Origin of the sequence: Streptomyces sp. NPDC058697 (genome assembly GCF_042715345.1) — a bacterium.
GTDB lineage: Bacteria > Actinomycetota > Actinomycetes > Streptomycetales > Streptomycetaceae > Streptomyces > Streptomyces liliifuscus.
In genome coordinates, this window is record NZ_JBHXSU010000004.1 from 167,700 (window position 1) to 279,124 (window position 111,425).

Sequence of the window (111,425 nt, forward strand, 5' to 3'; positions counted from 1 at the left end):
CTCACCGAATACGGTGACCTGGCCGGGGTCGCCGCCGAAGGCGGTGATGTTGTCGCGCACCCATTCCAGAGCGGCGACCTGGTCGAGCAGGCCTCGGTTGGCGGGCGCACCCTCGATCTGGAGGAACCCCTCGATTCCGACGCGGTAGTTGAGGGTGACCACGACCAGTCCGCCGTCGCGGGCCAGGCGGTTGCCGTCGTAGGCGGGGTCGTCGGCGGAGCCGAGCTTGTAGGCGCCGCCGTAGATCCACACCATCACCGGGCGGCGGGCCACCGGATCGGTGTCCGGCGTCCAGACGTTGACGGTCAGCCAGTCGTCACCGGGTCGAGGGCCGTCGGCCGGGGCGGGCTCGGGACCGAACGGCTCCTGCGGGGGCGGCGGGCCGAACGCGAACGCGTCCCGGACCCCGTCCCGGCGGTCCACCGGCCGCGGCGCCGCGAAGCGCGCCCCGCCCACCGGGGGTTGGGCGTACGGGATGCCACGGAAGACCGCCAAGCCGTCCTCGCGCCGGCCGCGGACCGTGCCAACCGCGGTCGTGGCTTCGGGAAACTCGTCAACGCTCATGATCACTCCTCAACCGGGCCACCGCTCGACGGCCACCCCGCACACGGGAACACCTCACGCCGCACCATTGACACTCATCCCGCCCCGACCCGAGACCCACACCCGAGCAAAAGTGAATCACATTTCACCTGACGAACATACCGCTCCCCACACACCTTCCGTACGCAGACCGCCGGCGCTCCGCGCCCCAACAGCGACCTCGCCCCCCTCACGAAAGGGCTCCCTGGCCGTGCCGCCGCACGGCCAGGGAGTGGATCAGCCGTTCAGCACTAGCCGATGTTGAAATCGAGATTGGTCACGTACCAGGCGTCGTCGATCTTGGTGGACTCCATGCTGACGTCCAACTGCCCGGCCTCCACCCCGGTGGAGTGGGACAGGATGATCTTGTCGAGGGTCTTCCCTTCGACCGTGACCTTCTCGGCGGGGACCACCGCCTTGCCACCCGTGACCGGGACCTTGGCGACTTCCACCTTCGGGTCGTCCGTGGGCGGCTCGGGCATGAACGACGTACGGATCTCTCCGAGGTTGTCCTGCATCTGCCGCACCTCGGGATCGTCGCTGTCGCACCTCGCAGCGGTGCCCGCCCGGGCGGGCGACGAATCCGTGGCAGGCTCCCCCATCAGCAGGCACGCCTGCTTCGGCTGGCCCTTGATGACCGCGGTGACCCACGCGGCGACCGCCTCTTCGGCTGTGGACTGACTGCCGGCCGAGGGCTGCGCCGACGAACCGTCCTCCTGCTTCCCCTTGTCCGCGTTCTCCGCGTCGGCCGCGGACGAGCTGCTCGCGGTCGGCTCCTTGTCGGCGGCGGGGTCCGAATCGCTGGAGCACCCCGTGACACCCGCGGCCATCGCCGCAAGCGCGCCTCCGGCGATCCAGCCGACGGTCCTTTTCCTGTGGCTCACTAACACCGTTCCGGCAGTCCTTTCCCTGGACATCCATGCGCCTCGACGGCACCCCGAGGCATCTCACGTCGAGGCGCCATATCGAACATGTAGACGAGATGGACACCGGAACGGTTCGCCGTCGGAGCCTCGGGATGCGCGGCGGCCGGTCACCGCACCCGCTTCGCCCCGCTCGACCGGGCCGGCGCGCCCGCAACACCGTGCGCCACCGCCTCGCACGGGTCGGCGAACTCCTCGTCGTCGACCTGCAGGACCCCGGCGTACGTATGGAACTCTGGTTCACCCTGCAGTGGTTGCCCGACGAGGCGGTCGAGGCCGAGGAGTGAGTGGCCCCGGGCCGCCGACTCCGGAAGCCCCCCCGGGGCCATCCCTTGCGGCGAGAGCAGACGTCGATGAGGCTGCTCCTGCTGTTCCCGCTGCTCAACGCCGCAGAACAGCAACGCACTTGCCGTACTTCGCCTAGGGTGCGGCCATGCTTGATGACGCAGCCCTTCGTCAGGTCACGGCCGCCCTGCTCGGCACGCCGCGAGCTCTTGACGCCGCGACCACCGCGCTCCCCAGGACCGCGGGGCTGTACGCCTGGTGGGCGCCTCCGAGCGTGCTTGCCGCGTTCGCGGGACCGGCCAACTCGGGTGACGCCGGGCGGCGGTTGCTGTATCTCGGCAAAGCCACCCGGCTTCGCACGCGGATCACCGGGAACCATCTGAGGCACTCCGGCGGATCCACCCTGCGCCGCACCCTGGCCGGGCTGCTCATGCCGACCGAGGGCTACCGGACGACCTGGACCGACCGCGTCATCCTGATCCCCGACGACGAGCAGCGCCTCACCGAGTGGATGCATCGCCATCTCACTCTCACGTGGGCCGAGCATCCCGATCCCGTCCCGTTGGAGACCGCACTCATCTCCAGCCTGTGTCCGCCCCTCAATGTCGATGGCGCGGAGCACGGCCCCGCACGGGACCGGGTCCAGGAGGCACGGAACACCTACTACGCGAGTGCCCGCCCACGCCCGGCCAAGGCGTAGGCCCCGGGACACCGGCGCCCGGTCTCCCCGGCGACACCATCCGGAGGAACTAGGCTGGGAGACGGCGTCTACACAGTGGGAGATGTCGTGGATGTCGATCTGCGCAAGCTGCGCTACTTCGTGGTCGTGGCCGAGGAGCTGCACTTCGGCCGGGCCGCCGAGCGGCTGCACATCACTCAGCCGGTGCTGTCCCGGCAGATCCGCGCGCTGGAGCAGGAGCTGCGTGCCCAGCTGTTCGCCAGGAACAAGCAGACCACCGAGTTGACGGCCGCCGGCCGTCAGCTGCTGGAGGACGCGCGCCCCCTGCTGGCCGCCGCGCAGGCTCTGAACCGCCGGGTCCAGCAGGCCGCGCATGGATCTTCGGCGTTCACGGTCGGCTTCATGCCCGGAATCACCGTGACCGGCGCGGTGCGTGCCTTCTCCGCCAGGCACCCCGAGCTGAGTGTGCAGGTGGTGCGCACTTCCTGGGCCGACCAGGTCCAAGGGGTGCACGAGGGCCTGCTCGACGTGAGCTTCGTACGGCTGCCCGTCGACCATCGCGGCCTGAAACTGCGGCCGCTCTTCCGGGAGCCCCGCGTCGCCGTACTGCCGGCGGGCCATCGGCTGGCGGGCAAGGAGTCCATCGTCATCGCGGATCTGGCGTCCGAGCGGCTGCTGCAGGACCCCGACGCCGTGCCCGAGTGGCGTGACCTCCCCGAGCGGACGGGCGGCGAGGAGGCAGGGCCCCGGCCCTCCTTCGCCACCGTCGAGGAGAAGCTGGAACACGTCGCGACCTCCGGGGGCGTCCTCGTCCTTCCGCTGTCCACCGCGGCCTACTACACCCATACCGATGTCGCGCATGTGCCCATCGACGACATCGGACCCAACGAGGTCTGCCTTGCCTGGGGCGCCGACCGCCGCTCCCCGCTGCTCCCGGAGTTCGCCGACATCGCGGCTGCCCAGCACTGATGTCCTGAGGGCATCACCGCTGACAGAAGAGGTCTTGGACGTCGGCCGCGGCACGCGGCGAGGGTGGAGGAGCGGCGGAATCCCCCGCCACTCCTCCACCCACAGGGACCGTGAGAGCGATGCAGATCTTCATCACAGGCGGCTCCGGCTACATCGGCCGCTCCACCATCCAGGCACTGACCAGGCACGGCATCGGCGTGACGGCACTGGCGCGCAGCGAGCACGCGGCGCGCACCCTGTCGGACCTCGGTGCCACCCCGGTCGCGGGCGCGCTCACCGACACCGACGTCCTCCGCGAGGCCGCCCGCCGGGCCGACGGAGTCATCCACCTCGGGGTGGACTACGCCGAGGGCACCGCGGACGTCGACCGCGCGGCGGCCGAGGCCCTGCAGGACGGCGCGGGCAGCCGCCCGTACGTGCACACCGGCGGGGTGTGGGTGTACGGCGACACCGACGGGGTCGTCGACGAGGACGCCCCGCTGAGCCCGCCGCGCATCACCGCATGGCGGCTGGAGAACGAGAAGCGGGTCCTCGCCCGGGCCACCACCGGAGAGCGCCCGGTGGTGGTGATGCCAGGGCTGGTCTACGGCCGCTCCGGCGGACTGGCGCAGTCGTTCTTCGTCGAGCCGGGGCGCACCGCGGGTGCCGTGCCCCGCATCGGGGACGGCTCCAACCACTGGGCGCTGGTCCACGTCGACGACATCGCCGAACTGTACGTCCTGGCCCTGAACGCCCCGGCCGGTTCCGTCTACGCCGGGGTCGGCGGCCAGAACCTTCCGCTGGCGGACATCACCCGGGCCCTCAGCCACGCCGCCGGCTGCCCGGACCGGATCGAGTCGCTGACCATCGAGGAGGCTGTACGGCGGATGGGCCCGATCGCCGAGGCGTTCGCCCTCGACCAGCAGTTCAGCGGCGCCAGGGCACGCCGCGAGCTCGGCTGGACGCCCACCCGTCTCGACGCCCTGGCCGAACTCGCCCAGGGCTGAACCACCGTCTGCCCACAGGTTGCGGTGCGGGCGGCCGGTGGCCCGTCGCCCGGTGAGACCTGACGGTCAGGCGATTCCGGTGCCGCGCAGCAGCAGTAGCGCCACGTCCACCACCGCCACGGCGACCGCTGCCGCGAAGGCCGCCCGTTCCCAGCGGCGTCCCAGCACCGTCCCCGCCACCGCGACCACGACAGCCACCGCGAGCGCCGTCACTCCCCACCGGCCGGGTGGTCCGGCGGGCCCCAGCGCCAGCACGGCGGACGCGGCCACCAGCGGCACCGGCAGCAGCAGCCGCGTGCCGTCCGGGCCCAGCCGATGGGGCCATCCCCGTACGCCCGTCGCCAGATCCCCGCGGATGTCCGGCAGTACGTCTCCCAGGTGTGCGCCGACTCCCAGCAGGGCCCCCGCGGTGACGACCCACCAGGCCGGCCACGGCTGTCCCGGCAGGCCCAGTGCCACGAACGCCGGAAGCGCGGCGAAACCCACCGCGTACGGCGCCCAGGACCACGCTGTCGCCTTGAGCCGCAGGTCGTACGCCCACGCCGCCGCCACCCCGGTCAGGTGAACGGCGCCCGCCCACGGGCCGCAGGCGAGCGAGAGCGGCACGCACAGCGCCAGCGCGGTACAGGCGGCCACCCACACCTCCGTCACACCGACCGTGCCGTCGACGACGGGTTTGCCGCGACGGCCGGCGGCGATGTCCCGGCGCGCGTCGAACGCGTCATTGCACCAGCCGACGGACAGCTGTCCCGTCAGCACGGCGGCGGCGGTCAGGACGCAACGCGCGGCGCTCTGACCGGCGGTGACTGCCAGAGCGGCCATCAACGCGGTGACCGCCACGACGGGCCCGGGGTGACAGGATCCGGCCAGGCCACTCATCCGGCCGGCCCAACTCGCGGCCGGGCCTGTCGTTGCCTGCTCGGGAGTGCCCATCCCGCAGATCGTAGGCGCCCGAGCACCATCCGGCTGGAGCACACGCTCCCGAGGAGGAACGGCCGGACGGGCGATTCATGGTGTCGACGTCCCGGGCCGGGGAACACGTGGGAAGCAACTCACCGGAGCAGCTGGCAACACACCAGAGTCGGGAACCGGACGGGAACCATATGACGCGGATCGCCGCCGTTCACGGTGCCCTCGCACCGCACCGCCGCACCCAGTCCGAGATCACCGACATGGTGGCCCGCACCTGCCTGCCCGAGGGCACCGGCCGCGCGGTCCTGGACCGGCTGCACCGCAGCGCGAAGGTCCGCTCGCGCCACATGACGCTGCCGCTCGAACGGTACGGGGAGTTGGACGGGTTCGGCGCCGCCAACGACGTCTTCATCGCCGCCGCCACCGACCTGGGCGCCAAGGCCGTCCGGGACGCACTGGACCTGGCCGGTCTGTCCGCGGCCGACGTGGACCTGCTGGTCTTCACTTCCGTCACCGGCATCGCGACCCCCTCGATCGACGCACGGCTGGCCGGCCGCCTCGGACTTCGGCCGGACGTCAGACGGCTGCCCCTCTTCGGCCTGGGCTGTGCCGGCGGCGCCGCCGGACTGGCCCGTATGCACGACTACCTGCTGGGCCGGCCGGGCCACGTCGCGGTGCTGCTGTCCGTCGAACTGTGCTCGCTCACCTTCCAGCGCAACGACGCCTCCATGGCCAACCTCGTCGCCACCGGGCTGTTCGGCGACGGGGCCGCCGCGGTCGTCGCCTGCGGCGCGAACCGCCGGGGCAACCCGGGCCGCCGGGACGAGGGCACCGGCCCGACGATCGTGGACACCCGCAGCCACCTGTATCCGGACACCGGACGCGTCATGGGCTGGGACATCAAGGACTCCGGCTTCCGGGTCGTCCTCGACCCACAGGTCCCCGATGTGGTGCGCCGGTACCTCGCCGCTGACGTCGACGGGTTCCTCGGCGACCACGGGATCAAGCGGAAGGACGTGACCGCCTGGGTGTGCCACCCGGGAGGCCCCAAGGTCCTTGAGGCCGTCACCGAGGCCCTCGACCTGCCCGAGGGGGCGCTCGATGTGACCTGGCGTCACCTGGCCGACGTGGGCAACCTGTCCTCGTCGTCGGTGCTCCACGTACTGCGCGACACCCTGGCCGAACGCCGCCCGCAGCCGGGCACGCCGGGTGTACTGCTGGCGATGGGGCCCGGCTTCGCCTGCGAACTCGTCCTGCTGCGCTGGTAGTTCGCCCAGTCGAAGGACACGAAGGACACGAAGGACACGAAGTACGCGGACGACACGGAGGGCAGTGGACACATGATCTGGTACGGACTGCTGGTGGCGGCCGTCGCCGGTGAACGCGTCGCCGAACTCGTCGTCGCCCGCCGCAACGAGCGGTGGAGCACCGCCCGAGGCGCGACCGTGACCGGGCAGGGCCACTACCCGGCGATGGTCGCGCTCCACACCGGCCTGCTGATCGCCTGCCCGGCCGAGGTATGGCTGGCCGACCGCCCCTTCGTACCCGCCCTGGCCTGGCCGATGCTGGCCGTGCTGGCGGCCTCCCAGGCGCTGCGGTGGTGGTGCATCCACACCCTGGGACCCCGCTGGAACACCCGCGTGATCGTCGTACCCGGCCTGCCACTGGTGACCGGCGGCCCCTACCGCTGGCGGTGGCTGCGGCACCCGAACTACGTGGCCGTCGTCGCCGAGGGGGTGGCCCTGCCCCTGGTCCACACCGCGTGGGTCACCGCAGCCGCGTTCACGGTGCTCAACGCCGCCCTGCTCACCGTACGCATCCGCTGCGAGAACCGGGCGCTGACCGCCGCGGCTTCCTCGACCACGCCCGCTCCGGCGTGATCGACGTACTCGTGGCCGGCGGTGGGCCGGCCGGTCTGGCCGCCGCCATCCACGCGGCGCTCGCCGGCCTGGAAGCCGTCGTCGTCGAACCCCGGACCTCGCCCGTGGACAAGGCCTGCGGAGAAGGTGTCATGCCCGGCGGAGTCGCCGCGCTGCGAGCACTGGGCGTCGAAGCCGGCGGTCGCGAACTGCGCGGCATCCGCTACGTGGACGGCACCGCCTTCGCCGAAGCGTCCTTCCGCGGCCGCGGGGGGCTGGGGATCCGTCGTACGACGCTGCACTCCGCACTGCATCAGCGCGCGCTCGACCTCGGCGTGCGCATGGTGCCGGGCAAGGTCGGCGCGGTGCACCAGAGCGCGGACACGGTCACCGCGGCCGGGATCACGGCCCGTTGGCTGATCGCCGCCGACGGCCTACACTCCCCGGTGCGCCGAGCCCTGGGGCTGGAACTGCCGAACCGCCCCCACGGCCGCTACGGACTGCGCCGGCACTACCGCGTCGAGCCGTGGACGGACTTCGTGGAGGTCCACTGGTCCCGGCACGGTGAGGCCTATGTGACGCCGGTGGGCGACGACCTGGTGGGCGTCGCGATCCTCAGCTGCAGCCGTCGCGGGTACGACGAGCATCTGGCCGCCTTCCCCGCTCTCACCGCGTCGCTGCGGGGAACGGCCGCGACGGAGGTACGCGGCGCCGGACCACTGCGGCAGCGGGTCCGGCGCCGAACCGCCGGCCGGGTCCTGCTCGTCGGCGACGCCGCGGGCTATCTGGACGCCCTCACCGGCGAAGGCATCGCCCTCGCGCTGGCCACGGCCGGGGCCGCCGTCCGCTGCCTGACCGCCGGGCGACCGGACGCGTACGACCGCGCCTGGACCCGGCTGACCCGGCGCCACCGACTGCTCACCGGGGCCCTGCTGGCCGCCGGCCGCCGCCCCGGCACCGCCCGCCTCATCGTCCCCGCGGCGTCCCGGATGCCTCCGGTGTTCTCAGCCGCGGTGCATGCACTGCAGTAACGGGACTGCATCGACCTGAATCGGAGCAGGGCAGCATGATCCACCGCCGCATCATCCGGCGGACCAAGCACGCCGCCGATATTCGCTTGCGCACCATCGTCGCGCGGGTCAACGTCGCCTGACACCTGACGAAGGCAGAGAAGATGACCGCGCAGACCCACGACGTCGACCCCATCGACCACGAACTCATCCAGACCGCGGCCCACGTCGCTCGCACTCGCTGCCGGGGCGACAACCACACCATGGCAGCCGCAGCCCGTGCCCAGGACGGCCGGATCGTCACCGCGGTGAACGCCTACCACTTCACGGGCGGCCCCTGCGCCGAGCTGGTCCTCCTCGGCGCGGCAGCCGCCCAGGGCATCTACGAGCTGGACACGATCGTCGCCGTGGGCGACCGCGACCGCGGGGTCGTTCCTCCATGTGGACGGTGTCGCCAGGTCCTTGTCGACTACTTCCCGGCCCTGCAGGTCATCGTCGGGGCAGGCGACCGCCTCCGGACCGTCACCATCACCGACCTGCTTCCCGAAAGCTACATCTGGGCCGACCACCAACTCGACACTGAGCAAACCGAACCACTCAGCACGAGCTGACAGGCGGCACAGTCCCGTCGAGGCCGACGTGATGCGGCATCAAGCCAAAGTGACCCCGGCTTCGTCGGTCGCCTTCCGGGATCGGTGCGGCGCTCGTATCCTCGTGCGCCAGTGGTTACCGACGGTACGGGGGAGCTATGGGCGGCACCACTCGCAGAGGGTTCCTGGGAACAGCCGCGGCCGCCGGCGGCGGGGTCGCTCTGGCGACTCCCCAGCGGGCCGCGGCCCGGAGCAGCGCCGCCCCACAGAGCGTGGCCGTACTCGGCGGGGGCGTCGCGGGTCTCACGGCCGCGCACGAACTCGCCGAACGCGGCTTCCAGGTGACGGTCTACGAGCGCAAGGCGCTGGGCGGCAAGGCCCGCAGCATGGACGTACCGGACAGCGCCACGGGAGGTCGCGGGCCCCTGCCCGGGGAGCACGGCTTCCGCTTCATCCCCGGCATCTACCACAACCTGCCCGACACCATGCGGCGCATCCCCTTCCCGGGCAACCCCAACGGCGTCCACGACAACCTCGTCGCCCCCAAGGAGATGCTGTTCGCCCGGTCGGGCGGCCGCGAGGACATCCGGATCCCGCTCCCCTGGCCCGGCAACACCCCGGCAGAACTCACCCCCGACGAGATCCGCCGCGCCCTCACCTCGGTCCTGGACACCGCCTTCAACCTCCCCCTCCACGAGGCCCTCTACTTCGCCAACCGCTTCCTCGTCTTCCTCACCAGCTGCGACGAACGCCGCGACGAGGTCTGGGAGCAGATGCCGTGGTGGGAGTTCGTACGGGCCGGCCGGATGTCGTACGACTACCAGCGGATCCTCGCCATCGGCATCACCCGCAACATCGTGGCCACCAAGGCGGAGGAGGCCAGTACCCGTACGGTCGCCACGCTGCTGGAGGCCTTCGCCTTCAACATCCTCGGGCGGGGCGCGGACGGACCGCTGGACCGGATCCTCAACGCGCCGACCAACGAGGCCTGGATCGACCCCTGGGTGACGTATCTGAAGTCGCTCGGGGTCGAGTTCCACGTCGGCTGGACCGTACGGGACCTGACCCTGGACGCGGGCCGGATCGCCGGGGCCGTCATGGAGGACCCGGGCGGTGCCCGCCGGACCGTCACCGCCGACCACTACATCTCGGCCATGCCGGTCGAGCACGCCCGGCGCACCTGGAACTCCGCCGTACGTGCCGCGGACCCCCAACTCGCAGAGTGCGACCGGCTGGAGACGGACTGGATGACCGGCATCCAGTTCTATCTGACCGAACGCACGCCGATCCTGCACGGCCACCTCGACCTCATCGACTCCCCCTGGTCGCTGACCGCGATCGCCCAGGCCCAGCACTGGCCGGGCCACGACTTTCCCAAGGACTTCGGCGACGGCACGGTCGCGGACTGTCTGTCCGTGGACGTCTCCGAGTGGGACCGGCCGGGCATCCTGTACGGCAAGACCGCCAAGCAGTGCACCCGCACCGAAGTCGCCCGCGAGGTGTGGGCGCAGTTGAAGGCGTCGCTCAACGACACCGGCCGTACGGTCCTCAAGGACTCCGTGCTGCACTCCTGGTTCCTCGACCCGGCCGTGGACGGACTCGGCACCCCGAACCCGGTCAACGAGGAGCAGCTGCTCATCCATCCGACAGGGACCTTCCACCACCGCCCGCAGTCGGCCACGAAGATCCCCAACCTCTTCCTGTCCGGCGACTACGTGGCCGTACCGATCGATCTGGCCACCATGGAAGGCGCCAACACCTCGGCCCGGCAAGCCGTCAACGCCCTGCTGGACAGGGTCGGTTCGGCCGCAGAACGATGCACCGTCACCCCGCTGTACCGGGCCCCGGAACTCGACGCGCTCAAACGCCACGACCGCTTCCGGTACCTGCTGCGACTGCCGAATCTCTTCGACGTCGGCTGACAGCACGTGCCGTGCCTGGCCGTCCGGCGACCGACCGGCCTCAGGGAGCTCCGCCTCGGCGCGTACTCACGTCACCCCTCCGGTGGCGGCCCGCCGGTCGTCGCCCGCTCCGGCGGAGGTCCGCTGGTCCCCCGGACCACGAGCTTCGGGTCCAACACCGCTTCCCGCGGATCCAGTTCCGGGTCCTCCAGCCGTTCCACGGCGAACCGCACCGCGTGTTCCGCCATGAGCAGCGCGTCCTGACGCACGGTGGTGAGACCGATCGGCATCAGATGGGAGAGGTGGCTGTCGTCGTATCCGACGACGGACAGATCGCGGGGAACATCGACGCCGGCCCGCGTCAGGGACATCAACAGGCCCATCGCACTACGGTCGTTGCCCGCGAGAACGGCCGTCGGCAGGGGCAGTCCCCGGTCGCGCTCCGCCAGGAGCAGACGGCCGGTGTCGATGCCCGACTCCTCCGTGTGGTCACCCGGGATCACCCGCACTTCGGCCTCCAGCCCATGGCGGCGCATCGCGGCCCGGTAGGCGCGTCGGCGTTCGACCGAACCGGGTCCGCGGCCGCCGTCGATGTGCACGATCCGGCGATGGCCCAGTTCGAGGAGGTGGTCCATGGCCTGTCGGACACCCTTGGCCTCGGCCGATTGCACGCAGTCCACGCGGGCGCGGAGGACGCGCCGGCCGACCGAGACGGTCACCGCGCGCTGTCCGAGTGCGTCGAGGTGGGCGGCCTCCGCGTCGGAGCCCAGCAGGATCAGCGCCTCGCAGCGGTGGCTGAGCAGTGCCTCGACCGCCTTCGCCTCGCTTCGGCCCTGCGCGGCCGCGGAGAGCAGGACGTCGTAGCCGAGGCGTTCGGCCTCGGGGTAGATCCCCTCGATGAGGTCCGTGTGGAAGGCCTGGTGCACGGTGAACATCACGCCGAGCGTGCGGCTGCGGCCGCGGGCCAGCAGCCGGGCCGCGCTGTCGGGGCGGTAGCCGATCTCGTCGGCGACGCGCAGGACCCGTTCGCGCGTCTCCTGGCTCGCGCCCGGACGGTCGCGGAAGACGATCGAGACGAGCGCCCTGGACACGCCCGCCTTCGCGGCGACGTCCGCCATCGTGGGCCGCTGTCTGCCCGCCGCATCCACCTGTGAACCACCCTCCGGCCCCGCCCGCCTCGGCGGCGCTCTCGAAAATCTCCCGGCGACAAGCCATTGACATGACATTTGGACACGAGTCATCGTACTCGGACTAGAGCGCGCTAGTAGAGCGCGACAGAATGCCTTCCCACGAGACATCGCACCACCCTCGAAGGCCCCGACGCCCCCCCGACGCCCCCTCGAAGGAAACGACCATGACCGTACGCGTAGGTGTCATCGGCGCCGGAATGATCGGCCAGGACCACATACGACGACTCACCGAGGTCGTCACCGGGGCCACCGTCACCGCCGTGACCGACATCGACGCGGCGCGCGCCGCCGAGGTGGCCGCCCGCGCCGGCGCCACCGCGCTCCCCACGGGTACCGACCTGATCGACTCGCCCGAGGTGGACGCCGTCCTCGTCACCTCCTGGGGCCCCACCCACGCGGAGCACGTCCTCAATGCCCTCGCGGCCGGCAAGCCCGTCTTCTGCGAGAAGCCCCTGGCCACCAGCGCCGAGGACTGCCTGCGCGTAGTCGAGGCCGAGCGTGCCCACGGCCGGCGCCTGGTCCAGGTCGGCTTCATGCGCCGCTTCGACGCGGGCTACCGCCAGATGAAGGAGGTGATCGCCGCCGGTGACATCGGGACCCCGCTGATCGTGCACTGCGCCCACCGCAACCCGACCGTCCCGGAGGCATACACCTCCCGCATGGCCGCGCAGGACACCGCCGTGCACGAGATCGACGTACTGCGCTGGCTCCTCGACGACGAGATCGTTTCTGCCCAGGTGGTAACTCCGCGCGCCACGGGCAAGCGGTTCGCGCATCTCAAGGACCCGCAGATCATGTACTTCGAGACGGCCGCCGGCGTCCGCGTCGACCTGGAGGTCTTCGTCAACTGCCAGTACGGCTACGACATCCAGTGCGAGACCGTCGGCGAGGAGGGACTCGTCAGGCTGCCCGATCCGGCCGCCGTCGGGGTCCGTGCCGCCGGGCGCCACGGCACCGCCGTCCCGCAGGACTGGAAGGACCGCTTCGCGGACGCCTTCGACACCGAGTTCCGCGAGTGGATCGCCTCCGTCGAGGCGGCCGTCGAGCCCACTGGTCCGTCCGCCTGGGACGGCTATGCCGCCACCGTCATCACCGACGCCGCCGTGCGATCCCTGGACTCCGGCGGCGCGGTCGTCACCGTCGACATGAAGCCCCGCCCGGCCCTTTACGGAGGCACCGCATGAAGATCGCCCTCGACCCGTACATGCTGCGCGGCCTGCCGATGGACGACATGGTGCGTACGGTCGCCGAACTCGGCTACGAGCACATCGAGTTGTCACCCCGCGACGACTTCATGCCCTTCTTCCTGCACCCGCGGGCGGACGACGAACGCGTCGCCGCGCTGAAGAACTCCCTGCGCACACACGGCGTTCAGTTGTCCTCCGTGCTCCCGCTGTACAAGTGGTCCTCGCCGGACGAGACCGAGCGACAGGCCGCCGTCCGCTACTGGAAGCGGATGATCGAGATCACCGCCGATCTCGGATGCTCCCTGATGAACTCGGAGTTCAACGGCCGCCCCGAGCAGGCCGCCGCGAGCGAGGCCGCCTTCTGGCGCTCGATGGACGAGCTGCTGCCGGTCTTCGAGCGCGAGGGCATCGCCCTCAACCTGGAGGCCCACCCAGACGACTTCTGCGAGGAGAACACCCCCGCCGTCGACCTCGTACGGGCGATCAACAAGCCCTGGGTGAACTACCTCTACTGCGCCCCGCACTCCTTCCACCTCTCCGGGGCATCCGAAGTCGGGGCGGACATCGCGAAGATGATGCGCTACGCCGGGGACAAGCTCCAGCACGTGCACATCGCCGACTCCTTCAACCACAAGGGCTCCTCCGGCCTGCGCTACATCCTCAACCCGCCCGGGACGACCGCCCGTATCCACCAGCACCTCGACATCGGCCAGGGCGAGGTCGACTGGGACGCCTTCTTCGGCACCCTGCGCGAGCTGGACTTCGACGGGGTGGCCACCGCCTGCGTCTTCGCCTGGGAGGAACGGGCCCACGAGTCCTCGGCGTTCATGCTCGACCGCATCACCAAGGAACTCGCGGCCTAGCCGCAGTCGGCAGCGGCGGCCGAACGAACCTCCATGGGGGGGGAAGGGAGGTTCGTCCGGCCGCCGGGGCTTCGGTTCACACGTCACGGCTCATACGTCACGGCTCACCTGTAGGTGATGTCCGAAGCGGCGTACAGGCAGTTGGTGCTGTCGGGGCCCGTGCCGACCGCGGTGTTGTTGTTGTACTTCTGGCAGGGGATGACCTTTCGGCTGGAGTCGTTCAGGATCGTGATGCCCCGCAGTGTCGCCACGTCGTTGCGGTTGACGTTGATGCCGACGAGCCGCGCGGTGGATCCCGTGCCGGTCACCTCGATGTTGCTGAGGTTCACCTTGCGCGTGTACTGCGTGGAGCAGTCGCCGCACGACCTGTACAGCGTCTTGAACTCGCTGACGGCGAAGTTGGAGATGTTCAGGGTGCCGGGCCCGTTGTGCTGGAAGACCTTGTCGGCCGCCTTCTTGGCGCCGCCGCCGGTCACGGTGTAGGTCGAGCCGCCGCGGAAGGTGGCGGCGTCCTCGCCGACGTCCTCCCACCACACGTTCTGCAGGGTGCAGTTGCCCTCGCAGTGGATGCCGTCGGCACCGGGCGCGCCGATGATGACGTTCCTGAGGGTCGCGCCGGCCGCGAGCTTGAAGATCGGGTCCTGGCCCTCCTCCTGGCCGTCACCGGCCAGAGCACCGCTGCCGTAGTACCGCACCATGCCGCCGTCCCTGACACCCGAGACGGAGATGGTCGAACTCACGGGCTGGCTGCTGGCCGGCGTCGGCCAGGTGGCGGCACTCGCGGGCGGTGCACCCACTGTCGTGATCATGACAGACGATAGGCCGAGTGCGGTCAGGGTGCCGGTCAGCGCGCGCCGACGGGCGCGCGGGGTCGCTGGAGAAGTCATGTCCCTGTGCCTTCTTCCGGTTGTGGGGGTCGGTTTGCGGGGGTCGGTTTGGGGGGGGCGGATTGTGGAGGTCGGCTTCTGGGGTCGGTCAGAGCTTTCCGGCGCCCGCGCCGCTCGTCACCGAGGCGACGACGGAGGAGGCGGGCTCGGCGGAGTAGCTGTACGGCGGACTGGTGAAGGTGCCTGTGCGGGAGATCTCGGTGGCGGCTCCCCCGAGGTCGTTGCCGCGCAGGTTGGCGTAGCCGTCCACGTCGCTGCTGCGGTTCGTCGTGACCGCGATCTTCGTCGTACGGAAGACGTTGTTCTCGACGAGCATCTGGGCGCCCATGCGCGAGTGCACGGCGGTGTCGGCACCCTCGACGTAGTTGTCGTAGAAGTGACCCGTGCCGAAGCGCAGGCTGGGGATGCGCGAGTAGACGTTGCTGAAGTGGTTGTGGTGGTACGTGATCTTCAGGTGGCCGGTGTCCTCGCTCGCGTTGTTGTCACTGTGGCCGGCGAGCGAGCCCTTGAAGTGGTCCTTGAAGGTGTTCCAGGACACGGTGACGTTGTCGGAGCCGTGATTGATGTCGAGCAGACCGTCGTAGTAGTCCTTGTCGTGGTCGCGGTCCGCCGAGAAGGAGTTGTGGTCGATCCAGACCTTCGTGGACTTCTGCACGGTGACGCCGTCGGAGGGCGCGACCGGCTTGCTGATGTTGAGGTTGCGGATGACGACGTTCGTGACTTCCTTCAGCCGCAGCCCGCCGCCGGTGAAGCCGGACGCCGAACCGACGCCAAGAACCGTGGTGTTGGAGCCGATATCGACCTGACCGGTGAGCTGGATCAGCCCGCTGACCCGGACGACCTTGGCGGTGTTGCCGGTGACGGCCGTCCTGAACGCGGCGAGCGTGGAGACGGTGACGGCACTCGCACCGCCGCCGCCCGTGGTGCCGGCGCCGAAGCCGATGGGGGAGGTTTCGGCGGCACCCGCGGACTGCGGCAGAGCGACGGCGGCGGTGACGGCGAGAGCGGCTGCCGCGACCGCGGAGACGACGAGTCTCCTCGGACGGGAGCGTGGGGGGAGAGTACGCATGCGGGTGCGTCCCTTCGAGAGCGTCCATTTTTCAGATACGTGAACGATGTTCACCATGTGGATCGCCTTGCGAACGCAGCGCCTCCACACGAGGCTCTCGGCGACATCCTGGAGAGTGCACGTCCCCAGGCCATGACGCCTCCGGCATCTGGCATCTCATATACGAGATGCCAGCGGCGGGTCACGCTGCTGAACGGGAAACGTAAGGGGCAAGCGCTTTCTAGTCAACGCTTCGCGCAGAACGCATCCGGCCAACTCCCGTATCGGGCAGGCCTGAGCGCCGCTGCGTGCCTCAACCGGTGCCGGGCTGGACGAGTTTGAAGAGGAGGCGGGCGACGGCACGCTGGGCCGACTGCCTCAAGCGCGTCGGCGTCGGACGGGCCGCGATCGGCACGCCGGCTGCACCGGCCAGGCGCGGGAAGAGGGCTTCCGCGTTGGTGCGGTTGACGGCCCGGAGCACACCGGGGTCCACACCGCTGTCGAGGCCGTTGGCGAAGTACTGGCCCGCGATGGCGGGGGCGAACGGCCAGTCGCTGCCGAACAGGACATGCCCTGGACGGGCGAAGGCGAGCAGCGTGGGCAGGGCGGCGGGACTGGAGGACAGCGCGGTGTCGTAGTAGAAGCCGCGGAAGTCGTCCAGCACGTCCAGGGGGCTGCGTCCGGTGTCGGCCGCGATGGCGGTGGCCATGCGATGGGAGGCATAGGGCACGAACCCGCCCGCGTGGCTGAGCACGAACCGGATGCGCGGGTGGCGTCGGACCACTCCGTTGCGTACGAGGAGGTAGGCGGCCCGGGTCGTGTCCAGCAGGAAGTCGGCGGCGAACGGGGGGATGTTCTCGACGGCGGGGGCCGGAAGGTCGGCCGGGTGGACGAAGACGACGGCACCCCGGTCGTTCAGGGCCTGCCACAGTGCGTCCTGACCGTCCGCGCCGAGGTAGACGCCCTGATTGTTTGCCAGGAGGGTGACCCCGTCGGCGCCCAGCTCGTCCAGAGCCCGGCGGGCCTCAGCCGCGGAGGCGGTGGTGTCGGGCATGGGCAGAGTGGCGAAGTAGCCGAAACGGCCGGGGTGTTCCGCGACCAGGGACGCGGAGAAGTCGTTGAGCTGTCGTGCCAGGTCGGCGGCTTCCTCCGGATCGGTGAGGAAGGCGGTTCCCGGAGTGGAGACGGACACGATCGCCGTGTCCGTGCCCAGCAGATCCATCAGCTCCAGGGCCGCTTCAGGACTCCAGTCGGGCAGGGCGCGGCCGCCGGCCTCGGCGATGCCGGAACCGATGAGACGGTCTCGGTAGAAGGAGGGGGCGATGTGCTGGTGGACGTCGAGGCGGCCCGGGGAGGCGGTCATGAGGCAACTTCCTGAGGCTTTCGGGCCACCTGAGCCTCTCGGGCCGCCTGGGGCTCCTGGCCCTCTGCGGCCTCCTGGGCCACCTGGGCCTCCTGGGCCACCTCGATCTTCTCGGCCTTCCCGGCCTTCCCCGCCTCCCGTGCGGTGAGCAGGTCGAGCGCCACGTCCGTGATCATGTCTTCCTGGCCGCCGACCATGCCCCGCCGTCCGACCTCGACGAGCAGGCTTCGGGCGTCGATGCCATAGCGCGCCGAGGCCGCTTCGGCGTGGCGCAGGAAGCTGGAGTACACACCGGCGTACCCGAGCGTGAGCGTTTCCCGGTCGACCTGGACGGGGCGGTCCTGCAGCGGTCGTACGAGATCGTCGGCGGCGTCCTGCAGAGCGAACAGGTCGCAGCCATGCTCGAATCCGAGTCTGTCGGCGGCGGCGACGAACACCTCCAGCGGTGCGTTGCCTGCGCCCGCGCCCATCCCGGCGAGGGAGGCGTCCACTCGGTGGGCCCCGTGCTCCACGGCGGCGATCGAGTTGGCCACCCCGAGGGAGAGGTTGTGGTGGGCGTGGATGCCGATCTCGGTGGCCGGGTCGAGGACTTGCCGCAGGGCGTCTACGCGATCGGCGACGTCCCTCATGACCATGGCGCCGCCCGAGTCGACAACGTACACGCACGTGGCGCCGTAGCCCTCCATCAACTTGGCCTGCACTGCCAGCTTCTGAGGTTCCGTCAGGTGACTCATCATCAGAAATCCGACCGTGTCCATGTCCAACTCCCGTGCGGCCGCGATGTGCTGGGCGGAGATGTCGGCCTCGGTGCAGTGCGTGGCCACGCGGACGACGGACGCCCCCGCGCTGTGGGCGTCGCGCAGATCGTGCACGGAACCGATGCCAGGCAGGAGCAGGGTGGCGACCCGCGCGCGGGTGACGGAGGAGGCGACGGCCTCGATCCACTCCAGGTCGGTGTGGGCACCGAAGCCGTACACGCAGGACGAGCCGGCCAGTCCGTCGCCGTGGGCGACCTCGATGGAGTCCACGCCTGCCTCGTCCAGCGCGGTGGCGATGGCGACGGCCTGATCGACCGAGTACTGGTGGCGGACGGCGTGCATGCCGTCCCGCAAGGTGACGTCGCTGATGTAGAGGCGGCTCATCGGAGGGCTCCCGCGGCGGTCCCTGCGTGCTCGGCGTGCTCGCCGTATTCAGCGGGCTGAGCATGCTCGGCCTGCTGGCCGTGCTGCGCCTGCTGGGCGTGCTGGGCGATCCGCTCGGCGGCGGCGACGGCCGCGGAGGTCATGATGTCGAGGTTTCCGGCGTAGGCGGGCAAGTAGTCGGCGGCGCCGGTGACTTCGAGCATCACGGTCACCTTGGTACCGGTGAATCCGCCCGTCTGCGGAATGTACAGGGGGTTGTCCGGACCGTACGTGTCGAACTGGACCCGCTGCTTGAGCCGGTAGCCGGGGACGTACGACCGCACCCTGTCCGCCGTCTCCAGGACGCTGTTCTCGATGGCGGTGTGGTCGCAGTCGCCCTCGACAAGGCAGTAGACGGTGTTGCGCATGAGCAGCGGCGGCTCGGCCGGATTGAGGACGATCACCGCCTTGCTTCGCCTGGCCCCGGCCACTTCACGCAGTGCTCGTGACGTGGTCTCGGTGAACTCGTCGATGTTGGCGCGGGTACCGGGCCCCGCCGACCTCGCGGCGATGGAGGAGACGATCTCCGCGTACGCGACGGGGGCGACCTGCGCGACGGCGGCGGCGATCGGGACGGTGGCCTGTCCGCCACAGGTGACCATGTTCAGGTTCGGGGCGTCGAGGTGGGCGTCGAGGTTCACCACGGGCACGCAGTACGGGCCCACGGCGGCCGGCGTCAGATCGAGGACCCGTACGCCGGTGGGCTCCAGTCTGGCCCAGTTCGCCCGGTGGGCGGTGGCGGAGGTGGCGTCGAAGACGAGCCTGATGTCCGCGAACTCGGGGAGGGCGAGGAGTCCGTCGACGCCGTCCGCGGTGGTGGCGATGCCCAGACGGCCTGCGCGGGCCAGGCCGTCGGAGGTGGGGTCGATGCCGACCATCACTCCCATCGTGAGGGCGCCGGAACCCCGCAGGATCTTGATCATCAGGTCGGTTCCGATGTTGCCGGAGCCGATGACGGCGACCGGCCAGGGTGCGGGGGCAGGTGCGGTTGCAGGGGGCATGAAGGGGGTGCTCCTTGGCGCGGAGGCCCTCTGGTCGAGGTCCTTGGATGTACGGGGCCGGTCGAGGTGCTCGGATGTAAGAGGTCGCCAGATCTGCGAAGCCCGCAGGCCGACGAAAGGCCTCAGGCGAAGGTCACCGACACCGGGCCGAGGACGCTGAAACGGGCCTCGATCCGCTGGCCGGCGCCGACGAAGGGTGCCGTGGTCATGGCACCGGGCAGGACCACATGTCCTGGCTCCAGCGCGGTGCCCAAGGCGGCGAGGGTGTTGGCCAGCCAGGCGACCGCGGCGGCCGGATGCCCCAGGACCTCCTTGCCGCTGCCCGTGGCGACGGGCTCGCCGTCGACGAACAGGTCGACGGTGACGGTGGCGAGGTCGGGTGCGTCGGACAGGGGTGTCCAGGGGCCGCAGACCAGACCGGCCGCGCTGGCATTGTCGGCGACCGTGTCGGCGAGGGTGATCTTCCAGTCGCGGATCCGGCTGTCGACGATCTCCAGGGCCGGGGCGACCGCTTCGGTGGCCTCCAGGACGTCCTCGACGGTGACGTCGGGGCCGCGCAGGGGCCGGGCGAGGCGGAAGCAAATCTCCGGTTCGATGCGCGGCCGGCAGTAGCGGGCCGCGGGCACCGTGCCGCCGTCGCGGTGGACCATGTCGTCCAGGAGGTGGCCGAAGTCGGGCTCGTCCACGCCGAGGAGTTGCTGCATCGCGGCCGCGGTGAGGCCGATCTTGTGGCCGACGACGGTGGCTCCGGCGGACAGGCGCCGGGCGATGTTGCCCTGCTGGACGGCGTAGGCGTCGGCCAGTTCCAGTCCTGGCAGCAGGTCCGACAGCGGGTCGATCGGCGCCACGCGCCGCTCTGCCTCGCGCAGGAGCCGACGGGCTTCCTCGCGCTGTGGTGCGGTCAGGGTCATCCCTGGCTCCTCGATGCCAGGCGGCTCGCCGCGTCGTGGATCAGCTCTGCGTGCAGTTCGAACAGCGCCACCAGGTCGACGGCGTCGCCGTTGAGCTCCCGGTGCACGAACAGTCCGTCGGCCCCGGCGACGGCGTAGGTGGTGAGGGTGCGTACGGACTCGTCGTCCAGGTCCGGGAACAGGGTCCCAACCACCTCGGCGATCTTCTGGGCGGCGACTTCGCGGACCTGGAGGAAAACCGTCCGGCCCCGGGGCTCCACGGGCCGTCGCTCAAGGGCGAGCATCAGGCCCAGACGCAGGAAGTCCGGCGCGTCGACCAGCGATCTCGCCACGTTCGCCGCCATGACCCTGACCCGCTCCAGCGGAGTCCCGATCTCTTCCCTCGGTAGTTCGACGGCCGCCAGCCAGGTCTCGAAGCTGCGCTCGATGACCGCGGCGATCAGGTCGTCCTTGTCCTTGAAATGCCAGTAGATCGAGCTGGCGGGCAGGCCGCACTTGGCGCTGACCGCCGCGATGGACGTGCCTTCGTATCCGCGCTCGCCCGCGATCTCCACCGTGGCGTCGAGGATGCGCTGCCTCGACTCCACCCCGTTCGCACGCTTCCTGCGCGCTGTCTGCGGCTTGGTCATCGGGTGTGCCCTTCCTGGTCGTACCGGCACTTGACCGTCTTCTGCAGTCACCTTACCGTAGCGGTCATTCCAATTGGAGTAAACGCTACAGCAATGAGTTCGCAACACATCGCGAACAGGGACGACAGCGAGGTGGGCCTGGTGAGCGGAGTCAGTGGCGAGGGCGGCGACTACGACGTGGCGGTGATCGGCTACGGGCCGACGGGCGTGACCGCGGCGAACCTGCTGGGCGCGACGGGCCTGCGGGTCGTCGTGCTGGAACGCGACGCGGAGATCTACACCCGGGCCCGGGCCATCTCCACCGACGAGGAGGTCATGCGGATCTGGCAGCGCATCGGTCTGGCCGAACGGCTGGGGCAGGACATGCTGACCGAGCGGCCCCTCGACTTCGTCGACGCCCGCGGCCGCCCCTTCCTCTCCGCGCACCCGACCCCGCGCGGCCACGGGCATCCACCGCAACTGTTCATCTACCAGCCCGCGTTGGAGCAGGTCCTGCGCGACGGGGTGGCCCGCCATCCGAACGTCGAGGTGCTGCTGCGACACGAGTGCGTGCGGCTGCGCCAGGACGCGGACGGGGCAGGCGTCGAACTGACGGTGGTCGGCACGGCCGACGACTCGGTGACCCGGCTGCGTGCCTCGTACGTGATCGCGGCGGACGGCGGCTCCAGCCTGATCCGTGCGCAGCTGAACGTCGGCTACGAGGGGCGTACGTACGAGGACCGCTGGGTGGTGATCGACACGGAGATGATCAAGCCCTGGCCTGACCACGACCGGCTGCGCTTCCACTGCGATCCGGCGCGGCCAGCCGTGGACTGTCCCACCCCGCTCGGCCACCACCGATGGGAGTTCCCGATCCTGCCGGGCGACGACGAGACGTACCTGACCACCGACGAGGCGGTGTACGCCCTCGTGGCCCGGTACGGAATCAGCCGGGACAGCATCAGGATCCTGCGGGCCACCGTCTACAGCCACCATGTGCGCTTCGCCTCGCGCTTCCGGGTGGGCCGGGTCTTCCTGGCCGGTGACGCCGCGCACGCCATGCCGCCATGGATCGGCCAGGGCATGGCAGCCGGGGTGCGCGACGCGGCCAACCTGTGCTGGAAGCTCGACGCCGTCCTGCGCGGCGAACTCCCCGAGACCGTGCTCGACACCTACGAGGCCGAGCGGAAACCGCATGTCAGGGAAGTCACCAGACGTGCTGTGTTCGTCGGGCGGATCATCACCGAGCGGCGCAGATCCGTGGCCGCGGTGCGCGACTCCGGACTGCGGCTCCTCAACCGTGTGCCGGGCTTCGGCAACTGGTTGCAGGACTCGAGCTGGATACCCGTCGCCCGTTACGCCACCGGTCTGCAGGCGCTCCCCCGCACCAAGGCTTCCGGACTCCAGATCCCCCAGCCCTGGGTGACCGGGCCCGACGGGGTCCGCGTACGGCTGGACGACGTGCTCGGCAACCGCTGGCTGCTCCTGCACAGCGAATCGGCCACGCCCCAGCCCACTTGGGACCGGCCGGGTGTCCCCTCACTCGCCGTCACGCCCGCCGGGTCGCGGCCGGCCGAGGGCACCCTCGTCGACAGCGACGGTGTCCTGTTGCCCTGGCTGGCCCGGCACCGTGCGGCCACCCTCGCCCTGCGCCCGGACGCCTACGTCTACGCCGCCGCTCCCGCGGGTGCCCAACTCCCGCCGCCCCCGGCCGGATTCGCTCCGGCGACGCGTCCGACGACCGCGACCACCAACCAGTGATCCCCTCCCCCGCGATCAACCCAACGATCCAGTCCCAGTAATCCAGTCAGCGAGGACACCATGACCACACAGACCGAGCTGCCTTCGATGCGTGAGTCCATGCTCGACATCGCGGGTAAGAAGATCTTCGTCGCCGAGACCGGTGACGGCCCGCCCCTGCTGCTCCTGCACGGCGGTGGCCCCGGCGCCTCCGGGGTCTCCAACTACGGGCGCAACATCGCGGCCCTGGCCGAGGAGTACCGGGTCGTGGTCCCTGACCTGCCCGGTTACGGACGCAGCGGCAAGGGCATGGACGGTACCGATCCGTTCGGCCATCTCGCGGACCACATCCGCGGGGTCATGGACGAACTCGGCCTGGAGCGAGCCCACTTGGTCGGAAACTCCTACGGCGGTGCCTGTGCGCTGCGGCTCGCACTGGACACACCCGACCGGGTCGACCGCATGGTGCTCATGGGGCCCGGCGGTATCGGCACCACCCGCTCGCTCCCGACACCGGGCCTGAACAGTCTGCTCAACTACTACGGCGGTGACGGGCCTTCGCGGCTGAAGCTGGAGACGTTCATCCGCCAGTACCTGGTGTTCAACGCCGCCGACGTCCCGGACTCCGTGATCGACGAGCGCTACCGGGCCAGCATCGACCCCGAGGTCGTCGCCGCCCCGCCATTGCGTCGCCCGTCCGGACCGAACGCGCTGCGCACGCTGTGGAAGATGGACTTCACCCGTGACCGGCGCCTGGACCGTCTCCCCGTACCCACCCTCGTGCTGTGGGGTGCCGAGGACCGGGTCAACCGGCCCGGCGGCGGGCGCATGCTGGCCGACCGCATGCCCAACTGCGACCTGTATCTGGTCGCCAACACCGGCCATTGGGTGCAGTTCGAGCGGGCCGAGCTCTTCAACCGGCTGTGCGCCGACTTCCTGGCGGGCCGACGATGAACGCACCTGGGAACGCATCGGTGTTCGGTGCCGTCCATCTCGGCTACATCGTCATCGAGACCAACCGCTTCACCGACTGGCGCCGCTTCGGCGCCGAAGCCATCGGCATGCACCACGACGCCCTCGACGCGGACTTGATGCGCTTCCGACTCGACGACCAGGAGTGCCGCTTCCTGCTCCGGCGCGGCCCGGCCGAGGACGTCGTCGCCACCGGCTGGCACGTCGACGACCACGCCGCCTTCGAACGGATCGAAGCCCGCATACACGCCCACGGTGTTTCCATGGCCCACGGCACCCCCGACGAAGCCGCCCTGCGCGGCGTTGAACGCCTGCTGCGGTTTCCCGGCCCCAAGGGCATCACCCAGGAGATCTACACCACCCCGCTGAAGTCGGCGGAGCCACTGCGCATGCGGGCCTCCGGATTCGTCACCGGTGACTCGGGGATGGGGCATGTCGCGATCACGACCGCCCAACCGGCCCAGCTCCGGGGCTACTTCAACACCGTCTTCGACGCCCGCCTGACCGACTGCATCGACGAGACCATCAACGGCGTCAAGCTCAAGATCCGCTTCCTGCGCGTCAACGAGCGCCACCACTCCATCGCCGTCGCCGCCGTCCGAGGCCTGCCCGTCGACCCGGTACGCACCCGCGTCCAGCACCTCAACATCCAGGCGGCCACCCTCGACGACGTCACCCAGAGCTATCAGCGCGTGTGCGAACTCGGCTTCGACATGGCCCTGTCCATCGGACAGCACACCAACGACAAGGAGCTGTCCTACTACGCCCGTACGCCCTCGGGCTTCGAGTGGGAGGTCGGCTGGAACCCCGTCGTCGTCGACGAGACCACCTGGGAGCCCAGCACCCACCAGGGCATCAGCATCTGGGGCCACACGCCCGTCGGCCGGACCATCGTCGACACACTCGACCAGTTTCGGCTCGCCGCCTGCTCCCTGGCCCGCCGGGAGGACACCGTCCCCGCCCTCAGCGGCACCGGCATCCCCGACAGTTGATCAGGCCGTCACCCTTCGAGAGCTCTCGACTGTCCACGGCATGGGCACTGCCCGAACGTTCCCGGGCCGACCGGCGTCATAGCGATAGCCGTCCCCGAGGGAGCCACCATGACCGCCGTTCGCATGACCGCCGTTCACCCCAGTCGTCGTTCTGTGTCCGTCGCCGGACTGGTCGGAGGGTTGCTGTGGGCGACCGTCGCCTGTGGGACCGAGTCGTCCTCGGGATCCGCCCAGGTGGCCGAGCCGGAGCCCGCCACGTCCCCGAGCGGTACCACCTGGCGGGAGCCCGACTCGTACGTCTACACGCTCAAGTCGAGTGAGGGGGAACGGAGTCTGATCGGCACCTTCCGGGTGACCGTCCGCGACGGCAAGGTCGCGGAGGCGGTCGGTCTCGACGCGGACAGCCGGCGGGTGGTGAAGCAGTTGCCCGGTGAAGTACCCACCATCGGCGAGCTGTTGGACGAGCTGGAGCAGGCTCGGCGCGACGACGCCGACACGGCGGAGGCGGAGTACGCGCCCGACGGCCACCCGGAGCGGATCTCACTGGACTGGGACAGGAACACGATCGACGACGAGGCCCTGTACGTCATCAGCGCCTACGCGCCGGCCGCCGGTTGACGCACCGATCCCTTCGCGGGTGACTCCGCGTCGGTGGGTGTCTCCGCGTCGGCGTCACCGGCGTCAACGTGACCGGCGTCGATCGCGTGCGGCGGAGCCTCGTCGGACGGCTCGGATGACACTGCCGGCTCGGAGGGCTCGGAGGGCTCGGACCTCACCGAGCATGAGCCCAGGTCAACGCGATACGTCCCCTCACGGCCTCGGCCGTGAGGGTGCGTTCGGTGACTGGAGCGGGTGCGGGGCCGCCCCTAGGACGAGCTCGGTTCGGGCCCGTACTTCGACGAACTCTTCGACGAACTCGGGGAGGGCTGCGCGTGCATGGCCTCCAGGTCCTGGACGGTGCCGCCAACCTTCTTGCGCAGCGGGCCGAGCATGTTCGGCTTGGCGCTGATGGCCCAGCGCGGGCCGACGAGGTACTTGCCCCCGTAGATGGCGGCGCTGTCCAGCCAGGTCAGCTTGTACTTCTCCTCGGGAAAGGTCGTGATGAGGTAGTCGCCCTCGGGCGTGTGGCAGACACCCTCGCGGAGTTCGTCCGCGTCCGTTCGGATCTTGACCTTGCAGCCGGTGAGGTTGGCGATCACCTCGACCTTCGCCGGCGCCACGACCGCGGCCATGGCGGCGGTCGACGGCTTGCTGTCGCCCTCGGCCTTGTCGTCGCTCCCGCCGCTGCAGGCCGTGACCAGGGGAAGAAGGGCGAGGCTGCCGATCAGGGCGGCGCGGCGCACCCCGCGGGCGGTGAAAGTGCGGCCGGTCCGTCCTCGCTGTGGCTGCTGTGACACGTACCTCTCCGAATCCGGGCTGTTCCCGGCCGCGCGAGCGGCCAGACGTACGACAAGGGGTACGGGTGAACGTACGTGGCCGTTCACCCGTACACGACCGAAGGTTGCGTTCCGAACGCCGAGATCACCAACGGACCGGGCGCGGTGCGGGAAAGCCTGCCGCCCGGGTGGGCCGACGAGACTCTCACCCCGTCGGCCCACCATGTTTTGACGAGGCGTCAGCCCTTGGCGAGCATCTTGTTCATCTGCTTGATCTCGGCCGTCTGGGCTGTCACGACGTCGTCCGCGAGCTTCGTGGCAGGACCGTACTCGCCGTCGGCCTTCTCGGTCTCGGCCATCTCGACGGCGCCCTCGTGATGTTCGACCATCATCGTGAGGAACATGGTGTCGAACTCGGCGCCGGATGCCTTCTCCAGCTTGTCCATGTCCGTGCCGCTCATCATGCCGGGCATGGCGGACGCCATGTCGTGGTCCATGGCGCCGGACATCTCCTCGGGCACGTCCTCGCCCCACGAGGTGAGCCAGCCCGACATGGTCTTGATCTCCGGGTCCTGTGCCCCCTTGACCTTCGCGGCCAGGTCCTTGACCTCCTGCGAGGAGGCTCGGTCGGCGGCCAGTTCGGCCATGTCGACGGCCTGGCGGTGGTGCTGGATCATCTCCTTGGAGAAGTCGACGTCCGCGTCGTTGTGGTCGCCGGCCTTGACCGGGGCGGTCGCGGTGGGGCCGGAGTCGGACTCCATGGACCCCATGTCGTGTCCTCCGCTGCCGCTGTCACTGCTGCTGTCACTGCCGCAGGCGGCGAGGACGAGTGCGGCGGCTCCCGCGGTGACGGACAGGGCGGTACGGCGTACGAGTGCGCGGTGCGCTGTCATGCTGGAACTCCTGGGACGGTGGGAATGAAGGGCATGCCTGAGCGCGGCGCCGCGCCAAGTGGCGTGCGACGCCTCGCGGGCCGCTCTAGATCCGCAGGAGTTGGAGTTCGGAGAGTGAGGGCGGCGCCCGGCCGCCGTCGGGTCCGCTGCCGGTCGAGGAAGCACCGACGGCCTTTGGTACTCCGGCGCAGGCCGCCACGTCGGGCAGCAGCACCGGCACCATCGCTGGCGAACCGGCGACCGACGCGGACGCGCATGTCGGATCCGCGTGCTGGGCGTGGCCCGTGCAGCCGCCGCCTTCGCCGTGATCGCAGGCGTCCGGCATCGACGCCACCACGCCCATGGGCGCGGCCACCGGCATCGGATCGTGAGCGGCGGCGCCCGCAGGAACCGGTCCGAGGCCGTGCATGCCGACCAGGCCGAGGAGCAGCGTGCACACGAGCAGCCCGACGAACCGCGACGTCGATCGCGGTCGAACGAGCTGTCCGAGGCGGTTCACCGCCTCGTCGCGGGCACTGGCCATGGGTCCCTTGCGTCTCGGGTGCCACCGGAGTGGATACGAGGGATGATACCTACCCGGGGTATCCAGCTGTGCCGAGGGGTCCGATGTCCGGCCAATCCACCGGGCAAGCGCCCTCCTCCGCCCCGCAGGGCTGCCTGAGCACCCGTGCCCGTGCCGCCCGGTCGGGCCGGGCGGCACGGGGGGCACTGGGGGGGCACTCATTCGCTCTGATCCGGACGTCACTTGATGTGGCGAGTGACCCGTGTGGTGGCGTGGAGCAGGTACTCCAGAGGGCCGCGGCGGAATCGTCGTGTCCAGGCGGTCGCCAGCAGCATGGCGGTCGCGATGAAGGCGAGCAGTGCGACCAGGGCCGGGACGGTCTCCTCCTCCATGCCGACCACGTAAATGGCGAGGATGTGCAGGACGTAGGCGGTCAGGGAGATCATGCCGACCGCGGCGACGGGCCTGGCGAGCCGCGTGACGCGGGGCATCCGGGCCGCGACGGTGACGCAGGCGGCCACCACGAGGAGCGCCGCGCCCGTGTTGCCGAGGATGGAGAAGGTCGTCTGGCTGTGCGGCGCAGCCACCAGCAGCCAGGCGGCCGGGGTGCCGTCCGTGAGGTAGCCGACGGTGTCGGACCACCAGGCCGAGGCCGCCGAGTCTCCGTCCGTGGCCGCGGCGACGGTGGCGTGCGCGTTCGGGACCAGGTGCAGGGCGAGCCACGAGCCGCCGTAGCCGAGGACGGCCAACCCGCCGCCGGTCAGGGCGAGTCGGGCACGGACCTTGGCCCGGCCGAGGTCGAGCCGTGCCACCACCATGCCGACGATCATGAACGGCATCCACGTGAGCACCGGGTACTCGCCGGTGAACAGCAGTTCGACGAGACCGTCCGTGTCACTGATCCGCGCCAGCGGGTCCCAGCGGATGAAGGTGTCGGCCCAGTCCCCGTTGTCGATCGACTGGCGGATCACGTACAGGAGTTGGGGCATGACCAACGCGCACGCGGCGCCGATGACCGCGAGCGTCCGGACCCGCAGCCGGTACAGCGGGAGCACGGCGAGGAACGTCAGTCCGTAGAACGCGAGGATCACGTCGACGTCGGTGTCCAGTGCGGTCAGGGCGAAGCCCAGCATGACCAGGACCATCGAGCGGATGAGGATCCTGCCCACGGCCTGCCGTCCGGCCCGGCCGGTACGGGGGTGCGGGCGGCCGGTGATGAGGACGAGCGAGAAACCGGCGAGCAGGGCGAAGAGCGCGGAGGAACGCCCGCGCGCCAGCTCCAGCACGAAGCCCAGCGGCCCGCCCACCGACGGGTCCGGGCCGACATGGGCCGCGTACATGCCGAAGACCGCGAGTCCGCGGGCCAGGTCGATGCCTATGAGCCGTCCCGTCGACGGAGAGGGAGCTGTGGTGGGAGTGCTGCCTTGTTCCGAGGCAGGCGCCGGGGACAAAGCCGTTGAGACCGATGACGCGTCATGTGTCATGCGCTTCAGGATCGCGCGTGTGCGGACTCCAACACATCCGGCAGGTGGCCGGAGTTGCCCCGCCGACCGGCCGGAGCCGCCCCCGTCGCCCGGCGAGCGCCGACACGAAGGAACCGGAAGGGGCTCCTGGGCGTCGTAGGAGTCCAGCGGCGGCCCCGGGGCGAGGGAGCGCAGGTTTGATCCGGGTACTGGTGGTCGACGACGAGGCTCTGATCCGTACAGGCTTCAGGCACATCCTCGACTCCGCGGACGGGATCGAGGTCGTGGCGGCGGTGCCCGGCGGCCAGGCGGTCCAAGCGGCAAGGGAGTTGAGTCCCGACGTCGTGCTGCTCGACATCCGGATGCCGGACGTGGACGGGCTCACGGTCCTGGCCGACCTGCGCCGGTTGCCGCAGCCGCCCACGGTGGCCATGCTCACGACGTTCGACATGGACGAGTACGTGGCGACGGCACTGCGTTCGGGGGCGGCCGGGTTCCTGCTCAAGGACACCGATCCCGTGCAACTGCCGTTGCTGGTACGCAGTTTGGCCGACGGCGGTGTCGTACTGTCGTCCCGGGTGACCCGGACCGTGGTCGACGGGTATCTGGACAACGGCCCCCACGAGGCGGCCGCCCGTTGTGTGGCCCAGCTGACCGAACGCGAGCGGGCCGTTCTCGTACTCATCGCCGAGGGACTGTCCAACACCGGTATCGGGGCGCGGATGCATCTGAGCATCGGCACGGTCAAGGACCATGTGAGCGCCGTCCTCGCCAAGTTGGAGGTGGGCAGCCGCGTCCAGGCGGCGCTGCTCGCCGAGCGCGCCGGTCTGCTCAGGCCGCCTCGTGACCCGGAGGACGGGTGAAGCCCCGCGCGGGACTCACGGGACTCACGGGACCAAGAGCAGGACCGGAAGCGGGACCGGAAACACGGATGAGGAACCGCCGCCTGCCCGCCCCACTCATGGACGCCATGCTCGTCGCGGTCTCCCTGGTGGATGTCTGGATCCACTTCGACAGCGAAGAGCGGCTCCGCATGGCCTGCGCCCTGCTCGCCGCATTCTCTCTCGTACTGCGTCGCCGTCTGCCGCTGGCGACGTTCCTGCTCGCCCTGCCCGCGGCCCTGGTCGGCGACGCGGTACTCGCCACCCTGATCGCGCTGTACACCCTCGCCTCCCTCAGCCGTCGTCGCGTGCTCCTGGCCCTGTGCGCGCTGGCGTTCGCGGCGTGCGACATCACCTGGTGGTCGTGGCCGTCACCGGAGTTCGCGGATCTGTCGGACTCCTCCGACCTGCTCACGGTCACCTACAGCCTGGCCACGGCGGTCGCGCCCGTCTTCCTCGGCCAGCTCGTCCAGACCGGACGCGAACTGTCCCTGCGCCTGTCCGAGATATCCGAGGCGCGGGAGCACGAACGCAGGCTGCTGGCCCAGAGCGTGCTGGCGAAGGAACGCGCGCAGCTCGCCCGGGAGATGCACGACGTGGTCTCCCACCAGGTCAGCCTGATCGCCGTACGGGCCGGAGTGCTGCAGGTGGGCACGCGGGACCCGGAGGCGAGGGAGGCGGCGGCCACGATCCGGCGGCTCAGCGTGCAGACGCTGGACGAACTGCGGCACATGGTCGGCGTGCTGCGCGCCTCCGGAAGCCGTCCCACGGAACTGACTCCGCAGCCGTCCCTGGCGGACCTCCAGCGGCTGGTCGACACCAGCGGCATCGAGGCCGCGCTGCGCACGGACCTGCCCGACGACCTGCCGGCGACCGTCCAGCGCGCCGTCTACCGAACCGTCCAGGAAGCGCTGACCAACGTACGCAAACACGCCCCCGGGGCCACCGCCACCATCCACGTCCATCACGCGGACGACACCGTCCACGCCACCGTCACCAACGCCTCCCCCACCCGTCCCGCGCTCCCCCTGCCCGGCGCGCACCACGGCCTCGTCGGCCTGCGCCAGCGGGCCGAACTCCTGGGCGGCACCGTCACGTTCGGCCCGACGGCGGACGGCGGATACGAACTCCGGTTGCGCCTCCCGGTCCAGGACCAGGACACGGCATGACGTCAGAGCCGTCGGCCCGCAGACGGCCGTCGTCAAGCAGCCGTCCGTCGTGAAGCAGCCGTCTTCACGCTGCTGTCTTCACGCTGCCATCATCAGAAGCATCGTCGCCATCGAGCCGCCCATTCCGACGTGACCGGCCAGGCGCGCGTTCGGCACGGTGAGCAGCGAGGGATGCCGTCGGGCGTGACGGTGGCGGGTCCGCGTGCCGTCGGCCACGGCGGGCAGCGACCCGTCCCTGCCGCGCAGGCGGGCGCGTACGGCCAGAGCCATGAAGATCACGAAGTACGCGGCCAGCGCCCAGAAGGCCACCCGCCAGGCGAGCGCGCCTCCGGCGGAACCGGCCGCCTCGGCCACACCCCCGTGACCATGGGCGCCCGCGCTCTCCATACCGGCCATGCCCGCCATCCCTCCGTGCCCGGCGGAACCGGCCAGCGCGAGAGCAGGTGAGGTGGTCGTTCCCGACATGGCCAGCGTCATGAGCACCATGGCGGCGCTGCCGATCACGACGTGGCCGCCGTGACGCAGGTACCGCAGACCGCCCCGGGCCGCATGCCGTACGGACAGTGCCACGCCGCCGAGACAGAAGGCGCCGAACACCGCGGCCCACCAGGTGCTGTGCGTGCCGTAGTGGCCCGCTGTCGGCGGAGCGGCCATCACGGCCATGCCCGCGCCCATCACGGCCTCGGCCGCCGCCTCGAACCGGGCCCAGCCTCTGACGAGAGCCATCCGAAGCAGGTTGCCACCGGCCACGCCGACGCCCAGCACCACCAACGTCCAGCCCAGAAGCGGTCCCGACATGACGCCACCCTTCGGGGGAGCCGGGCCCGTTCTCCGGCTCACCGATCGCCGACCCCTACTTGCCCCCTTGGTACGTGGCGTTCGGCGATCCGACTCAGAACGGAGGGCCCCCTTCAGTGCCCGTGACCGTCCGAAGTCTCTTCGGCAGTCCCTTCAGCGGTCTCGCTGTTGTCGCCGTTGCCTCCCGGCGTCTCACCCGCATGAACGGTGAACTCGGCGGTCCTGACCACGCCTTGGTGCTTGAAGTCGAGGAAGAGTCGGTACGCGCCCGGGCTCGGCGCGGTGGCCGTGAACGAGATGCCGGGGCCCGGCTCGGTCTTTCCGTCCCCGGGTTCGCCGTTGGGGTGGACGTGGAGGTACGCGAGGTCGCCGGAGCGCAGGGCGACCAGGTGGCCGTATGCGCCGAGATAGGGCTGGAGGTCGGTGACGGGCTTGCCGTTGCGGGAGACGTTCAGCTCCAGCTCACCGGCCGCGCCCGGTCGCAGCCCGCCCGCCAGCTTGACCTCGTACCCGTCGACCTTGGCCGTCGTGCTCGCCGCCGGCAGCCCCTTCGGCTCGTACGGGCCCGAGGCCGCGAGGTCGGCGCCGAGGGTCAGGTTCTCGGCGCCCTTCTTGGCCGGGGTGAAGTCGGCGAAGACCCGGTAGCCGCCCGCCCGGGGCAGTTCGACTGGGATGCTCCAGGTGCCGTCGGCGGCACGGGTGGGGTGCAGGTGGCGATAGGTGACCAGGTCGCGCGAGGCCACGATCAGGTGGAGTTCCTTCTCGTGTTCGCGCTTGTACGAGGTCACCGCGCGGCCCTTCTCGTCCTGGATGGTGAAGCGCAGGTCGGCGCGCTGCCGGGCTTCGATCCGGGTGGTCTTGAGGGCGAGGGTGTAGCCGTTCTCGGAGATCTGCAGTCCGCCGGCCGGGAGCGACTGGCCCTCCTGCGCGGACTCCTGCTCCGCGTGGCCCCCTCCTCCCTCCGGCTCCGGTGACGATTCGGCGTGGGTCTCGTGGGTCTCGTGGCTCGCGGGCTCGCGGTCCGCGACGACGGGATCGATGCCCTGGCCCACGCCGTAGGCGGTGCCGAAGGTCGCGGCGAGTGCGGCGGCGAACGCGGTGATCTTCACTCCGGTATGCATGGCCATCTCCTGAGGGACGGGGGCCGAAGGCTGAGAGCGAGGCCCCTCCATGCACTTCAACATACCCCTAGGGGGTATAAAGTCAAGGCGACGGGACGGCTTGCGCCAGATACCCTACAGGGGTATACAGGTTCTCGACAGGCATACCCCCACCCCGTACCTGTGGACCGACCGACTGCATTCACCTGGAGGAACCTATGTCCTCGTCCTGCTGCTCCACCGACGGCTCCTGCTCGACCGCCACCACCGACCGCGCGACAGCCACCGAGGGCGTCACCGTCACCACGACCTACGCCGTGTCCGGCATGACGTGCGGCCACTGCAAGGCCACGCTCACCAAGGTCATCGGCGAGCTGGACGGGGTGACCCGTGTCGACGTCGACCTCGACACCGGGCGGGTCACGGTCGTCGGGACCGCCGAGCCGGACGACGCGCTGATCGCCGAGGTCGTCGACGACGCCGGCTACGAGCTGACCGGCCGGGCCTGACCCCGGGTACTCCCCCGCTCCGGCCGGGGCCACCCATCACCAGGGCCCGGCCATCCACCCCGTACGAGGAGCAGACATGACCACCACGACGACCGGCGCCGAGGTAGAGCTCGCCATCGGCGGCATGACCTGCGCCTCGTGCGCGGCGCGTATCGAGAAGAAGCTCAATCGCATGGACGGGGTCACCGCCACCGTCAACTACGCCACCGAGAAGGCCAAGGTCGCCTACGACGGTGACGTCTCCGTCCAGGACCTGATAGCCACCGTCGAGAAGACCGGGTACACCGCGCACGAGCCGGCGCCGGTGCGCAGCGAGTCCGAGGGTGACGACGAAACGGCGGGCGCGGACGACGAACTGCGGCCGCTGCGCGAGCGGTTGGTCACCGCGGTGGTGCTGGCCGTTCCCGTCGTCGCGATGGCCATGGTCCCGGCCCTGCAGTTCGAGTACTGGCAGTGGCTGTCCCTCACGCTGGCCGCGCCGGTCGTGACGTACGCCGCCTGGCCGTTCCACAGGGCCGCGTTCACCAACGCGCGGCACGGCGCGGCCACCATGGACACGCTGATCTCGGTGGGCACTTCCGCCGCGTTCCTGTGGTCGCTGTGGGCCCTGTTCTTCGGCACCGCGGGCACGCCCGGCATGACGCACCCCTTCGAGCTGACGATCGCCCGGGGCGACGGTGCCGGGAACATCTATCTGGAGGCCGCCGCGGGCGTCACCGCCTTCATCCTGGCGGGCCGGTACTTCGAGGCCCGCTCGAAGCGGAAGGCGGGCGCGGCGCTCAAGGCCCTGCTGGAGCTGGGCGCGAAGGACGTCACGCTTCTGCGCCCCGACGGACGTGAACAGACGGTCCCGACCGCCCAGTTGAAGGTCGGCGACCGCTTCCTCGTACGCCCGGGCGAGAAGATCGCCACGGACGGGACGGTCGTCGAGGGCTCCTCGGCGGTGGACGCCTCGATGCTCACCGGTGAATCGGTGCCGGTGGAGGTGTCCACGGGCGACCCGGTCACCGGCGCCACGATCAACGCGGGGGGCCGGCTGGTCGTCGAGGCCACCCGGGTCGGCGCCGACACCCAACTCGCCCGGATGGCCCGGCTGGTGGAGGACGCGCAGAACGGCAAGGCTTCGGCCCAGCGCCTCGCGGACCGCATCTCCGCCGTGTTCGTGCCCGTCGTGATCGCGCTCGCGCTGGGCACCCTCGGCTTCTGGCTGGGCAACGGGTCCGGGCTGACGGCCGCCTTCACCGCCGCGGTCGCCGTACTGATCATTGCCTGCCCGTGCGCCCTGGGCCTGGCCACCCCGACCGCGCTCATGGTCGGCACCGGGCGCGGCGCCCAGCTCGGCATCCTGATCAAGGGCCCGGAGGTCCTGGAGTCCACCCGCAAGGTCGACACCATCGTCCTCGACAAGACCGGCACCGTCACCACCGGCCGTATGACCCTGCTGGCCGTGCACACCACCGACACGACCGACGAGGCCGAAGTCCTGCGCCTGGCAGGCGCGTTGGAGCACTCGTCCGAGCACCCGATCGCCCGCGCCGTCGCCGACGGGGCACTGGAGAAGCTGGGCTCCCTGCCCACGCCCGAGGACTTCGCGAACGTACCCGGTCTCGGGGTGCAGGGCATCGTCGACGGTCACGCGGTTCTCGTGGGCCGTGAGCGGCTGCTCGCCGAGTGGGCCATGGAACTGCCCGAGGAACTGACCCGGGCGAAGGCAGAGGCCGAGGCCGCCGGACGCACCGCCATCGCGGTCGCCTGGGACGGCGAGGCACAGGCGGTCCTCGAAGTCGCCGACGCGGTGAAGGAGACCAGCGCGGAGGCGATCACGCGGCTGCGCGCCCTCGGCCTGACACCGATCCTGCTGACCGGCGACAACAGGGCCGTGGCCGAGTCGGTCGCCCGTGAGGTCGGCATCTCACTCGAGGACGTCATCGCCGAGGTGCTGCCGCAGGACAAGGTCGACGTCGTCAAGCGGCTCCAGGCCGAGGGCCGTTCGGTCGCGATGGTCGGCGACGGTGTCAACGACGCGGCCGCCCTCGCCCAGGCCGACCTGGGCCTGGCCATGGGCACCGGCACGGACGCCGCGATCGAGGCCGGCGACCTCACGCTCGTACGGGGCGATCTGCGCGCCGCGGCCGACGCCATCCGGCTCGCCCGTCGCACCCTCGGCACCATCCGGTCGAACCTCTTCTGGGCCTTCGCGTACAACGTGGCAGCCCTGCCACTCGCCGCGGCCGGACTGCTCAATCCGATGATCGCCGGAGCGGCCATGGCCTTCTCCTCGGTGTTCGTCGTCGGCAACTCCCTGCGGCTGCGCTCGTTCCGCGCGGCGAACTGACCGGAGGCAGGTGTCGTGCGTTCCTTGCGCCCCAGGCTGCTGACATGCTGCCTGCCGTGGTGACCGTCCGGAGAGCGATCGTCGGGAAGGGGCCCTTGTGGCGACATCGGACTGGCAACCGGTACTCGTACTCCTCGTACTGATCGTCGCGGCCGTCGTACTCCTCCATGCCCTGTCCGTCGCACTGCGGGCGGTCCGCGAGCCCGTGCACACCGGCCCGTTCAGCGGGGGCCTCGAACCTCAGGAGCACCCGCTCTCCCGGTTCCACGTGCGCTGGTACCCCGTCACGATGGTCTTCCTCGCCTTCGACATGGAGATGCTCTTCATGTACCCGTGGACGAAGGTCGTCTCCGCCGTCGGCACCAGCGCGGTCGTCGAGATGTTCCTCTTCCTGGGAATCCTGCTCGCGGGGGTCGTGTACGCCTGGCGCGAGGGGGCGTTCCGATGGAGCTGAGGCGCACACTCGTGCGGGCGGCCGTGTCCCGGCCGGGCGTCCTCCTCGCGGTGTCCCCCGGTGCCACGCGGCAACGGCTCGCCGTGGAAGCGGAGTTGGCGCGTCGCGGCTGGCCGTGTGTGAGCGGACCGGCGGAGACCGATCTGCTGGTCGTTGTCGGCGGCCTCGGGAGCGAGGGCGAGGAGAGCGACGGGGTCGTCGCAGGTCTGTGGCGTGGCATTCCGGCGCCCAAGGCCCGGGTGTGGATCACGGATCCCGAGCGGGTCACCGACGCTCTGGACCGCGGGCTCGCGGACCTCCAGCGCGGAGAGCACGAAGGCCACCACGAGCACCAGCAGCAGGAGCAGGAGCAGCACGGTGCCCCCACTCCGCACTCGGACCACAGCGGTCACGACATGCACAGCGGCCATCACGGTCACGCAGGGCACGACATGGACGGCCTCATCGAGGGACTTCCCATGGCGGACCGGGCCGACGACCGGGACGGTCTGCGGCTCGACGTGCTGCACGTGCCGCTCGGGCCCGTACTCGCCGACTGGCCAGCGGGGCTGATCCTGCGCCTGGCTCTCCAGGGTGACGTCGTTCAGACGGTCGCCGTCGAACCGATGTCCACTCCCCCGTCCCCCCGCCCGCCCTTCTGGAACGAACCCTGGCTGCACGCCACCGCCGGGGGGCACGTCTCGCAGGGCGACGCGGCGCGACGACTGTGCGCGGCCCACCTGGACAGCCTGGGCAGGTTCTTCGCCGTGACGGGTTGGGACGACATGGCCGCACGGACGCGGTACGTACGGGATCGTGCCCTAGCCGGAGCCGCTGCCGCCGAACTCACCTCCCTCGTAAGCCCGTTGATCCGTCGGGCCCAGCGCTCGCGGACGCTGCGGTGGCTGACGACGGGGCTCGGAACGCTGCCCGCCGAGCAGGCACGTCACCACGGGTTGACCGGACCGGCTCTGGTCGCGGACGGGGACGCGTACAACCGCGTGCTCGTGTGGCTCGACGCGCTGGGTCGGAGTGCAGCGGCCTGCGACAGCACCGAAGCGCTGGACGCCGCCGAGGTCGTAGGGCCTCGCGGGAGACTCGACACGCCGGCGCCTCCGTCGAGGGCGCTGCTGGACAGCCTGCCCCGGCTGCTCGAAGGAACGGAGTTCGCCTGCGCGCGGATCATCGTCGCGAGCCTGGATCCGGACCTCGACGAGCTGACTCACGTACCGGCGCCCGGGACGGTCCACAGCCATGGGTGAGCGCGCTCCGCTGTGGGCGGTCCTCGCGCTGCCCGCTCTGCTGGTCGGAGCGGCCCTGGTGACGGCCGGGTTCGACGCCGTGCTCGCGGCCGGAGCTCGGCGCGGGCGGCCCGGATCGCTGCGGGAGACGGCGATCCGCGCGGCGGAACCCGGTCGCCAGGTCCTCCGGCATCTTGTCCAGCAGCCTCGTCGTACCCGGGCGTCGGACCTGCCCCTTGCCCGGATCGGAGCCGGTCTCCTTCCCGTCGCCGCCGTCCTGGCCGCGGTCGTACTGCCGCTCGGCTTCCGGTCGGTGAGCGATCTGCCGGAAGGGATCGTCTGGTTCAACGCGATGGAGGCGTTGGCGTGGGCGGCGGTCTGGCTGGCGGGCTGGGGGCCGAACTCGACGCTCTCGCTCATCGGCGGCTACCGCTTCCTCGCGCAGGGGCTGGCGTACGAGCTGCCGCACATGCTGGCCATCACCACGGCCGCGCTGGGCGCCGAGTCGCTCCGCGTCGGTGAAGTCGTGGACGCCCAGGCCGGGTTGTGGTTCGTGGTGTGGATGCCGGTGGCCTTCGGGATCTATCTGCTGAGTGCCATGGCGATGGCGTTCTGGGGGCCGTTCGACCAGCCCGCCGGACGGGATGTGGCGGGCGGCGCGGGCGGCGAGCTGTCGGGCGCGGACCGGGTGCTGTTCCTGGGTGGGCGTTGGCTGCTGCTGGTCGTGGCGGCGGCGTTCAGCGTGCCGCTCTTCCTGGGCGGCGGGCACGGGCCGCTGCTGCCGGGCTGGGCCTGGACCGTACTCAAGACGGCCGCTGTCCTGGCCTTCCTGGTGGGGGTCCGGCGCGCGATTCCGACCGTACGCATGGATCGCTATCTGGAGCTGGCCTGGGTCGTGCTGACCCCGCTGGCGATCGTGCAGGCGCTGGTCGTGGCCGTGGTGGTGCTGAACCGGTGAGTTCCCTGACGGAAGCGAGGTGACGTACGGCGATGGATGTCGCGGTCTTCTGGGTACTGGCCGTCCTGGCGGTGGTCGGCGGTGTGATGGTGTTCCGCTTCGACTCGATGGCGCGGGCGACGTTCTCCCTGCTGGCCTCGCTGCTGTGCGTGGGCGGCCTGGTCGTCCTGCTGGGACTGGACTACCTGGGCATCGTCATCGTGCTGATGATGACGATCGAGATGGCCATCATGGCGGTCTTCATGGTGATGTACATGATGAACCCGGCCGGGCTCATGCCGATGACGATGATCCACAACAAGAAGGGCGCGGCCGTCGTCTGCGGCCTGGTGTTCGCGCTGCTGGCCGCCGGGATCCTGCTCGCGCCCTGGCCCGCCCGCCGGGGGAAGGCACCCACCGATCCGACCATGGACCTCGGCATGTCGCTCATGGGCCCGCAGATGCTCACCATGATGACCCTGGGCATGGCCCTGTTCGCGACGATCGTCGCCACCGTGGTGCTGGCCACCCGCCGGGGACGGTACGACCGGTTCGGAGACGATCTGCGGGCCCGGCACGCGGACGATCCCGTACGGGGTGGAGTCGGCCGATGAGTCTGGAACTGTTTCTGCTGGCGGCCGCCGCGCTGTTCAGCGTCGGTCTGTTCGGTGCCCTCACCCAGCAGTCCGTCGTGATGCTGATGATGGGCCTTGAGCTGATGCTCGGCGGGGTCATCCTGGCCGCCGCGGCCTCGTGGCACTACATCGCTCCGGCGGCGGCCGAGGGGCAGGTCCTGATCGTGGTGGCGGTCACGGCGATGGCCCTGGAGATGGCGATCGGGTTCGCCGTCGTCACCGCCCTGTTCCGGTCGCGGGAGATCGACATGACCGACATGGCGGCGGAGTTGAAGGAGTGAGCGCTCTGCTGTGGGCGCTGGTCGCCCTGCCCCTCGGCGCCGGTGTACTGCTCCTGGTGGCGGGGCGGCGGGCCGATCGTGCGGCGCCGGGTGTGGCGCTGGCGGTCGCGGCCGTCGCGCTGGGGCTCGCTGTCGCTGCGGCGTTCCGGCATCCGAGCGCGCGGGCACCGTTCCTCGACGGTCTGCCGATGCGACTCGCGGTGGACGGTCTGTCGGGGCTGCTGGCGGTCACGGTCACCGCGGTCACCCTTGCCGTACTCGTCTTCAGCGCGGCGGAGGTCGGCGCGGGCGAGGTCGGCGTGGGCGAGGCGCGGGCGCGGTTCTTCGGGCTGATGCTGCTGTTCGCCGGGAGCATGCTCGTCACGGTCACCGCCGCCACTCTCCCGGTCCTGCTGATGGGCTGGGAGGTCATGGGCGCCACCTCGTGGGCGCTGATCGGCTACTGGTGGCGGGATCCGGAGCGTACGAGTGCGGCCGACACCGCGTTCCTCACGACCCGCGCCGCAGACCTCGGCCTCTATCTGGCGGCGGGTGCGGCACTCGCGAGCAGCAGCAGCAGCGGTCGGAACTCGTCGCTCTCGCTCGACGGGCTCGCGCGGGCCGAAGAGCCATGGCTGTCCTTCATCACCGCGGGCGTGGTCGTCGCCGCCCTCGGCAAGTCGGCCCAACTGCCCTTCAGCTTCTGGCTGTCGAAGGCGATGCGGGGCCCAAGTCCAGTCTCGGCCCTGCTGCACTCAGCAACGATGGTCGTCGCGGGCGCGTACCTGCTCCTGCGGACCGGACCGCTACTGGACGCCTCCGGCTGGGGCGACGACGTGGTCGCCTGGACGGGGGCGGCAACGGCAATCCTCCTCGGATTCGTCGCGATCGCGCAGACCGACCTCAAACAGCTGCTGGCCGCGTCGAGTTGTGCGCAGATCGGCTTCATGGTCCTGGCGGCCGGGGCGGGCGCCACGACCGGCGGCACGCTTCAACTCGTCGCTCATGCGGCGGCGAAGAGTCTGCTGTTTCTCGCGGCGGGCGCCTGGCTGACCGCGCTTGGCACGCAGCAACTGCCCGCGCTGCTCGGCGCGGCGCGCCATCACCGTACGGTCGGCGTCGCCTTCACCGTGGCCGCGCTCTCCTTGGCCGGCCTTCCGCCGCTCTCCCTCTGGGCAGCCAAGGACGTACTGCTGGCCGGTGCCTTGGAGCGCAGTCCGTGGCTGTACGCGGCCGGGCTCGCCGGGGCCCTCCTGTCCGCGGTCTACAGCGCCAAGGCGTTGTGGTTCGTGTGGCGTCCGGCGGTGGCCCGCCCCGATGCCCGGCGCATCCCTGTCGGTGCCGTGTGGCCTCTCGTTCTGTTGGCCGTCGCGTGCATCGCATTGGTGGCGACCGCCTTTCCCCCTGTACGCAACAGCGTGAGCCGTGTCGTCAGCGCCTCCGGTCAACCAGCCCCACACGCCTGGGAGTTCGTGCTCTCCGCCGGTCTGGCTCTTCTCGCCGCCGCGGCCGCCTGGGGCTGGGGTGCGCGCCCGCTGCCCCTGGCCGCGCGGGCGAAGTCGGGGTTCGCCGACTGGCTGGGTCTCGAACGCGCGGCCCATGTCCTGCTGGTCGCGCCCACGATGCGGCTGGCGCGCGCCGCCGCGGCGTTCGACGACCGCGTGCTGGACCGGGCCGTCGACGGTTCCGCCTCCGCCACTGTCCGGCTTGCCCGCTGGACGAACGACGTCGTGGAACATGCCGTCGACGGGACGGTCGGCGCGGTCGCCGCCGGAACCCGTGCCCTCGGCCGCTGGGCCCGCCGCCCGCAGACGGGACAGCTGCACCAGTATCTCGCCCAGGCGGTCGCCGCCTTCACCGTCCTCGCCGTCGTCCTCGTCCTCGTGAGGTGACCCGCTTGCTGACCACCCTCGTCTTCGCGCCCACGGCCGTCGCGCTGTTGTTGTTCGCGCTGCCCCGCCGTACCGCACCTGCCGTTTTCCGCGCGGTCTGGGTGACGGCATCGGCCGTCGAACTGGCCCTGGTCATCGCGGTGTGGGTGGGCTACGAGCCGGGCGGGGGTATGCAGTTCGAGGAGCGCGCCCGCTGGATTCCGGGCGCGGGAGTCAGCTACCACGTCGGCGTCGACGGCCTGTCGCTTCCGCTGCTCGCCCTGACCTGTCTGCTGTTCCTCGCCTGCGCGGTCTACTCGCTGCGCGAGAACCGCCGGATCCGTGAGTTCGCGGCGCTGTTCCTCTTCCTCCAGACCACCTGCTTCGGGCTCTTCGTCGCCCTCGACCTGATCCTGTTCTTCGTCTTCTTCGACCTGTCCATCGTGGCGATGTACTTCGTCATCGCCGGATGGGGCCATCGGCAGGCCGCCCGTGCCGCGTTGAAGTTCTTCCTCTACACGTTCATCGGGTCGCTCGCCCTGCTGCTCGGCTTCATCGGCCTGTACCTCGCCGCGTCGCCGCACACCTTCGACATGGTCGAGCTGGCCGAGCAGAACCCGCTCGCCGGGCGGTCCGTGTACGGGGCCCTGGTGCTGCTGGCCGTCGTGGTCGGTCTCGCGGTGAAGACCCCGACCGTCCCCTTCCACACATGGCTGCCGCTCGCCCATGTCGAGGCGCCCGCCGCCGGTTCGGCGATCCTGGCCGGGGTGCTGCTGAAGATGGGCACGTACGGATTCGTACGCATCGCCATGCCGATCCTCCCCGAGGCCTGGCGCGAGTACGCCCTCGTGCTGGTCGTCATCGGCGTGGTCTCGGTCCTTCACGGGGCACTGGTCGCGCTCGCGCAGACCGACTTCAAGCGGATGGTCGCGTACACCTCCGTGAACCACATGGGATACATCGTGCTGGCGCTCGGCGCGGCCGCCGCGACGGCGGACAGCTCCGAGCAGGCACGTTCCCTCGCCGTCACCGGAGCTGTTACCCAGATGGTGAGTCACGGGCTGCTGACCGGCGCGCTGTTCCTCCTCGCGGGGGTACTCCACGAACGCGGACGCACCTACGACATGGGCGCCTACTCCGGACTCGCCGCCGTGGCACCCGTGTTCGCCGCGATGACGGGCGTCGCGGCCTTCGCCTCGCTCGGGCTTCCCGGCTTCTCCGGATTCATCGCCGAGTTCCAGATCTTCACAGGCAGTCTCGGGCCCCAGCCGCTGGCCACGGCACTCTCGGTGCTCGGCATCGTCCTCACGGCCGGGCTGTTCCTGCGGGCGTTGCGTCAGGTGTTCACGGGGCCGTTGCGGCTGCCCGACGCGCCGGGCACACCGCGGGCGTTCCCCGACATGCGGGGGCACGAGAGCCTGGCCGTCGTGCCGTTGCTCGTCCTGGCCGTCGTCCTCGGGGTGGCTCCGCGCTTCCTGCTGGATGTCATCGAGCCGGCCTCGCGCTCGGTCCTGGAGTTGCTCGCCCGATGACCGAGATGAACGAGAACCCGCTCGACCTACTGCCCGAGGTGCTGCTGGCGGCCTCGGCCGTACTCGGGCTGCTGCTCGGCTCCTGGCTGCCGCGCGCCCGGCAGTGGGCCGTCGGACTGCTGGCGGTCCTCGCGTGCGTGGCGGGGATCGTCGCCGCGTCGGTGGCCGCCGCCGAGCCCGCCACGACGGCCTTCGGCGAGGCCTTCGCCGTCGATACCGTGACCGGCGCGTCCCGGATCGTGGTGCTCGCTGGCACGCTACTCGTCCTCGGTGTCTCCTTCCGCCCCCTGCGAGGGGATCCCCGGGAGAGCGAGTTCTACGTCCTGGTGCAACTGGCCGCCCTGGGCGCGCTGATGATGGCCGGCACCCAGGACCTGCTGCTGTTCGCCGCCGCATATCTCCTGGCGAGCATCCCCGCGTACACGCTCGCCGGGTTCCGCAAGGACGGTCCGGGTACCGAGGCGGCCCTCAAGTACTACGTGGTCGGCGCCCTGCTCGGCGTACTCCTGCTGGCCGGTGTCACCGTCCTGTACGCGACCGGGCTTGCGACCTTGTACCCGATGCTGGGCGACGCTCTGCGCGACGCCCCGGAACCGCTGGTCGCCGTCGGTGCGATCGGGCTGCTGGCGGGTGTGCTGTTCAAGGCGGGCGGCGTGCCGGCGCACTTCTGGGTGCCTGACGCCGTGCAGGGCAGCAGCGCGCCGGTGGCCGCGCTGCTCACCACGCTGCCCAAGATCGGGGCGCTCGCCGCGCTCTTCCGTGTCGGTGACGCGGTCTTCGCGGGCAGCCCGCTGCCGTGGGCGGCGCTGATCGCCGTGCTCGCCGCCGCGTCGATGACGCTGGGCAACCTCGGCGCGTTCTTCCAGCAGGACGTCAAGCGGCTGCTCGCCTACTCGACGATCAGTCAGGTCGGATACCTGCTCCTGCCGGTGGCCGTGTTGGACCGCTCGGATCTCGCACAGCAGGCGTTCCTGTACTACCTCGCCGCCTACACGGTCACCAACCTCGGGGCGTTCGCGGTCGTCTGCGCCCTCCCCCAGGCCCACACGCTGGACGACTACCGGGGTCTCGCCAAGGACCGCCCGCTGCTCGCGGCGAGCCTGGTCATCTGTCTGCTGGGCCTCGTCGGCACCCCGCCGACCGCGGTCTTCCTCGGCAAACTCCAGGCGTTCAGCGCCGTGTTCGACGGCGGATACGCGTGGCTGGCCGTCCTCGCCGCCCTCAACACCGTGGCGTCCCTCTTCTATTACCTGCGCTGGATCGTGCCCGCGGTCTCCCGCGGCGCCTCATCGGGCCTCGCCGACGGGGACCGCACGGCCCGCGTCGTCGCGTATGCGGCCGCGGCCGTCTCCGTCGGACTCGGTCTGGTGGGAGGACCGGTCCTCGACGCGCTGGCCGGGCCGATGAGCCCGTGACCGGCGGCGCGCAGCAGCCATGCCGACGGGGGACGGTCGACGGCCGTCCCCCGTCGGCATGGCTGCTGCGGCAGCGATCCGGGGCCTCCGTCAGGGCTTGGCCGGCTTCACCTTCTTGTCGGTGCCGTTCACCCGCACCGTGACGTTCCCCCGGGTCCGCGCCCGGTCGGCCACGATTCTGTACGACGTGACCTTCCCGTTCCGCCACTCGCAGTCGACCTCGTAGCCGCCGCGGGCGCGGAGCCCGGTGAAGGATCCCTTGGCCTTCCAGCCGTCCGGCAGGGCGGGCAGCAGGTGGATGACGTCGTCGTGGCTCTGCAGGAGCATCTCCGCCACGGCGCCCGTGATACCGAAGTTGCCGTCCATCTGGAAGGGCGGGTGGTTGCCGAACATGTTGGGCAGCGTGTTGTACGTCAGCAGTCCGCGCAGCATGATCTGGGCGCGGTGCCCGTCACCGAGCCGGGCGAAGAGGGCCGCCCGCCAGGGCCAGGTCCACGAGCGACGGCTGTCGCCGGACACCGTCCCGGCCGTGAACGGGACGCCTTCCTTCTCGCCGCACCGCGCCTTGAGCGAGACGAGGGCGGCTGCCGCGAACTCCGATGTCTTCGGGGTGATCTGGCGGCCCGGATAGACCGCGAAGAGATGCGAGGTGTGGCGGTGGATGTCGGTGGGGTCGTCCAAGTCCTCCTGCCACTCCTGGAGTTGACCCCACTTGCCGATCTTGTTCGGCGCCAGGCGTGCCTGCATGTCCGTGACCTTGGCGCGGTAGGCGGGGTCCGCCTTGAGCACCGCCTCGCAGTCGAGGTAGTTCTGGAACAGGTCCCAGATGATCTGCTGGTCGTACATGACGCCGTCCTCGCGCGGCCCGTGCTCGGGGGACCAGCCGTTCGGTGCGACGAGGAGTCCGTCCTCGCGCTCCTTGAGATGATCCTCCCAGAACTCGCAGATCTCCTTGATCATCGGGTAGGCGACAGTGCGGAGATGGCCCAGGTCCTGGGTGAACGCCCAGTGTTCGTACAGGTGTTGGGCGTACCAGGCACTCGCGACGGTGTTCCACTCCCAGGAGTTGCCGCCGAAGATGCTCTGGCTGGTGCGGGCCGTCCAGCCGCGGGTGTCCTTGCCGAAGGCGTTGCGGGTCGCCACGCGGCTGGGCACCGCCACCTGCTCGATGAACCGGACGAGCGCCTCATGGCTCTCAGGCAGGTTCGTAGTCTCGGCTCCCCAGTAGTTCATCTGGATGTTGATGTTGGTGTGGTAGTCCGAGGCCCACGCCGGCTGGTTGCTGTCGTTCCAGAGGCCCTGGAGGTTGGCGGGCAGGCCGTTGGGGCGGGAGGAGCTGATCAGCAGGTACCGGCCGTAGTCGAACATGGCCTGCTCGAGTGTCGGGTCCTCGCCGCCCGCCGCGTAGCGCGCGAGCCTGGCGTCGGTCGGCAGCGCGACGACGGCGTCGTCGGAGGTGCCCCAGGCGACCGAGACACGGTTCATGAGGGCGCGTATCTCGGCGGTGTGCTCGTCGCGCAACTTGTTGTAGGACCTGGCGGTCGCCTTGGCGAGCGTCGTGGCGACGATCGGTGCCGGATCCGGTCCGCGCCACCCGGCGGCGGCGTCGAGCTTGTAGTCGGTGCGGGCGTCGAGGAACAGGGTGAGGGTCGTGCAGCCGCTGAACCGGAGCACCGACCCGTCGGCGCGGAGGTCGCCGTCAGTGTGTACAGCCCGGACGGTGCACGTGTGCTTGAGTCCGTTGCCCATGACACCGCTGAAAGCGATCCGCCCTGCGGCGGCGTCGACTGTCGTCGGGGCCTCGTCCTGTCCGGACGTCAGCGAGATCGCTCCGGAGAGGGCCCGGGCATCGTCCGACGTGTACCGGAAGACCATGACGTCCGAGGACCGGCCGGCGAAGGCCTCACGCAGGACGCGCTGTCCGGGCGCGCCGAAGCGGGTGACGTGGACGCCGTTCACGAAGTCGAGGCTGCGCTGGTAGTCGACGACCGACCGCTGTCTGCGCGTGTCGAAGCCCGCGCCTTCCAGCGCGATCCCCGCGATCTGGAAGCCGCGTGAGGACGCGCCGGGGGTCAGGGTGAGCCGGTAGGCGCGGTAGGCCGTGCTGTTGGTGATCCGGAAGGTCCGGCTCTTGCCGCGGTCGGCGAACGGCGCTCCGGAGTTCTGCGTGTCGAGGGTCGTCCAGGCACGCCCGTCCTGCGACGCCTCCAGCACCCATCGCCGGGGGTCGTCCCGCGGCCGGTCCGGGGCGGCCGTCAGCGTGTACGAGGTGATGGCGACCGGGCGGGGCAGGTCGGCATGCCATACGACCTTCGGCTCGGCGTCGTCGACCCGCCAGACCGTGGCCGGATCACCGTCCACCGATCTGGAGATGTCCGTGCCACGGGACTTGGACCTGGCGTCGGCACCGGCGCTGGCACCGGCACCGGCACCGGATCCCTTGGAGTGGCCGCTCGGTGACGACAGATAGATCGAACCGCCCCCGTCGAGGTCGACACCGGACAGGCCGATCTCGCTCACCTGGAAGTGGCTGATGCCTGCCTTGGGAACGAAGTCGAACCGGTAGAAGCGGTAGGCCGAGGTGTCGGAGCCTGTGTCGGCACAGGTGAACTCCTTCGTCTGGAAACGGCTCTCGAAGGGCGCCTCCAGCGTGCGGCTGTCCAGCGTGGTCCAGGTGGTGCCGTCGGCCGAACCGGAGAACTTCCACTCCTGCGGGTCCCGCTCCGGCACATCGTTGGCACTCGTCAGACGGTAGGACGTGACCTCGACGGGTTCGGGAAGCTCGACCTGCCACTGCACCTTCGAACCCGGCCCGTCGATGCACCACTTGGTGCTCGATTCACCGTCGTACGTCCTGTCGACACCCTCCGACGAGGAGCTGCTGTACGGTCCGCCCGGGGCCGTGATCCTCGGTCTCGCACGGGGAGCGAAGGTGACGACCATGTCGCCGAAGTTCCGGTATGAGCCGAAGCCGGTCATGCCGGTGTCGAAGTCGCTGTCCGGCTTGCCGGCGAGAGCGTTGTCGTAGTTGTTGAGGCCGCCCCACAGGCTCTGTTCGTTGAACTGGATGCGCTCCTCGTAGGGATCGGCGAAGAGCATGGCACCGAGTCGGCCGTTGCCGATCGGCAGGGCCTGCGACTGCCAGTCCAGGGCGGGTACGGAGTACTTCAGCGCCTTGCGCGACAGGGTCGGCCACTGGACGGCGGCCGGTACGCCGGTCCCCGCGGCGACGGCCTGTCCCGCAAAGGTTCCGCCGGTCACCTGAGTGATCAGAGGGGCAAGGGCGAAGGCTCCGCCGAACTTGAGGATGCTTCGTCGCTGCGGTTGGGATTCATTGATCACGGTGAGGTCTCCCGGCCCATTCATCGGCTCTATCGCAGAGGATGTCGCAGCCACATCGACACCTGTCGAGGGCGCGATCATCGTCGCCGGGGAATAGATCGGATGTCTAGAGGTGTGCAGCAGTTGACGCAGCGGGGCGTGAGGAAGCGGCCTCGGGCTGGGCTTCCGCCCGCCCGAGGCCGCGTGAAACATCTGGCACGGCACTCCACCTGCCGCGGTGGGTGCTGCGGAGCGCGTCCGACGGTTCGTCAGTAGACGGTCAGGCCGTAGGCACTCAGCACTTCCTGGATCGGCTGGTAGAAGGTGGTCCCTCCCGAGGTGCAGTTCCCGGAGCCGCCGGAGAGGATGCCGATGACCTTGTCGCCCGCGTAGAGCGGACCGCCGCTGTCACCGGGCTCGGCGCAGATGTTGGTCTGGATCAGCCCGTAGACAATGTCTCCGCCCCCGTAGTTGACGGTCGCGTTGAGCGCGGTGACCCTGCCGCAGCGGACCCCGGTGGTCGCTCCCCGACGGCAGACGCTCTGGCCGACGTAGGCGGTCGCGGTCCCGTTGACATCGACGGTTCCGATGGTGCCGGGGTGCGGCACGGCCGGGTTGGAGTACCGGACGACACCGAAGTCGTTGCCGGGGAAGCTCGTGCCGGTGGTCGGGCCGACCGTCGTGGTCAGGCCGGAACTGGTGTACCAGGTGGGCAGACCGTCGGTGCAGTGGCCTGCGGTGACGAAGTAGTAGGTGGACCCGCTCACCACGTTGACCCCGACCGAGCAGCGCCAACTGGACGTGTAGATGGCGTCGCCGCCCGACAGAAGCGTGCGCAGCCGGCCGTCGACCCGTTCCACGGTCATGGCACCCGCGAAGCCGCCGGTGGCCCGACGGACTGCGGCCAGGTCCGCTTCCCCGACCGTGGAGTCGGCGAGCACCCGCAGCTTCCCGGTCTTCTCGTCCACGGCCCAGCTCGTCCCGGCGGTCCCCAGGGATTCGACGGCCGAGGCCGCGCCGGACACCGAGGCGGCGGATGGTGCGGCGCCGGCCGTGGGCGCCGCGGTCGCGTTGGTGCCGGACACCGCCAGGGCGGCCACGACGAGCAGGCTCAACACCGAGGCGGCGAGCCGGGAACGTCCGATGGTGGTACCGCGTGCTCTCATCACCCGAATCTCCCCGAAGACGGTCGGTCAGGTTCACGCGCGCCCGACTGGTCACCGGGCGTGCCGTGCTTCCGTGCCGTGATGGCTTCCGTGCCGTGATGGCTTCCGTGCCGTGATGCTGGTGCGTGCGCGGTTGCGAAGGGCGCGTCCGTGCCCCCGACATCCCGTCGGGGACACGTGATGGCTCACGGCTGCGGCGGGACGCGGCCACGGTGTGACCGACGAGGCCCGGTGGAAGCCGGCCAACGCCTCATTGTCCCCGGCGGTGCCCAGCAGGGGTAGGCCGTCTCCGGCCGTTGGACCCACAACTGACCGACCTGGTGGGCGGTTTCGCCCCAGAGCCCCAGGACCCCAGGGGCCCCGGTCTCCGACACCTGTTCCCGGATCTGCGTATCCGCCGGCACCGCAGATCCGGGAGCGTGGCTCAGAAGGTCAGCTTCCAGCTGTCGATGTAGCCCGTGTCGATCGAGTATCGGTCCTGGACGCGGAGTTTCCATGTGCCGTCCGCCGGTTCGGCGGAGGCGTCGACGGTGTACGTCGTGTGTACGTCGTCGCCGTCGTCGTCGGAGACGTCCTTCAGCCGGTACGTCGTGCCGCCGGGGCCGACCAGATCGACCACCAGGTCGCCGCGGTAGGTGTGGACGATGTCCACCGAGACCTGGAGGGTGCTCGGCGCGTTGCCGGGGCGGCCGGTCACGATGAGCGGGGACTCGACCGGATCGCCCGCGTCGGGGATCCGCACATTGCCCGGGTTGACGAAGAAGTCGCCGCCGGAGGGGATGACGCTCCAGGCGAAGCCCGCCTCGGCGCCGGATCCGTCCGCGACGCTCACCTTCACGGTCGGGGTGAACTCCCCCGTCTCGGACGGGATTCCGGAGATGACACCCGTCTCGTGGTCGATGGCCAGGCCGTCGGGCAGGCCGGTGGCCTCGTAGGTGAGGCCGCCCGGACGGCTGGTGTCCGCCGTGATCCCCAGCGTGGCGGGCTGGCCGACCGCGGATTCCTGGCCGGCGGGCGCCGTCAGCGCGACGTGGTTGACGAAGCGCGGGCCGACGTTCACCGCCGCCCAGGTGTTGCCGACGGCCTCGTACGCCTCGCTTGACCGGCCGAACAGGTCGGCGGCGGCCTGGAGGGTCGCTACGCGGGCGCCCGCGAAGTCGGTGGTGGACGTCATGTACGTGGTCAGCGCCCGGTACCAGACGTTCGTGGCGTTGTGCAGGCCGAGGCCGGGGACCGGCTCGCCGTCGTGGGTCGGGCTGTCGTAGCCGACGCCGTTGACGGTCTTCTGCCCGCTGCCCTCGGCGAGGAGGTAGAAGAAGTGGTTCGCCACGCCGGAGGAGAAGTGCGGGTCGAGCCCCTCGGTTTCCGAGGACCAGTAGTCCTGGGACAAGCCGTCCTTGGAGGGCTGGTCCATGTAGCGCAGCGGGGTGCCGTCGCCGTTGATGTCGATCCGCTCGCCGACCTCGTAGTCGGGCACGTCGTTCGGGTTGTTCGTGAAGAACTCCACGGCGGCGGCCATGATGTCGCTGCTGCCCTCGTTCAGACCGCCGGACTCGCCGTTGTAGTAGTACAGGTCCGCCGTGGCGCTGGTGACGCCGTGGGTCATCTCATGGGCGGCGACGTCGAGCGCGGTCAGCGGGTTCTCGTTGTCCTTGCCGTCTCCGTAGAGCATGCAGAAGCAGTCGTCGTCCCAGTAGGCGTTGACAACGTTGTTCCCGTAGTGGACCCGGGAGGACGCGCCGACACCGTCGTTGGCTATTCCGTTGCGGCCGAACCGGTCGTGGTAGAAGTCCCAGGTCTTCTGGGCGCCGTACGCGGCGTCCGCGGCGGCGGTCTCGCGGTTGGCCGGGTCTCCGTCGCCCCAGAGGTCGTCGGCGCCGGTGAAGAGCGTGCCGGTGCCACTCGTGGCGCCGCCCAGGTCGTACGTCCTGTGGCCGCCGCGCTGAGTGTCGGTCAGTTCGAATACGTCCCCGTTGCGGGTGCTGCCGAGATTGACCTCGCCGCTGAACTGGCCTTTGCCCACGCCGGGGTGGACGGTCTCGAACTCGCGCAGCTTCTTGCCGCTCTTCGCGTCGGTGACGACATGCACCTCGCGCGGAGAGCCGTCGTCCTCGACGCCGGTGACCACCGACTCCCAGGCGAGGGCGGGTGCGCCGTCGGCCGCCCAGACGACCAGTCGTGGTGTTCCGTCCGCCTGCAGCTGCCCGGTGCCGTCGGCCTTGGCGGCGGCGAGCGCCGACTTCTTCGCCGTGGAGGCGGTGACCGTGGCGTCGGTCGTCGGTACGGACACCGGAGCGTCGGTCGCCCTGGTGACGGTCCGGCCGGTGGCGCGCTGATGGACCACCAGGTCTCCGCCGAGGACGGGGAGTCCGGCGAAGGTGCGCTCGTAGCGGGTGTGGACGGTGCCGTCGGCGTCCTTGATGACGTCCTTAGGCAGCAGCTTCTCCTTGGCGCCCAGCTTCAGGGAACCGGCGGTGGCCTTGGCGGAGTTCGCCGCCGCCTTCAGAAGGCCGGCGCGCCGGTCGGGGGTGAGCGGGACGGGAGCCGCGCCCGCTCTGGGCTCCGCGGCGATCCGGGCCCGGTCCGGGACCTGGCTGGGCTGGGCGGACGCTCCGGTGGCCGGCGCGGTCGCCGCGGCGATGAGGGCGGTCACGACGACCAGCGCACCTCCGGCGACGCGCTGGGAGCTACGAGAGGGTCCGGGCCTGCGGGGACGTAAGGATCTCGGCACTCCTGCTCCTTCCGGCCGCTCGATGGCGGCCGTGTGGGAAGACCGGATGGCGGTGTCGGCCATCCGGGGAGAACGTGCGATGAGTGCCGCGCGGCGTGGAGATCTTCACACTGAAAGGTCGTCAGTGTCATGGCCCGAACAGACAGTTGTCCGGAATGAGGTCTTGCCGTTCACGTCCGAACGGGCATGGGGCGAGGGCGACATGGGCCTTTACACGACGTAAACAATCGCCCCACGGGTGCCTCCTCGGCCACATCAGTTGCCGGGTTGCACAAAGCGGGGGGCGAATCGCCCTTGCTCAGGCGGCGCCCCGGCCGGCGAGGACCGTTTCGCGGAACGAGGCCACCACGGGGCGGAGATCGACCCGGTGCCAGGCCGCCCACAGCTGAACGGACCCTCCGTGCCAAGGCAGTTCGCGTACCGCGACGCCGTCGGTCGTGCCGCGCATCATGCTCTTCTGGATGAGTGCGACGCCGAGACCGGAGGCGACCAGGCCCAGTGCGGTGAGTGGATCGGCCGCGTCGAGACGGATGTCCGGGGTGAAGCCGGAGGCCACGCATGAGGCGACGAACGTGTCGCGCCAGGCCGGGTCCTGGGGGTCGCCCACCGCGATCCACGGCTGGCCGTCGAGCGCTTCGGAGGTCAACTCCCCCTGCCCCGCGAGGGGATGCTCCGCGGGCAGCGCGAGCAGCAGAGGATCCTGCAGCAATGGGGCCGTGTTCAGGTCCGGGTCGTCCTCGGACGGCGGTGTGCGCACCAGCGCGATGTCCAGGCTGCGCTGACGCAGTCCCTCGAACTGCTCGGCCGACTCCTGGTCGTACAGGGCGACGTGGATGCCCGGGCGCTGATCACGCAGTGTGCGCAGGGCGGTGGGCAGGATGCCCGTGTGCATGGCGTCGGCCACGTAGCCGATGCACAGGCCGCCCTCCTCGCCCCGGCCGAGCCGCCGGCCGAGGTTCTCCAGCCGGTCCGCGTGGCGCAGCAGGGCACGCGCCTCGGTCAGGAAGACGCGGCCGTCGGAGGTCAGCCGGATGCGCTGCTGGCTGCGTTCGAAGAGGGTCAGGCCCAGGTTCTTCTCCAGCTGGGCGATCTGCCGGCTGAGAGGCGACTGGGAGATGTGCAGCCGCTCGGCGGCACGGCCGACGTGTTCGGCCTCGGCGACGGCGACGAAGTAGCGGAGTTGTCGCAGGTCAAGCATGTAGGACCTCGGAGGACTCAAGTATGTCGAAGCAAGTCTTGGACAGTCTCATCCATGGATCCTAGCCTCGAACACGCAAGGACGACGGATCGCACATTCAGTGACGAATCCGCCGCAATCGGTATCACCCTCGCTATCGCAAGGATCCCCCCATGAGCATCAAGCCCCTCCTGCCCGGCACCCTCGGCTTCGGCACCGCACCGCTCGGCAACATGTTCCGCGCCATCCCCGACGAGGAGGCCGCGGCCACCGTCGAAGCCGCCTGGGACCAGGGCATCCGCTACTTCGACACCGCGCCCTTCTACGGCGCCGGCCTCTCCGAGATCCGGCTCGGCGACGTACTGGCGCAGCACCCCCGCGACGAGTTCGTCCTCAGCACGAAGGTCGGCCGCGTCATCTTCGACGAGATCGAGGACCCGGCCGTACGCGACCTCGGCGAGAAGGGCGGCCTCTTCGAGCACGGCCGCCCGAACAAGATGGTCAACGACTACACCGCCGACGCCACCCTCCGCTCCATCGAGGACAGCCTCAAGCGCCTGCGGACGGACCGCCTCGACATCGTGTGGGTGCACGACGTCGCCCAGGACTTCTACGGGGACGAGTGGCTGGCCGCCTACGAGAGCGCCCGCACCGGCGCCTTCCGCGTACTGCAGAAGCTGCGCGAGGAGGGTGTCATCAAGGGCTGGGGCCTGGGCGTGAACCGCGTGGAGCCCCTGGAGCTCACCCTCGACCTGGACGAGCCGAAGCCGGACGCCTTCCTCCTCGCCGGCCGCTACACCCTCCTCGACCACGACCGTGCCCTGCAGCGGCTGCTGCCTGCCGCTGCCGCCCAGGACGTCGACATCGTGGTGGGCGGCCCCTACAGCTCGGGCATCCTCGCCGGCGGCACGCACTTCGAGTACCAGCAGGCGCCCGCGCACATCATCGACAAGGTGGAGCGGATCAAGGCGCTCGCCGAGCGGCACGGGGTCGGCATCAAGTCCGCCGCGCTGCAGTTCTCCCTCGCCCACCCCGCGACGGCAGCCGTGATCCCCGGCGCCACCAAGCCCAGCCGCATCGCCGAGGACGTCGCCGCTCTCGGAGAGACGATCCCGGCCGCGTTCTGGACGGACCTGCGCGAGGAGCGGCTGATAGCCCAGGACGCTCCCGTACCCGCCACCGCCTGACCCGGTCGCCTCACACGCCTCACACACCCGCACACCCGCACACCCGCACACCCGCACACCCGCACACCCGCACACCCGCAGGAGGTTCCCGTGGCCACGACCGCCGCAACCCTCGACATCCCCGCCTCCCCCGACCGCGTCTGGCAGCTCATCGGCGGCTTCGACTCACTGCCCGACTGGCTCCCGTACATCCCCGCCAGCGAACTCAGCGAGGGCGGACGTGTCCGCAGTCTCCGCAACGAGGACGGCGGTGTGATCGTCGAGCGCCTCGAAGCCTTCGACGACAAGGCCCGCACCTACAGCTACTCCATCCTCCAGGCGCCGTTCCCCGTCACCGGCTACCTCTCCACCCTCACGGTGCACGAGGTCCCCGGGCAGGACACGGCCCGTGTGGAGTGGTCCGGCACCTTCACACCGGACGGCGTCAGCGACGACGAAGCCATCGCCCTGTTCCACGGCATCTACGCGGACGGCCTCGCCGCACTGAACCAAACGCTCACCGTTCGCAGCAATCGCGCGTAGCAAGGCGCCATGCTCGGCCTGCCCGCCGTTTCCGAGGTCAGCCGGCGGTGGGGCGGGGCCAGGTGCCGCCCAGCCACGCGGTGGCCTCTCGCGGGGAACGCAGGTGGACGACTTTCAGGGGCGCGAAGCGTGGGTCGGTCGTGCGGCGGTTGATCTCGGCGCGGCGGCCCGCGTGCTGGGTCCAGGAGGACCACGCGGGGTGGTCGCCGCTGAACCAGGAGGACAGGGTCTCCACGTTGCCGCCGAAGACCCGCTCGCGCAGCAGGGTCCGTCGCAGGGATCTGCGCAGTACGCGCGGCATGACGACGGCTCTGGGGTAGTCGAGCCAGATCACGGTGTCGGCGCTGGTCCACAGCAGGTCACGGACCTCGGGGTGGCCGAAGGAATCGAAGATCCAGCCGGGGGTGGCCGCGATCTTCGCGACCTGTCGGTGAAGGTCGGGGTCGACCGCCCAGCCGGGGCCGGTGAACACGAGCGAGTCCATCTCGTGGAACGGCAACCGGAGCCGGGCGGCGAGGGCCTGCGCCATGGTGGTCTTGCCGGCTCCGGTGATGCCGGCGACGAGGATGCGTTGCACGCCCGGATGCTACGGGCATCGGTCGGCCTTCGGCGAAGCCGTTTTCGGTTGCCGGACCGTGGGCGCCATGGGGCCTCGGGCCCTTCTTGACCTTGACGCAACGGCAGGGTTTCTACTGAGAGCCGTACGGATCGGAGCGATCACCGCGCTCGTCGGAACGATCCCCGTGGAGAGGACACCGAGATGGCCGAGACGACCACCACCACCGAGAAGAACCTGGCTCTGCTGCGCACGGCCTACAAGACGCTGCAGCGCGGCGATCTGGACGCGTGTGTCGAGATGCTGACGGAGAACTTCATCGCCAACGTCCCCGGGGTCCCCGACCCGCTGCACGGTCCGCAGATCTGGCGGCTGGGGACTCAGGCCATGTGGGACGGCTTCCCCGACCTGCAGATCAGTGTCGAGGACATGTTCGGCGCCGACGACAAGGTGGCCGTACGGGTCCACTTCCGCGGCACGCACCGGGGCACCTTCCAAGGGATCCCGGCGACGGACCGGCAGGTCAGTTTCCGGAGCATCGAGCTCTACCGCATCGAAGGCGACAGGATTGCCGAGGAGTGGGTCGCCCCGGACATGATCAGCCTCATGCAGCAGATCTCACCCACGCCGACGGACCACTGAAGCCAGGCCGTCCACCGAAGCCAGGCCGTTCACTGAAGTCAGGCCGTTCACTCAGGTCGGCGTCAAAATGGCCGGGCCAGGCGGAAGTTGCGCTCAATGGCGTACGGGGGTCTGCGCGGGCGTCTCCTCGGCCGCCGCGGCTGGGCCGCCGGGGTGGCGCAGGGCGCAGAGGTAGCCGATGCCGAGGGCGACGGCCATGCCGTAGAACACCCACTGGTTGGCCTCGGCGAAGTCCATGCGGATCGAGGACATCGCGTCGCGCATGGTCGTCGCGACCGGGCCGTCGCCGGTGGGGGTGCGGGCGTCCGCCTGGCCGGTGATCGACTGCGTCACGTCTTCGGCCACGGAGTCGACCTGGTCCGCCGGTACACCGCGACTCCGGAGGGTGCTCTCCACGTTGTCCGTCATGGTGTGCGTCAGCATGGTGCCGAAGACGGCGAGTCCGATGCTGGCCGCGTAGTTGCGGACGGTCTGGGTGATGCCGGTGACTTCGCCATAGGAGGCGTCGATCGCCCGGTTGACGGCGTCCGTCGAGGCCGGGGCGAGGATGAAACCGATGCCCGCGCCGGCGAGCGCGACGTACGGCCACTGGTCGTGCATGGACAGGTCGGTCAGTTTGCCGGCCCAGAGCGCGAACCCGACGGCGCCCACCACACAGCCGATCTTCAACGCGGGGCGGGCTCCCCGCTTGTCGAGGATGCGGCCGCCCCACTGGGAGGCGATGGCGAACCCCACGAAGAAGTAGAGCAGGTACAGGGCGGCCTGGTTGGCCGAGGCGCTGAGGGAGACCTGGGCGTAGACCGAGGCGAAGAAGAACACGGGGACGAACGCCAGCATGGCGAAGAAGAGCACCAGCGAGTCCACGGTGAAGGCCCGGTCGCGGAAGACCGACAGGTTGATCAGGGGGTGGCGGGTGCGCAGTTCGTAGCGGCAGAAGACGTACAGAACCGCGAGGCCGCCGATGATGCAGGCCCATGTCGCCACGCTGTCCCAGCCCCAGGCCGACGCCTGCTGGAAGCCGAGCACGCTCGTGCCCATGCCGACGGCGATCAGCACGGCGCCCTTGACGTCCAGCGGTTCGTCGCGTCGCCGGTCGGAGATGTGGGCGAGCGCGGTGAGGATCAGCGCCACGACGGCGACGGGGACGTTGACCCAGAAGATCGCCCGCCAGGTCCAGGTGGTCAGCCAGCCGCCGAGCAGCGGTCCCACGGCGGTGAGGGCACCGGTGAGGCCGAAGAACAGCGCCAGGGCGCGCCCTCGCCGCTCGATCGGGAACACCGCCACGACGACCGCGAGCGCGGCGGGGAAGAGCAGCGCCGCTCCGAGTCCCTGGGTCGCGCGGAAGGCGACGAGCCACGTCAGTGCGTAGTCCCCGTCGGGCACGCAGCCGCACAGCGCGGAGGAGATGACGAAGATCAGGGTTCCTGCCACGACGACACGACGTGGCCCCAACAGGTCGGCGAGGCGTCCGCCGACGGCGAAGAACGCGGCCAGGGACAGCAGATAGGCGTTGACCACCCACTGCATGCCCGAGGCGGAGAGGCCGAGTTCGGAGACGATGTCGGGCGCCGCGATCGACACGATGGTCTGGTCGATGAACGTCATCGCCACCGCGAACATCATCGCCGCGAGCGCCAGCGGCTGGGAGGCCGCGCGTCCGGCACCGGGCGCGCTCTCGTTACGTTGCGCGTGCGTACGGCTCACCTGGCCAGTCTGCGTCCGAACCGGTGGCGCCGCACCCGGAGCGCATCCCCGACATCACCCGTACGGGGTTCCGGACCGATGGAAGCCGATCGCCCCGCCGGAGGTCCGAGCCGCGCCGCCGGTGGGTTCTCTCGGCCGCGGGCACAACACAGCGTCCCCGTAAGGGTGTTCCAGACGGGGAAAATCGGCATACAGCTTGAAGGAGCGTTGTATATCGGATCATCCTTGGCGCCATGAGTCTCGCCTCCGCCTCATTCGACGTGCCCGCTACGGACGACTACGCCCACGACTGGGCGTTGGTCGACGTGGAAACCTCAGGGCTCGTGGCCCGGCGGGACCGGGTGCTGTCCCTCGCCGTGGTGACGATCGGTCCGGACGGCCGACAGACCGCGGAATTCTCGACACTGCTCAATCCGGGGTGCGATCCGGGGCCGGTGCATGTACACGGACTGACCCCCGAGCGACTGCGGGGCGCGCCCACCTTCGACCAGGTCGCCGGCCGGATCGGCGCCATGCTCCAGGACCGGGTTCTGGTCGCCCACAACGCCCAGTTCGACTACGACTTCCTGGCCCACGAGTTCGCCCGCGCGCGCATGTGGCTACCGGTGTCCCAACGCCTGTGCACGCTGGCCCTGAACCGCCAGGTGGATCCGCCCACGGACGACATGAAACTCGGCACCCTCGCCGCGCACTACGGCGTTCCCCAGCAGCACGCGCACGATGCGCTGGACGACACCCGGGTGCTGGCCGGGATCCTGCGGGCATCGCTGCGCCAGGCGGCTCGGCTCGATCTGCCCCTGCCGCTCGTGTCCTGTCCGCCCCGTGCGGAGTCCCAATTCACGCCGCAGCCGCCCAAGACCCCCTGCGCCTACCGCAACCCGGGGCGGCCGGCTCCCGGCGGGCCGCTCCGGCAGGGGATGAAGATCGCGATCACCGGGGATACCGCGCACGCCCGGGCGGAGCTGGTCGGGCGTGCGGTCGCCGCCGGGCTGAACATGATGGCCTCCGTGAGCCGGCACACCAGCGTGCTGGTCACCAACGACCCGACGTCCGATTCGACGAAGGCCCGACGCGCGGTCGCCGAAGGCGTGCCGGTCATCGACGAGCACACCTTCCTGCGGCTGCTGGCCGACGTACGGCCCGGGACGGCGCACGAGGCGACGGCCGCTCCCGCCGTGGTGATCGCGCCGGTGGCGGCACCGGCGACGGAGACGGCGACGGATGCGGGTGCGGGGACGGGGGCGGGTGCGGGGAAGGCACAAGTCCAGGTCACCGAGCCGGAATCCATCACAGCACCGGTCCCGGAAGAGCCCGTCCGGCTGTCGCCCTCCCCCGGCGCCTCAGTCCCAGCCCCCGCCCTCGCCCCCGTCCCCGTCCCGCGCCAACCCGGCGACTCGGTCGACTCGGTCGGCTCCTTGGACAATCCACTGGCGGGCCACCGGGTACTGGTGCTCGGCGGGGTCCACGCCGACGCCGCGGCGGCCCGTACACGCGTCGTCGAGTTGGGCGGATCCGCGGCCATCAACCTGTCGGCCAGCGTCACCGACGTCGTCCTTCTCGCCCGCGGGGAGACGGACCGCCGCATGAACCGCATCACCGCCCTCGAACTCCCCGTGCATGACGGTCACTGGCTCAGCGCGCCTGCCTCCATCGACCGGGGCACGGCGGCCTTCCGAACCCAGGAACCACGGGTGCTGCCGAGGGGCGGGGTCACCGATCTGCCCGTGCCGCACGGCGGACCGGCGCCCGACTGGTACATCACGGCCAGCTGGGCCCCGCAGGCCGATTGCGAGATCGACGTCGTCGCGTTCCTCCTCGACGAGGACGAACAGGTCACCTTCGACGAGGAGTTCATCTTCTACGGCGCCCCGGAGAGCCCCGCCGGTACCGTGCGGCTCCTCACCGGCGGTCCGGCCGAACAGACCATCGCCATCGACGTGGCCTCCCTGCCGCCCGCGACCCGCAAGGTCGTCGTCGCCGCGGCCATCGACGGTGTCGCCACCTTCGGGACGGTCGGCGCGATCCAGATCGGCGCGGCCGCGGGCAACAGCGGCGCGCCCGTCGCCCGGGCGACCCTGGACGCCGCCACGACCGAACGCACCATGCTCCTCGCGGAGATCTACCGTAGAGGTCCACTCTGGCGCCTGCGCACCGTCGGCCAGGGCTACGACCACGGCCTGGGCGCCCTCGCCCGCGGATACGGGGTCGACATCGCCGACTGAACCGGCCTAGTTCTGCGGTGCCAGGGTGCGCAGGACGCAGAACTCGTTGCCCTCGGGGTCTGCCATGACCACCCAGCTTCGGCCCGGGCCTTGGCCCACATCCGTCCGGGAGGCGCCGAGGCCGAGCAATCTGGTCACCTCGTCCTCGGTACTGCCGTCGATCGGGCTGACGTCGAGGTGAAGCCGGTTCTTCACGGTCCTGCCCTCGGGCACCGGCACGAACAGCAGGGTCGGCGGCATCTGGCGGGCCCGGACATCCTCGACGGTCGGCACCCAGGAGCCGATCTCGACCTTGCCCCCACTCCGCTCGATCACCTTGAAGTCCAGGACCTCGCACCAGAAGACCGCGAGCCTCTCCGGATCATGGCAGTCAACGGCCAACTCGGTGAACCTACTTGTCACGACTCCCCCAGACAGTACGGACGGAGCTCAGAGTATTGGCTGCCCGGACCGGCCTCCGCCACCCGTTCACCTCCGGCTCCATTCCTCCGCCAGCAGTTCGAACGACCTCACTCGGTCGGCGTGGTCGTGGCGGCCCGGCCCACCCGTTCCGCGAAGCGGGCGTGCGGTCCGGCCAGCGCGGCTCAGACCGCGTTGTCCGAGGCTTCACCACTCCATGTCCAGCAGGCAGTTGAGGGATTGATCATTGCAGCTGCATGAAATCCCGCCGCCGAGGTCTCCCAGCGGGTCGGCGCCGCGGTCAGGCCGGGTAAGGGGCGGCCTCGCGTGCCGACTTGAGTGCGCCCGCCCACCAGGCCAGCTGGTCGAGCAGCGTCTTGGCGTACCCGGGGGCATCGGGGTCGAGCGGACGGCCGTCCTGCCATGCCGTGAAGTAGTTGGGGAAGGCGAGACCGTCACGGATCGTCACCGCATGCAGTTCGGTCAGCACGTTCTCCAGGTGCAGGACAGCGTGGCGGCCGCCCGCCGCGCCCCCGTAGCTGACGAAGGCGACGGGCTTGGCCGTCCACTGGGTGAAGTGCCAGTCGATGGCCGCTTTCAAGGAGGCGGGGTAGCTGTGGTTGTACTCGGGTGTGACCACGACGAACGCGTCCGCGCTCTCCAGCGCGGCGGTCAGGTGCCGCATCCCGGCCGGGCGGGGGTAGTCGTCGCCGGCGTACTTCGGCGATGCCGCGGGCAGGGACAGCGGGATCTCGACGTCGGCCAGATCGACGACATCGACGTCGAAACCGCCGTGTGAGTGGGCCTGTTCAGCCAGCCAGGACGCGACCACCGGACCGAACCGCCCTTCGCGGACGCTCGCGACGATGACCACCAGCTTGTGTGTGTTGTTCTCCATGCCCACCACCATCGGGTCGGCCCTCGGCCACAGCCAGGCCGAGCTCAGGCTGGCCCCCGCAGGGCCTCCCTAAGCCCGCCGCGACCGGTCCGGCCCGGCCTATCCTCAAGACATGGGTACGCCGTTGGGAGACTTCATCCGGAGCAAGCGCGACAGTGTCCAGCCGGAGACACTCGGCCTCCCGGACCGAGGCCGCCGCCGCTCACCGGGGCTGCGCCGCACGGATCTCGCGGCGCGCGCCGGCATCAGTGTCGAATACCTGACCCGTATCGAGCAGGGCCGTGACCGCAATCCCTCGGTGGCGGTGGTGAACGCTCTCGCCGACGCTCTGAGCCTCTCCCCCGCCGAGCGCGCCCACCTGCGCTACCTCACGAAGATCACAGGCGGAGAATGCACTGCCCACTCCCGGCCCGCGCCCCCGCCCCGGCATGTGCGCGACGCCGTTCAGCAGACGCTCCGCCTCCTCGAACCAGGCATCGCCGTGGTGACCAACCGGCTGGGTGACATCCTCGCCCACACCTCCGCCTACCAGTCGGTGACGAAGGACAGCGGACTGCTCGACAGCGAAGCCCCGAACCTCACCCGCTACGTGTTCGCCGACCCCCGCGCCCGCACCTTCTTCACCGACTGGGACGACGTCGCCGACGAGCAGGCATTCGACCTGTGGCTCGCCCCGTCCGTCGAGAACTCCGAGTGGTTCACCGCGGAACTAGCACCCCTTGCCGGCCCCGAACTGACCCGGCGCCTGAACCGGCACGTCGTTCCGCAACGCGGCGTCCTCCGACTCAGCCATCCCGCCGGATGCGAGCTCCGGCTGCTGCGCGAGACACTCGAACTCACCGCTGACGCACAGCAGTTGACCGTCTTCCTCCCCTCGGACGACGAAACCGCCGAGGCCGTTGAACAACTCCGCCGCGGGCGCCGGCACAGCACCCTGCGGGCCATCTCCTGAAGTGTGCGGCCCGGCCGACCGACCACCGGGGCGGGTCCGTGTGCAACCTTCCGTGGACTGCCCGACTCACAGCCATCCGTGCCGTTCAGGGCCAGAGACCAGGCAGCGAGGGCACGGTCCCATGACCGATCGGGCTCGGTTCAGGCGCGGGGGTCCGTCTCGTCGGCGTCGAACCTGCGCACCTCGTTGCGTATCCGCGGACCCCACTTGGTGAGGAGCGCCGTGACCTCCGGGGTGGCCACATGCCGGTCGAGGGCCTCCTGGGACGCCCACTGCTCAAGCACCGTGACGGTTCCGGTCGCCGCGTCCTCCACGCAGAACGAGATCATCACGTTCCCCGGGTTCGCGGCGGCGAGCGGATACGACGTTGCCCGCGCCTCGGCGACGAACCAGTCGGCGTCTTCCTCGGCGACGAAATGCCCGGTGGGGGCGACTGCGCCCTGCACGTCATCGGCGTGGGGGGCCAGGGCCCGGGCGGTGGAGGTGCCGGAGCGGGCGGTGCCGATGGCCAGGACGGGCATCGGCAGCTTCTTCTCGGCGAGCAGCGCGCGGTTCTCGCGTCCGTCCTCCAGCAGAGTGCGGTAGTGCTCGAAGCCTCCGCGCAGCCGCTCTCGGCCGGTGTACTCGTGTGCGTAGGCGGCGAGGTCGTCCTGGCTGAAGGTGCCGGGGTTGGACAACCCACGAACTGGTCACCCGCAGGCCCGACCCCCGCGACCGCCGCGCCCGCCTGGTCCTGATCACCGACACCGGACGCGCCCGCCTCGACCAGGTACGCCACAGCCTCGCCGCCGCCGAGGCCCGCCTGCTCACCGACCTCGACGCCCAACAACTGCGCACCCTGCTGTCCCGCGTCGCCCAGGCCGCGCAACGCAACTCCCTCGCGCCCGAAGAAGCAGACTGCTGATGCACCAACAGGCGGCCGCTCGGCAGGACTTCACCATCGGACAGGCGGTCAGGCGTCAGCCCCTGCTGTCGTACGCCTGCCGGCAGTTCTGGATCTCCGCGCTGTGCTCGACGGTCCAGTTGTAGAGATGCCCGAACGGCTCGCGCAGGGACTCGCCCAGCGGTGTGAGGGAGTATTCGACGCCGACCGGTGAGGTCGGCAGTACCTTGCGCTGGATCATGCCGTTCCGCTCAAGGCGACGCAGTGTCTGAGTGAGGACGCGCTGCGTCACACCCTCCAGACCACGCTTCAGCTCATTGAACCGGGTGGGCCGCTCCAGCAGTGCCATGACCATCATCGACCACTTGTCCGCGATCTGGTCGAGGATCGGCCGGCTGGGGCAGTCGGCCCGGAAAACGATGCGCTCTTCGGCATCAACTCCGTGCGGGTCGGTGTCCTTCATGTGCCTTGGTTCTCCCAAAGTGCGTCCTTGACGATCGCAGCGGCGCCGCCGACGGTAGGTATGCATCGCAAACCTACATACCTTTTGACAACCTAGGGAGACCGCATGGCGGACGATGCCCACTCCACCCTGCGCGTGAGCAGCGAACACGGCGTCACACGGATCGTCCTCGACAATCCACCGGTGAACGTGATCGGCGCGACGATGATGCGCGAGCTCCGCACCGTGCTGACCACGCTCGCCGACGATCCATCGGTCCGGGTGATCGTCTTCTCGAGCGCCGACCCTGAATTCTTCCTCGCTCACGTGGACATGCGGATCGGGGAGGAGATGGACGTCCTCCAGGAGCTCGCCGCGTCGGCACCGGCGGACGTCAACGTGTTCCAGGCCGTCGGTGAGCTCATCCGCCACCAGCCGCAGGTGACCATCGTCAAGCTCGCGGGGAAGGCGCGCGGGGGCGGGGCGGAATTCGTAGCCGCGGCGGACATGGCGTTCGCCGCCGTCGAGACCGCCGGACTCGGTCAGATCGAAGCGCTCATGGGCATCGTCCCCGGCGGAGGCGGAACGCAGTACCTCCGGGACCGCGTGGGTCGCAACCGCGCACTGGAGGTGGTCCTCACCGCCGGCCTGTTCGATGCCGAGACCGCGGCGTCCTACGGCTGGATCAACCGGGCCGTGCCCGCCGACGAGCTCGACGAGTACGTCGACCGTGTCGCTCGCGATATCGCCGCGCTGCCCGACGGCGTCATCGAAGCGGCGAAGCGCTCGCTGCCCGCCGAAGACTTCAAGGAGGGACTCGTGCGTGAGAACGACGCCTGGGCCGCCACGTTCAGCCTGCCGGCCGCTCGGCGGCTGATCAGCGGGGGCTTGCGGGACGGGGCACAGACACCGGCCGGCGAACGCGACCTCGAGGGACTGATGCGCGGCGTCGCGCGCTGATTGCCGGACGGCCGTCTGCGATCACTCGGCAGGACGCGCACCCCGCAGGAGAGCGGGTCCGCCTGTGCCTGCGGGCATGGAGGCGAGCGGGCCTCAACGGCGGCGCAGGCGTTTGTCGGTGATCGCCGGGGTGGGGTCGATGTAGAAGTCGCCGGGATTCACGTCGACTCCGGGCGGGACGATCTCGTCGATGCGGTCGAGGAGGTCGTCGCCGAGCTCTACGTCGGCCGCGGCGAGGAGGTCGGTGAGCTGTTCGGGGCGGCGCGGGCCGATGAGTACCGCGGTGACAGCCGGATGAGCCCGGACGAAAGCGGTGGCCAGATGAGGCAGCGGCAGCCCGGCCTCGGCGGCCAGCGCGGTCAGTTTGCCCACGGCATCGGCCTTGGCCTGTACGCCCGGCTGGGTGAGGTCGAACATCTTCGCCCCCGCGCCGGCGCTGCGGTGCCCGGCGGTGGGATCCGCGCGGCCCGAGAGCCAGCCGGAGTTGAGCGGCCCGAAGGTCAGCACGCCCATGCCGTAGCGCTGGGCGGTGGGCAGCACCCGGCTCTCCACACCGCGGGTGAGGATCGAGTACGGCGGCTGCTCGGTGCGGAACCGGTGGTGGCCGCGGCGCTCGGCCGTCCACTGGGCCTGCACCATGTCCTCGGGAGAGGAGAACGAGGCGCCGACAGCACGGACCTTCCCGGCCCTGACCAGGTCCGACAGGGCACCAAGGGTCTCGTCGATGTCGGTGTGCGGGTCCGGGCGGTGCATCTGATACAGGTCGATGTGGTCGGTGTCCAGGCGGCGCAGGCTGTCCTCCAGCGCGCGGCGGATCCAGCGGGCCGAGCCGCCGCCACGGTTGGGGTCCTCGCCCATCGCCAGCCCGAATTTGGTGGCCAGGACGATGTCGTCGCGGCGGCCCTTCAGCGCCTTGCCCACGATCGTCTCCGACTCTCCGCCGGAGTACACGTCGGCGGTGTCGACGAGGTTGATCCCGGCGTCCAGAGCCGTGTGGATCATGCGGACCGACTCGTCGTGGTCGGTGTTGCCCATCGCGCCGAACATCATCGTGCCGAGTGCGTAGTGGCTCACCGATATGCCGGTGCCGCCGAGAATCCTGTACTTCATCAGGGGTACCTCCTGGTGCGTGCGTGCTTTCCACCAGACGAGCACCGCTCGCGGCCGGGGTGGGAGACCCGCTCTGACCGGGGGTCCGACAAACCCCCTTTGGCACAGCTCCTCCGCAGGTCACCCGGTCTACGGTGGAGACATGGCCCAGGAACCGAACAGCGAGCTGCGGGACTTTCTCCGCTCCCGCCGCGCGAAGATCACCCCCGAGGAGGCGGGCCTGGCACCCCAGCCCGGCGCCCGCCGCGTTCCGGGCCTGCGGCGCGAGGAGGTCGCCCAGCTCGCCGGCGTCAGCGTCGACTACTACGTCCGTCTGGAGCGCGGACGCCACCTCAACGTCTCCGCGTCCGTCCTGGACGCGATCGCCCGCGCCCTGCGCCTCAACGATCTGGAGCGCGGCCACCTGTTCCGGATCGCCAAACCGACCCGCACCCGTCCTCGCCCGCTGCCCCCGCAGCGCGTCCGCCCCGGTCTGCGACTGCTGCTCGACAGCCTCACCGACGTCCCCGCCCTCGTCTACGGGCGCCGCATGGACGTCCTGGCCGCCAACGACCTCGCCCGTGCCCTGTACACGGACTTCGAGGTCCTGCCCGCCCGCAGCCGCAACATGGCCCGCCTGGTCTTCCTCGACGACCACTTCCGGTCCCTGTACGCCCACTGGGAAGGCGCGGCCCGCGGCATCGTCGCCGCACTTCGCCTGTACGCGGGACGTCACCCGCACGACCCCGCCCTGGCCGAGCTCATCGGCGAACTCTCCGTCCATGACGCGGATTTCCGGCACTGGTGGGCCGACCACGACGTGTTCCAGCGCACCCACGGCACCAAGCGCTTCCACCACCCCGTCGTCGGCGAACTCGTCCTGGGCTACGAGGCCTTCACCCCCGCCGACGACCCCGAGCAGACCCTGGGCGTCTCCACCGCCGAACCAGGCTCCCCCTCCGCGGAACGCCTGAAGCTACTGGCCAGCTGGTCCCGCTCCCCGCACGACCCGGCACCAGCCACACATCCGGACGCCCCACGGCCCTGAAGCCACGGCGCAGGCACAGGTGACCTTCGTCGCCGCAAGGTTGATACTGCCCAGAGCGGTACTCCAGCCGCCGCATGTCCGACCGCTGTGAAGACCTGGCACTCCGTCGCCGAAGTCAGCATCGAGTCAGCGTCAGCACCGCCACAGGGCACCACGATTCGCCAAGATCGATGAACGAGCTTCACCTACTCTGAACAGCAAAAACGCAGGACGAGGCCCCGCCTGCCAGGCTCACCAGGAGGTACCCATGAAGATGCTCATCAACGTCGCGTAGTTTGGCGCGGCCGCAGGTCAGGACCATGCTGAGGGGCCGTTGGTCAGCAAACTCCCAGCATGAGTCAGGAGACGTGCACGTTGGCGACCCAGCTCATACGCGGGATGGGCAGTTTCTTCAAGAACTGTGCCTGTTCCCACCAGAGTCGCTGCTCCCACCTGTACATCGTTCGCTATCGCGACGCTACCGGACGCCAGCTCGAGGAATCGGGGTACGCAAGGCAGGAGGACGCGCTAGACCGACTGACCAAGGTCTACAAGGAGAAACGAAGCACTCCGCGCCAGCAGGCCGACCTCAAGCGCGAGATCGGCAAACAGCGCTTCGGGGAGTACGCCTCCACCTGGCTCACCCGGCAGCGTCACTACGCCCCAGGCAGCGTTCGCTCAGTCAACCAGGTTCTCGGCAGCCAGATTCTCCCCGTCCTGGAATCCCGTCGGATGGGCACGTTCACGTCGACGGTCGTCGACGACTTCATCATGTCGATGGAGGAACGTTCCGTCGGGCTCGCCGCACAACAGAACGCCTTCGACACCCTGAAAAAGATCCTTCTCGACGCACGCCGCCGCGGCGGGATCTCCGAGGACCCATTCGACGGAGTAATCCCACTCGAGTACATCCCTCGGAAAATCACCATCCCGACAATGGACGAGATTCACGCCCTCAAGGCTGCCGGCAGCGACGGTCTGCGGGTCGTCATCGATCTGATGTCCGGCTGCGACTGCCGAAATGGCGAGGCCTACGCCGCCAATCTGGAGCACGACTCAAGCACCGAAAGGTCGGAGAGTTCCGCGAATCTCCCATGCCTTGGACGGTCCGCGAGTCACTCCTTCGATATGAGAAGGATCACGGTGCCGACGTGCACGGCTACCTCCTGCGAACGCGACGCTCCGCGCATTGGGCGCACACAACTCTCGAATACCAATGGAATGCAGCGAAGAAGAGGGAAGGTATCGCAAGAAGGCTCACCGCCTACTCCTTGCGTCACTCCTTCGCGTCCAACTGTCTGGCCAGGGGGATACCCGTCACCGACGTCGCGGAGTGGATGGGTCACAAGAACATCAACATGACGTTCAAGATCTACCGCCATCTCATGCCCGCCTCGATCGGTCGTGCCGCCCGACTCCTCGACGAAGGTCTGTAATGCGAAGGGGCCGGGCGAACGCCCGGCCCCTTCATACAACCTTCTGCTGCTGTGCCCAGTTGTCCAGGTCCACGACCTTGAACCTGAGCTTCCCGCCTAAATAGTACCGAGGTACGCCGTGGCGTCCGGATTCGCGATACATCCAGCGTGGGCTCACACAGAGGTACGTTGCTGCCTCATCGACACCCAGGTATCGGCCACCTCCCTCGCCGCAGGGGCCTCCGACCGACTCGGTACGGCTCATGCCGAAATCGCGTCGTAAGTGGCCTCCGCAACACCCAGTGTCTCCGGACAGGTGCTCGCGCTCTCGCGATGCTCCAGTCGGAGGAGTTTCTTCACATGCCCCTCCGACACCTTGAGAACGCTCGCCACGCGCAGAGTTGGCGTCCCCGACCTGGCAGCCCGCCGAATCAGCTCCCGCCGCTCTGCCCCGGTGAGGTACACATCCCTTCCCGACATTGCTGCATCGACCCGAGCAGGGTCACATCGGAGTTCAAACTGGTGCCGAACGGCCTTGCGCTCAGCCTCCGTCATACCGCCTCGAATACCGTCGGCACCGCTACCCTCCAGAGCGGCTTCAAGGCACGTCTTCCTGACTTGGCAGGCCGAGCAAAGCCTTTTCGCCAGGCCAACACGCTGCTCATCTCCACGCGCTGCTGGGAAGAAAAGGTCAGGGCCCCTTGCCACCTCAACGGCATCCGCGCAAGCCGCCTGCTCGTGCCAGGTCTGGTCTCCCCTAGTCCGAGGCCCGAAGGTCTCTTCGCACATTACTGATACTTCCTCTTCCGATGCCTGCACTGACCTGAGGACCGCAGGAGGTCCAGCAGAGGTACAAAGCATCCGAACAAGGACCGGTTTCCCTAACCGGGAATCGTCAGCTATCTTCCCGTCAGACCGCGCCGGGCGTGCAGATCATTAACTCGTGGCTTTCCGTTGCGTGGCTCGTTGGTCTGGCATGAGCGCGTTGGAAGGCCAACGGGCCGTGCTGGCAGCCAAGTTCGGGGCGATTCATCTACCACGTCGCCGCGGACATGTCGCGGCCACGAGCACCTGGCCGTCCCTGGTCATCGGCCGCCGACCATGTGCCCTGCCCGCCGCGGCATAAGGGCGCCGACCTGCTGACGGAGCGTGGACGGGGATCGCTCCCCTCGCCGCACCTCACAGTGTCCGTGTCGGCGTGACCAATCCGCGTGCCACGCAGTGACTTCACGGTGTGAATGGGGGTACGGCCCGGGGGGAAGCGTCTTGGCAATCGAGCCGTTGGCCGGATCAGACGGCGACGAGTTCCAGACCGAAGTAGCCGTTACCCACGGGGTACGTCTTCGACCGGCGCCATCCCGAGGCCGCGAACAGGGCGTCGAACTCGGCCAGGTCGCGTTCCATGCCGTTCGTCGTGGTGAGCATGGCCATGTCCGACAGGGTGGCCAGGTCGGGCTTGCCGATCTCGCCGACGACCATCTCGACGACCAGCGCGCGTCCTCCCTCGTGCACGGCGGACCGGCAGTTGCGCAGGATGGTCGTGCACTGGTCGTCGTCCCAGTCGTGCAGGATCGTCTTCACCAGGTAGAGGTCAGCCGGTGGAACCTCCACGAAGAAGTCGCCGCCCACTGCGGAGAAACGGCCGGACAGGCCACGCTTGTCGGCCTCGGCGCGAGCGGCCTCGACGACGTGCGGCAGGTCGAGGACCTGCCCGCTCAGCCCCGGGCCGGCCTCCAGCAGCGCCAGGACGAAGTCACCGTTCGAACCGCCGACGTCGACGACGGTGGACACACCGGCGGTGGATACGGCGGCCACGGCGCCCTGCGTCACCAGGCCCGACAGGTCTCCCATCGCCTGGGCGAAGAGGGCCGCTTCCTCGGCGTTCTCCGGCTGCGCGTAGTACTCGAAGATCTCCATCCCCAGCGCCTTGTCGGTCTGGGTCTTGCCTTCCCGCACGGCCTCGGAGAAGGTCGCCCAGGACTGCCAGAGCGCCTGGCCAGTCTGGGCCAGCACCAGGGAGCGCATGGAGCCGGGGACCCCGGAACGCAGCAGGCAGCCCCGGCCGGTGAGACCGAAACGACGGTCCCCCTCGTAGCTCAGCAGGCCGATCGAGGAGGCCGCGCGCATCAGACGGTAGGTGGCCTGCGGATGACTGCCCTCGCGCTCGGCCACCTCCTCGGCCGTCATCGCTCCGTCGGAGAGGTGGTCGGCGATGTGCAGCGCCGCTATGCCCCTCAGCACCTGGGCGCGGACGAGGCCGATCAGCAGGTCGAAGACAGCGCCGGCATCGGCAGCAGGATCGCTCGACGGAACGTCGGTGCCGAGATTGGTGTCAGACATGACAGCTGGAACCCTTCAGTACTTACCATGAGGCGGAAACATGCAAGCAATCGCGCTGTCTCCGCGCGTTGCGACATCGATGCCCGCATTGCTCAATTTAGGGAGACCGCAGCGGCGTGCACTTGTACGACAGCGTCACTCCGATGGAACGTCAGTGCCGGACGATCCGGGCCGTGCCGGAATGCCGTGGTGGAATCAGGCCCCGAGGGTGCGGCGGTCGTCGGCAGGACGAGGCGAGGCGCTGAGATGAACGACACGGAACACACCGAACCTCAGCCCGGCGGACCGGCACCGGGAAGGAAGTTCTTCGTCGACACGACGGCCCCGACCACCCCGACTACCCCGACTACCGTGCGGAACGGCTTCGACGTCTTCCGGCGTGCGTGGGAGTCCCAGATCGGAGAGGCACTTCCGCTTCCGCCCTGGGAGCCTGTCGGATCGGGTGAGTTCCGGGTCCGGGTCCGTGCGTCCAGGGTGCACGACACGGTGATCTCGGGCGTCTACGGCGAGTTGATGGCAGGCGGCACCAGGGGCTCCTCCCACCACCTTGAGGACCGGGTCCTGGTGCATGTGATGGGACGCGGCGAGTGGCGCTTCGTCTCTCAGCGCAGCCGGGGCGAGACCGCCGTACCGGCTGGGCAGTTCATCGTGCGCCACAACGGCCCTCCGGCCCGCTTCGAGGTGGCTCCGCATTCGACCGCGAAGGTACTGATCCTGCCGGCCACGCCGCTCAGTCCGCTGATCCGCGACCGGGCGACCGTCGGCCCGGCCGACTCGCCCGAGCTACGACTGCTCATGGCGCACACCGAGATAGTCGAGGCGACGCTCGACGACCTGACCCCCGCCGGTGCACGAGCCGCCCGCAACTCCCTGCTCGAACTGGCCAAAGGGGTGCTCACGCAGACATTCGACGACACCGAACCCCTGCTGGCCCCCGCGTTGGCCCAGGCGGCCAGGGACATCGCGGACTGCCGACTCACCGACCCCGACCTCTCCCCCGCGACTCTGGCCCGCGAACTCAACGTCTCCGTACGGACGCTGCACCGGGCCTTCGCCAAGACCGACGACTCGGTGACCGCGTATATCCGCCGCAGACGCCTGGAGCAGTCCCGCCTCGAACTGACGGCGCCGGGCCCTCGCCCGAACGTCTCGGAAATAGCCGCACACTGGCAGTTCGCCGACAGCAGCCACTTCGTCCGCGCATTCAAGAAGGAGTACGGCCAGACACCCTCCGAATACGCCCGCAGGCAGAAGTGACCCGCGAATCGGGAGCTACTTCAGGCGATGGCCGCACAGGAGCAGCGAGCCGAAACTGCTGGCCGTCTTCGACAAGCTGACCGCGAAGCTCGGCACCGTGCTAGTGATCGTGGACCAGCCCGCCACGATCGGAGCCCTGCCCCTGACGGTCGCCCGGGGACGTCGGCTGCAAGGTCGCCTACCTGCCCGGACGCTCGATGCGGCGAATCGCCGATCTCTACCCGGGCGAGGCGAAGACCGACGCGAAGGACGCCGCGGTGATCGCGGACGCCGCCCGGACCATGCCGCACACCCTGCGCTCGCTTCAGCTAACCGACGAGATCACCGCCGAGCTGACCGTGCTGGTCGGCTTCGACCAGGACCTCGTGGCCGAGGCCACCGCGCCTCCAACCGGATCCGCGGCCTGCGCACCCAGGAGCAGTTCCTCCCGCTCGGCCTGGACCTCCTGCAGCTGCCCGGCCAACTCCTCCGCCAGCGCGTCCAGTTCGCTCCGGCGAGCGATGATCCGCTCCAGGTCTCCCATACCCTGCACCCTCCCGCGATCTCACCGCGTAGCGCCCGGTCACGGATCGTAGGAGCGGCCCCGAGAGGGGCGCAGCGGAACCCGAGAACCGCCACAGCCGACAGGGGCAGACGATCTTCACCATGGGTACCCGCCGCCGCCCAGCGCGAGCACGGCAACTCGCCCGCACACCAGCCCACCTCACCTGCACTTTTCACGTTGCACGGGTCTCAATGAGTGGCCGTGCGTCGCGGGGCGCTGGGCGGCCATCAGTCAGGGCCACACGTACGGCATGAGCGCTTTCAGCCACACCCAGGCCCCTGGGTCTGCCGATCGTACGAAGGACCAGAACCAACCCGCTAACAAGGTAAGGAGCACTTCGGTTGGCCATCTAGTACGTCGGTTGGCCACGCTGATCCGCTCGGTTTCGTCCTGAGCACCGGCAGCAGGCGCCGGAGCAGCCACCGGCCTCCGCCCCGTGTCGCTGTTCTCATCGGGTGATATGAACTCGGGAAACAGTTCGTTCCACTCAAGAGGGAGAAGGATGAGCCTCACCAGTCAGATACTGCCTCTCGTTGGTGTCGCCATCGGCGCGGTGGTGTCCCTGGCCGTCTCCGCCGTGAACGAGCGCGCTCAGTGGCGGCGCCAGCAATCCGTCCGATGGGACGAGCGGCGTCTCAACGCCTATGCGGAATACGCCCACACCGTCAAGCAACTCAGCAGCCGGTACACAGGGTTAGCCATCGCTCGGGGCCTCACTACCGGGTCGACACCGCTGGAGCCGACCGATGAGGTGCTCAAAGAACTCGCAGCAACAGAGGCCCACCGATCGGCGCTCGCCGAGTCCCTCTGGCTCCTCGGCGATGTGGACAGCAATACCGCTGCCATCAAACTGAACCACGCGCTCTGGCATATCGAATGGCTGGCTCGCGGCATACCGACCACCGGCATCGCCACATGGCCTGAGGCATACCTTGAGTTCCGGAAGGCGCGCACGGAATTTCTGAAGGCCGCGCGCTGCGATCTCGGCGTCCGGGGGGCGGGGATCGCCCACGAAATCCCATGGCCTCCACCCTGGCGTCCCTCTAACGACACGGGAACGGGCGGGCCCTGAGCCAGCGGCCTCACCAGACGAATCGTTGCCGAGTACCAGACTGGCCAACTTAAATGCTTAGTGGCCAGCTGAAGGACTCCGTCACACCTGAACGTCACACTCGCTGTGACCTTCAGCGATAGATGGCCAGAGGCGTCGGGAGTTCCGCTGGTGAGCGATGGGTGCTCAACGGTGGTTGGCCATTTTCCTCAGAGATAGTTGGCCACTGCGGTCTCGACTTCGTCGCTGAGGTGGGATCAGGCGTACTGCCTGAGGTGCGTCCAGGTCCGTCCCCATTGCCTTGATTCTTTTGCCGGAGCCGAGGGCAGCATGGTCTCGGCTTACTGAAAACGTTGTGGCAAGTAGTCAGCGTTTGATGCGGCCACGGACGGCGAGAACAGCGAGGGCAAGGAGGGTGGGTTCCAGTACGCGGGAGGTCATTTCGGTATAGGTTCCGGCGGTGGTCAGGTCCTGTCCGCTGGAGCGGAACACCACCGAGTTGAGAGTGACGTTCAGTGCCCTCTCGAAGCGCTCGCTGGTGAACCTGTTCCCGGCGGGGTTCTGCGGGTCCTCCTTTTCGATTTCGAAAGCGACCTTGCCCCCGCCGGGTGGCACGGTGCCGGTCACTTCCTGCTTCGGGGAGCCCTTCGGGATCCCGAATCCCATCAACAGCACGATGGTGACAAGCATGGCGGCACCGAGCCAGCCAAGAGCCCGGGATGCGCGCAATCCATAGCCTGACAGCAGCCAATAGCCGTGCAGCAGTCCCCGTTCGGCGCGGGTGGCGCCGGTGCGGTCGTGGCGGCGCATCTCCATTTCACCGAAGTAGAAATCCGCTGCCCCCGGCTCGTTCTTGGCGTCCTCCAACGCCTTGCGCAGTGCCCGGTACACCGGTGCCAGCTGCGCCGGCCCGACGTGTCCAGAGTGAAACACCGCCGTGTTCCAGCCCGGGACTGCTGTCGGCCGCTTCGCACGCCAGTGGTGTTCTTCGGCGAGGGTACGGCGCTGGGTGTACCGCACCAGGTGCCAGCGCTGCCAGTGCGTGCCGGGCGGCACTGCGTCGAAGGAGCAGGTGCCCTCCAGGCGCACCTGGTCCAAATGCACGGTTCCGGTGAACAGGCACCCCGACAGGTCGACGTCGGCGAGAACCAGATGTGCTGCGTCGACCCCACGCAGCGACGCTATGCGCACCGTGGCGTCGGGCGTGCCAGCCAGAGCCTCCTCTGCCACCGGCTGTCCGTCGGCGAGCACGAAAGGGGCAGCCTCCGTTGCGATCGTGAGGGGGTATTCGAAGACTGTGTGGGCGAAGTCCACCGTGGCGTAGCGCAGACGCAACTCGGCCGTTGACGACCAGCGGGTCCGCCGGCACTCCAGGCGGCGTGCGGCGAATGACAGGGTCACCGGGCCGCTGAACACCACCCCGGACAACTTCACCCGCCCCGCACACACCAACGGCCCGAGGCTGACCGACCGCTCGAAAACCGCCTGCTCGAACTGGGCGTCGTTCTTGAAGGTTGCTGCCCCGAACTCGGCGTGCTCTTTGAAGGTTACTGCCCCGAACTCGGCGTAGCCGTCGAAGACCGCTGCCCCGAACCCGGCGCCGTTCTTGAAGGTCGCTGCACCGAACTCGGCGTGCTCCTTGAAGGTTACTGCCCCGAACTCGGCGTAGCCGTCGAAGACCGCTGCCCCGAACCCGGCGCAGTCCTGGAAGGTCGCTGCACCGAACTTGGCGGTGCTCTGGAAGGTCGTTGCACCGAACTCGGCGTAGTCCTCGAAGGTCGCTGAGTCAAACTCGGTGAGGCCCTCGAAGGTTGCCGCCTCGAACCCGGCGTCGCCTTTGAAGGTTGCCGCCTCGAATCTGGCAAGAGCCTTAAAGGTCACTGATTCACACCAGGCAACGTTTTTGAAGTCTGCCGACTCGAACTCGGCGTCACCCCGGAAAGTCGCTGACCTGAAAAAGGCGCTGCCCATGAAGGTCGTAGATACGAACCCGGTGTAGGACATGAAAATTGCCGATCCGAACCCGGCGTGGCCCTCAAAAGTCGCCGATTCGAAGTGGACGAAGTCCTCGAAGGTTGCGGACCCGAACTCGGCATTACCCTTGAAGGTTACTGCCTCGAACTCGGCGTAGTCCTGGAAGGTCGCCGACTCGAACCCGGCGTCGCCTTGAAACGTCGCGTCCCAGAACCTGGCTTCGCCGAGGCGGGGGTGCCCAGTGCCGGGGTCTCGAAGGGCGCGAAGGAGGGCATTGAGAAGGGGTTCGGTAAAGCTGGTGCCGCGGTGGTCGACGTCTGTGCCGGGGGTCAGTCCTGCCAGGTAGGCGTCGCGGTTGGTGGGGTCCAGGTGGGCAAGGCACGCGGTGTGGCCAGGAACATGGACGCCGCGGCAGCCGATGGGATCGGTAGCAGCAGGTTCTGCGCCGTGTGCGCAGTACGGCCAGGGAGGCGCCCCGGGTACGGGAAGGGGTGGTGTGGTCATCGCTAAACAGCTCCACAGATCCGTGCCGATTCTGGCTTCGACTGCCTACCACGCGCCGTTGAGCCTGGGCAGTTCCTGGCTGCTGGCCAACTGACACTGCGAATGGTCATCTATCGCCGAGCGTCACACTGGCCCAGGTGCCCCCATCTGGCCAGATTCGAACACATGATCGATACATGATTGATGCGCGCGATGCTGAAGACGTTCCCCTCCCATGCCCGCCCGGCCACCGCACTGGCGCGAGAGTATCTTCGGCTACACGGGCCTACAGGTGGCAGTGCAATGGGACGACCGTCGACGGGTATGCAATGTCGAGGACATCCGCGACCAGGCCGACGGCAGCGGCGCCCTGCTCACCATCATCGACTGGCCGCACATGCAGGGACACACCGTCGTCGGCTGGATCCGGGAGCGGTGCCTAGAGCAGTGCCGGCGCAACCTGGCCGCGCGCCCGATCCGCACGATCGCGGCCCGCTGGGGTTCACCAGCCCCGCAGACTTCAGCCGGGCCTTCCGCAACCTCACGGTCTATCGCCCCGCCAGTACCGCCAGCAGTGCGCGACGGTCAGGGTTTCGGCGTAGTCGCGTGACGCCCGGCTCATGATCATCTGAGGGCGAGGGGGCGACGGGGATCGCGTACGTAGCAAGCTTCGGACGGCTCGGTCCAGGGCGTCGCCGTCGATGCGGGCCAGCAGCCGACGGACCGTGGTCTCGGCGGGCAGGACCCGCCTGGGCAATAGCGGATCGGGACGGGCGCCGACCTGTTCCAGTACCGCCCCCAGGGCATCGGCGATCCATTCACCGACCGCCAGCGGCGAGGTCGCTCCAACCAGCACCGCGCACGCGGTGAGTGCGAGCACGACGGCCAGGCGGTGACGCACCCCTCGTGGATCATGCGGGTCCGGGACTGGCCAGCCGCTCCAGCAGGCCCGGGACCACCTCGGGTACGGCCTCGGGATGCTCGCGCAGTTGGTCAGCGGCAGGCGGGATCAGCGATGATGCGTCGGCAGGCACGGTCTTCCACTCGGATCACGGGGCGCAGAGAACTCCATGCTGTTGAAAGCCGTGCCTGTCACGTTCCGAGAGCGCTGCTGAGCCCGGTAGATCGCCACGAACAGGGCGTCACGCGACTACGCCGAAGCCCGGGCCCAAAGCCACGTCGAGCTGCCCCCCGCCTGCATTCCCGAGGCAGGATCAGCTCATGCGGATTTTGGTCATCAGCGGAACTTGGTTCCTGGGAAAGTGCATTGTGGAAGGGGCATTGGCGAGGGGATGGAGGGTTACCACTTTCAACCGAGGACGATCGGCACCCGACGTTGAGGGTACGGAGCCAGTTCACGGCGACCGCACGGTCCATGCCGACCTCCAACACCTTGCGCAGCAAGGACCATGGGACGCCGTGATCGACACGTCCAGCTCCGAACTTGCACCCCGCGACGTGATGTTGGCGACCTCGGTGCTGCGGAATCAAGTCCGGCGGTGGGTCCACATCTCCACCGTCTCCGTGTACGAGGGATGGCCGCACGAACCACTCACCGAGGACTCCCCCATATTGGACAGCCCGCCAGACGCCTGCGCAGCCAGCCCCATGTCGTCAAACGCAAGATGTCCAACTACTGGCTCAAACGGGCTGAACACCGTCACTGGCCCCAGCCCACCCGCACCGGCACCCAAGCCATCCTCGTCAAACGACCCCAACCCACAGACCCATAACGCAATGGCATTGGACCTAGGAGACCGTCTTGAGCAGGTTCTTCTCCAGGATCACCGGCAGGGACAGGGTGCGGTAGCCGACCGAGGCGAACAGGACGGTGAGCCGGCCGTCCTCCTCGCTGAGCACCTCGCCGTCGCCCCACTGGGGGTGGTGGACGCTGGTGCCGGGCGGGAACGGGTGGTCGTGGCGTGCGGGTGAGGCCGCGCGGAGGCGGGCCCGGCCGGGGACCGCGTCGGCTCTCCCGCCGGTGGGTCGCTGCTCGCACCGGTCGCAGTTGCCGCAGGGCGAGTTGAGGCGTTCGCCGAAGTAGCCGAGCAGGAAACGCCGTCGGCAGCCGGTGGTCTCGGCCAGGCCGCGCATCATGTCGACCCGGGAGCGTTCCATGCTCTCGTGGGCGAGAGCCGACTCGACTGCCCTGGCGGCGACTTGCTCCGCGTCGGCCCCGGGCACGGGGACCACCTTGCCGCGTTCGGTGGTGACGCCTCCGGCGCTCTCCAGGAGGTTGAGGATCGCGGTCAGCCGGGCGGCGGACAGCCCGGTCTCCTCCTGAAGTTCCGCTGGTGTCACGGGAGTCGCGCGGTCCCGTACGCGTCGGGAGACATCGGCGATGGTGTCCGGGTCGGGGCGGCCGGTGGAGAAGAACCGCTGCAGGGCCAGGTCCTCGACGCGGTAGTGCAGGACGGCCCGGGACTCCTCGCCGTCGCGGCCCGCCCGGCCTATCTCCTGGTAGTAGGCGTCGAGGGAACCGGGCACCGAGGCGTGCAGCACGAACCGTACGTCGGGCTTGTCGATGCCCATGCCGAAGGCCGACGTCGCCACCACCACGTCCAACTCGCCGCCGAGGAAGCGATCATGGACCGCGCTGCGCTCGGCCGACCGGCTGCCCGCGTGGTACGCGGCGGCGCTCAGGCCGAGTTCGCCCAGCTCGGCGGCGTACGCCTCGGCGTCCTTGCGGGTGGCGACGTAGACGATGCCCGGCTTGGGCTCGGCCGCCGCCCGCTCGACCACGGCACGCCGCTTGGCCGCGTCGTCGAGGAAACGGGTGACCTCCAGGCGGATGTTGGGCCGGTCGAATCCGGCCACCACCTCGCGGACCTTGCGCATGCCGAGCTGCTCGACGATGTCAGCGCGCACAGGGGCGGCGGCGCTGGCGGTGAGGGCGAGGATCGGCGGGCGCCCGACGCGCTCGGCGGCCTGCCGGAGCCTGAGGTAGTCGGGCCGGAACTCGTGGCCCCAGGAGGATACGCAGTGCGCCTCGTCCACGACGAAGAGGGACGGCCCGAGCGTGGCAAGCCGCTCCAGCACGTCCTGCTTGGCGAGTTGCTCCGGGGCGAGGAAGAGGAACCGGGCGGTTCCGTCGCCCACGCTCTCCCACGCCTGCTCGTTCTTCGCCCTGGACATCGACGAGTTGACGGCGACGGCCGGCTGTCCGCCGTTGCGCAGCAGCCCGGCGATCTGGTCCCGCTGGAGGGCGATCAGCGGCGACACGACGACCGTCGGCCCGGCGAGCAGCGTGCCCGGCACCTGGTACACCGCCGACTTGCCCGATCCGGTCGGCATCACCACCATGGCGTCCCGCCCCCGCATGACCGCCTTCATCGCGGTGAGCTGCCCGGGACGCAACACGTCCCATCCGAAGGCCTCCCGCGCGGCTCTGCGGAGACGACGGGCGACGAACAGGCTGATCGGCAAGGGGACTCCTGGAGAAGGGTGCACGCGTCCGACGGAACCGGGTGGGCAGTGGTGGGTCTAGTGCCCGCGTCGTCGCGAAGCAGTCCGCCGGCCGGCGGTCAGTCGGCGGGGAGGAGCCACGCGTTGACGGGTTCTTCGACCCGCACCGTGATGTGTCCGGCGCCGAAGGCCTTCTTCAGGATGGGCTCGGCGACGGCGGGGTCGTCGACGCCCACGACCACGGACGTCACGTCCAGCCCGACCATGCGCAGTTGGAAGGTGCCGTCCCAGCGGGACATGTCCGCGCTGATCCGGCGTTGCAGGGCGACCAGTTCGGCGTGGTTGACGTCGGTGTCGTGCAGCCGGACCGTGACGCCCTTCTCGGCGGCCCCGCAGAGCGCGGCGTCGAAGGCGGCGGAGGGCATGCGGTAGATGTCGGCCGCCCGGTGCTCGGAGTCGACGGACATGCCGGTGTAGACGGCGGAGTAGCGGGCGTCGGAGGCCATCCGGTCGGCGTGGGCGACGGTCCGCTCCAGCGGGGAGTCCTCGGTGGCCTCGGGGAGGCTGCCCAGGGGCTGGGTGCCGGTGCCGGTGCAGGTGGTGGCGGGGGCCGGGGCGGGGGTGGTGTCCGGGTCGGCGACGGTGGTGGGCCCGGCGGCCGTGGACTCGGCGACCGAGGTGACCTCGGTGACGGGCTCGGTCGCGAAGGCCGACCGGGTGGGCTCGGCGGGCTCTGTGGGCTCGGTGGAGCCGCCCGCAAGAGCCGAACCGGCAGGCTTGACAGTCTTGGTGGGCTCGGTGCTGGACCCGGCGGCCGCGGTCGGGACCGTCTCCGCGCCGGCGCTCGACCCTCCGAGCGTTCCCAGCGCCAGGGCGACGGCCGTCACGGCGGCACCCGTGGTCGCCCTGCTCCGTATGCTCGTAGGGTTCCTCATGCCCCCATGACGTGGGCGACCCCCCGTCCGTTTCACCCGTCGTCCGGGATGGACGGGTTTCCCCGGTTCACCACCGGGGTTCGTCAGCGCCGCCCGCCGAACTCCCAGCCGTGGACGTCCCGGTCCTGCGGCACGGTGACCTCGGCGGCCGGATCCGGACCGAGGCCCAGCACCAGATACCGGTCGCCGCCGGTCCGGCCGCCGGGGAACTCCCACATAGTGCGCCCCAGCAGGTTGCGCCACCGGCGCAGCAGTACGTCCCGGTAGGCGCCGGCCTGGTAGGTGGGCTCGTCGAAGGCGAACGCGCGGGCGGCGGCGGGATCCGGCAGGCCGACGATGTGCACACTGCCGGTGGGCGTCTCCCCGTCGTCGGCGAAGGTAGGACCGCGGGCGATCAGCTGAGCCGCGTACCCGTCCATGTACGACCAGTGCTCCTCCCCCAGCCGCTCCCGCAGCGGGAGGGAGCCGGGCCGGTCACGGTGGTAGCAGAAGAACTCCATGCCCGGAGACTCTCACCACCGCAGGCCGGCCTCTCCAGCGGTCGGAGGTTCGCCCTTGGTGACGGCGCGCCACACGGCGCTGCCCAGGCGGTGGGCGCCGTCGTGGTAGCCGGTCACCCGGATCGGGTCGCCGGCTCTGGGGCGGATCACGCACCACACGTCGGTGCCCGTGAACCGGGCCATGGCGTTGTCGTACTCCTGGTACCCCACCGTGGCGATGTCGTGCCAGGCAAGGGTGCGTTCGATGTCGGCGCGGCGGTGCACCAGACCGCCTTGGTGGAGTCGGAGGACCTCGCGTCGGCGGGGGAACCCCAGGGCCAGCAGGGTGACGCTGGCTGCGAGCCCTGATATGCCCACGATGAGCACGTAGTTGGGCCCCGAGCTGTAGCCGTTCTCTCCGGCGTGGGCCATGGCGGAGATGAACCCGGGAAGAGCCGCGGCGGTGCCCAGCACGCCGACGACAAGCCAGATGACGGCGTTGCGCCGGGCCCGCCCCCAGTCGTATCGGTACTCGCCGATCAATAAGCCGATCTCATCGGCTCCGGTCGGATGTCCCACGGAGACCCCCTGCCCCTGACATGCCGAAGGAAATCGATGCGGGCAGCCTAGGAGGTGCGGGCAGCCGGGTGAAGGGGCGGCGGCGGGCTCGGGCGACCGCGCGGCCCACGGCGGTCAGCGGTGCCGTGGCCTCGCCCCCTCCATGGCCCCGAACACGGCGGCCGACACCGTCATACCGAGGGCGATTGCCCCCGCGAAGGTCCACTCCCACTGCCGCGACGGCATGGCGAACACCCCGTTGAAACCATCGATCCAGCGAGCGATCCAGCCACCGCACCAGGCCAGCACGCAGGACATGCCCAGGGCCAGGGCCGCCGCTCCCTTGGCGGCGAGGGCCTGGAAAAACGTCTCGCGCCACCAGCGGTCGGCGTCCGTCCGCTCCTCCTGGTGCCATCCCATCACTAAGATCAGCGCGCCGAGCCACGGCAGCAGACCTCCGGCCACCATCCCGAACCAGACGCCTTCCGACCGCTCGGGAAAGGTCCATTCGTCGCCCGACTCCAGATGGAGCCGGCGCAGAACCTCGTTCAGCAGCACGGCACCGGCGATCGTTCCGGCATAGAGCACGGAGAACACACCGGCGAAGAACGCGCCGTGCGCCGCCCGCCGCAATCGCTGCCGCCTCTCGGCCATGGCTCAGCCCCCCCTCCGGCCATATCCTCCGGCGACCGGTCGCGACGCGACAAGGGCCCGCCCGGTCGGTTCCCGGACAGGCCCTAGGTCCAATGCCATTGCGTTATGGGTCTGTGGGTTGGGGTCGTTTGACGAGGATGGTTTGGGTGCCGGTGCCGGTGGGCTGGGGCCAGTGACGGTGTTCAGTCCGTTTGAGCCAGTAGTTGGACATCTTGCGTTTGACGACATGGGGCTGGCTGCGCAGGCGTCTGGCGGGCAGGAGCCTTTCCAGCAGGTCTTCCTGGAGTTTTCGCAGTGCCTGGACCAGGAGGTCAGGGGGGAAAGGCTGCCGGGCGTGACGGTCACACTGCGGCGAGCGGAGCGCAGGGTCTCGGTGAATGAGACGCGGTCGGGATCGAGTTGGCGGGTGGCAGCGGTTCTCAGCATCAGCTCCCGCAGTGCATGGTGGACCAGGAGATGGGCCCGGATCTGTTGCAGGACACCGTCGGGTGTCTTGCTGCTGAGGACCACCTTCGTGCCGCGCTGGTGGGTTTTGATCTCGGCGAAGACGGATTCGATCTCCCAGCGTTCGCGGTAGAGCGCGGCCAGTTGCCGGGCCGGATGGCGTCGGGCGTCCAGGAGGCTGGTGACCAGGCGGTACTCGCCGGCAGCGGCCGTCCTGACCGTGTCTTTGAGCTGGTAGGCCAGGACACGGACGTCGACTGGGTCACGCTTGGCGGGGTCGGTGTTGGCATGGATGGAAGAGAGCCACGATCCGTCACGCAGTTCCTTGTGGACCGGCAGAACGCGGTTGGCCGGCACCCTCCACAGCAGATCGGCCCAGGTGGCGGTGAATGCCCGCCACAGCGGGACGCCGAGGAACTCGCGGTCGGCCAGGACGAGTTGACCTGGCCCGCAGGAGCGGGGCAGGCGGCCCACCAGGGTCACTTCCCCGGTCCGGCAGCCGGCGAGTTCCGCGTCCAGCACCGCATGGCTGCCCACCTCCACCAGGGCGGCCATCCGCACCTGCACAAAAGCGCTCCTGACGGTCCCGTGGCCGTTGCCGGGACGGCCGAAGGCGGCCTGGTTGGCTTCGGTGTCCGCGACATCCCAGCAGGTCCCGTCCACCGCGAGCACCCGCAACCCACGCCAGAGGGCCCCGGGAGTCGTCTCGGTGGCCATCGGCTTCGCGGTCGTGGCGAACAGCACCCGCAGCGGCTCGGATCCCAGCCGCTGCGGGACCCGAAACAGCGACGACTTCGCCGGAACATGCCAGTCACCCAGCAGCCCCAGACCTCGAAGACCCGCGACCAGGTGCCGCATCACTTCCAGATACGGAGCAGGCGAGAACAGCGCCAGCCCCAACACGAAGTACACCACCAGCCACGCAGGAAGCAGCCGCTTACGCTGCTCGGACCGGTCGCAGGCTGCCACCACCCGATCCACCAACCCCGCCGGATACACCCAGGTCAACAGCCCCAGACCCGATAAGTCAGACACACTCGCAGCCACCCGCACCACCCCCGGGACCCACTGCCAAGCAGCCTACGCCCACACCAAAAGCAACGGCATTGCGACTAGTCGGCCCCTCCACTATGCAGCGAGTCACGTATGGCCCGTTGCAGCAGTGCAGAGGGGCCGATCTGCCCGGACTACCGCCTCTTGCTCATACTGATCTGCTCGGATCGGCGGCGCACCGCACCCTGCACCCTCCAAGCTCAATGGCCCGCCCCGCTGGGCGGTTGTGACCGACGCCCGGCCCACTGCACCGTCTGCAAATGAGGTGGGCTGCCGATTGATGAGGTCGGGCTGCTGCCGGAGCCGGCCCAGCATCTGTCGCAGGCCGCCCTGGAGGCCGAGAGGGACGTGCATCTCGCGGCAGAGGCCGGGCGGGCCGGCGGCCGTGGTCCGCTCGCGGGCGGCAACATGCGCAACGGCTACCCGGCCAAGAAGGTCATGCCGGAGGTCGGCACGGTGACCGTGCACGTCTCACGGGACTGGCTGGGCACTTCACGCGGTTGCTGCTCAAGTACACCCGCAGGACGAGTCCGCTCAATGAGATGGTGCTGTCGCTGACCGCGGAGGGACTCACGTCCGGGGAGATCATCGCCCATCTCTCCGAGGTGTACGGAATGACGACAACGAAGGAATCCGTCTCCACGACTACCGACAAAGCTCTGGAGTCGATGGCGGAATGGCGCGCCCGCTCGACGCGGTCTGTACGGTGATCACCATCGACGCGATCCACATCCGTATCCGCAACGGGCGCGTCGCCAACCGCCCGCATCTACGTGGCCATCGCCATCACAGCCGACGGTTGCCGGGGAATCATGGGGCTGTGGGCCGGCGATGGCGGTGAGGGCGCCAACTTGTAGACCGTACTGACCGAGACCGGCATCAAGTAGCGCTCGCATACCGTCGGACTCTTCTGCAATTCGCGCTGCTCGACGCGGATCCACTACCCAGCCTCCAACCCGAGATTGCCGCGTCCATGGCCCGGATCCGGGCACTCGTGCCGCTGCGCGGCATCCTGGCGGAACGGCTCGGGATGACCCTGTTGGCTCATCTGCTCGCACAGTGCGCGGAACCGGCCGAGGCACAGCGGTTCCTGACTGTCCTGACCGGATCAGATCTGAATCTCACGAACCGGTCTCCAACACTCGCGGACTCAGCGTTCGGCCGACTACTGACCGGTTCATCGATCGAGTCGCTGGGGACCTTCTCACAGCCGTGCGAGCCGTGTCGTTGGATCTCGCGAACGGCTGCTGGAACTCATGGGCGGGGAAGACGCTGTCCCGCAACAACTCCAAGCCGACGCCGAGACCGCAGAATTCTCCGTTCAACCCCGCACCCGCCCTCTCGCTGACCCCTACGCGACGGGGTGGCCAGCCGTTAAGTCCGCGGTGGGCGTGTGCCACCAGGGCGTCGCCGACGAGGCCGCGAGGCGATTCGAGGCGTCACATCGCATCATCGCGGAACTCCATCCCGGAGACCCTGCCATCAGTACGATTGTGGACTTACTGGGCTTCCTGGCTCACCGGGTGCAGAGCGAAATCGACAAGCGCGCAGACCGTCCGGGATCTGGACGTGCTGAATGTCGCTGTCACCATGGCTCTAGGGGTGATCGTGCAACCGATTGACGAACAGCAGGAGTTGGGTTTCCTGATCACGATCGCCCTGCAATGGGACCTCTCCCCCGAATACGCAGCACCACTCCTTACCGCAGCCGATGATTGAGGCACCAGTGTCAAGCGACGAGAACCCACACCCTGCTCTGCTGCAGAGCCTGATCTTCATCGAGGCGAGGCAGTGAACAGTCCGCTACGCACGAACCAATACGCGGGCCGCTGCGCCCGGTGCGACGCAGATGTCGCGGCAGAGGCCGGCGTACTGCTCCGCAGTGCGTGGGGTGGCTGGGTGACCTACCACCCGGCTCACGCCCCGACGCCCGACCCGGACGGCACAACGTCGGACACATCCGCGATGCGCCCCAATCGGAGAGACGGGGAGTGCGAGACCTGCGGCTCGGTCGTTCCGGCTGGGCTGGGGGTGCTCGTGAACACCGGCTTCGGCGGATGGGACGTCTATCACCGTGACCACGTCCGTGAGCCTGCTCCACCACCACGCCGGCACCATCCGGGCTGGCACCGACGCCGCCTCATGGCCCTGGACATCGCAACCACCGGCAATCGTTACGGTGTCGACCGCATTCTCGGCGCAGCAGTGCACACCACTGACGGAACGAATCGGTTCTGGCTCATCGATCCTGGCCCCGGCCCGCTGTCCGTCACCCCTCGCAAGAAGCACGGCATTTCGGTAGAGCACGCTCGTTCCCACGGAATGCCTGCCATCCAAGCCCTGGAGGAATTGACGACCGTGCTTGTGGGGCAGTTGGCAACCAAGGAACCGATGGTGGTCTGGTACGCCCAATTCGTGCTGACCACGTTGGAGAGTGAGCTGCTCCGGCACGGACTCACACCACTGTCTGATCGCTTGGCCAACGGCATGTCACCGATCTGCGACCCGCTCGTTCTGGACCGGCACGCCGAGCCCTTCCGCTCCGGCGGACGCGCACTGGAAACGGTCGCCGAGTGGTACGGCATCCCACATGAACATCCCGGTGATCCCTCCTGCGACGCCGAGACAACGCTCGTCCTCGCGCAAGTCATCGGTGCCTGCCACTCCGCCGTAGGTCGCCTGTCCCGGCCTGCGCTCCACCGGGAACAGATCCGTTGGTACGAGCAGTACGTGCATGAGGCCGAGGCCCGGCGTCCTGACAGAGACAGGGATCGTCGTTGGCCCCTCGAAACGATCCAGGCGCTGGACTGGAAGGAGCACGATCCCGTCTGACCAATGACATCAGTGGCCAACGTCCGCTCCAGCTTCCTGCGCCACGCGGAAGCCACCGCGACACAGTACGAGGTGGACGACCGCGGCATCCTCCTTGCGGCCGGCCGCCGCTGATTCGTCGGGGGACAGGAAAAACGCCGTCTACCCCTGACAACGACGCCCCCAATCAGGTCACCGAGTGTGGTGTCATGGCGCAGGGTCACATCGACGTGCCGGCCGGGATGGTTTTCGACTGTCGTGCACAGATGTTCCGGGCCCCGTGAACGTCCGGGAGACGTACCTCGTTGGTCTTGCATCCGGCCGATGGAAAGGGCGCCCCATCTGTATGCCAGCCTCCCGCCTGGGGACCGGATGAATCCCTGGCGGGTGCGCCAGGCCAGGAAACACGTCCCTCATCGACCGACCAGGCACTCTCCCGTCATGGTCCCTCACCCCGTACTTCAGGTGCATGGCAGAGTCACGAATAGCGACGGGTGTCCGAAGATCGGGGCGCGGCCAACGCGCCGCTTCGAAGGCCAGAGGAACCGACGGCCTGTCCGTCAGTGCGGTGGCCAGTTGATCCTCCCAGGCACACGAGTCGGCCACGCTCAGACCGGCAAGGCTGGTGACGCTGCTGCCGTCAACTCGGTTTGCTCCGGCGTCAGGGGAAGGCGTCGCCGGTGGGCCAGTGCTCGGGCAGACCGAGTGCGGTATGGATCGGGCACACTGCGGGCCCGCGTTCGACCTGGATCTCGACCAACCGCGCGGTTGCCCAGGGAGGAAGGACAGGGGCCGGAAGCGACTCGGGGTCGGGGCTCTGCCAGAGGACAGGCACGTTCTGCGTCCAGGTCCAGGGTGCCGGGTTGTCGACGATGAGGACGCCGCTGACCCGGCTGTGAAAGTGGTCGTAGGTGGCAGTCCAATAGCCGTCGAGCATTCGGCCGAAGCTCGGTGCGCCAGCATGGGCGTACTCGACCGAGGTCCCGTACAGCGCGGTCTCGGTGTCCTCGTCTTCGGAGAACACGGCCGCATGGCCAACCGCCACGATGAACGGCCGCGCCAGGTCGCCGTACTTCCCGCCCTTCCTCTTGACCGCGTCGAGCACACGATTCGATTCGTCGTCCAGCCTGATCGCGGGATGGATTCCGATTGTCCTGCTCGCTGGATTGCCTCGCTTGCCGGGACTGCGTGGGATCGCCTCGAACGTGAGACACCAGCCGGCCTCCTGCCAGGTGTACTTGGGCAGTGGCACCTTGCGCTCGTACTCGGTGGCAACTTCGTCGGGGTCGAGGCTCGCGAGCCACTGTGTCAGCTCGGCCTTGAGCCGCTTCTGCGGCGGTGTTGCCGACCCGCTCCTGTCAACCTTGTACGACACGAAGAAGTTTGGGCTCAGCACTCCATCAATGGCATCGGCCAGCTGAGGTGGGAGCGGGTTGGACACGGTGTCGCGTAGACGCTGGGCTGTCCAGATCGCCTCGACGACGAATTGCTCGCCGTCGCGGGTGACCAAAAAGTCGGGGCTCTTTCCACGCGTGCCTATTCGTTGTTCGATCTCCACGGCACAACCAGAACCGAGGAGCATCTCGTGCAGATACAGCTCCCACAGCGCGGAGAAGACATTCGTGTCGGAGTTCCGATCCAGTAGCCGACTGCGAAGCCCTGGCTGAGCCTGGTCAGGGAGGTGCGACCACCACGCGTTGATCACGTCCCGAACCTGGTCCCAGAACGGGCCGGCGATCCTCTCGAAAAACTCGGCATCCGACTCCGCCGCCCGCTTCGGCGACTCATCCGTCAGATTCCGGCGCGTATGTACGACCATGACCAACGATCGTAGATCGCTCCACCAACCATGCCCACAGAATTTCCCACTTGCGGGCGCGGTATGCCAAGTCACCGCAGTAATGGGCGGCGTACGTCCACACCGGACGCTGGCAGGTGCCGACAAGTCAGCAAAAGGGGCGACGGCGTGAGCACATCGGACGAGGCTGCCGCGATCGACCGGGGACACCCAGGGCTGCGGCGCGTCGTGGCGCTGCACACACCCCTGCAACATCAGCGGCAACCAGGACACCCCGGATCGAGCCCTCAGCAATGCGAAACACCCCTACTCCGGCCCGCCGAAAGAGGCCGTCCCACCTATGCCTGCGTCGCCCCACCAAGATCCGGACCATACGCGGGCCTGAGCCCGCCGACTCCCCTTCCGACCGGCACCACCCCGAAGCCGGAGCACGCGCGCCGCTGCGGTGCCACGACTGTCCCCTCTGGGCCGCCATTCGACGAGACGGCAGTTCGACGGCGCGGTTCAACGGACGGCACGGCACCACGCACACTGCGCCGTGCGCCGCAGGGGGAAACCACGGCGCAGGCACAGGTGACCTTCGCTGCCGCAAGGTTGATACTGCCCAGAGCGGTACTCCGGCCGCTGCATATCCGACCCACAACGACAACCTGACGACCCGTCATCAAAGTCAGCATCGAGTCAGCATCAGTACCGCCACGACCCGCCAAAGGCCGCTACGGGTCGCCAAGATCGACAACCAGCTCTACCTACTCTGACCAGCAAAAACGCAGGACGAGGCCCAGCCTGCTACGCTCACCAGGAGGTACCCATGAAGATGCTCATCAACGTCGCGGAAACCGTTGTCGCGGACGCGCTGCGGGGCATGGCGGCCGCCCATCCCGAGCTGACCGTGGATGTCGAGAACCGGGTGATCGTACGGAGGGACGCTCCGATGCCCGGGAAGGTGGGGCTTGTCTCGGGTGGGGGTTCGGGGCACGAGCCGCTGCACGGCGGGTTCGTGGGCCCCGGGATGCTGTCGGCGGCCTGTCCCGGTGAGGTCTTCACGAGCCCGGTGCCGGACCAGATGGTGCGGGCGGCGGCAGCCGTGGACAGCGGCGCCGGCGTGCTGTTCATCGTGAAGAACTACACGGGTGACGTGCTCAACTTCGACATGGCGGCGGAGCTGGCCGAGGACGAGGGCATTCAGATCGCCAAGGTCCTCGTCAACGACGACGTGGCCGTCACCGACAGCCTCTACACGGCCGGCCGCCGCGGCACCGGCGCGACGCTGTTCGTGGAGAAGATCGCGGGTGCGGCGGCCGAGGAGGGGCAGCCACTGGAGCGGGTGGAGGCGCTTGCCCGCCAGGTCAACGAGAACTCGCGCAGTTTCGGCGTCGCGCTCAGCGCGTGCACGACTCCTGCCAAGGGCAGCCCCACCTTCGATCTGCCGCCCGGGGAGCTGGAGTTGGGCGTCGGCATCCACGGCGAGCCCGGCCGGGAGCGGCGGGCCATGATGACCTCGCGGGAGATCGCCGACTTCTCGGTGAACGCGATCCTGGAGGACATGCACCCCCGCAACCCCGTCCTGGTCCTGGTGAACGGCATGGGCGCCACACCGCTTCTGGAGCTGTACGGCTTCAACGCGGAGGTGCAGCGGGTGCTGACCGAGCGCGGGGTCCCGGTGGCGCGCACGCTCGTCGGCAACTACGTCACGTCGCTCGACATGGCCGGCGCCTCGGTGACCCTGTGCCAGGTGGACGAGGAGCTGCTGCGGCTGTGGGACGCGCCGGTGCGTACGGCGGGCCTGCGCTGGGGCATGTGACGCTCCCCCGGCCAGTGCCGGTGCGACACCCGGCGGGCCCGTGCCGGTGCGATCGGTCAACACCTTTACCACGCAAGGAGATCCAGTGCTCGACGCCGACTTCTTCCGCCGTTGGATGACGGCGACCGCCGCGTCCGTGGACCGAGAGGCGGAACGGCTGACCGCCCTCGACTCGCCGATCGGCGACGCCGACCACGGCAGCAACCTTCAGCGCGGGTTCAGGGCCGTGGCGGCCACGCTTGAGAAGGAGGCGCCGCAGACGCCCGGCGCCGTCCTGACGTTCGCCGGACGGCAGCTGATCTCGACGGTGGGCGGCGCGTCCGGGCCGCTGTACGGGACGCTGCTGCGCCGCACGGGCAAGGCGCTCGGTGACGCGGCCGAGGTCGACGAGCAGGAGCTCGCTCAGGCGCTGCGCACCGGTGTGGACGCGGTGATGCAGCTCGGTGGGGCCGCGCCCGGTGACAAGACCATGATCGACACGCTGGTGCCCGCGGTCGACGCGCTCGGTGAGTCCTTCGCGGCGGCACGGTCGGCCGCCGCGGAGGGCGCCCTGGCGACCACGCCGTTGCAGGCTCGCAAGGGCCGGGCGAGTTACCTGGGCGAGCGCAGCATCGGACACCAGGACCCCGGTGCCACCTCCTCGGCGCTCCTCATCGCGGCGCTCGCGGAGACGGCCGGTGAGTGACATGGCGAGCGCGGCGGGAGGCGAGGAGAAGCTGGTGGGCATCGTGCTCGTGTCGCACAGCGCGGCGGTGGCCGCCTCGGTCGCCGAACTGGCGACGGGGCTCGCCGGCGGCGGTACGACGGCTCCGGTGGCACCTGCGGGCGGGACCGAGGGCGGCGGCTTCGGCACCAGTTCCGAGCTGATCTCGGCCGCCGCCGCGGCCGTGGACCGGGGCGTCGGTGTCGCCGTCCTCACCGACCTCGGCAGCGCGGTCCTCACCGTGAAGGCGCTGCTGGCCGAGGGCGACGAACTCCCGGCGGGCACCCGTCTGGTGGACGCGCCCTTCGTGGAGGGCGCGGTGGCGGCGGTCGTCACGGCCTCCACTGGAGCCGATCTGGCGGCGGTGGAGGCGGCCGCCGCGGACGCGTACAGCTATCGGAAGGTGTGAGACGGGCGCGCTCGCTCAGCGGGCCGCGTTCCGGCGGATGAACTCCCGGGCCAGTCGCTCGCCCTCGGCGACGGCCGCCCGGGGGTTCTCGATGGGGGACGCGGTGGAGCCCTCGAAGAAGATGTACGTGACCCCGGATGCGGCCCCGCCGCCATGCGGGTCGGGGCGGATGCCGAGGCCCCGGGCCGTGGCGTACGACGCCTCGCCGATGAGGTTCTCGGGGCCGAGGTCGCCGACGACCGCGTACTGCACGCGGTCGCCGTGGATCACGGCGGCGACCGTGCCGCTGCGGACGCCGTGCTCGTCGGGGTCCCAGATGTGGCTGGCGGCGGGCACGACGACGTACGGAAGGGTCTCGGCGTCGAGGTAGTTTCCGTCGGACTGCTTGAATGCGGTGGCTTCGGCGAAGAACGGGTCGGTGCTCTTGTTGCAGTGCGCGCCCGGCTGGCCGTCGCAGTCGATGTCCAGGTCCGCCTTCCAGAAGACCGCGCCGCGTTTTCCGCAGACGGGGATGTCCGCAGGTGCCCCGTTGTCGCTTCGGTAGAGGCCGCGGGAGACGGGCACGCAGTCACGCACGGCGGCCAGCAGGTCGGCGGCCCGGACGCCCCCTGCGGATCCGGCGTTCCCCGGGGGGCCCGCGTTTCCCGCGCGCTCGTGCACGGCATCGGGCAAGGGGGCCACGTCGGAGATCGTGGTGGGGGCGAGCAGAGCAGCGCCGGCCGCGGCCAGCGTCAGCGACTGGGCACGCACGATAAGAGACCCTCTCCTGGGCGGGCACTGACGAACACTCAGCCCAATCTGGTGGGGGTTCGATCATGCGGCCACCGTTGGGGGGCCGTACGGAGCACGCCCGATGACGTCTCGTCGGGGGCCGGGCGGGATCAGCGACGACAGCGTTCCGCACCGTGGGCATGAACTTCCCTACGACAAGGGCGAGTTCAGCCGCGAAGGACATCAGCATACGTAACGTCCGATCGATATCGCGAACACGGCCCTCTTGATGTGGTCACGCCGACCAGGTCATATTGGTCCGGACCATTCCCGTCGAGGGAGGGCAGGGCTGTGCGACGCGTACTCCTGCGAGCCGCGATGGTCTGCGGCGCGTTGCTCATGGTGGTGTCCTGCGGCTGGGGCGGCGAGGGCACGGCCGCGGGTGACCGCCCGCCCGCGGCCCCGGCGGGCGTCACCGCGGCGGCGGGCAGCTCCACCAGCGTGCACGTCATGTGGAACCGGGCCTCCGGGAAACCCGAGGTCGCCCACTACGAGGTGTATCGCGGCACCACGATGGTGAAGGAAGTGCCGGGTTCGGACCACATGGTCGACATCACCAGGCTCAAGCCGTCGACCGAGTACGCCTTCTCCGTACGGGCACGGGGCGCCGACGGACGGCTCGGACCGCCCAGCGAGCGGGTGCGGGCCACCACCCCGGCAGCGACCGCCGCCGACGCACGGGCCCCCAGCACCCCGGAGCGCCCTCGCGGCAAGGCGGCCGGGAGCCGGGCCGCCCAGTTGTCCTGGGAGAGGTCCACGGACAACCAAGGTGTGGCCTCGTATGACATCTATCAGGGCGACTCGAAGATCCACAGTGTGGGCGGCGCACAGTCGGCGACCGTGGTCACTGGGCTGCGGCCGGGCACGCGGTACTCCTTCACGGTCCGGGCACGGGACGCGGCGGACAACGTCTCGCCCGCGAGCGCGGCCGTGCGGATCACGACTCCCGCCGGTTCGGGGGACGGGAAAGGCACCGGCCTGGCACCGACCGGCTTCCGGGCCTCGACGCACCGCACCGACGGGGCGTACTACCTCGACCTCTCGTGGATTCCGCCGGACGCCGAGACGATCGACGGGGTGATCACGGAGTACCAGATCCAGCTCGACCGGCAGCCCGCCACCTCGCTCGTCTGGGGCGGGACCGCACCGCGCGGCAAGGCGACGTACAGCTTCTACGTGGGACGGGAGGCCGGGGTCACCCAGCGGGTGCGGATCAGGGCGAAGCTGCCCGACGGGACGTGGAGCGGCTTCTCGGCGGAGCGGACGGTGACGACGGGAGCGGCACGGCCGTAGGGCGGGGCGGCGCCGTCCGGCTCGGGCCGCGGGTGTCCGGCTCGGGCGGCGGGTTCCCGAAGGCGGTCCGGCTCGGGCTGCGGGTTCCCGAAGGCGGTCCGGCCATAGGCGGAGTCTAGGATTCTCCGTATGCCCCATAGGGAATCCAATGGCACCGCCGCGTCCGCCGCCCCGCTCGATCTCTCGCTGCTGCGGACGTTCCTCGCCGTGCACCGGGCGGGCTCGTTCACGGCGGCGGCGCGGCTGCTGGGGCTGTCGCAGCCGACGGTCACCACGCAGATCCGGTCCCTGGAGGACCAGCTGGGGCGTGAGCTGTTCGAGCGGCGGCCGCGCGGCGTGGTGTCGACCTCGGTCGCGGACGAGCTGGCCGCGCAGGTCGCGGCGCCGCTGGACGCGCTCGCGACGGTCACGGACCGCGGCGGATTCGGTGCGGACGTGGTGCCGGAGCCGGTCCATGTGGCGGGTCCGGCGGAACTGCTGTGCACACGGGTGCTGCCCGCGCTGGCCCCGCTGACCGGGCAGGGAGTGCGGCTGCGGGTCACCACCGGGCTGACCGACGGTCTGCTGGAGGGGCTGCGCGGCGGCCGCTTCGACCTGGCGATCGCCACGTCACGGCCGCGCGGCCGCACACTGAGCGCGCTGCCGCTGGCGGACGAGGAGTTCGTCCTCGTGGCAGCGCCCGCGTGGGCCGAACGGATCGGCCGGGACCGGGTCGCCGCCGAGGGGCCCGCCGTGCTGCACGGGGCGCCGCTGATCTCGTACGCCGAGGATCTGCCCATCGCGCGGCGCTACTGGCGGCACGTCTTCGGCGTACGGCTGACGGGTCAGGCGGCGATCACGGTGCCGGATCTGCGCGGAGTCCTCGCGGCGGTGGTCGCGGGCGCCGGGATCTCGGTGCTCCCCCGCTATCTGTGCCTCGACGAGCTGGCCTCCGGCGCGCTGGTCTCCCTGCTGGACCCGGAGGACCCGCCGATCAACACCGCTTATCTGGTGCGGCGTCCGGGGGTGTCGGACAACCCGCATGTCGCGCTCGTCGGAGAACGGCTCCTGGCGGCCGGCCGGACCTGGTGAGAGCCCGCGGAAAGTAGCGGGCCGCCACGGACCTGCGCCATCGGCGGTCGGCCGGACGAAGGAACTCGTCACCTGCCCGGTCCTGGCCCGCGTGCGGAACCGGCGATCCTCGCATTGGCTCGGTCCGAAGGCGCACGGGCGTTCCCAACCCTCGGCGGCGCATGGGATGTACCGCCAACCGTGCTGTCGGAGGGCAGTCCTATGCGTATGACCCAGATGCTCGTCCGCTCCGGCCTGACCGTGGCGGCCGCCGCCGCGCTGCCGCTGACCCTCGCCGCCACGGAGGCCGTCGCGGTGAACACGGTCATCAACGTGACCACCAGCGGCACGACGGTGCAGGTGACCACCACCGACTGTGCCACCAGGTCCAACGGCTCCATGGGGAATGCCTCACTGCTCTCCAGCAGTCAGGCCAACTTCGCACAGGGGCGCCAGGTGACCTTGTCCGGGACCAGCACCAGCCAGGCCGCGGCCTGGTCCAACGTCACCACCGGCACCTACACCGTCATCGTGGTCTGCGCCGACGGCACCACGGCGGGCACTCAGTCCGTCACCGTCTCCCCCGTCTCCAGCCCCACGATCTCCGCGACGGCGACAGCGACCGCTACGGCCACGGCCACGGCGACAGCCACATCGTCGGCCTCACCGTCGCGCGGGGTCATGGGCGGGATGGGCGGCGGTACGAAGGACTACGGCACCGCCACCTACGCGGCAGGCGGCGTCCTGGTGGCGGCGGGAGTCGGGGCCACGGTCTGGGTCCTGCGCCGACGCGCCAAGCCGCACCGGCTGTGAGCACGGCGGCGGCCCGGAACCCCCGATCCCGATGACCGGAACTCCGGTCCCGACGGGGAGGCCGGGCCGCCGCCGACCACCGGACACCCGGCCCGTCAGGGCGCCGGGTCCTCCGCGGGCAGCCGCTGGAACTCCTCCAGCGCGTGCGTCAGCCAGCGTGTCCAGAAGGTCTCCAGGTCGATCCCGGCCCGCAGGACGAGGTGCTGAAGGCGGTCCTGCGGCGCGTCCTTGCCGGGCGGGAAGTCCCGCTCCTGGATCTCCTCGTACTCCGTCAACTGCCGCTGGTGCAGGTCGAGATGGCGTCGCAGATCCGCCTCGATGCCCTCCGTGCCGACCACCGCCGCGGCCCGCAGCCGCAGCAGCATGGTGTCGCGCAGCGGCTTCGGGTCCTGGGACGCGGCGGTCCACCTGGCCAGTTCGGCACGGCCCGCGGGCAGGACCTCGTACCGCTTCTTCTGCCCCCGGGCCGGCTGCTGCGTCGGGAGGGCCCTGATGTGTCCCTCGGTCTCCAGTTTTCCCAGCTCGCGATAGATCTGCTGATGCGTCGCCGACCAGAAGTAGCCGATCGACCTGTCGAAGCGACGGGTCAGCTCCAGCCCCGACGACGGCTTTTCGAGCAGGGCGGTGAGGATCGCGTGCGGGAGTGACATGGAGTCATCCTAGGGACGGGCTCCACGTCCCCGGTCCCTGTCGGGCTCCACGTCCCCGGTCCCTGTCGGGCTCCACGTCCCCGGTCCCTGTCGGCCTACAGCGCCGCCGCCAGCTCCGTGCCCTGCTTGATGGCCCGCTTGGCGTCCAGTTCGGCGGCCACGTCGGCGCCGCCGATGAGGTGCACGGTGCGGCCGTCGGCGCGCAGCGCCTCGTACAGGTCGCGGCGCGGTTCCTGTCCCGTGCAGAGCACGATCGTGTCGACGGGGAGGACGGAGGCCTTGCCGTCGACGGTGACGTGCAGGCCGGCGTCGTCGATGCGGTCGTACTGGACGCCCGGGACCATGGTGACTCCGCGGTGCTTGAGCTCGGTGCGGTGGATCCAGCCGGTGGTTTTGCCGAGCCCTCCGCCGACCTTGGACGCCTTGCGCTGCAGCAGGTGGACGGTGCGCGGCGGGGCGGGCCATTCGGGGGTGCCGAGGCCGCCGGGAGCGCGGTAGTCCATGTCGACGCCCCAGTGCCGGAAGTACGTCGCCGGGTCCTCGCTCGCCTTGTCGCCGCCGTCGGTCAGGTACTCGGCGACGTCGAAGCCGATGCCGCCGGCGCCGAGGATCGCGACACGGTCGCCGACGGGCGCGCCGTCGCGCAGCACGTCGAGGTAGCCGACGACGCTGGGGTGGTCGACGCCCGGGATCTCGGGGGTGCGCGGGCCGACTCCCGTGGCGACGACGACCTCGTCGTACGCGGAGACGTCCTCGGCGGTGACGGGCGTGTTCAACCGCACGTCCACGCCGTGCAGTTCGAGCTGCGTACGGAAGTAGCGGATCGTCTCGTCGAACTCCTGCTTGCCGGGGACCTTTCGGGCCACGTTGAGCTGGCCGCCGATCTCGTGCGCGGCGTCGTAGAGGGTGACGTCGTGGCCGCGCTCGGCGGCGCCGACCGCGCAGGCGAGTCCGGCCGGGCCCGCACCGACCACCGCAACTTGCTTGCGCCGCCGGGTCGGTGAGAGGACGAGTTCGGTCTCGTGGCAGGCCCGCGGGTTCACCAGGCACGACGTGATCTTGCCGCTGAAGGTGTGGTCGAGGCAGGCCTGGTTGCAGCCGATGCAGGTGTTGATGGCCTCGGGGCGCCCGGCTTCCGCCTTGGCCACGAAGTCCGGGTCGGCCAGCATCGGGCGGGCCAGCGACACCATGTCCGCGTGCCCCTCGGCGAGCAACTCCTCGGCGAGTTCAGGGGTGTTGATGCGGTTCGTCGTCACCAGCGGGATCGACACGGCACCCATGACCTTCTTGGTCACCCAGGCGTACGCGCCTCGCGGCACCGAGGTCGCGATGGTCGGGATCCGTGCCTCGTGCCAGCCGATCCCGGTGTTGATGATGGTCGCCCCGGCCGCCTCGACGGCCTGGGCGAGCGTGATCACCTCGTCGAACGTGGATCCGCCCGGGACCAGGTCCAGCATCGACAGCCGGTAGATGATGATGAAGTCCTCGCCGACCGCCTCACGCACCCGGCGGACGATCTCGACGGGGAACCGCATGCGGTTCTCGTACGAACCGCCCCAGCGGTCCTCGCGCTTGTTGGTCTGGGCGGCGATGAACTCGTTGATGAGGTAGCCCTCGGAGCCCATGATCTCGACACCGTCGTAGCCGGCCTGCCGCGCGAGGCGGGCGGCCCTGGCGTAGTCGTCGATGGTCCGCTCGACCTCGTCGTCGGTGAGCGCGTGCGGCGCGTACGGGCTGATCGGCGCCTGGAGCGCGCTGGGGGCGACCAGGTCCTGGTGGTAGGCGTACCGCCCGAAGTGGAGGATCTGCATCGCGATCCTCCCGCCCTCGCGGTGCACCGCTGTGGTGATCTCCGTGTGCTGCTCGGCCTCCGCCTCGGTGGTGAGCCTGGCCCCGCCCTCGTACGGGCGGCCCGCGTCGTTGGGGGCGATGCCGCCGGTGACGATGAGACCGACTCCGCCGCGCGCCCGGGCGGCGTAGAACTCCGCCATGCGCTCGAAGCCCCGCTCGGCCTCTTCCAGGCCGACGTGCATGGAGCCCATGAGCACACGGTTCGCCAACGTGGTGAAGCCCAGGTCGAGCGGTTTCAGCAGATGCGGGTAACGGCTCATGGGCCCCTCCGTACGCGGTGTCGTCATGTCTTTGTAGACGACGGAGAGGCCCTTTTGCAACTAGTTGCACAATCGCGGGCCCAAAGGGGCGCGGGGAACTGCGCGACCAGCCACACGGACCCGCGGGTTCACTCCCGCCCCCTGCGGAGCTACTTCACGCCGATCACGACGTTCGCGTAGAGCTCCTCCGAGACCTCCAGCCTCGGTATCAGCCCAGCACCGGCAAGGATCTCAACAGCCAGGCCCGCCTGGCGTTCACTCGTCTCGACGAGAAGGCTCCCCCCGGGCGCCAGCCACCCCGGCGCCTCCGCGGCGACACGGCGCAGGACATCGAGCCCGTCCCCACCCCCGTCGAGGGCCACGAGAGGCTCATGGTCACGGGCCTCGGGCGGCAGCAGCCCGACCTCGCCGCTCGGCACGTACGGCACATTGGCGGCCAGAATGCCGATGCGACCACGGAGGTCACGAGGCAACGCATCGAAGAGATCCCCCTCATGGACATGTCCACCCGCCCCCACGTTCCGCCGAGCGCACCGCACCGCGGCGGGATCGACATCGGCGGCGTGCAACTCGACGCCGGGAAGCGCGGCGGCGAGCGCCGCACCCACCGCACCCGAGCCACAGCACAGGTCCACGACGACGGGGGCCTCGGGGGCAAGCGCGACGGCCTGCTCGACCAGGAACTCGGTGCGACGGCGGGGCACGAAGACACCGGGTTCCACGGCTATGCGCAGACCCCTGAACTCGGCCCAGCCCAGGACGTGTTCGAGGGGCAGGCCCGCGACGCGGCGGTCCACCATCACGGTGAGTTCGGCGGGCGTACGAGCGGTGGAGAGGATCAGACGCGCCTCGTCCTCGGCGAATACACAGCCGGCGGAGCGGAGCGCGGTGACGACATGTGCGTAAGAAGGTGGCATGGAAGCCGAGAGCCTTTCGGGAAGCCGAAGGGCGCCCTCCAGGTCACCTGATGCCGGTGAGGCCCTGAGGCGAGAGCACCCGAGCTGACACAGCGGTAATGGGGCTCACCTCCTCGATCCGTTCGCGGCTGGGGCGGTCCACAGCCGGACGGCAACATTACACGGCGCCGACTCCGGCCGGGACCCGGTCCCCGACCCTCTTCACCTCGCATTCGAGGCACCTCTGGATGCAGCACCCGAGACACCTCTAGTTGCATGAGGCAACCACTTAGTTGTACGGTGCAACCAGAAGAGAAAGGAAGAAACCGTGAACGCAGCCGACGTGTCCATCGAGACGATCCACCACGAGCTGACGGCCTTCGCCCGCCGCGCCCGGGCCTCGGCGGGACGTCTGCACCCCGAGCTGTCCCTGGTCTCGTACACGCTGCTCGGCCACCTGGAGGACGTCGGCGGCTGCCGCGCCACCGACCTGGCCGCGCACTACGCCCTGGACAAGTCCACGGTCAGCCGTCAGGTCTCGGCCCTCGAACGCACCGGGCTGGTCGAGCGCCGCGCCGATCCCCAGGACCAGCGCGTCCAGGTGCTCCACCTCACCCCCGCCGGCACGGAGATCCTCGCCCAGGTGACCGCGAGCCGCCGGGTGGCGTTCCGAGAGCGACTCGCGGGCTGGCCCGAGGAGGACCTGGAACGATTCGCCGGGTATCTGCTGCGGTACAACGCGGCGGCGGGCGGAGTGACGTTCAAGACCGCGCCCGCGAACGACTGAGGCACGTCGGAAGCGCGAGCGGGCCGGTGGCAGGCCTCACGACCCGCCGCCCACCTATGCGACCCCCAACGTCTGCCGGTCGCCAAGCCGTTCGGGCACCCGCGCCCCCACGAACCTCGTCCTGCGACGCAGCCGGAAGCCCAGCGCCTCGTAGAGCCTGACGGCGGCGGTGTTGCCTGCGGCGGCGTGCAGGAACGGGGTCTCGCCCCGGGCGCGTATGCCGTGGGCGACCGCCAGGGTCAGCCGGGTCGCGAGGCCCTCGCCGCGGAAGTCAGGATCGGTGCAGACCGCGCTGATCTCGGTCCAGCCCGGTGGATGCAGCCGCTCCCCCGCCATGGCGATCAGGGCCCCGTTCCGGCGAATCCCGAGATACGTGCCGAGTTCGACGGTCCGGGGCAGGAACGGGCCCGGTCTGGTGCGCTCGACCAGGTCGAGCATCTCCGGTACGTCGGCGGGGCCGAGCCGTACGGCCTCCGGCTCCGGTGCGGTGGCCAGGCCGTCGTCCACGAGCTGTACGCCGTCCAGGTCGAACGTCACGTCCCAGCCGTCCGGGATGCCACCGTCGAAGGCAGGCAGCCCTACCTCCTCGCCGGGGCCGACGAGCGCCGCGAGGTCGGCCCAGTCGTCGGCGTCCGGCTCGTCGGGCAGCGCCAGCCACGGTGCCACGTCGACGGGGTAGCGCAGCACGCGGCCGTGCCGCTCGGCGAAGTGGGCGTGCGGACCGGTCAGCGAGCCGAGCGCGGGGTTGTCCAGCGGGTGACGCTCCCCGCTCATATGGCGACCTCGATCACGACCTTGCCGCGCGTGTGGCCCTCCTCGACGGTCCGCAGCGCGTCCCCTGCCCGTTCGATAGGGAAGGTCTGCGTCACCAGGGGATCCAGCTTTCCGTCGGCCACGAGCCGGACCACCTGGTCGAGCACAGCGGCGTTACGGGCCCGCGCGACGGGCGAGCCGCCGAGGCGCGCCACGATGTCCTTGCCGCCCGCGGTGATCAGCTTCGTCCGGTCCGCGACCAGCTCGGACGCGGCTTCGAGGACCTCACCGCCGACCACGTCGTAGACGGCGTCCACGCCGTCGGGCGCCACGGCCCGTACGCCGCCGGCGAAGTCGGGGCCCGACGGCACATGCACGGCACCGAGCGACTCGACCAGGTCCTTCTTGCCGGCGCTCGCGACGCCGATGACGTTCAGTCCCTCGGCGCGCGCGATCTGGAGGACCGAGACGCCCACACCGCCGCCCGCGCCCGTGACCAGCAGGGTCGAACCGGCCGGAAGGTCCAGCTGGCGGACTCCGTCGTACGCGGTCGCCGCCGCGACGGGCAGCGCCGCGGCGTCCGTGAAGGAGACACCGGCGGGCTTGTGGGCGGTGACCGCCACGGGGAGCAGCACGTACTGGGCGAACGCCCCGGCGACCGGGTTGCCGAAGACCTCGTCCCCGACCGCGAAGCCCGTGACGCCCTCGCCGACCTCCTCCACGACTCCGGCGGCCTCGTTGCCGAACACGGCGGGCAGCGCGCGCGGCTGCTGGCCGGGGCGCTGGTAGCCGGTGCGCTGCTTGGAGTCGACGGGGTTCACACCCGCCGCGCGTACGGCGACCAGCAGCTCGCCGGGTCCGGGGCTCGGGCGGTCCTGGTCGACGAGTGCTTCGGTCTCGGGGCCGCCGTACTGGGTGAAGACGTACGCCTTGGGCATTGCTCCGTCACTCTCCTTCGCACCGGGGTGGGCCTTAGCGGCAAGGAAGATCGCGGGGTTGCTATTCCCCGGCCGCCGGACTGTTCATGCGGCCGCAATGATCCACGGGCCATCCAGGGAAAGGGCTTCCCGGCGGGCCCGGTACCGTGGAGGGCGTACGCAACGATCAAGGGCCGCCGTCCGGCAGGCCTGGAGGCACCTCCCGTATGAACGTCACCCGAGGCTTCACCGGCCGCCTGCGCGTCCGCAACGACGGGCTGCCGCCCGGCCAGTACGACGCGGGCGACGACTGGCCCGTCCTGTCCGCGGAGGTCACGCCGGACCTGGCGCCCTCGGAGTGGACGTTCACCGTCGACGGTCTGGTCGCCGAACCGCGCACCTGGACCTGGGACGAGGCGCACGCGCTGCCGCCGTCCGCGTACGAGGGCGACATCCACTGTGTGACGAGCTGGTCGAAGTTCGGCGTGCGCTTCGGGGGCGTGTCGCTCGACGCGTTCCTCGACGCGGTCCGTCCGACGCCGGAGGCCACGCACGTCGTCGCGTACTCGCACACCGGTTACACCACGAACCTCCCCCTCGCGGATCTCACCGGCGGGCGCGCCTGGATCGTGTGGGAGTACGGGGACGGGCCGCTGCCCGCCGAGCACGGTGGTCCGGCGCGGCTGATCGTGCCGCATCTGTACTTCTGGAAGAGCGCCAAGTGGATCGCGGGCCTCAGGCTCCTCGACCACGACGAGCCGGGCTTCTGGGAGCAGAACGGCTACCACCACCGCGGCAACCCCTGGGAAGAGCAGCGCTACTCCGGTGACTGAGACCACCATGTCCATCACGGACTCCACGCCGTCGGCGGGCTACACACCGCCGACCCGCTTCGCCGTGCCGGGGCGGATCGCCGTGAGCAACCGCGCGGCGGCCACCTGGCAGCGCGCCACGCTCACCGAGGTCCGCCGGGAGACCCCGCACGCGGCGACGTTCCGGTTCGCCGTGCCGGACTGGGAGGGCCATCTGCCCGGGCAGCACCTGATGCTGCGGCTTCGGGCGGGGGACGGCTACGTCGCCCAGCGGCACTACTCGATCGCCTCGCCGCCCGACGACACCGGGCACGTCGAGCTCACCCTCGACCATGTCGACGGCGGTGAGGTGTCCGGCTGGTTCCACACGGTCGCCGAGCCCGGCGACGAGGTGGAGGTGCGCGGCCCGCTCAGCGGTTTCTTCGCCTGGCCGGGCGACCGGCCCGCCCTGCTCGTCGGCGCGGGCTCCGGCGTCGTACCGCTGATGTCGATGGTCCGCCACCACCGCGCGCGGGGGCTGTCGGTGCCGCTGCGGCTGCTGGTGTCGGCTCGCAGCCCCGAGGAGCTGATCTACGCGTCGGAGTACGGCGCCGAGACCACCCCCGTGTTCACGCGCACCGCGCCGGAGGGTGTGCCCGTGGGACGTGTGTCGGCCGCACATGTGGCGGCACTCCTGGCCGACCGGCCCGCAGGTGGGTGGGAGGCCTATGTGTGCGGCTCGAACGGGTTCGCCGAGCATGCCTCGCGGCTGCTGGTGGACGCCGGCCAGCCGGTGGACCGTATCCGGATCGAGCGCTTCGGCTGATCGACCCGAGTCCCGTGATCGCGCGGTGGCGTGTGATCTTTCTCAGGGATGGGGCACCACGGCGACCGGGCACGTGGAGTGGTGGACGAGCGAGCGCGCAGCGCGGCCCAGGCCCGGGCCGGCCGAGGCGCGGCGGCCGATGACCAGCAGTCCTGCCCGGGCGGACGCCTGCAGCAGATGGTGCCCGGCGTGCCCATGGGCCACGCGCTCGGTGACCTCGGTCCCCGGGTACTTGTGGCGCCACGGCTGCAGAGTCACCGCCAGGGAACGGCACGTGGCGTCCTCCTGTTCGGCCGTGTCGCCGGGTGTCCGCCCGCCGTTGAGGTAGCCCCGCCGCGGGGACGGCGTCCAGGCGTGCACGACGTGCAGGGGCGCCGAGCGGACGGTGGCCGTGTCGAAGGCGTGGCCGATGAGGTCGTCGGCGGGGTGGGCGAGGTCGAGGCCGAGGACCACCGGCAGGTACGGGGCCCTGGTCGGCGCGGTTGCCCCGTCGACGGGCATCCGCTCGTCCTCGGGGAGTTCGCCCGCGCGCACCAGCACCACCGGGCGTTCGGCCCGTGCGGCCACGGCGAGTGCGACCGAGCCGACCAGGAATCCGGCGAAGCCGCTGAAGCCCCGTGAGCCCAGGACCAGGGTCTCCGACTCCGCGGCGGCGGCGACCAGCGCCGGCACGGCAGGTGCATCGGTCCGACGGGCGATGATGTCCAACGCCGGGTGGCCGTACGAGAGTTGGACGGCGGCGCGGTCGAGGGTGGTGCGGACGGGCGCGCCGCCCGGGGGATGCGCGGGTGCGGCTGGTTCGTCTCCGGCGTGCAGCAGCCGCAGGGCGACGCCGCGTCGCTCGGCCTCGCGGGCCGCCCAGTCGGCGGCGTCGAGACTCGCGTGGGAGCCGTCGATGCCGACGGTGACGGTCCGGGTGTCCTTGTTCATGGCTCGTACCTTTCGAAGCTCATGCCTCCTGCCTTTCGCCCGCGTGCCCCGGGGTACTCCTCTCGCGCGTCTCGCGGATGCCCTGACGGTGATCGCTGCCCCGGTCGCACACACGACTTCCCGGTCACACACACGACGCGGGTTCCACACCGGGCGCGGATCAGTCGTGTGCGGCTGGCGAAGACGCCCGACGAAGAGGACGGTGGAATGTGGGCGAAGTACGCCGGTGAAGGTGTGACGAGAGGCGGTATCGGTCACGAGCGGTGCCGGGAGGCGAGAGCGGTCGAGCGGTGAGGAGGCCGGGAGATGCGGACTCGGATGCGGGGCTGGCGTTGGCGGCGCAATCCGCTGCGACGCCGCTCGGACGTGGTGGAGGCGTGGACCGCGCTGTGCGTCGCGGTCCTGCTGTGCGTCGGCGGCCCGCTGGCCGGGGCAGCCGCGGGCTGGTGGGCGTACGACGGAGCGCGGGCCACGGCCGAGGAGCAGCGCGCCCAACGGCACCGGGTGCCCGCCGAGGTCACCGAGCACGCGCCCGCCGCGGTGCCCACCTCCGAGGGCGAACGGCAGCCGACCTACCGGGTGACCGTCCGCTGGACCGAGCCCGGCGAGCAGCCGCGTACGGACAAGGCCCGGGTGCCCGCCGGCACCCGCAGCGGCGACCGCGCGTACATCTGGCTGGACGACCGGGGCCGGGTGGTCCCCGCCCCCGCAGACGGCACCGCCGTGTGGCAGCACACGCTGTCGGCGGGCGTCTGCGCCACGGCCCTGTTCGCGGGCGGCGTCCTGGCCGCGTACGCCGTCGTACGACGGGTCGCCACGCGCCATCGCCTGGCCGAGTGGGAAGAGGAGTGGGCGTATACGGGGCCGGTGTGGCGCCGTCACTGCACCTGAGCGCGCCCCGGGCGGCCGAGCGTAGGTGACGCCGGCCCGGGCCGCCGGCCCCGGAACGGAGTCGCGCGGGCCCGTGATCAGCCCCCGGCGCGCCTCATCCGAGTCGCTGCATGCTCCGCGCGATGCGCCCGTGCTCCCGCAGTGCGTCACGCAGCCCGGGCAGCACCGGCTCGCCCCGGTCGACGAGGACGCGGCCGCCGACCACCGTGGTCCAGGCACGGCCGGGCCCGCAGCGCAGCCAGGCCTCGACGGGGTCGCTCAGCGCACCCGCGAGCGCGACCTCGTGCAGGTCCCAGACGACGAGGTCGGCGCAGGCGCCCGGCCGCAGATGCCCCAACTCGTCGGCGCGGCCCAGGCATTGGGCCGAACCGCGGGTCGCGATGTCGAGGGCGTCACGGGCGGTCATCGCGCCGGGTCCGCCCCGATAGCGGCCGAGCAGGAGCGCGCCGCGGGTCTCCATCCACAGCGAGGCGTGGTCCGTGGAGGCGGAGCCGTCGCAGCCGATACCGACCGGCAGACCCAGCTCGCGCATCTCCCGCACGCGGGCCGTGCCGCCGCCGATGAGCATGTTGGAGCTGGGGCAGTGCGCCACGCCGACGCCCGCCCCGGCGAGGCGCCGCAGTTCGGCGTCGTTCGGGTAGATGCAGTGCGCGACCCAGCTGCGGTCGCTCAGCCAGCCCGTGTCCTCGAAGTACTCGACGGGCCGGCAGCCGTACGTCTCCAGGCAGTACGTGTCCTCGTCGCGGTCCTCGGCGAGATGGGTGTGCAGGCGTACGTCGTACCGTTCGGCGAGTTCCGCGGTCGCCGTCATCAGTTCCTTGGTGACCGAGAACGGCGAGCAGGGGGCGAGCGCGACCCGGACGAGCGCGCCCGGTTCCGGATCGTGGTGGGCCTTGATCAGCCGCTCGCTGTCGGCGAGAACCTCGTCCTCGGTCTGCGTGACGCTCCTCGGCGGCAGTCCCCCGTCCTCCACCGACCGGGTCATCGAACCGCGGGTGGCGTGGAAGCGGAATCCGATGTCCCGTGCGGCACGGATCTCGGCGTCCACGAGCCGCGGGCGCGGGTGGACGTAGAGGTGGTCGGAGGAGGTCGTGCAGCCGCCCATCAGCAGCTCGGCCATGCCGACGTACGCCGACACGTAGACCGCCTCCTCGTCGAGCGCGGCCCACAGCGGGTACAGCGTGGTGAGCCAGTCGAAGAGGGAGCCGTTCACCGCGGGCGCGTAGGAGCGGGTGAGGTTCTGGTAGATGTGGTGGTGCGTGTTGATCAGTCCGGGCGTGACGATCCGGCCGGCCGCGGACACCGTCGAGCGGGCCTCCGGCTCGGCACCGGGACCGCCGACGGCGGCGACCCGGCCGTCGGTGACGGCCACCCAGCCGCCCGGGATCTCCTGTTCCCCATCCACGACGAGCAGTTCGGCGTCCTTGACCAGCAGGTCCACGGCAGGCGGCATGGCGTCATCGTAGCCAGCACCGGCGGGCCCGCGGAGGAGGTCTGGCGGCCCTCCGGCCACCCCCGTACGGTGTGATCATCCGCACCCTTATTCGTAGCAAAGGCGGTCTTCCATGGCCTTGTTCGACCTTCCTCTCGATCAGCTCCGGAACTATCGCAGCGCGTCCGTCGAGCCCGAGGACTTCGACGCCTTCTGGGGCAAGACGCTTCAGGAGGCGCGCGAGCACGGTCTGGACGCCCGCTTCGAACCCGTCGAGGCGCATCTGAAGAACGTGAAGGTCTTCGACGTCACGTTCGCCGGGTTCGGCGGCCACCCGGTGAAGGGCTGGCTGACGCTTCCGGCGTGGGCCAACACGCCGTTGCCGACGGTCGTCGAGTACATCGGCTACGGGGGCGGACGCGGCCTTTCGCATACGCATCTGCTGTGGGCCTCGGCGGGCTTCGCGCACTTCGTGATGGACACCCGGGGGCAGGGCGGCGCGTGGGGCGGCGGCGGTGACACGCCGGACCCGGTGGGCAGCGCGCCCGCGTATCCCGGGTTCATGACGCGGGGCATCGACGCTCCCGAGAACTACTACTACCGGCGGGTGTTCACCGACGGGGTGCGGGCCGTCGAGGCGGCCCGCTCGCACGAGTTCGTCGACGCCGAGCGCGTCGCGGTGGTCGGTTCGAGCCAGGGCGGCGGCATCTCGATCGCGGTGGGCGGTCTGGTGCCGGACCTCGCGGCGGTCGCGCCTGACGTGCCGTTCCTGTGCGACTACCCGCGCGCGACGACGCTCACGGACCGCGATCCGTACCGGGAGGTCGGCAACTACCTAAAGACGCACCGCGGCCGCACCGAGCAGGTCCTGCGCACGCTCTCCTACTTCGACGGCGTGCACTTCGCCGCACGCGGCCGGGCGCCCGCCCTGTTCTCGGCGGCGCTGGAGGACCAGACCTGCCCGCCGTCGACGGTCTACGCGGCCTTCAACGCGTGGGGGCACGACGACAAGACGATCGAGGTGTACGACTTCAACGACCACGAGGGCGGTGGGCCGTACCAGGAGGCCGTGAAGCTGGCCTGGTTGCCTCAGCGGTTCTGAGGAGGGCGGGTCGGGCTGTTCGGTACCTGCGGGTCGCATGTGGCTGGTCGCGCCCACGCGGCGGAGCCGCACATCGATACAGCCCCGCGCCCCTGACGGGGCGCTGTTCGGCCCAACTGCTTCCCTCCAGTCCGACCAGTCGGTACGTTCGGGGAAGCCGGGCGGCCCTGTCGCGCCCGGCGTTCCCGGCGGACGACGGAGGAGCCATGTCCCAGGTTCAGGGTCGGTGCGAGGCGCGCTTCGAGGCGGTGCGGGACGCGTTCGAGGAGAACTTCCGGGAGCGCGACGAGCTGGGCGCGGCCGTGTCCGTCACGGTGGACGGCGAGACCGTGGTCGACCTGTGGGGCGGCTGGGCGGACTCGGCCCGGACACGCGCGTGGGAGCGGGACACGCTGGTCAACGTGTGGTCCACCACGAAGGGGCCGACAGCGCTGTGTGCGCACATCCTGGCCGACCGGGGGCTGCTCGACCTGGACGCGCCGGTGGCCACGTACTGGCCGGAGTTCGCCGCGGCGGGCAAGGAGGCGGTGCTCGTACGGCATCTGCTGTCGCACCGGGCGGGGCTGGCCGGGCTGCGCGAACCGCACTCGCTGGAGCAGGCCTTCGACTGGGAGCTGACCACGAAGCGGCTCGCGGCGACGGAGCCCTGGTGGGAGCCGGGGACGGCCTCGGGCTACCACGCCTTCACATACGGCTTCCTGGTCGGTGAAGTGGTGCGACGCGTCTCGGGGTTGCTGCCGGGCGCGTTCCTGGAGCGGGAGGTGACCGGGCCGCTCGGCATCGACTTCACCATCGGGCTGCCGGAGAAGGAGGCCGGGCGCGCGGCCGAGCTGGTGCATCCGCCGGCCGCCACGTCCAGTGAACAGGCGGCGATCTTCAGCCAGTTGACGCCAGTGGCGTTGGCCGCCCTGGCCAATCCCCTGATGGGCGCGGCCGAGGCCAACACCGCGGCGTGGCGGGCCGCGGAGTTCCCCGCCGCCAACGGACACGGCACGGCCAGCGCGATCGCCGCGCTGTACGGGATCCTCGCCGGGCGGGGATCGTACGGCTCGCAGCGCGTCCTCTCCGCGGAGGCCGCCGAGCGGGTCCGCGAGGGACAGGGCGCCTGCCGGGACCTGGTTCTCGGGGCCGGTTTCGAAAGCGAGACGGAAATCGGCCTGGGCCTCTGGCTCAGCGGTCCCAACCGCTCCTACGGTCCGAATCCGAGGGCCTTCGGGCATGACGGTTTCGGCGGTTCCTGCGGTCTCGCCGACCCGGAGACGGGCGTCTCGCTGGGCTATGTCATGAACCGCATGGGCCCGCACATCGCCGACGACCCACGGAAGATGGCACTCATCGACGCGCTCTACACCTCGCTCTGAACCGCACTCTCAGGGCATGCGCGCCTTCGGCCCCCTCCCTCAGCCTCTCCAGTGAGGGAGACGGGCCCGCCCCGGAGCCTGGCGTTCGTCACGCCTCGGCTCCCGGGCGGGCTCGGCTGGTTGTCTCATCGCCTTCGGCTCAGCGCACGGCGACTTCGCGCTCCTCGCGGGCTTCGCCCTCCGAGCCGTCTGTGCCGCTCTCGCGGCCTTCGCGGTCCTCGTGGTCTTCGCCGCCCCGCGTCTTCGTAGCGCGCTGTGGGAGTTTGGCGCCCTCGATGTCGACGTCGGGGGTGATGCGGTCGAGCCGGCCGGGCAGGCCCCAGGCGCGGCGGCCGAGCAGGGCCATGGCGGCCGGGACGAGGGTCATGCGGACCACGAAGGCGTCGATGAAGACACCGAACGCAAGCGCAAAGCCTATGGACTTGATGATCGGGTCGTGGTTGAAGACGAACCCTCCGAACACCGCGACCATGATCAGCGCGGCGGCGCTGACCACCCGGCCGCTGCGCGCCACGCCGTGGGTGATGGCCTCGGAAGCGCTGCCCGTGTGTTCGTAGTGCTCTCGCATACGGCTGACGAGGAACACCTCGTAGTCCATGGCCAGCCCGAAGAGGACACCGATCAGGAGCACCGGCAGGAAGCTGGTGACCGGTCCTGCCGACGGGATGTCGAGGACGCCGTTCAGATGGCCGTTCTGGAAGACCCAGACTGTGGCGCCCAGGGCCGCGGCGACCGACAGCAGGAATCCGAGGGCAGCCTTGACAGGCACCAGGAGCGAGCGGAAGGCGACGGTCAGCAGGATCAGCGCCAGGATCACGATGATGGCGATGAACAGGGGCAGAGCGTCGGAGAGTTTGCCCGCGACATCGATGGCGGCGGCAGTGGCGCCCGCGATGTAGAGGGTGCCGCCCGCCTTGGCGATGCCGGGCGCGTTGTCCCGCAGCTGGTGCACCAGATCGGTCGTGGCCTGGGCGTCCGGGCCGGTCTTGGGCACCACCGCGACGACGGCGAGGGTGGAGTCGGGGTTGGTCACGGGCGGGGCGACGGCGGCCACGCCGGACTCGCGGGCCAGGGTCGTACGCAGGTCGGTCACCGTAGCGGTGCGCTCGGCGGCGGGTATGCCGCTGGTGTCGACGACGGCGGTGAGAGTGGCGTTGAAGCCGGGCCCGAAGCCCTCGCTCAGCAGGTCGTAGCTCTTGTGCTGGGTGCTGTCGGACGGCTGTGAGGCGTAGCTGGGCAGTCCCAGGCGCAGGTCGCGGGCGGGCAGGGCGAGTGCGAGCATCCCGATCACACCCACGAGGAGGACGATCAGCGGCTTGCGGGTGACGATGCGGGCCCAGGCCAGACCCCAGGACCCGGCGGCACGCTCGGTGCGCTCGGTGTCTTTGGCCCTCTCGGTGCTCTCGGTGTCCTTGGTGCGCTCGGTGCGGCGGGCACGCGGGCGCAGTCGCTCGCCGAACAAGCCCAGTACCGCGGGCACCAGAGTGATCGCGATGAGTACGGCGAGCAGGACCGTCACGGCGGCGGCCAGACCCATGATCGTGAGGAACGGGATGCCGGTGACCGCCAGCGCGGCCAGCGCGATGATCACGGTCGCGCCGGCGAAGACGACCGCGCTGCCCGCGGTGGCCACGGCCCGCGCTATCGAGTCCTCGACGTCCGTGTCCGGATCGGCCAGTTGCTCACGATGGCGGGAGATGATGAACAGGGCGTAGTCGATGCCGACCGCGAGGCCGATCATGAGGGCGAGCACGGTGGCGGTGCTGGTCATCTCCACGAAGCGGGAGACGAACTGGACGCCGAGCACCCCGATCGCCACCCCCACGACAGCGGTCAGCAGCGGAAGTCCGGCCGCGACCAGTGAACCGAGGGCGAGGGCCAGGACGGCGAAGGCGATCATCACGCCCACGATCTCCGCGGGCCCGCCGACCTCGGTCTTCGGCTGCATGGCCGACCCGCCGAACTCGACCTCGAGGCCGGCGTCCCGGGCCTGGGCCATCGCCTCCGACAGGGCGTCCTTCGACGTCTCGGGCACCGAGTCGGCCGACTGACGGAACAGGACGTCCGCGTAGCCGATCCGCCGGCTCTCGGAGACGGTCCCGGTCCTGGCCGGGTCGGAGACGTTCACGACGCCCGGCACGTCGGCGGCCTTCTTGAGGCTCGCGGCGACGGCCGACTCGGCCTTGGGCTCGGTGAGCGTGCCGTTCTCGGGAGCGGCGAACACCACGCGGGCCACCCCGCCCGCGGCCGTCGGGAACTTCTCCTCCAGCAGGTCCTGTGCCTTCTGGGACTCGATCCCCGGCACGGAGAACTCATTGGTCACCTTGCCGTGCAGGGTGATCCCGAGGCCGCCGACCACGGCGAGCAGCAGCAGCCAGACCGCCATGACCCGGCCACGGCGGCGCACCGCCCATTGCCCCCAGATGTACAGGCGTGACGCCATGCCCGTGTTCCTTCCCTCGTCCACGCCGCGGCTCCCCGATCGGACCGCGACATTGCTACACCCTAACGCATTTTTACAGTCGGCTGTAAATTAGCAATGGATGGTAAAGTGCGGTCATGACGAGTGAGGGTCTACGGGAACGGAGCAAGGCGCGGCGCAGGGAGGCGATCCTCCGGGCGGCCTACAAGCTGTTCGCCGACCGTGGATTCGAGGCCACGACGATCGCCGACATCGCCGCGGCGGCGGAGGTGTCGCCCCGCACGGTCACGCTGTATTTCCCGTCCAAGCTGGAGCTGGCGCTGTCGGATTTCGACGCCTTCTCGGTCCGGCTCGGCAGCGCGCTGCGCAGGCGGGAGGAGGACTGGACGATCCTGGACGCGCTGGAGCAATGGCTGCGCGACGAGATCTCCAGCAGGGGCGAGTTGGACGACCTCGCCGACACCATGCTCGAACTCAATCCGCAACTGCGCGCGGTCGCCGGGGCCCGTCTGGCGGAGGTCATCCAGGAGGGCGCCCGCATCCTCGCCGAGGAACAGGGCACCGATCCCGACGACTTCGGCCCGCGCATGGCGGCGGCCGCGGCGGCAGCGGTGGTCTCCGAGGTGTGCCACCGGCCCCAGGAGGCCGACATCGAGGCGGCGATGGCCTTCCTGCGCGCCGGCCTCGCGACACTGCCGGCGGGGCCACAGATCTGACGGCCCCGAGAGGTGTGCCCCAGGGCGGCGGTCCCGCACCCGTCACAGGGCGGCGCTCCTCCTGAAGTACAGGCGTACGACGGAGCCCGAGGGGTCCAGCGTCTCGGTGGCCAGGTCGCTCAACTGCCGTACCACCCACATCCCGTGGCCGTTCGCGGCACGCGGGTCGGGTGGCAGATGCCCCGGGAACGGCGGTGGCGTGGGCGGTGGCACAGCCGTTGTGCCGGTGTCGGAGATCTCGCAGATCACGTGGTCGGAGTCGCTGCGCAGCCGCAGGACGCCCCGACCGCCGCCGTGGCGCACGGAGTTGACCACCGCCTCGTGCACCGCGGCCACCATGTCGTGCGTCAGCTGCTCGGGTAGCGCCAGGCCACGGGCGTACGCGGAGACCGCGCGCCGCACACGCGCCGACCGGCCCCGCGCGAAGGGAACGTCGTCGCGTCCCGCGGGGAGCGTCGGCGGCCTGGTCGTGTCGCACTCGGCGTAGAAGTCGACCGGGTCGGCATAGCGGCCGCAGTGCGCCGACTGCCTTGGTCCCAGGGCGAGTTCGGGATGCGTGCGGACCGCCGAGCGGATGATGCCGACCGGCAGGGCACGGGTGTCGTACGGGCAGAGGATCCAGTGGCCGGTGCCCGCGAAGGCGGTGTTGAGCAGGGATTCGTAGCGCATCCACTCCCGGACCTCGAAGGCCGTACGGTCCGACCAGACGGGCTCGCCGATGACGCGAACCCTGCGCGGGCGTCCGGTCGCGTCCGTGTCCTGCGCGGCGCAGTAGGCGCTGTAGCGGCCCAGGGTGCGGGACGGACTGCCGTACCAGTCGTTCGCCTCGACGAACTCGACATCGTCGGAGCGGTGGCCGAGCGCCTCGCCGAGAAGGCCGATGTTGTGGGACGAGACGACGACGAGGACCGTGTCGCCGGCGTCCACGC

Annotated in this window: 106 protein-coding genes and 1 pseudogene (2 of these 107 cut by a window edge); 55 read left to right on the forward strand and 52 right to left on the reverse strand. The window is 70.0% G+C overall.

Annotated features, from left to right (window positions below):
- Window positions 1-564: the 5' end (the start) of a carboxylesterase/lipase family protein gene (locus ACFWXQ_RS11605; protein WP_383944797.1), read on the reverse strand. The gene continues 957 nt to the left of window position 1, outside the view; only the first 564 of its 1,521 coding nucleotides appear in the window; its start codon is at window positions 562-564; the stop codon falls past the left edge of the window.
- A gap of 269 nt (window positions 565-833) precedes the next feature.
- On the reverse strand, window positions 834-1,466 hold the full coding sequence (locus tag ACFWXQ_RS11610) for a hypothetical protein (protein WP_383944800.1): 633 nt from the start codon (window positions 1,464-1,466) through the stop codon (window positions 834-836).
- A gap of 98 nt (window positions 1,467-1,564) precedes the next feature.
- On the opposite strand from ACFWXQ_RS11610, the gene ACFWXQ_RS11615 reads away from it, so the two are divergent.
- From ACFWXQ_RS11615 to ACFWXQ_RS11630, 4 genes are all read left to right on the forward strand, one after another.
- Window positions 1,565-1,792, forward strand: a complete 228-nt coding sequence (locus ACFWXQ_RS11615; RefSeq protein ID WP_383944803.1) for a helix-turn-helix domain-containing protein — start codon at window positions 1,565-1,567, stop codon at window positions 1,790-1,792.
- A 146-nt stretch (window positions 1,793-1,938) separates the two neighbouring features.
- Window positions 1,939-2,490, forward strand: coding sequence for a GIY-YIG nuclease family protein (locus tag ACFWXQ_RS11620; RefSeq protein ID WP_383944806.1), 552 nt, complete (start codon window positions 1,939-1,941; stop codon window positions 2,488-2,490).
- 87 nt (window positions 2,491-2,577) lie between these two features.
- The gene (locus ACFWXQ_RS11625) at window positions 2,578-3,438 is read left to right on the forward strand and encodes a LysR family transcriptional regulator (protein ID WP_383944810.1); all 861 of its coding nucleotides are present in this window, start codon (window positions 2,578-2,580) and stop codon (window positions 3,436-3,438) included.
- A gap of 119 nt (window positions 3,439-3,557) precedes the next feature.
- Window positions 3,558-4,424 carry an NAD-dependent epimerase/dehydratase family protein gene (locus ACFWXQ_RS11630; RefSeq protein WP_383944813.1) on the forward strand — a complete coding sequence of 289 codons (867 nt, stop codon included), beginning with the start codon at window positions 3,558-3,560 and terminating at the stop codon, window positions 4,422-4,424.
- A gap of 66 nt (window positions 4,425-4,490) precedes the next feature.
- Here the strand turns inward: ACFWXQ_RS11630 and ACFWXQ_RS11635 are convergent, their stop codons facing one another.
- On the reverse strand, window positions 4,491-5,357 hold the full coding sequence (locus tag ACFWXQ_RS11635; RefSeq protein WP_383944816.1) for a UbiA family prenyltransferase: 867 nt from the start codon (window positions 5,355-5,357) through the stop codon (window positions 4,491-4,493).
- A 170-nt stretch (window positions 5,358-5,527) separates the two neighbouring features.
- Between ACFWXQ_RS11635 and ACFWXQ_RS11640 the strand changes: the two genes are divergently transcribed.
- From ACFWXQ_RS11640 to ACFWXQ_RS11660, 5 genes are all read left to right on the forward strand, one after another.
- Window positions 5,528-6,604 (forward strand): type III polyketide synthase, encoded by a 1,077-nt coding sequence (locus ACFWXQ_RS11640; protein ID WP_383944819.1) that lies wholly within the window; start codon window positions 5,528-5,530, stop codon window positions 6,602-6,604.
- 72 nt (window positions 6,605-6,676) lie between these two features.
- Window positions 6,677-7,216, forward strand: coding sequence for an isoprenylcysteine carboxyl methyltransferase family protein (locus ACFWXQ_RS11645; RefSeq protein WP_383944822.1), 540 nt, complete (start codon window positions 6,677-6,679; stop codon window positions 7,214-7,216).
- On the forward strand, window positions 7,213-8,226 hold the full coding sequence (locus ACFWXQ_RS11650; RefSeq protein ID WP_383944825.1) for an NAD(P)/FAD-dependent oxidoreductase: 1,014 nt from the start codon (window positions 7,213-7,215) through the stop codon (window positions 8,224-8,226). Before ACFWXQ_RS11645 ends, ACFWXQ_RS11650 begins: the two co-directional genes overlap by 4 nt.
- Window positions 8,227-8,369: 143 nt before the next feature.
- Entirely contained in the window at window positions 8,370-8,816 is a 447-nt protein-coding gene (locus ACFWXQ_RS11655; RefSeq protein ID WP_383944827.1) for a cytidine deaminase, read from the forward strand.
- A 137-nt stretch (window positions 8,817-8,953) separates the two neighbouring features.
- Window positions 8,954-10,717 (forward strand): FAD-dependent oxidoreductase, encoded by a 1,764-nt coding sequence (locus ACFWXQ_RS11660; RefSeq protein WP_383944830.1) that lies wholly within the window; start codon window positions 8,954-8,956, stop codon window positions 10,715-10,717.
- 71 nt (window positions 10,718-10,788) lie between these two features.
- Here the strand turns inward: ACFWXQ_RS11660 and ACFWXQ_RS11665 are convergent, their stop codons facing one another.
- The gene (locus ACFWXQ_RS11665) at window positions 10,789-11,814 is read right to left on the reverse strand and encodes a LacI family DNA-binding transcriptional regulator (RefSeq protein ID WP_383944833.1); all 1,026 of its coding nucleotides are present in this window, start codon (window positions 11,812-11,814) and stop codon (window positions 10,789-10,791) included.
- Window positions 11,815-12,050: 236 nt separating this feature from the next.
- On the opposite strand from ACFWXQ_RS11665, the gene ACFWXQ_RS11670 reads away from it, so the two are divergent.
- Complete coding sequence (locus tag ACFWXQ_RS11670) at window positions 12,051-13,070, forward strand: Gfo/Idh/MocA family oxidoreductase (RefSeq protein ID WP_383957461.1); 1,020 nt, start codon at window positions 12,051-12,053, stop codon at window positions 13,068-13,070.
- Window positions 13,067-13,936: a sugar phosphate isomerase/epimerase family protein gene (locus tag ACFWXQ_RS11675; RefSeq protein ID WP_386268056.1), complete on the forward strand. Its 870-nt coding sequence runs from the start codon at window positions 13,067-13,069 to the stop codon at window positions 13,934-13,936. The genes ACFWXQ_RS11670 and ACFWXQ_RS11675 overlap by 4 nt, the downstream gene beginning before the upstream one ends.
- A gap of 104 nt (window positions 13,937-14,040) precedes the next feature.
- Here the strand turns inward: ACFWXQ_RS11675 and ACFWXQ_RS11680 are convergent, their stop codons facing one another.
- The 7 genes from ACFWXQ_RS11680 to ACFWXQ_RS11710 form a co-directional block, all read right to left on the reverse strand.
- On the reverse strand, window positions 14,041-14,823 hold the full coding sequence (locus ACFWXQ_RS11680; RefSeq protein ID WP_383946445.1) for a pectate lyase: 783 nt from the start codon (window positions 14,821-14,823) through the stop codon (window positions 14,041-14,043).
- Between the two features lie 88 nt (window positions 14,824-14,911).
- Entirely contained in the window at window positions 14,912-15,892 is a 981-nt protein-coding gene (locus ACFWXQ_RS11685; protein WP_383946442.1) for a polysaccharide lyase family 1 protein, read from the reverse strand.
- A gap of 292 nt (window positions 15,893-16,184) precedes the next feature.
- Window positions 16,185-17,234: an amidohydrolase family protein gene (locus ACFWXQ_RS11690; RefSeq protein WP_383946439.1), complete on the reverse strand. Its 1,050-nt coding sequence runs from the start codon at window positions 17,232-17,234 to the stop codon at window positions 16,185-16,187.
- Window positions 17,231-18,376 carry a 4-hydroxy-2-oxovalerate aldolase gene (dmpG, locus tag ACFWXQ_RS11695; protein WP_383946436.1) on the reverse strand — a complete coding sequence of 382 codons (1,146 nt, stop codon included), beginning with the start codon at window positions 18,374-18,376 and terminating at the stop codon, window positions 17,231-17,233. The genes ACFWXQ_RS11690 and dmpG overlap by 4 nt, the downstream gene beginning before the upstream one ends.
- Window positions 18,373-19,416, reverse strand: coding sequence for an acetaldehyde dehydrogenase (acetylating) (locus ACFWXQ_RS11700; protein ID WP_383946432.1), 1,044 nt, complete (start codon window positions 19,414-19,416; stop codon window positions 18,373-18,375). Before ACFWXQ_RS11700 ends, dmpG begins: the two co-directional genes overlap by 4 nt.
- Before the next feature lie 122 nt (window positions 19,417-19,538).
- Window positions 19,539-20,327, reverse strand: coding sequence for a 2-keto-4-pentenoate hydratase (locus tag ACFWXQ_RS11705; RefSeq protein WP_383946429.1), 789 nt, complete (start codon window positions 20,325-20,327; stop codon window positions 19,539-19,541).
- Window positions 20,324-20,956, reverse strand: a complete 633-nt coding sequence (locus tag ACFWXQ_RS11710) for a TetR/AcrR family transcriptional regulator (protein ID WP_383946426.1) — start codon at window positions 20,954-20,956, stop codon at window positions 20,324-20,326. The genes ACFWXQ_RS11705 and ACFWXQ_RS11710 overlap by 4 nt, the downstream gene beginning before the upstream one ends.
- Window positions 20,957-21,049: 93 nt before the next feature.
- On the opposite strand from ACFWXQ_RS11710, the gene ACFWXQ_RS11715 reads away from it, so the two are divergent.
- The 4 genes from ACFWXQ_RS11715 (at window position 21,050) to ACFWXQ_RS11730 (ending at window position 25,257) form a co-directional block, all read left to right on the forward strand.
- A complete protein-coding gene (locus ACFWXQ_RS11715; RefSeq protein WP_383946423.1) occupies window positions 21,050-22,696 on the forward strand; it encodes a bifunctional 3-(3-hydroxy-phenyl)propionate/3-hydroxycinnamic acid hydroxylase in 1,647 nt (548 codons plus the stop codon).
- A 60-nt stretch (window positions 22,697-22,756) separates the two neighbouring features.
- Entirely contained in the window at window positions 22,757-23,629 is an 873-nt protein-coding gene (locus tag ACFWXQ_RS11720) for an alpha/beta fold hydrolase (RefSeq protein WP_383946420.1), read from the forward strand.
- Window positions 23,626-24,639 carry a VOC family protein gene (locus tag ACFWXQ_RS11725; RefSeq protein ID WP_383946418.1) on the forward strand — a complete coding sequence of 338 codons (1,014 nt, stop codon included), beginning with the start codon at window positions 23,626-23,628 and terminating at the stop codon, window positions 24,637-24,639. Before ACFWXQ_RS11720 ends, ACFWXQ_RS11725 begins: the two co-directional genes overlap by 4 nt.
- A gap of 108 nt (window positions 24,640-24,747) precedes the next feature.
- Window positions 24,748-25,257 (forward strand): DUF6174 domain-containing protein, encoded by a 510-nt coding sequence (locus ACFWXQ_RS11730; RefSeq protein ID WP_383946415.1) that lies wholly within the window; start codon window positions 24,748-24,750, stop codon window positions 25,255-25,257.
- 248 nt (window positions 25,258-25,505) lie between these two features.
- Here ACFWXQ_RS11730 and ACFWXQ_RS11735 read toward each other — a convergent pair whose 3' ends face one another.
- From ACFWXQ_RS11735 to ACFWXQ_RS11750, 4 genes are all read right to left on the reverse strand, one after another.
- The gene (locus ACFWXQ_RS11735) at window positions 25,506-26,036 is read right to left on the reverse strand and encodes a hypothetical protein (protein WP_383946412.1); all 531 of its coding nucleotides are present in this window, start codon (window positions 26,034-26,036) and stop codon (window positions 25,506-25,508) included.
- A gap of 218 nt (window positions 26,037-26,254) precedes the next feature.
- A complete protein-coding gene (locus ACFWXQ_RS11740; protein ID WP_383946410.1) occupies window positions 26,255-26,908 on the reverse strand; it encodes a DUF305 domain-containing protein in 654 nt (217 codons plus the stop codon).
- Between the two features lie 85 nt (window positions 26,909-26,993).
- Window positions 26,994-27,431: a DUF6153 family protein gene (locus ACFWXQ_RS11745; protein ID WP_383946407.1), complete on the reverse strand. Its 438-nt coding sequence runs from the start codon at window positions 27,429-27,431 to the stop codon at window positions 26,994-26,996.
- Window positions 27,432-27,649: 218 nt separating this feature from the next.
- A complete protein-coding gene (locus tag ACFWXQ_RS11750) occupies window positions 27,650-28,894 on the reverse strand; it encodes a DUF418 domain-containing protein (protein ID WP_383946404.1) in 1,245 nt (414 codons plus the stop codon).
- Window positions 28,895-29,070: 176 nt separating this feature from the next.
- On the opposite strand from ACFWXQ_RS11750, the gene ACFWXQ_RS11755 reads away from it, so the two are divergent.
- Together ACFWXQ_RS11755 and ACFWXQ_RS11760 are read left to right on the forward strand one after the other, a co-directional pair.
- Window positions 29,071-29,736 carry a response regulator gene (locus tag ACFWXQ_RS11755; protein ID WP_383946401.1) on the forward strand — a complete coding sequence of 222 codons (666 nt, stop codon included), beginning with the start codon at window positions 29,071-29,073 and terminating at the stop codon, window positions 29,734-29,736.
- Window positions 29,737-29,804: 68 nt separating this feature from the next.
- Complete coding sequence (locus ACFWXQ_RS11760) at window positions 29,805-30,923, forward strand: sensor histidine kinase (RefSeq protein ID WP_383946398.1); 1,119 nt, start codon at window positions 29,805-29,807, stop codon at window positions 30,921-30,923.
- A 78-nt stretch (window positions 30,924-31,001) separates the two neighbouring features.
- On the opposite strand, the gene ACFWXQ_RS11765 is transcribed toward ACFWXQ_RS11760, so the two are convergent.
- The gene (locus ACFWXQ_RS11765) at window positions 31,002-31,721 is read right to left on the reverse strand and encodes a DUF5134 domain-containing protein (RefSeq protein WP_383946395.1); all 720 of its coding nucleotides are present in this window, start codon (window positions 31,719-31,721) and stop codon (window positions 31,002-31,004) included.
- A 113-nt stretch (window positions 31,722-31,834) separates the two neighbouring features.
- Window positions 31,835-32,842, reverse strand: coding sequence for a hypothetical protein (locus ACFWXQ_RS11770; protein WP_383946392.1), 1,008 nt, complete (start codon window positions 32,840-32,842; stop codon window positions 31,835-31,837).
- Window positions 32,843-33,039: 197 nt separating this feature from the next.
- On the opposite strand from ACFWXQ_RS11770, the gene ACFWXQ_RS11775 reads away from it, so the two are divergent.
- The 10 genes from ACFWXQ_RS11775 (at window position 33,040) to ACFWXQ_RS11820 (ending at window position 43,989) form a co-directional block, all read left to right on the forward strand.
- Window positions 33,040-33,330 (forward strand): heavy-metal-associated domain-containing protein, encoded by a 291-nt coding sequence (locus tag ACFWXQ_RS11775; RefSeq protein ID WP_383946389.1) that lies wholly within the window; start codon window positions 33,040-33,042, stop codon window positions 33,328-33,330.
- A gap of 76 nt (window positions 33,331-33,406) precedes the next feature.
- Window positions 33,407-35,665, forward strand: coding sequence for a heavy metal translocating P-type ATPase (locus ACFWXQ_RS11780; RefSeq protein WP_383946386.1), 2,259 nt, complete (start codon window positions 33,407-33,409; stop codon window positions 35,663-35,665).
- Window positions 35,666-35,762: 97 nt separating this feature from the next.
- Entirely contained in the window at window positions 35,763-36,119 is a 357-nt protein-coding gene (locus tag ACFWXQ_RS11785; protein ID WP_383946383.1) for an NADH-quinone oxidoreductase subunit A, read from the forward strand.
- On the forward strand, window positions 36,110-37,360 hold the full coding sequence (locus ACFWXQ_RS11790; protein ID WP_383946380.1) for a hypothetical protein: 1,251 nt from the start codon (window positions 36,110-36,112) through the stop codon (window positions 37,358-37,360). The genes ACFWXQ_RS11785 and ACFWXQ_RS11790 overlap by 10 nt, the downstream gene beginning before the upstream one ends.
- The gene (locus tag ACFWXQ_RS11795; RefSeq protein WP_383946377.1) at window positions 37,353-38,297 is read left to right on the forward strand and encodes an NADH-quinone oxidoreductase subunit H; all 945 of its coding nucleotides are present in this window, start codon (window positions 37,353-37,355) and stop codon (window positions 38,295-38,297) included. Before ACFWXQ_RS11790 ends, ACFWXQ_RS11795 begins: the two co-directional genes overlap by 8 nt.
- Before the next feature lie 32 nt (window positions 38,298-38,329).
- On the forward strand, window positions 38,330-38,890 hold the full coding sequence (locus tag ACFWXQ_RS11800; protein ID WP_383946374.1) for an NADH-quinone oxidoreductase subunit J: 561 nt from the start codon (window positions 38,330-38,332) through the stop codon (window positions 38,888-38,890).
- Window positions 38,887-39,192 carry an NADH-quinone oxidoreductase subunit NuoK gene (locus ACFWXQ_RS11805; protein WP_383946371.1) on the forward strand — a complete coding sequence of 102 codons (306 nt, stop codon included), beginning with the start codon at window positions 38,887-38,889 and terminating at the stop codon, window positions 39,190-39,192. Before ACFWXQ_RS11800 ends, ACFWXQ_RS11805 begins: the two co-directional genes overlap by 4 nt.
- Window positions 39,189-41,063, forward strand: coding sequence for an NADH-quinone oxidoreductase subunit L (locus ACFWXQ_RS11810; protein WP_383946368.1), 1,875 nt, complete (start codon window positions 39,189-39,191; stop codon window positions 41,061-41,063). Before ACFWXQ_RS11805 ends, ACFWXQ_RS11810 begins: the two co-directional genes overlap by 4 nt.
- Window positions 41,064-41,068: 5 nt before the next feature.
- A complete protein-coding gene (locus tag ACFWXQ_RS11815; RefSeq protein ID WP_383946366.1) occupies window positions 41,069-42,574 on the forward strand; it encodes a NuoM family protein in 1,506 nt (501 codons plus the stop codon).
- A complete protein-coding gene (locus tag ACFWXQ_RS11820) occupies window positions 42,571-43,989 on the forward strand; it encodes an NADH-quinone oxidoreductase subunit N (protein ID WP_386268067.1) in 1,419 nt (472 codons plus the stop codon). Before ACFWXQ_RS11815 ends, ACFWXQ_RS11820 begins: the two co-directional genes overlap by 4 nt.
- Before the next feature lie 90 nt (window positions 43,990-44,079).
- Here ACFWXQ_RS11820 and ACFWXQ_RS11825 read toward each other — a convergent pair whose 3' ends face one another.
- From ACFWXQ_RS11825 to ACFWXQ_RS11840, 4 genes are all read right to left on the reverse strand, one after another.
- Window positions 44,080-47,331, reverse strand: a complete 3,252-nt coding sequence (locus ACFWXQ_RS11825; RefSeq protein ID WP_386268069.1) for a glycoside hydrolase N-terminal domain-containing protein — start codon at window positions 47,329-47,331, stop codon at window positions 44,080-44,082.
- Window positions 47,332-47,579: 248 nt separating this feature from the next.
- Entirely contained in the window at window positions 47,580-48,476 is an 897-nt protein-coding gene (locus ACFWXQ_RS11830; RefSeq protein WP_383954827.1) for a S1 family peptidase, read from the reverse strand.
- 424 nt (window positions 48,477-48,900) lie between these two features.
- Window positions 48,901-51,270, reverse strand: a complete 2,370-nt coding sequence (locus ACFWXQ_RS11835) for a M4 family metallopeptidase (RefSeq protein ID WP_383954829.1) — start codon at window positions 51,268-51,270, stop codon at window positions 48,901-48,903.
- 235 nt (window positions 51,271-51,505) lie between these two features.
- Entirely contained in the window at window positions 51,506-52,405 is a 900-nt protein-coding gene (locus ACFWXQ_RS11840) for a LysR substrate-binding domain-containing protein (protein WP_383954831.1), read from the reverse strand.
- Window positions 52,406-52,557: 152 nt separating this feature from the next.
- Between ACFWXQ_RS11840 and ACFWXQ_RS11845 the strand changes: the two genes are divergently transcribed.
- Together ACFWXQ_RS11845 and ACFWXQ_RS11850 are read left to right on the forward strand one after the other, a co-directional pair.
- On the forward strand, window positions 52,558-53,571 hold the full coding sequence (locus ACFWXQ_RS11845; RefSeq protein WP_383954832.1) for an aldo/keto reductase: 1,014 nt from the start codon (window positions 52,558-52,560) through the stop codon (window positions 53,569-53,571).
- A gap of 90 nt (window positions 53,572-53,661) precedes the next feature.
- On the forward strand, window positions 53,662-54,093 hold the full coding sequence (locus ACFWXQ_RS11850; protein WP_383954834.1) for an SRPBCC family protein: 432 nt from the start codon (window positions 53,662-53,664) through the stop codon (window positions 54,091-54,093).
- 37 nt (window positions 54,094-54,130) lie between these two features.
- Here the strand turns inward: ACFWXQ_RS11850 and ACFWXQ_RS11855 are convergent, their stop codons facing one another.
- On the reverse strand, window positions 54,131-54,670 hold the full coding sequence (locus ACFWXQ_RS11855; protein WP_383954836.1) for an AAA family ATPase: 540 nt from the start codon (window positions 54,668-54,670) through the stop codon (window positions 54,131-54,133).
- 183 nt (window positions 54,671-54,853) lie between these two features.
- On the opposite strand from ACFWXQ_RS11855, the gene ACFWXQ_RS11860 reads away from it, so the two are divergent.
- Complete coding sequence (locus ACFWXQ_RS11860; protein WP_383954838.1) at window positions 54,854-55,291, forward strand: ester cyclase; 438 nt, start codon at window positions 54,854-54,856, stop codon at window positions 55,289-55,291.
- Window positions 55,292-55,384: 93 nt separating this feature from the next.
- Here the strand turns inward: ACFWXQ_RS11860 and ACFWXQ_RS11865 are convergent, their stop codons facing one another.
- Window positions 55,385-56,914 (reverse strand): MFS transporter, encoded by a 1,530-nt coding sequence (locus tag ACFWXQ_RS11865; RefSeq protein WP_386268201.1) that lies wholly within the window; start codon window positions 56,912-56,914, stop codon window positions 55,385-55,387.
- Window positions 56,915-57,228: 314 nt separating this feature from the next.
- Here ACFWXQ_RS11865 and ACFWXQ_RS11870 point away from each other — a divergent pair, with 314 nt between their 5' ends.
- Window positions 57,229-59,217: a TerD family protein gene (locus ACFWXQ_RS11870; protein WP_383952982.1), complete on the forward strand. Its 1,989-nt coding sequence runs from the start codon at window positions 57,229-57,231 to the stop codon at window positions 59,215-59,217.
- Window positions 59,218-59,223: 6 nt separating this feature from the next.
- Here the strand turns inward: ACFWXQ_RS11870 and ACFWXQ_RS11875 are convergent, their stop codons facing one another.
- Complete coding sequence (locus ACFWXQ_RS11875) at window positions 59,224-59,619, reverse strand: VOC family protein (RefSeq protein ID WP_383952980.1); 396 nt, start codon at window positions 59,617-59,619, stop codon at window positions 59,224-59,226.
- 298 nt (window positions 59,620-59,917) lie between these two features.
- Complete coding sequence (locus tag ACFWXQ_RS11880; RefSeq protein ID WP_383952978.1) at window positions 59,918-60,514, reverse strand: NADPH-dependent FMN reductase; 597 nt, start codon at window positions 60,512-60,514, stop codon at window positions 59,918-59,920.
- A gap of 112 nt (window positions 60,515-60,626) precedes the next feature.
- Between ACFWXQ_RS11880 and ACFWXQ_RS11885 the strand changes: the two genes are divergently transcribed.
- Window positions 60,627-61,466, forward strand: coding sequence for a helix-turn-helix domain-containing protein (locus ACFWXQ_RS11885; protein ID WP_383952976.1), 840 nt, complete (start codon window positions 60,627-60,629; stop codon window positions 61,464-61,466).
- Between the two features lie 140 nt (window positions 61,467-61,606).
- Here ACFWXQ_RS11885 and ACFWXQ_RS11890 read toward each other — a convergent pair whose 3' ends face one another.
- Both ACFWXQ_RS11890 and ACFWXQ_RS11895 read right to left on the reverse strand, forming a co-directional pair.
- Window positions 61,607-62,143, reverse strand: coding sequence for a putative quinol monooxygenase (locus ACFWXQ_RS11890; RefSeq protein ID WP_383952974.1), 537 nt, complete (start codon window positions 62,141-62,143; stop codon window positions 61,607-61,609).
- Between the two features lie 282 nt (window positions 62,144-62,425).
- A complete protein-coding gene (locus ACFWXQ_RS11895; RefSeq protein ID WP_383952972.1) occupies window positions 62,426-62,812 on the reverse strand; it encodes a winged helix-turn-helix transcriptional regulator in 387 nt (128 codons plus the stop codon).
- Between the two features lie 105 nt (window positions 62,813-62,917).
- On the opposite strand from ACFWXQ_RS11895, the gene ACFWXQ_RS11900 reads away from it, so the two are divergent.
- A complete protein-coding gene (locus tag ACFWXQ_RS11900) occupies window positions 62,918-63,751 on the forward strand; it encodes an enoyl-CoA hydratase/isomerase family protein (protein ID WP_383952970.1) in 834 nt (277 codons plus the stop codon).
- Between the two features lie 93 nt (window positions 63,752-63,844).
- On the opposite strand, the gene ACFWXQ_RS11905 is transcribed toward ACFWXQ_RS11900, so the two are convergent.
- Window positions 63,845-64,861: an aldo/keto reductase gene (locus ACFWXQ_RS11905; RefSeq protein ID WP_383952968.1), complete on the reverse strand. Its 1,017-nt coding sequence runs from the start codon at window positions 64,859-64,861 to the stop codon at window positions 63,845-63,847.
- A 142-nt stretch (window positions 64,862-65,003) separates the two neighbouring features.
- Between ACFWXQ_RS11905 and ACFWXQ_RS11910 the strand changes: the two genes are divergently transcribed.
- A complete protein-coding gene (locus tag ACFWXQ_RS11910) occupies window positions 65,004-65,888 on the forward strand; it encodes a helix-turn-helix domain-containing protein (RefSeq protein WP_383952966.1) in 885 nt (294 codons plus the stop codon).
- 657 nt (window positions 65,889-66,545) lie between these two features.
- On the opposite strand, the gene ACFWXQ_RS11915 is transcribed toward ACFWXQ_RS11910, so the two are convergent.
- A complete protein-coding gene (locus ACFWXQ_RS11915; RefSeq protein WP_383952964.1) occupies window positions 66,546-66,920 on the reverse strand; it encodes a hypothetical protein in 375 nt (124 codons plus the stop codon).
- A 41-nt stretch (window positions 66,921-66,961) separates the two neighbouring features.
- Here ACFWXQ_RS11915 and ACFWXQ_RS11920 point away from each other — a divergent pair, with 41 nt between their 5' ends.
- Window positions 66,962-67,303, forward strand: a complete 342-nt coding sequence (locus tag ACFWXQ_RS11920) for a tyrosine-type recombinase/integrase (protein WP_383952962.1) — start codon at window positions 66,962-66,964, stop codon at window positions 67,301-67,303.
- Window positions 67,304-67,334: 31 nt separating this feature from the next.
- Here the strand turns inward: ACFWXQ_RS11920 and ACFWXQ_RS11925 are convergent, their stop codons facing one another.
- The 3 genes from ACFWXQ_RS11925 to ACFWXQ_RS11935 all read right to left on the reverse strand — a co-directional run bounded on the left by ACFWXQ_RS11925 (window position 67,335) and on the right by ACFWXQ_RS11935 (window position 69,622).
- Window positions 67,335-67,547: a helix-turn-helix domain-containing protein gene (locus ACFWXQ_RS11925; protein ID WP_383952960.1), complete on the reverse strand. Its 213-nt coding sequence runs from the start codon at window positions 67,545-67,547 to the stop codon at window positions 67,335-67,337.
- Complete coding sequence (locus ACFWXQ_RS11930) at window positions 67,544-68,143, reverse strand: WhiB family transcriptional regulator (protein WP_386268077.1); 600 nt, start codon at window positions 68,141-68,143, stop codon at window positions 67,544-67,546. The genes ACFWXQ_RS11925 and ACFWXQ_RS11930 overlap by 4 nt, the downstream gene beginning before the upstream one ends.
- A gap of 429 nt (window positions 68,144-68,572) precedes the next feature.
- Entirely contained in the window at window positions 68,573-69,622 is a 1,050-nt protein-coding gene (locus ACFWXQ_RS11935) for a methyltransferase (RefSeq protein ID WP_383952956.1), read from the reverse strand.
- Between the two features lie 246 nt (window positions 69,623-69,868).
- On the opposite strand from ACFWXQ_RS11935, the gene ACFWXQ_RS11940 reads away from it, so the two are divergent.
- The 3 genes and pseudogenes from ACFWXQ_RS11940 to ACFWXQ_RS11950 all read left to right on the forward strand — a co-directional run bounded on the left by ACFWXQ_RS11940 (window position 69,869) and on the right by ACFWXQ_RS11950 (window position 72,495).
- Entirely contained in the window at window positions 69,869-70,879 is a 1,011-nt protein-coding gene (locus tag ACFWXQ_RS11940) for a helix-turn-helix domain-containing protein (RefSeq protein WP_383952954.1), read from the forward strand.
- A 7-nt stretch (window positions 70,880-70,886) separates the two neighbouring features.
- A pseudogene (locus ACFWXQ_RS11945) lies at window positions 70,887-71,294 on the forward strand (IS110 family transposase); the annotation flags it as partial.
- Window positions 71,295-71,925: 631 nt separating this feature from the next.
- Window positions 71,926-72,495, forward strand: a complete 570-nt coding sequence (locus ACFWXQ_RS11950) for a hypothetical protein (RefSeq protein ID WP_383954612.1) — start codon at window positions 71,926-71,928, stop codon at window positions 72,493-72,495.
- A 345-nt stretch (window positions 72,496-72,840) separates the two neighbouring features.
- On the opposite strand, the gene ACFWXQ_RS11955 is transcribed toward ACFWXQ_RS11950, so the two are convergent.
- The 9 genes from ACFWXQ_RS11955 to ACFWXQ_RS11995 form a co-directional block, all read right to left on the reverse strand.
- Window positions 72,841-74,952: a pentapeptide repeat-containing protein gene (locus tag ACFWXQ_RS11955; RefSeq protein WP_383954614.1), complete on the reverse strand. Its 2,112-nt coding sequence runs from the start codon at window positions 74,950-74,952 to the stop codon at window positions 72,841-72,843.
- A gap of 520 nt (window positions 74,953-75,472) precedes the next feature.
- Complete coding sequence (locus tag ACFWXQ_RS11960; RefSeq protein WP_383954616.1) at window positions 75,473-75,832, reverse strand: transposase family protein; 360 nt, start codon at window positions 75,830-75,832, stop codon at window positions 75,473-75,475.
- Window positions 75,833-75,842: 10 nt separating this feature from the next.
- Window positions 75,843-75,965, reverse strand: coding sequence for a hypothetical protein (locus ACFWXQ_RS11965; RefSeq protein WP_383954618.1), 123 nt, complete (start codon window positions 75,963-75,965; stop codon window positions 75,843-75,845).
- Between the two features lie 715 nt (window positions 75,966-76,680).
- Window positions 76,681-78,351, reverse strand: coding sequence for a RecQ family ATP-dependent DNA helicase (locus ACFWXQ_RS11970; RefSeq protein ID WP_383954627.1), 1,671 nt, complete (start codon window positions 78,349-78,351; stop codon window positions 76,681-76,683).
- Between the two features lie 104 nt (window positions 78,352-78,455).
- Entirely contained in the window at window positions 78,456-79,223 is a 768-nt protein-coding gene (locus ACFWXQ_RS11975) for a hypothetical protein (RefSeq protein ID WP_383954619.1), read from the reverse strand.
- A 131-nt stretch (window positions 79,224-79,354) separates the two neighbouring features.
- Window positions 79,355-79,771, reverse strand: a complete 417-nt coding sequence (locus tag ACFWXQ_RS11980) for a YciI family protein (protein ID WP_383954621.1) — start codon at window positions 79,769-79,771, stop codon at window positions 79,355-79,357.
- 12 nt (window positions 79,772-79,783) lie between these two features.
- Window positions 79,784-80,329, reverse strand: a complete 546-nt coding sequence (locus ACFWXQ_RS11985) for a hypothetical protein (protein ID WP_383954623.1) — start codon at window positions 80,327-80,329, stop codon at window positions 79,784-79,786.
- A 114-nt stretch (window positions 80,330-80,443) separates the two neighbouring features.
- Window positions 80,444-80,962 carry a hypothetical protein gene (locus tag ACFWXQ_RS11990; protein ID WP_383954625.1) on the reverse strand — a complete coding sequence of 173 codons (519 nt, stop codon included), beginning with the start codon at window positions 80,960-80,962 and terminating at the stop codon, window positions 80,444-80,446.
- A 3-nt stretch (window positions 80,963-80,965) separates the two neighbouring features.
- Entirely contained in the window at window positions 80,966-82,441 is a 1,476-nt protein-coding gene (locus ACFWXQ_RS11995) for an IS4 family transposase (RefSeq protein WP_386268081.1), read from the reverse strand.
- Window positions 82,442-82,938: 497 nt separating this feature from the next.
- On the opposite strand from ACFWXQ_RS11995, the gene ACFWXQ_RS12000 reads away from it, so the two are divergent.
- The 4 genes from ACFWXQ_RS12000 to ACFWXQ_RS12015 all read left to right on the forward strand — a co-directional run bounded on the left by ACFWXQ_RS12000 (window position 82,939) and on the right by ACFWXQ_RS12015 (window position 85,405).
- The gene (locus tag ACFWXQ_RS12000) at window positions 82,939-83,169 is read left to right on the forward strand and encodes a transposase (protein WP_383955149.1); all 231 of its coding nucleotides are present in this window, start codon (window positions 82,939-82,941) and stop codon (window positions 83,167-83,169) included.
- Window positions 83,170-84,028: 859 nt separating this feature from the next.
- Window positions 84,029-84,178: a hypothetical protein gene (locus ACFWXQ_RS12005; RefSeq protein ID WP_383955140.1), complete on the forward strand. Its 150-nt coding sequence runs from the start codon at window positions 84,029-84,031 to the stop codon at window positions 84,176-84,178.
- Window positions 84,179-84,601: 423 nt separating this feature from the next.
- The gene (locus tag ACFWXQ_RS12010; protein ID WP_383955137.1) at window positions 84,602-85,291 is read left to right on the forward strand and encodes a hypothetical protein; all 690 of its coding nucleotides are present in this window, start codon (window positions 84,602-84,604) and stop codon (window positions 85,289-85,291) included.
- 3 nt (window positions 85,292-85,294) lie between these two features.
- Window positions 85,295-85,405 carry a hypothetical protein gene (locus tag ACFWXQ_RS12015; RefSeq protein ID WP_383955134.1) on the forward strand — a complete coding sequence of 37 codons (111 nt, stop codon included), beginning with the start codon at window positions 85,295-85,297 and terminating at the stop codon, window positions 85,403-85,405.
- 526 nt (window positions 85,406-85,931) lie between these two features.
- On the opposite strand, the gene ACFWXQ_RS12020 is transcribed toward ACFWXQ_RS12015, so the two are convergent.
- Entirely contained in the window at window positions 85,932-87,089 is a 1,158-nt protein-coding gene (locus ACFWXQ_RS12020; protein WP_383955131.1) for a hypothetical protein, read from the reverse strand.
- Window positions 87,090-87,879: 790 nt separating this feature from the next.
- On the opposite strand from ACFWXQ_RS12020, the gene dhaK reads away from it, so the two are divergent.
- The 3 genes from dhaK (at window position 87,880) to ACFWXQ_RS12035 (ending at window position 89,984) form a co-directional block, all read left to right on the forward strand.
- On the forward strand, window positions 87,880-88,872 hold the full coding sequence (gene dhaK / locus ACFWXQ_RS12025) for a dihydroxyacetone kinase subunit DhaK (RefSeq protein ID WP_383955128.1): 993 nt from the start codon (window positions 87,880-87,882) through the stop codon (window positions 88,870-88,872).
- Between the two features lie 85 nt (window positions 88,873-88,957).
- The gene (gene dhaL, locus ACFWXQ_RS12030) at window positions 88,958-89,557 is read left to right on the forward strand and encodes a dihydroxyacetone kinase subunit DhaL (protein WP_383955126.1); all 600 of its coding nucleotides are present in this window, start codon (window positions 88,958-88,960) and stop codon (window positions 89,555-89,557) included.
- A 1-nt stretch (window position 89,558) separates the two neighbouring features.
- Window positions 89,559-89,984 (forward strand): PTS-dependent dihydroxyacetone kinase phosphotransferase subunit DhaM, encoded by a 426-nt coding sequence (locus tag ACFWXQ_RS12035; RefSeq protein ID WP_386268203.1) that lies wholly within the window; start codon window positions 89,559-89,561, stop codon window positions 89,982-89,984.
- A 15-nt stretch (window positions 89,985-89,999) separates the two neighbouring features.
- Here ACFWXQ_RS12035 and ACFWXQ_RS12040 read toward each other — a convergent pair whose 3' ends face one another.
- A complete protein-coding gene (locus ACFWXQ_RS12040; RefSeq protein ID WP_386268085.1) occupies window positions 90,000-90,734 on the reverse strand; it encodes a glycoside hydrolase family 75 protein in 735 nt (244 codons plus the stop codon).
- Between the two features lie 312 nt (window positions 90,735-91,046).
- Here ACFWXQ_RS12040 and ACFWXQ_RS12045 point away from each other — a divergent pair, with 312 nt between their 5' ends.
- The 3 genes from ACFWXQ_RS12045 to ACFWXQ_RS12055 all read left to right on the forward strand — a co-directional run bounded on the left by ACFWXQ_RS12045 (window position 91,047) and on the right by ACFWXQ_RS12055 (window position 93,911).
- The gene (locus ACFWXQ_RS12045; RefSeq protein ID WP_383948064.1) at window positions 91,047-92,048 is read left to right on the forward strand and encodes a fibronectin type III domain-containing protein; all 1,002 of its coding nucleotides are present in this window, start codon (window positions 91,047-91,049) and stop codon (window positions 92,046-92,048) included.
- 129 nt (window positions 92,049-92,177) lie between these two features.
- Complete coding sequence (locus ACFWXQ_RS12050) at window positions 92,178-93,119, forward strand: LysR family transcriptional regulator (RefSeq protein ID WP_383948061.1); 942 nt, start codon at window positions 92,178-92,180, stop codon at window positions 93,117-93,119.
- 201 nt (window positions 93,120-93,320) lie between these two features.
- Window positions 93,321-93,911 (forward strand): hypothetical protein, encoded by a 591-nt coding sequence (locus tag ACFWXQ_RS12055; RefSeq protein ID WP_383948058.1) that lies wholly within the window; start codon window positions 93,321-93,323, stop codon window positions 93,909-93,911.
- A 95-nt stretch (window positions 93,912-94,006) separates the two neighbouring features.
- Here the strand turns inward: ACFWXQ_RS12055 and ACFWXQ_RS12060 are convergent, their stop codons facing one another.
- The 3 genes from ACFWXQ_RS12060 to ACFWXQ_RS12070 form a co-directional block, all read right to left on the reverse strand.
- The gene (locus ACFWXQ_RS12060; protein WP_383948055.1) at window positions 94,007-94,561 is read right to left on the reverse strand and encodes a PadR family transcriptional regulator; all 555 of its coding nucleotides are present in this window, start codon (window positions 94,559-94,561) and stop codon (window positions 94,007-94,009) included.
- A gap of 95 nt (window positions 94,562-94,656) precedes the next feature.
- A complete protein-coding gene (locus ACFWXQ_RS12065) occupies window positions 94,657-96,672 on the reverse strand; it encodes an FAD-dependent oxidoreductase (protein ID WP_383948052.1) in 2,016 nt (671 codons plus the stop codon).
- 149 nt (window positions 96,673-96,821) lie between these two features.
- On the reverse strand, window positions 96,822-97,589 hold the full coding sequence (locus tag ACFWXQ_RS12070; protein WP_383948049.1) for a putative protein N(5)-glutamine methyltransferase: 768 nt from the start codon (window positions 97,587-97,589) through the stop codon (window positions 96,822-96,824).
- A 307-nt stretch (window positions 97,590-97,896) separates the two neighbouring features.
- On the opposite strand from ACFWXQ_RS12070, the gene ACFWXQ_RS12075 reads away from it, so the two are divergent.
- Window positions 97,897-98,355 (forward strand): MarR family winged helix-turn-helix transcriptional regulator, encoded by a 459-nt coding sequence (locus ACFWXQ_RS12075; protein ID WP_383948046.1) that lies wholly within the window; start codon window positions 97,897-97,899, stop codon window positions 98,353-98,355.
- 54 nt (window positions 98,356-98,409) lie between these two features.
- Here the strand turns inward: ACFWXQ_RS12075 and ACFWXQ_RS12080 are convergent, their stop codons facing one another.
- Together ACFWXQ_RS12080 and ACFWXQ_RS12085 are read right to left on the reverse strand one after the other, a co-directional pair.
- Window positions 98,410-99,129 (reverse strand): GNAT family N-acetyltransferase, encoded by a 720-nt coding sequence (locus ACFWXQ_RS12080; RefSeq protein ID WP_383948044.1) that lies wholly within the window; start codon window positions 99,127-99,129, stop codon window positions 98,410-98,412.
- Complete coding sequence (locus ACFWXQ_RS12085; RefSeq protein ID WP_383948041.1) at window positions 99,126-100,046, reverse strand: NADP-dependent oxidoreductase; 921 nt, start codon at window positions 100,044-100,046, stop codon at window positions 99,126-99,128. The genes ACFWXQ_RS12080 and ACFWXQ_RS12085 overlap by 4 nt, the downstream gene beginning before the upstream one ends.
- Window positions 100,047-100,252: 206 nt before the next feature.
- On the opposite strand from ACFWXQ_RS12085, the gene ACFWXQ_RS12090 reads away from it, so the two are divergent.
- Entirely contained in the window at window positions 100,253-100,858 is a 606-nt protein-coding gene (locus ACFWXQ_RS12090) for a sulfite oxidase-like oxidoreductase (protein ID WP_383948038.1), read from the forward strand.
- A 7-nt stretch (window positions 100,859-100,865) separates the two neighbouring features.
- Entirely contained in the window at window positions 100,866-101,642 is a 777-nt protein-coding gene (locus tag ACFWXQ_RS12095; protein WP_383948067.1) for a ferredoxin reductase, read from the forward strand.
- A 42-nt stretch (window positions 101,643-101,684) separates the two neighbouring features.
- On the opposite strand, the gene ACFWXQ_RS12100 is transcribed toward ACFWXQ_RS12095, so the two are convergent.
- Entirely contained in the window at window positions 101,685-102,572 is an 888-nt protein-coding gene (locus tag ACFWXQ_RS12100) for a universal stress protein (RefSeq protein ID WP_383948035.1), read from the reverse strand.
- Window positions 102,573-102,878: 306 nt separating this feature from the next.
- Between ACFWXQ_RS12100 and ACFWXQ_RS12105 the strand changes: the two genes are divergently transcribed.
- Entirely contained in the window at window positions 102,879-103,463 is a 585-nt protein-coding gene (locus ACFWXQ_RS12105; protein WP_383948033.1) for a hypothetical protein, read from the forward strand.
- Window positions 103,464-103,557: 94 nt separating this feature from the next.
- On the opposite strand, the gene ACFWXQ_RS12110 is transcribed toward ACFWXQ_RS12105, so the two are convergent.
- A complete protein-coding gene (locus ACFWXQ_RS12110) occupies window positions 103,558-104,916 on the reverse strand; it encodes an 8-oxoguanine deaminase (RefSeq protein WP_383948030.1) in 1,359 nt (452 codons plus the stop codon).
- 112 nt (window positions 104,917-105,028) lie between these two features.
- On the opposite strand from ACFWXQ_RS12110, the gene ACFWXQ_RS12115 reads away from it, so the two are divergent.
- Both ACFWXQ_RS12115 and ACFWXQ_RS12120 read left to right on the forward strand, forming a co-directional pair.
- Window positions 105,029-105,997 carry an acetylxylan esterase gene (locus ACFWXQ_RS12115; RefSeq protein WP_383948028.1) on the forward strand — a complete coding sequence of 323 codons (969 nt, stop codon included), beginning with the start codon at window positions 105,029-105,031 and terminating at the stop codon, window positions 105,995-105,997.
- A gap of 206 nt (window positions 105,998-106,203) precedes the next feature.
- Complete coding sequence (locus tag ACFWXQ_RS12120) at window positions 106,204-107,358, forward strand: serine hydrolase domain-containing protein (RefSeq protein ID WP_383948025.1); 1,155 nt, start codon at window positions 106,204-106,206, stop codon at window positions 107,356-107,358.
- A 139-nt stretch (window positions 107,359-107,497) separates the two neighbouring features.
- Here ACFWXQ_RS12120 and ACFWXQ_RS12125 read toward each other — a convergent pair whose 3' ends face one another.
- Window positions 107,498-109,801 (reverse strand): MMPL family transporter, encoded by a 2,304-nt coding sequence (locus ACFWXQ_RS12125; protein WP_383948023.1) that lies wholly within the window; start codon window positions 109,799-109,801, stop codon window positions 107,498-107,500.
- A 116-nt stretch (window positions 109,802-109,917) separates the two neighbouring features.
- Between ACFWXQ_RS12125 and ACFWXQ_RS12130 the strand changes: the two genes are divergently transcribed.
- Window positions 109,918-110,496 carry a TetR/AcrR family transcriptional regulator gene (locus ACFWXQ_RS12130; protein ID WP_383948020.1) on the forward strand — a complete coding sequence of 193 codons (579 nt, stop codon included), beginning with the start codon at window positions 109,918-109,920 and terminating at the stop codon, window positions 110,494-110,496.
- 42 nt (window positions 110,497-110,538) lie between these two features.
- Here ACFWXQ_RS12130 and ACFWXQ_RS12135 read toward each other — a convergent pair whose 3' ends face one another.
- On the reverse strand, window positions 110,539-111,425 hold the 3' portion of the coding sequence (locus ACFWXQ_RS12135; RefSeq protein WP_383948017.1) for an anti-sigma factor RsbA family regulatory protein. It continues 88 nt past the right edge of the window; 887 of the gene's 975 nt are visible here — the last part of the coding sequence; its start codon lies beyond the right edge, outside the window — the gene reads right to left on this strand; it ends in the stop codon at window positions 110,539-110,541.

What these genes read in the sequence shown, in the direction of transcription:
- ACFWXQ_RS11615 (WP_383944803.1), top strand. Translation starts at nt 1,565, where the DNA reads ATGGACACCGGAACGGTTCGCCGTCGGAGCCTCGGGATGCGCGGCGGC.
- ACFWXQ_RS11620 (WP_383944806.1), top strand. Translation starts at nt 1,939, where the DNA reads ATGCTTGATGACGCAGCCCTTCGTCAGGTCACGGCCGCCCTGCTCGGC.
- ACFWXQ_RS11630 (WP_383944813.1), top strand. Translation starts at nt 3,558, where the DNA reads ATGCAGATCTTCATCACAGGCGGCTCCGGCTACATCGGCCGCTCCACC.
- ACFWXQ_RS11635 (WP_383944816.1), bottom strand. Translation starts at nt 5,357, where the DNA reads ATGGGCACTCCCGAGCAGGCAACGACAGGCCCGGCCGCGAGTTGGGCC.
- ACFWXQ_RS11640 (WP_383944819.1), top strand. Translation starts at nt 5,528, where the DNA reads ATGACGCGGATCGCCGCCGTTCACGGTGCCCTCGCACCGCACCGCCGC.
- ACFWXQ_RS11645 (WP_383944822.1), top strand. Translation starts at nt 6,677, where the DNA reads ATGATCTGGTACGGACTGCTGGTGGCGGCCGTCGCCGGTGAACGCGTC.
- ACFWXQ_RS11655 (WP_383944827.1), top strand. Translation starts at nt 8,370, where the DNA reads ATGACCGCGCAGACCCACGACGTCGACCCCATCGACCACGAACTCATC.
- ACFWXQ_RS11660 (WP_383944830.1), top strand. Translation starts at nt 8,954, where the DNA reads ATGGGCGGCACCACTCGCAGAGGGTTCCTGGGAACAGCCGCGGCCGCC.
- ACFWXQ_RS11665 (WP_383944833.1), bottom strand. Translation starts at nt 11,814, where the DNA reads ATGGCGGACGTCGCCGCGAAGGCGGGCGTGTCCAGGGCGCTCGTCTCG.
- ACFWXQ_RS11670 (WP_383957461.1), top strand. Translation starts at nt 12,051, where the DNA reads ATGACCGTACGCGTAGGTGTCATCGGCGCCGGAATGATCGGCCAGGAC.
- ACFWXQ_RS11675 (WP_386268056.1), top strand. Translation starts at nt 13,067, where the DNA reads ATGAAGATCGCCCTCGACCCGTACATGCTGCGCGGCCTGCCGATGGAC.
- ACFWXQ_RS11680 (WP_383946445.1), bottom strand. Translation starts at nt 14,823, where the DNA reads ATGACTTCTCCAGCGACCCCGCGCGCCCGTCGGCGCGCGCTGACCGGC.
- ACFWXQ_RS11685 (WP_383946442.1), bottom strand. Translation starts at nt 15,892, where the DNA reads ATGCGTACTCTCCCCCCACGCTCCCGTCCGAGGAGACTCGTCGTCTCC.
- ACFWXQ_RS11690 (WP_383946439.1), bottom strand. Translation starts at nt 17,234, where the DNA reads ATGACCGCCTCCCCGGGCCGCCTCGACGTCCACCAGCACATCGCCCCC.
- dmpG (WP_383946436.1), bottom strand. Translation starts at nt 18,376, where the DNA reads ATGAGCCGCCTCTACATCAGCGACGTCACCTTGCGGGACGGCATGCAC.
- ACFWXQ_RS11700 (WP_383946432.1), bottom strand. Translation starts at nt 19,416, where the DNA reads ATGCCCCCTGCAACCGCACCTGCCCCCGCACCCTGGCCGGTCGCCGTC.
- ACFWXQ_RS11705 (WP_383946429.1), bottom strand. Translation starts at nt 20,327, where the DNA reads ATGACCCTGACCGCACCACAGCGCGAGGAAGCCCGTCGGCTCCTGCGC.
- ACFWXQ_RS11710 (WP_383946426.1), bottom strand. Translation starts at nt 20,956, where the DNA reads ATGACCAAGCCGCAGACAGCGCGCAGGAAGCGTGCGAACGGGGTGGAG.
- ACFWXQ_RS11715 (WP_383946423.1), top strand. Translation starts at nt 21,050, where the DNA reads ATGAGTTCGCAACACATCGCGAACAGGGACGACAGCGAGGTGGGCCTG.
- ACFWXQ_RS11720 (WP_383946420.1), top strand. Translation starts at nt 22,757, where the DNA reads ATGACCACACAGACCGAGCTGCCTTCGATGCGTGAGTCCATGCTCGAC.
- ACFWXQ_RS11725 (WP_383946418.1), top strand. Translation starts at nt 23,626, where the DNA reads ATGAACGCACCTGGGAACGCATCGGTGTTCGGTGCCGTCCATCTCGGC.
- ACFWXQ_RS11730 (WP_383946415.1), top strand. Translation starts at nt 24,748, where the DNA reads ATGACCGCCGTTCGCATGACCGCCGTTCACCCCAGTCGTCGTTCTGTG.
- ACFWXQ_RS11740 (WP_383946410.1), bottom strand. Translation starts at nt 26,908, where the DNA reads ATGACAGCGCACCGCGCACTCGTACGCCGTACCGCCCTGTCCGTCACC.
- ACFWXQ_RS11745 (WP_383946407.1), bottom strand. Translation starts at nt 27,431, where the DNA reads ATGGCCAGTGCCCGCGACGAGGCGGTGAACCGCCTCGGACAGCTCGTT.
- ACFWXQ_RS11750 (WP_383946404.1), bottom strand. Translation starts at nt 28,894, where the DNA reads ATGACACATGACGCGTCATCGGTCTCAACGGCTTTGTCCCCGGCGCCT.
- ACFWXQ_RS11760 (WP_383946398.1), top strand. Translation starts at nt 29,805, where the DNA reads ATGAGGAACCGCCGCCTGCCCGCCCCACTCATGGACGCCATGCTCGTC.
- ACFWXQ_RS11765 (WP_383946395.1), bottom strand. Translation starts at nt 31,721, where the DNA reads ATGTCGGGACCGCTTCTGGGCTGGACGTTGGTGGTGCTGGGCGTCGGC.
- ACFWXQ_RS11770 (WP_383946392.1), bottom strand. Translation starts at nt 32,842, where the DNA reads ATGCATACCGGAGTGAAGATCACCGCGTTCGCCGCCGCACTCGCCGCG.
- ACFWXQ_RS11775 (WP_383946389.1), top strand. Translation starts at nt 33,040, where the DNA reads ATGTCCTCGTCCTGCTGCTCCACCGACGGCTCCTGCTCGACCGCCACC.
- ACFWXQ_RS11780 (WP_383946386.1), top strand. Translation starts at nt 33,407, where the DNA reads ATGACCACCACGACGACCGGCGCCGAGGTAGAGCTCGCCATCGGCGGC.
- ACFWXQ_RS11790 (WP_383946380.1), top strand. Translation starts at nt 36,110, where the DNA reads ATGGAGCTGAGGCGCACACTCGTGCGGGCGGCCGTGTCCCGGCCGGGC.
- ACFWXQ_RS11795 (WP_383946377.1), top strand. Translation starts at nt 37,353, where the DNA reads ATGGGTGAGCGCGCTCCGCTGTGGGCGGTCCTCGCGCTGCCCGCTCTG.
- ACFWXQ_RS11800 (WP_383946374.1), top strand. Translation starts at nt 38,330, where the DNA reads ATGGATGTCGCGGTCTTCTGGGTACTGGCCGTCCTGGCGGTGGTCGGC.
- ACFWXQ_RS11805 (WP_383946371.1), top strand. Translation starts at nt 38,887, where the DNA reads ATGAGTCTGGAACTGTTTCTGCTGGCGGCCGCCGCGCTGTTCAGCGTC.
- ACFWXQ_RS11820 (WP_386268067.1), top strand. Translation starts at nt 42,571, where the DNA reads ATGACCGAGATGAACGAGAACCCGCTCGACCTACTGCCCGAGGTGCTG.
- ACFWXQ_RS11830 (WP_383954827.1), bottom strand. Translation starts at nt 48,476, where the DNA reads ATGAGAGCACGCGGTACCACCATCGGACGTTCCCGGCTCGCCGCCTCG.
- ACFWXQ_RS11835 (WP_383954829.1), bottom strand. Translation starts at nt 51,270, where the DNA reads ATGGCCGACACCGCCATCCGGTCTTCCCACACGGCCGCCATCGAGCGG.
- ACFWXQ_RS11840 (WP_383954831.1), bottom strand. Translation starts at nt 52,405, where the DNA reads ATGCTTGACCTGCGACAACTCCGCTACTTCGTCGCCGTCGCCGAGGCC.
- ACFWXQ_RS11845 (WP_383954832.1), top strand. Translation starts at nt 52,558, where the DNA reads ATGAGCATCAAGCCCCTCCTGCCCGGCACCCTCGGCTTCGGCACCGCA.
- ACFWXQ_RS11860 (WP_383954838.1), top strand. Translation starts at nt 54,854, where the DNA reads ATGGCCGAGACGACCACCACCACCGAGAAGAACCTGGCTCTGCTGCGC.
- ACFWXQ_RS11865 (WP_386268201.1), bottom strand. Translation starts at nt 56,914, where the DNA reads ATGATGTTCGCGGTGGCGATGACGTTCATCGACCAGACCATCGTGTCG.
- ACFWXQ_RS11870 (WP_383952982.1), top strand. Translation starts at nt 57,229, where the DNA reads ATGAGTCTCGCCTCCGCCTCATTCGACGTGCCCGCTACGGACGACTAC.
- ACFWXQ_RS11880 (WP_383952978.1), bottom strand. Translation starts at nt 60,514, where the DNA reads ATGGAGAACAACACACACAAGCTGGTGGTCATCGTCGCGAGCGTCCGC.
- ACFWXQ_RS11885 (WP_383952976.1), top strand. Translation starts at nt 60,627, where the DNA reads ATGGGTACGCCGTTGGGAGACTTCATCCGGAGCAAGCGCGACAGTGTC.
- ACFWXQ_RS11895 (WP_383952972.1), bottom strand. Translation starts at nt 62,812, where the DNA reads ATGAAGGACACCGACCCGCACGGAGTTGATGCCGAAGAGCGCATCGTT.
- ACFWXQ_RS11900 (WP_383952970.1), top strand. Translation starts at nt 62,918, where the DNA reads ATGGCGGACGATGCCCACTCCACCCTGCGCGTGAGCAGCGAACACGGC.
- ACFWXQ_RS11905 (WP_383952968.1), bottom strand. Translation starts at nt 64,861, where the DNA reads ATGAAGTACAGGATTCTCGGCGGCACCGGCATATCGGTGAGCCACTAC.
- ACFWXQ_RS11910 (WP_383952966.1), top strand. Translation starts at nt 65,004, where the DNA reads ATGGCCCAGGAACCGAACAGCGAGCTGCGGGACTTTCTCCGCTCCCGC.
- ACFWXQ_RS11920 (WP_383952962.1), top strand. Translation starts at nt 66,962, where the DNA reads ATGCCTTGGACGGTCCGCGAGTCACTCCTTCGATATGAGAAGGATCAC.
- ACFWXQ_RS11925 (WP_383952960.1), bottom strand. Translation starts at nt 67,547, where the DNA reads ATGAGCCGTACCGAGTCGGTCGGAGGCCCCTGCGGCGAGGGAGGTGGC.
- ACFWXQ_RS11930 (WP_386268077.1), bottom strand. Translation starts at nt 68,143, where the DNA reads ATGCTTTGTACCTCTGCTGGACCTCCTGCGGTCCTCAGGTCAGTGCAG.
- ACFWXQ_RS11935 (WP_383952956.1), bottom strand. Translation starts at nt 69,622, where the DNA reads ATGTCTGACACCAATCTCGGCACCGACGTTCCGTCGAGCGATCCTGCT.
- ACFWXQ_RS11940 (WP_383952954.1), top strand. Translation starts at nt 69,869, where the DNA reads ATGAACGACACGGAACACACCGAACCTCAGCCCGGCGGACCGGCACCG.
- ACFWXQ_RS11950 (WP_383954612.1), top strand. Translation starts at nt 71,926, where the DNA reads ATGAGCCTCACCAGTCAGATACTGCCTCTCGTTGGTGTCGCCATCGGC.
- ACFWXQ_RS11955 (WP_383954614.1), bottom strand. Translation starts at nt 74,952, where the DNA reads ATGACCACACCACCCCTTCCCGTACCCGGGGCGCCTCCCTGGCCGTAC.
- ACFWXQ_RS11980 (WP_383954621.1), bottom strand. Translation starts at nt 79,771, where the DNA reads ATGGAGTTCTTCTGCTACCACCGTGACCGGCCCGGCTCCCTCCCGCTG.
- ACFWXQ_RS11990 (WP_383954625.1), bottom strand. Translation starts at nt 80,962, where the DNA reads ATGGCCGAGAGGCGGCAGCGATTGCGGCGGGCGGCGCACGGCGCGTTC.
- ACFWXQ_RS12010 (WP_383955137.1), top strand. Translation starts at nt 84,602, where the DNA reads ATGGCCCTGGACATCGCAACCACCGGCAATCGTTACGGTGTCGACCGC.
- ACFWXQ_RS12015 (WP_383955134.1), top strand. Translation starts at nt 85,295, where the DNA reads ATGACATCAGTGGCCAACGTCCGCTCCAGCTTCCTGCGCCACGCGGAA.
- ACFWXQ_RS12020 (WP_383955131.1), bottom strand. Translation starts at nt 87,089, where the DNA reads ATGGTCGTACATACGCGCCGGAATCTGACGGATGAGTCGCCGAAGCGG.
- dhaK (WP_383955128.1), top strand. Translation starts at nt 87,880, where the DNA reads ATGAAGATGCTCATCAACGTCGCGGAAACCGTTGTCGCGGACGCGCTG.
- ACFWXQ_RS12035 (WP_386268203.1), top strand. Translation starts at nt 89,559, where the DNA reads ATGGCGAGCGCGGCGGGAGGCGAGGAGAAGCTGGTGGGCATCGTGCTC.
- ACFWXQ_RS12050 (WP_383948061.1), top strand. Translation starts at nt 92,178, where the DNA reads ATGCCCCATAGGGAATCCAATGGCACCGCCGCGTCCGCCGCCCCGCTC.
- ACFWXQ_RS12055 (WP_383948058.1), top strand. Translation starts at nt 93,321, where the DNA reads ATGCGTATGACCCAGATGCTCGTCCGCTCCGGCCTGACCGTGGCGGCC.
- ACFWXQ_RS12060 (WP_383948055.1), bottom strand. Translation starts at nt 94,561, where the DNA reads ATGTCACTCCCGCACGCGATCCTCACCGCCCTGCTCGAAAAGCCGTCG.
- ACFWXQ_RS12065 (WP_383948052.1), bottom strand. Translation starts at nt 96,672, where the DNA reads ATGAGCCGTTACCCGCATCTGCTGAAACCGCTCGACCTGGGCTTCACC.
- ACFWXQ_RS12070 (WP_383948049.1), bottom strand. Translation starts at nt 97,589, where the DNA reads ATGCCACCTTCTTACGCACATGTCGTCACCGCGCTCCGCTCCGCCGGC.
- ACFWXQ_RS12080 (WP_383948044.1), bottom strand. Translation starts at nt 99,129, where the DNA reads ATGAGCGGGGAGCGTCACCCGCTGGACAACCCCGCGCTCGGCTCGCTG.
- ACFWXQ_RS12085 (WP_383948041.1), bottom strand. Translation starts at nt 100,046, where the DNA reads ATGCCCAAGGCGTACGTCTTCACCCAGTACGGCGGCCCCGAGACCGAA.
- ACFWXQ_RS12090 (WP_383948038.1), top strand. Translation starts at nt 100,253, where the DNA reads ATGAACGTCACCCGAGGCTTCACCGGCCGCCTGCGCGTCCGCAACGAC.
- ACFWXQ_RS12095 (WP_383948067.1), top strand. Translation starts at nt 100,866, where the DNA reads ATGTCCATCACGGACTCCACGCCGTCGGCGGGCTACACACCGCCGACC.
- ACFWXQ_RS12100 (WP_383948035.1), bottom strand. Translation starts at nt 102,572, where the DNA reads ATGAACAAGGACACCCGGACCGTCACCGTCGGCATCGACGGCTCCCAC.
- ACFWXQ_RS12105 (WP_383948033.1), top strand. Translation starts at nt 102,879, where the DNA reads ATGCGGACTCGGATGCGGGGCTGGCGTTGGCGGCGCAATCCGCTGCGA.
- ACFWXQ_RS12110 (WP_383948030.1), bottom strand. Translation starts at nt 104,916, where the DNA reads ATGCCGCCTGCCGTGGACCTGCTGGTCAAGGACGCCGAACTGCTCGTC.
- ACFWXQ_RS12115 (WP_383948028.1), top strand. Translation starts at nt 105,029, where the DNA reads ATGGCCTTGTTCGACCTTCCTCTCGATCAGCTCCGGAACTATCGCAGC.
- ACFWXQ_RS12120 (WP_383948025.1), top strand. Translation starts at nt 106,204, where the DNA reads ATGTCCCAGGTTCAGGGTCGGTGCGAGGCGCGCTTCGAGGCGGTGCGG.
- ACFWXQ_RS12125 (WP_383948023.1), bottom strand. Translation starts at nt 109,801, where the DNA reads ATGGCGTCACGCCTGTACATCTGGGGGCAATGGGCGGTGCGCCGCCGT.
- ACFWXQ_RS12130 (WP_383948020.1), top strand. Translation starts at nt 109,918, where the DNA reads ATGACGAGTGAGGGTCTACGGGAACGGAGCAAGGCGCGGCGCAGGGAG.